The sequence below is a fragment of the Pantoea sp. SJZ147 genome (assembly GCF_007828605.1).
Lineage (GTDB): Bacteria > Pseudomonadota > Gammaproteobacteria > Enterobacterales > Enterobacteriaceae > Pantoea > Pantoea allii.
This window is the reverse complement of the sequence record NZ_VIVB01000001.1, coordinates 173015-288357: the sequence shown is the minus strand read 5'-3', so window position 1 is coordinate 288357 and position 115343 is coordinate 173015. Positions and strand designations below refer to the sequence as shown.

At 54.1% G+C, this 115343-nt stretch carries 109 protein-coding genes and 3 pseudogenes (2 of these 112 running past the window's edge); 63 read left to right on the top strand and 49 right to left on the bottom strand.

Annotated features, from left to right (window positions below; all coding sequences use genetic code 11):
* Positions 1-131: the final stretch of a mechanosensitive ion channel family protein gene (locus FBY13_RS01345; RefSeq protein WP_186440774.1), read on the top strand. Its footprint begins 955 nt before the window's first position; the window shows 131 of its 1086 coding nt (coding positions 956-1086); its start codon lies off the left edge, out of view; its stop codon occupies positions 129-131.
* A 155-nt stretch (positions 132-286) separates the two neighbouring features.
* Entirely contained in the window at positions 287-1114 is an 828-nt protein-coding gene (locus FBY13_RS01340) for an MBL fold metallo-hydrolase (RefSeq protein WP_145393278.1), read from the top strand.
* A gap of 250 nt (positions 1115-1364) precedes the next feature.
* Here the strand turns inward: FBY13_RS01340 and FBY13_RS01335 are convergent, their stop codons facing one another.
* A complete protein-coding gene (locus tag FBY13_RS01335) occupies positions 1365-1943 on the bottom strand; it encodes a TetR/AcrR family transcriptional regulator (RefSeq protein ID WP_145393277.1) in 579 nt (192 codons plus the stop codon).
* A gap of 126 nt (positions 1944-2069) precedes the next feature.
* On the opposite strand from FBY13_RS01335, the gene FBY13_RS01330 reads away from it, so the two are divergent.
* The 3 genes from FBY13_RS01330 (at position 2070) to FBY13_RS01320 (ending at position 6313) form a co-directional block, all read left to right on the top strand.
* Positions 2070-3479, top strand: coding sequence for an amidase (locus tag FBY13_RS01330; RefSeq protein WP_145393276.1), 1410 nt, complete (start codon positions 2070-2072; stop codon positions 3477-3479).
* Between the two features lie 180 nt (positions 3480-3659).
* On the top strand, positions 3660-4367 hold the full coding sequence (locus FBY13_RS01325) for an alpha/beta fold hydrolase (protein ID WP_145393275.1): 708 nt from the start codon (positions 3660-3662) through the stop codon (positions 4365-4367).
* Between the two features lie 812 nt (positions 4368-5179).
* Positions 5180-6313 (top strand): glutathione-independent formaldehyde dehydrogenase, encoded by a 1134-nt coding sequence (locus tag FBY13_RS01320; RefSeq protein WP_145393274.1) that lies wholly within the window; start codon positions 5180-5182, stop codon positions 6311-6313.
* Positions 6314-6546: 233 nt separating this feature from the next.
* Here FBY13_RS01320 and FBY13_RS01315 read toward each other — a convergent pair whose 3' ends face one another.
* Positions 6547-7272: an SDR family oxidoreductase gene (locus tag FBY13_RS01315; protein WP_145393273.1), complete on the bottom strand. Its 726-nt coding sequence runs from the start codon at positions 7270-7272 to the stop codon at positions 6547-6549.
* A 153-nt stretch (positions 7273-7425) separates the two neighbouring features.
* Here FBY13_RS01315 and FBY13_RS01310 point away from each other — a divergent pair.
* Positions 7426-8321: pseudogene (locus FBY13_RS01310) on the top strand (LysR family transcriptional regulator).
* A 171-nt stretch (positions 8322-8492) separates the two neighbouring features.
* Here FBY13_RS01310 and FBY13_RS01305 read toward each other — a convergent pair.
* The 5 genes from FBY13_RS01305 to FBY13_RS01285 all read right to left on the bottom strand — a co-directional run bounded on the left by FBY13_RS01305 (position 8493) and on the right by FBY13_RS01285 (position 12730).
* Positions 8493-8882, bottom strand: coding sequence for a hypothetical protein (locus tag FBY13_RS01305; RefSeq protein WP_255474403.1), 390 nt, complete (start codon positions 8880-8882; stop codon positions 8493-8495).
* Positions 8883-9081: 199 nt separating this feature from the next.
* Entirely contained in the window at positions 9082-9591 is a 510-nt protein-coding gene (locus tag FBY13_RS01300) for an Lrp/AsnC family transcriptional regulator (protein WP_063879480.1), read from the bottom strand.
* A gap of 10 nt (positions 9592-9601) precedes the next feature.
* The gene (locus FBY13_RS01295; protein WP_145393272.1) at positions 9602-10969 is read right to left on the bottom strand and encodes an aspartate aminotransferase family protein; all 1368 of its coding nucleotides are present in this window, start codon (positions 10967-10969) and stop codon (positions 9602-9604) included.
* Between the two features lie 14 nt (positions 10970-10983).
* A complete protein-coding gene (locus tag FBY13_RS01290) occupies positions 10984-12033 on the bottom strand; it encodes a phosphotransferase (protein WP_255474402.1) in 1050 nt (349 codons plus the stop codon).
* Between the two features lie 31 nt (positions 12034-12064).
* Complete coding sequence (locus FBY13_RS01285; RefSeq protein WP_063879483.1) at positions 12065-12730, bottom strand: haloacid dehalogenase type II; 666 nt, start codon at positions 12728-12730, stop codon at positions 12065-12067.
* A 293-nt stretch (positions 12731-13023) separates the two neighbouring features.
* On the opposite strand from FBY13_RS01285, the gene FBY13_RS01280 reads away from it, so the two are divergent.
* Both FBY13_RS01280 and FBY13_RS01275 read left to right on the top strand, forming a co-directional pair.
* Complete coding sequence (locus FBY13_RS01280) at positions 13024-13506, top strand: cold-shock protein (protein WP_063879484.1); 483 nt, start codon at positions 13024-13026, stop codon at positions 13504-13506.
* A gap of 226 nt (positions 13507-13732) precedes the next feature.
* Positions 13733-14272, top strand: coding sequence for a DUF2058 domain-containing protein (locus FBY13_RS01275; protein ID WP_063879494.1), 540 nt, complete (start codon positions 13733-13735; stop codon positions 14270-14272).
* A 9-nt stretch (positions 14273-14281) separates the two neighbouring features.
* Here the strand turns inward: FBY13_RS01275 and FBY13_RS01270 are convergent, their stop codons facing one another.
* Together FBY13_RS01270 and FBY13_RS01265 are read right to left on the bottom strand one after the other, a co-directional pair.
* Positions 14282-14464, bottom strand: a complete 183-nt coding sequence (locus FBY13_RS01270) for a hypothetical protein (protein WP_063879495.1) — start codon at positions 14462-14464, stop codon at positions 14282-14284.
* A 2-nt stretch (positions 14465-14466) separates the two neighbouring features.
* The gene (locus FBY13_RS01265; RefSeq protein ID WP_109716290.1) at positions 14467-15057 is read right to left on the bottom strand and encodes an ABATE domain-containing protein; all 591 of its coding nucleotides are present in this window, start codon (positions 15055-15057) and stop codon (positions 14467-14469) included.
* A gap of 97 nt (positions 15058-15154) precedes the next feature.
* Between FBY13_RS01265 and FBY13_RS01260 the strand changes: the two genes are divergently transcribed.
* A complete protein-coding gene (locus FBY13_RS01260; protein ID WP_145393271.1) occupies positions 15155-16090 on the top strand; it encodes an alpha/beta fold hydrolase in 936 nt (311 codons plus the stop codon).
* Between the two features lie 77 nt (positions 16091-16167).
* Here the strand turns inward: FBY13_RS01260 and FBY13_RS01255 are convergent, their stop codons facing one another.
* The 7 genes from FBY13_RS01255 to FBY13_RS01225 form a co-directional block, all read right to left on the bottom strand.
* Positions 16168-16866: an RluA family pseudouridine synthase gene (locus FBY13_RS01255; protein ID WP_145393270.1), complete on the bottom strand. Its 699-nt coding sequence runs from the start codon at positions 16864-16866 to the stop codon at positions 16168-16170.
* Positions 16867-17081: 215 nt separating this feature from the next.
* Positions 17082-17687, bottom strand: a complete 606-nt coding sequence (locus FBY13_RS01250; protein WP_063879499.1) for a class I SAM-dependent methyltransferase — start codon at positions 17685-17687, stop codon at positions 17082-17084.
* A 123-nt stretch (positions 17688-17810) separates the two neighbouring features.
* Positions 17811-18824: an OmpG porin family protein gene (locus tag FBY13_RS01245; protein WP_096010700.1), complete on the bottom strand. Its 1014-nt coding sequence runs from the start codon at positions 18822-18824 to the stop codon at positions 17811-17813.
* A 12-nt stretch (positions 18825-18836) separates the two neighbouring features.
* The gene (locus FBY13_RS01240) at positions 18837-20330 is read right to left on the bottom strand and encodes a glycoside hydrolase family 32 protein (RefSeq protein WP_109716294.1); all 1494 of its coding nucleotides are present in this window, start codon (positions 20328-20330) and stop codon (positions 18837-18839) included.
* A 14-nt stretch (positions 20331-20344) separates the two neighbouring features.
* Positions 20345-21631 carry an OmpG porin family protein gene (locus FBY13_RS01235; protein ID WP_145393269.1) on the bottom strand — a complete coding sequence of 429 codons (1287 nt, stop codon included), beginning with the start codon at positions 21629-21631 and terminating at the stop codon, positions 20345-20347.
* A 94-nt stretch (positions 21632-21725) separates the two neighbouring features.
* Positions 21726-23162, bottom strand: a complete 1437-nt coding sequence (locus tag FBY13_RS01230) for a glycoside hydrolase family 32 protein (RefSeq protein ID WP_145393268.1) — start codon at positions 23160-23162, stop codon at positions 21726-21728.
* A 19-nt stretch (positions 23163-23181) separates the two neighbouring features.
* A complete protein-coding gene (locus tag FBY13_RS01225) occupies positions 23182-24420 on the bottom strand; it encodes an MFS transporter (RefSeq protein ID WP_063879504.1) in 1239 nt (412 codons plus the stop codon).
* A 263-nt stretch (positions 24421-24683) separates the two neighbouring features.
* Here FBY13_RS01225 and FBY13_RS01220 point away from each other — a divergent pair, with 263 nt between their 5' ends.
* Positions 24684-25679 carry a LacI family DNA-binding transcriptional regulator gene (locus FBY13_RS01220; protein ID WP_063879505.1) on the top strand — a complete coding sequence of 332 codons (996 nt, stop codon included), beginning with the start codon at positions 24684-24686 and terminating at the stop codon, positions 25677-25679.
* Positions 25680-25756: 77 nt separating this feature from the next.
* Here FBY13_RS01220 and FBY13_RS01215 read toward each other — a convergent pair whose 3' ends face one another.
* Entirely contained in the window at positions 25757-26683 is a 927-nt protein-coding gene (locus tag FBY13_RS01215) for a GlxA family transcriptional regulator (protein WP_145393267.1), read from the bottom strand.
* Positions 26684-26774: 91 nt separating this feature from the next.
* Between FBY13_RS01215 and FBY13_RS01210 the strand changes: the two genes are divergently transcribed.
* The 4 genes from FBY13_RS01210 to FBY13_RS01195 all read left to right on the top strand — a co-directional run bounded on the left by FBY13_RS01210 (position 26775) and on the right by FBY13_RS01195 (position 29476).
* Positions 26775-27479, top strand: coding sequence for a DJ-1/PfpI family protein (locus tag FBY13_RS01210; protein WP_145393266.1), 705 nt, complete (start codon positions 26775-26777; stop codon positions 27477-27479).
* Between the two features lie 28 nt (positions 27480-27507).
* A complete protein-coding gene (locus FBY13_RS01205) occupies positions 27508-28257 on the top strand; it encodes an HD domain-containing protein (protein ID WP_145393265.1) in 750 nt (249 codons plus the stop codon).
* Positions 28258-28448: 191 nt separating this feature from the next.
* Positions 28449-28832 (top strand): hypothetical protein, encoded by a 384-nt coding sequence (locus tag FBY13_RS01200; RefSeq protein ID WP_145393264.1) that lies wholly within the window; start codon positions 28449-28451, stop codon positions 28830-28832.
* Positions 28833-29047: 215 nt separating this feature from the next.
* Positions 29048-29476, top strand: coding sequence for a VOC family protein (locus tag FBY13_RS01195; RefSeq protein ID WP_145393263.1), 429 nt, complete (start codon positions 29048-29050; stop codon positions 29474-29476).
* Positions 29477-29533: 57 nt separating this feature from the next.
* Here FBY13_RS01195 and araA read toward each other — a convergent pair whose 3' ends face one another.
* On the bottom strand, positions 29534-31024 hold the full coding sequence (gene araA / locus FBY13_RS01190) for an L-arabinose isomerase (RefSeq protein ID WP_145393262.1): 1491 nt from the start codon (positions 31022-31024) through the stop codon (positions 29534-29536).
* A gap of 11 nt (positions 31025-31035) precedes the next feature.
* A complete protein-coding gene (locus tag FBY13_RS01185; protein ID WP_145393261.1) occupies positions 31036-32721 on the bottom strand; it encodes a ribulokinase in 1686 nt (561 codons plus the stop codon).
* 365 nt (positions 32722-33086) lie between these two features.
* Here FBY13_RS01185 and FBY13_RS01180 point away from each other — a divergent pair, with 365 nt between their 5' ends.
* From FBY13_RS01180 to FBY13_RS01160, 5 genes are all read left to right on the top strand, one after another.
* Positions 33087-34070 (top strand): arabinose ABC transporter substrate-binding protein, encoded by a 984-nt coding sequence (locus tag FBY13_RS01180; RefSeq protein ID WP_109716302.1) that lies wholly within the window; start codon positions 33087-33089, stop codon positions 34068-34070.
* Positions 34071-34210: 140 nt separating this feature from the next.
* Entirely contained in the window at positions 34211-35731 is a 1521-nt protein-coding gene (gene araG / locus FBY13_RS01175) for an L-arabinose ABC transporter ATP-binding protein AraG (protein ID WP_145393260.1), read from the top strand.
* A gap of 12 nt (positions 35732-35743) precedes the next feature.
* Positions 35744-36730: an L-arabinose ABC transporter permease AraH gene (araH, locus tag FBY13_RS01170; protein WP_063879512.1), complete on the top strand. Its 987-nt coding sequence runs from the start codon at positions 35744-35746 to the stop codon at positions 36728-36730.
* Positions 36731-36802: 72 nt separating this feature from the next.
* Entirely contained in the window at positions 36803-37720 is a 918-nt protein-coding gene (araC, locus tag FBY13_RS01165; RefSeq protein ID WP_063879513.1) for an arabinose operon transcriptional regulator AraC, read from the top strand.
* Positions 37721-37798: 78 nt separating this feature from the next.
* Positions 37799-38839 (top strand): oxidoreductase, encoded by a 1041-nt coding sequence (locus FBY13_RS01160; RefSeq protein ID WP_109716304.1) that lies wholly within the window; start codon positions 37799-37801, stop codon positions 38837-38839.
* Between the two features lie 78 nt (positions 38840-38917).
* On the opposite strand, the gene add is transcribed toward FBY13_RS01160, so the two are convergent.
* The 3 genes from add to manA form a co-directional block, all read right to left on the bottom strand.
* Positions 38918-39913 (bottom strand): adenosine deaminase, encoded by a 996-nt coding sequence (add, locus tag FBY13_RS01155; protein ID WP_145393259.1) that lies wholly within the window; start codon positions 39911-39913, stop codon positions 38918-38920.
* A gap of 215 nt (positions 39914-40128) precedes the next feature.
* Complete coding sequence (locus tag FBY13_RS01150) at positions 40129-41628, bottom strand: YdgA family protein (protein WP_096010687.1); 1500 nt, start codon at positions 41626-41628, stop codon at positions 40129-40131.
* 131 nt (positions 41629-41759) lie between these two features.
* Positions 41760-42935, bottom strand: a complete 1176-nt coding sequence (gene manA / locus FBY13_RS01145; protein WP_145393258.1) for a mannose-6-phosphate isomerase — start codon at positions 42933-42935, stop codon at positions 41760-41762.
* A gap of 197 nt (positions 42936-43132) precedes the next feature.
* Here manA and fumC point away from each other — a divergent pair, with 197 nt between their 5' ends.
* Positions 43133-44530, top strand: a complete 1398-nt coding sequence (gene fumC, locus FBY13_RS01140; protein WP_145393257.1) for a class II fumarate hydratase — start codon at positions 43133-43135, stop codon at positions 44528-44530.
* A 33-nt stretch (positions 44531-44563) separates the two neighbouring features.
* On the opposite strand, the gene tus is transcribed toward fumC, so the two are convergent.
* Positions 44564-45505 (bottom strand): DNA replication terminus site-binding protein, encoded by a 942-nt coding sequence (gene tus / locus FBY13_RS01135; protein ID WP_063879519.1) that lies wholly within the window; start codon positions 45503-45505, stop codon positions 44564-44566.
* 192 nt (positions 45506-45697) lie between these two features.
* Between tus and FBY13_RS01130 the strand changes: the two genes are divergently transcribed.
* Both FBY13_RS01130 and FBY13_RS01125 read left to right on the top strand, forming a co-directional pair.
* Positions 45698-46885: an MFS transporter gene (locus tag FBY13_RS01130; RefSeq protein WP_109716309.1), complete on the top strand. Its 1188-nt coding sequence runs from the start codon at positions 45698-45700 to the stop codon at positions 46883-46885.
* A 188-nt stretch (positions 46886-47073) separates the two neighbouring features.
* A complete protein-coding gene (locus FBY13_RS01125) occupies positions 47074-47568 on the top strand; it encodes an Rrf2 family transcriptional regulator (protein WP_063879521.1) in 495 nt (164 codons plus the stop codon).
* 422 nt (positions 47569-47990) lie between these two features.
* On the opposite strand, the gene oqxB is transcribed toward FBY13_RS01125, so the two are convergent.
* The gene (oqxB, locus tag FBY13_RS01120) at positions 47991-51146 is read right to left on the bottom strand and encodes a multidrug efflux RND transporter permease subunit OqxB (protein ID WP_145393256.1); all 3156 of its coding nucleotides are present in this window, start codon (positions 51144-51146) and stop codon (positions 47991-47993) included.
* A 12-nt stretch (positions 51147-51158) separates the two neighbouring features.
* Positions 51159-52313, bottom strand: a complete 1155-nt coding sequence (locus FBY13_RS01115) for an efflux RND transporter periplasmic adaptor subunit (RefSeq protein WP_145393255.1) — start codon at positions 52311-52313, stop codon at positions 51159-51161.
* A gap of 305 nt (positions 52314-52618) precedes the next feature.
* Here FBY13_RS01115 and FBY13_RS01110 point away from each other — a divergent pair, with 305 nt between their 5' ends.
* The 3 genes from FBY13_RS01110 to FBY13_RS01100 all read left to right on the top strand — a co-directional run bounded on the left by FBY13_RS01110 (position 52619) and on the right by FBY13_RS01100 (position 53768).
* Positions 52619-52975 (top strand): helix-turn-helix domain-containing protein, encoded by a 357-nt coding sequence (locus FBY13_RS01110; protein ID WP_063879524.1) that lies wholly within the window; start codon positions 52619-52621, stop codon positions 52973-52975.
* A gap of 89 nt (positions 52976-53064) precedes the next feature.
* Positions 53065-53502 (top strand): ribonuclease domain-containing protein, encoded by a 438-nt coding sequence (locus FBY13_RS01105; RefSeq protein ID WP_063879525.1) that lies wholly within the window; start codon positions 53065-53067, stop codon positions 53500-53502.
* A 2-nt stretch (positions 53503-53504) separates the two neighbouring features.
* Positions 53505-53768: a barstar family protein gene (locus FBY13_RS01100; RefSeq protein WP_096010679.1), complete on the top strand. Its 264-nt coding sequence runs from the start codon at positions 53505-53507 to the stop codon at positions 53766-53768.
* Here the strand turns inward: FBY13_RS01100 and FBY13_RS01095 are convergent.
* The 4 genes from FBY13_RS01095 to FBY13_RS01080 all read right to left on the bottom strand — a co-directional run bounded on the left by FBY13_RS01095 (position 53765) and on the right by FBY13_RS01080 (position 61781).
* A complete protein-coding gene (locus tag FBY13_RS01095) occupies positions 53765-56140 on the bottom strand; it encodes a virulence factor SrfC family protein (RefSeq protein WP_145393254.1) in 2376 nt (791 codons plus the stop codon). The genes FBY13_RS01100 and FBY13_RS01095 overlap by 4 nt on opposite strands.
* Positions 56137-59100, bottom strand: coding sequence for a virulence factor SrfB (locus FBY13_RS01090; RefSeq protein ID WP_145393253.1), 2964 nt, complete (start codon positions 59098-59100; stop codon positions 56137-56139). The genes FBY13_RS01095 and FBY13_RS01090 overlap by 4 nt, the downstream gene beginning before the upstream one ends.
* 2 nt (positions 59101-59102) lie before the next feature.
* Positions 59103-60443, bottom strand: coding sequence for an SrfA family protein (locus FBY13_RS01085; RefSeq protein WP_145393252.1), 1341 nt, complete (start codon positions 60441-60443; stop codon positions 59103-59105).
* Positions 60444-60605: 162 nt separating this feature from the next.
* A complete protein-coding gene (locus FBY13_RS01080; protein ID WP_145393251.1) occupies positions 60606-61781 on the bottom strand; it encodes a benzoate/H(+) symporter BenE family transporter in 1176 nt (391 codons plus the stop codon).
* Between the two features lie 92 nt (positions 61782-61873).
* Between FBY13_RS01080 and FBY13_RS01075 the strand changes: the two genes are divergently transcribed.
* Together FBY13_RS01075 and FBY13_RS01070 are read left to right on the top strand one after the other, a co-directional pair.
* The gene (locus FBY13_RS01075) at positions 61874-62419 is read left to right on the top strand and encodes a helix-turn-helix domain-containing protein (RefSeq protein ID WP_096010674.1); all 546 of its coding nucleotides are present in this window, start codon (positions 61874-61876) and stop codon (positions 62417-62419) included.
* A 179-nt stretch (positions 62420-62598) separates the two neighbouring features.
* A complete protein-coding gene (locus FBY13_RS01070; protein ID WP_063879532.1) occupies positions 62599-63156 on the top strand; it encodes an isochorismatase family protein in 558 nt (185 codons plus the stop codon).
* A 3-nt stretch (positions 63157-63159) separates the two neighbouring features.
* On the opposite strand, the gene FBY13_RS01065 is transcribed toward FBY13_RS01070, so the two are convergent.
* From FBY13_RS01065 to pqqU, 3 genes are all read right to left on the bottom strand, one after another.
* Positions 63160-63585, bottom strand: coding sequence for a type II toxin-antitoxin system VapC family toxin (locus tag FBY13_RS01065; RefSeq protein ID WP_145393250.1), 426 nt, complete (start codon positions 63583-63585; stop codon positions 63160-63162).
* Positions 63585-63833, bottom strand: a complete 249-nt coding sequence (locus tag FBY13_RS01060) for a type II toxin-antitoxin system Phd/YefM family antitoxin (protein ID WP_063879534.1) — start codon at positions 63831-63833, stop codon at positions 63585-63587. The genes FBY13_RS01065 and FBY13_RS01060 overlap by 1 nt, the downstream gene beginning before the upstream one ends.
* Positions 63834-64067: 234 nt before the next feature.
* Positions 64068-66197, bottom strand: coding sequence for a TonB-dependent receptor PqqU (gene pqqU / locus FBY13_RS01055; RefSeq protein WP_145393249.1), 2130 nt, complete (start codon positions 66195-66197; stop codon positions 64068-64070).
* Positions 66198-66500: 303 nt separating this feature from the next.
* On the opposite strand from pqqU, the gene FBY13_RS01050 reads away from it, so the two are divergent.
* On the top strand, positions 66501-67433 hold the full coding sequence (locus FBY13_RS01050; protein WP_186440777.1) for an NAD(P)-dependent oxidoreductase: 933 nt from the start codon (positions 66501-66503) through the stop codon (positions 67431-67433).
* On the top strand, positions 67430-68212 hold the full coding sequence (locus tag FBY13_RS01045) for a helix-turn-helix domain-containing protein (RefSeq protein ID WP_063879537.1): 783 nt from the start codon (positions 67430-67432) through the stop codon (positions 68210-68212). Before FBY13_RS01050 ends, FBY13_RS01045 begins: the two co-directional genes overlap by 4 nt.
* Here FBY13_RS01045 and leuA read toward each other — a convergent pair.
* Complete coding sequence (gene leuA / locus FBY13_RS01040) at positions 68133-69848, bottom strand: 2-isopropylmalate synthase (RefSeq protein WP_145393247.1); 1716 nt, start codon at positions 69846-69848, stop codon at positions 68133-68135. The two genes, FBY13_RS01045 and leuA, sit on opposite strands and share 80 nt — an antisense overlap.
* A 186-nt stretch (positions 69849-70034) precedes the next feature.
* Here leuA and FBY13_RS01035 point away from each other — a divergent pair, with 186 nt between their 5' ends.
* The 19 genes from FBY13_RS01035 (at position 70035) to FBY13_RS00940 (ending at position 86360) form a co-directional block, all read left to right on the top strand.
* Positions 70035-71057, top strand: a complete 1023-nt coding sequence (locus tag FBY13_RS01035) for a dipeptidase (protein ID WP_145393246.1) — start codon at positions 70035-70037, stop codon at positions 71055-71057.
* 139 nt (positions 71058-71196) lie between these two features.
* Positions 71197-71268: a pyrroloquinoline quinone precursor peptide PqqA gene (gene pqqA, locus FBY13_RS01030; RefSeq protein ID WP_009090272.1), complete on the top strand. Its 72-nt coding sequence runs from the start codon at positions 71197-71199 to the stop codon at positions 71266-71268.
* A gap of 52 nt (positions 71269-71320) precedes the next feature.
* On the top strand, positions 71321-72238 hold the full coding sequence (pqqB, locus tag FBY13_RS01025; protein ID WP_063879540.1) for a pyrroloquinoline quinone biosynthesis protein PqqB: 918 nt from the start codon (positions 71321-71323) through the stop codon (positions 72236-72238).
* 3 nt (positions 72239-72241) lie between these two features.
* Positions 72242-72997, top strand: coding sequence for a pyrroloquinoline-quinone synthase PqqC (pqqC, locus tag FBY13_RS01020; RefSeq protein ID WP_096010667.1), 756 nt, complete (start codon positions 72242-72244; stop codon positions 72995-72997).
* Positions 72998-72999: 2 nt separating this feature from the next.
* Positions 73000-73278 (top strand): pyrroloquinoline quinone biosynthesis peptide chaperone PqqD, encoded by a 279-nt coding sequence (gene pqqD, locus FBY13_RS01015; RefSeq protein ID WP_145393245.1) that lies wholly within the window; start codon positions 73000-73002, stop codon positions 73276-73278.
* Complete coding sequence (gene pqqE / locus FBY13_RS01010; protein ID WP_096010666.1) at positions 73265-74407, top strand: pyrroloquinoline quinone biosynthesis protein PqqE; 1143 nt, start codon at positions 73265-73267, stop codon at positions 74405-74407. The genes pqqD and pqqE overlap by 14 nt, the downstream gene beginning before the upstream one ends.
* A complete protein-coding gene (pqqF, locus tag FBY13_RS01005; protein ID WP_145393244.1) occupies positions 74407-76683 on the top strand; it encodes a pyrroloquinoline quinone biosynthesis protein PqqF in 2277 nt (758 codons plus the stop codon). The genes pqqE and pqqF overlap by 1 nt, the downstream gene beginning before the upstream one ends.
* A 118-nt stretch (positions 76684-76801) precedes the next feature.
* Entirely contained in the window at positions 76802-77386 is a 585-nt protein-coding gene (locus FBY13_RS01000; protein ID WP_063879545.1) for a YceI family protein, read from the top strand.
* 544 nt (positions 77387-77930) lie between these two features.
* On the top strand, positions 77931-78911 hold the full coding sequence (locus FBY13_RS00995; protein WP_109716327.1) for a 6-phosphofructokinase: 981 nt from the start codon (positions 77931-77933) through the stop codon (positions 78909-78911).
* Between the two features lie 9 nt (positions 78912-78920).
* Positions 78921-79235 carry a PTS sugar transporter subunit IIB gene (locus FBY13_RS00990; protein ID WP_063879547.1) on the top strand — a complete coding sequence of 105 codons (315 nt, stop codon included), beginning with the start codon at positions 78921-78923 and terminating at the stop codon, positions 79233-79235.
* Complete coding sequence (locus tag FBY13_RS00985) at positions 79228-80595, top strand: PTS sugar transporter subunit IIC (RefSeq protein ID WP_063879548.1); 1368 nt, start codon at positions 79228-79230, stop codon at positions 80593-80595. Before FBY13_RS00990 ends, FBY13_RS00985 begins: the two co-directional genes overlap by 8 nt.
* A complete protein-coding gene (locus tag FBY13_RS00980) occupies positions 80582-81424 on the top strand; it encodes a class II fructose-bisphosphate aldolase (RefSeq protein ID WP_096010663.1) in 843 nt (280 codons plus the stop codon). The genes FBY13_RS00985 and FBY13_RS00980 overlap by 14 nt, the downstream gene beginning before the upstream one ends.
* 66 nt (positions 81425-81490) lie before the next feature.
* Entirely contained in the window at positions 81491-81760 is a 270-nt protein-coding gene (locus FBY13_RS00975) for a hypothetical protein (protein WP_063879550.1), read from the top strand.
* 9 nt (positions 81761-81769) lie between these two features.
* Positions 81770-82207: a PTS sugar transporter subunit IIA gene (locus FBY13_RS00970; protein ID WP_063879551.1), complete on the top strand. Its 438-nt coding sequence runs from the start codon at positions 81770-81772 to the stop codon at positions 82205-82207.
* A complete protein-coding gene (locus FBY13_RS00965; protein WP_063879552.1) occupies positions 82204-82845 on the top strand; it encodes a hypothetical protein in 642 nt (213 codons plus the stop codon). The genes FBY13_RS00970 and FBY13_RS00965 overlap by 4 nt, the downstream gene beginning before the upstream one ends.
* On the top strand, positions 82796-83227 hold the full coding sequence (locus FBY13_RS00960) for a thiol-disulfide oxidoreductase DCC family protein (RefSeq protein ID WP_109716328.1): 432 nt from the start codon (positions 82796-82798) through the stop codon (positions 83225-83227). Before FBY13_RS00965 ends, FBY13_RS00960 begins: the two co-directional genes overlap by 50 nt.
* Before the next feature lie 153 nt (positions 83228-83380).
* A complete protein-coding gene (locus tag FBY13_RS00955; protein ID WP_063879554.1) occupies positions 83381-83788 on the top strand; it encodes a DUF2231 domain-containing protein in 408 nt (135 codons plus the stop codon).
* Positions 83789-83800: 12 nt separating this feature from the next.
* Complete coding sequence (locus tag FBY13_RS00950; protein WP_145393243.1) at positions 83801-85102, top strand: sorbosone dehydrogenase family protein; 1302 nt, start codon at positions 83801-83803, stop codon at positions 85100-85102.
* Between the two features lie 628 nt (positions 85103-85730).
* Entirely contained in the window at positions 85731-86360 is a 630-nt protein-coding gene (locus FBY13_RS00940) for a DapH/DapD/GlmU-related protein (RefSeq protein WP_063879556.1), read from the top strand.
* Positions 86361-86413: 53 nt separating this feature from the next.
* Here the strand turns inward: FBY13_RS00940 and FBY13_RS00935 are convergent, their stop codons facing one another.
* Complete coding sequence (locus tag FBY13_RS00935) at positions 86414-87880, bottom strand: catalase (protein WP_063879557.1); 1467 nt, start codon at positions 87878-87880, stop codon at positions 86414-86416.
* Between the two features lie 353 nt (positions 87881-88233).
* Between FBY13_RS00935 and FBY13_RS00930 the strand changes: the two genes are divergently transcribed.
* From FBY13_RS00930 to FBY13_RS00905, 6 genes are all read left to right on the top strand, one after another.
* Positions 88234-89214: a TIM barrel protein gene (locus FBY13_RS00930; RefSeq protein ID WP_109716330.1), complete on the top strand. Its 981-nt coding sequence runs from the start codon at positions 88234-88236 to the stop codon at positions 89212-89214.
* A gap of 65 nt (positions 89215-89279) precedes the next feature.
* A complete protein-coding gene (locus FBY13_RS00925) occupies positions 89280-90320 on the top strand; it encodes a substrate-binding domain-containing protein (protein ID WP_145393242.1) in 1041 nt (346 codons plus the stop codon).
* A 16-nt stretch (positions 90321-90336) separates the two neighbouring features.
* The gene (locus FBY13_RS00920; protein ID WP_145393241.1) at positions 90337-91836 is read left to right on the top strand and encodes a sugar ABC transporter ATP-binding protein; all 1500 of its coding nucleotides are present in this window, start codon (positions 90337-90339) and stop codon (positions 91834-91836) included.
* A 29-nt stretch (positions 91837-91865) separates the two neighbouring features.
* Entirely contained in the window at positions 91866-92837 is a 972-nt protein-coding gene (locus FBY13_RS00915; protein WP_096010655.1) for an ABC transporter permease, read from the top strand.
* Positions 92837-93694: a MurR/RpiR family transcriptional regulator gene (locus FBY13_RS00910; RefSeq protein ID WP_096010654.1), complete on the top strand. Its 858-nt coding sequence runs from the start codon at positions 92837-92839 to the stop codon at positions 93692-93694. The genes FBY13_RS00915 and FBY13_RS00910 overlap by 1 nt, the downstream gene beginning before the upstream one ends.
* A 2-nt stretch (positions 93695-93696) precedes the next feature.
* Positions 93697-94557 carry a PfkB family carbohydrate kinase gene (locus tag FBY13_RS00905; protein ID WP_145393240.1) on the top strand — a complete coding sequence of 287 codons (861 nt, stop codon included), beginning with the start codon at positions 93697-93699 and terminating at the stop codon, positions 94555-94557.
* A gap of 47 nt (positions 94558-94604) precedes the next feature.
* Here FBY13_RS00905 and FBY13_RS00900 read toward each other — a convergent pair whose 3' ends face one another.
* From FBY13_RS00900 to FBY13_RS00870, 7 genes are all read right to left on the bottom strand, one after another.
* Complete coding sequence (locus FBY13_RS00900) at positions 94605-95636, bottom strand: NADP-dependent oxidoreductase (protein WP_145393239.1); 1032 nt, start codon at positions 95634-95636, stop codon at positions 94605-94607.
* A 20-nt stretch (positions 95637-95656) separates the two neighbouring features.
* Entirely contained in the window at positions 95657-96031 is a 375-nt protein-coding gene (locus FBY13_RS00895) for a hypothetical protein (RefSeq protein WP_063879565.1), read from the bottom strand.
* Positions 96032-96083: 52 nt separating this feature from the next.
* Positions 96084-97202, bottom strand: a complete 1119-nt coding sequence (locus FBY13_RS00890; RefSeq protein WP_145393238.1) for an FAD-binding oxidoreductase — start codon at positions 97200-97202, stop codon at positions 96084-96086.
* Between the two features lie 31 nt (positions 97203-97233).
* Positions 97234-98307, bottom strand: coding sequence for a Gfo/Idh/MocA family oxidoreductase (locus FBY13_RS00885; RefSeq protein ID WP_145393237.1), 1074 nt, complete (start codon positions 98305-98307; stop codon positions 97234-97236).
* On the bottom strand, positions 98307-99053 hold the full coding sequence (locus tag FBY13_RS00880; RefSeq protein ID WP_063879568.1) for an amino acid ABC transporter ATP-binding protein: 747 nt from the start codon (positions 99051-99053) through the stop codon (positions 98307-98309). Before FBY13_RS00880 ends, FBY13_RS00885 begins: the two co-directional genes overlap by 1 nt.
* Position 99054: 1 nt before the next feature.
* Entirely contained in the window at positions 99055-99861 is an 807-nt protein-coding gene (locus FBY13_RS00875) for an amino acid ABC transporter permease (protein WP_096010648.1), read from the bottom strand.
* Between the two features lie 73 nt (positions 99862-99934).
* Positions 99935-100756, bottom strand: coding sequence for an ABC transporter substrate-binding protein (locus FBY13_RS00870; protein WP_145393236.1), 822 nt, complete (start codon positions 100754-100756; stop codon positions 99935-99937).
* A 195-nt stretch (positions 100757-100951) separates the two neighbouring features.
* Here FBY13_RS00870 and FBY13_RS00865 point away from each other — a divergent pair, with 195 nt between their 5' ends.
* Positions 100952-102046: a LacI family DNA-binding transcriptional regulator gene (locus tag FBY13_RS00865; RefSeq protein WP_063879571.1), complete on the top strand. Its 1095-nt coding sequence runs from the start codon at positions 100952-100954 to the stop codon at positions 102044-102046.
* A gap of 151 nt (positions 102047-102197) precedes the next feature.
* Here the strand turns inward: FBY13_RS00865 and FBY13_RS00860 are convergent, their stop codons facing one another.
* Complete coding sequence (locus tag FBY13_RS00860; RefSeq protein WP_145393235.1) at positions 102198-102761, bottom strand: GNAT family N-acetyltransferase; 564 nt, start codon at positions 102759-102761, stop codon at positions 102198-102200.
* Between the two features lie 67 nt (positions 102762-102828).
* Here FBY13_RS00860 and FBY13_RS00855 point away from each other — a divergent pair, with 67 nt between their 5' ends.
* Complete coding sequence (locus FBY13_RS00855; RefSeq protein WP_063879573.1) at positions 102829-103221, top strand: VOC family protein; 393 nt, start codon at positions 102829-102831, stop codon at positions 103219-103221.
* Positions 103222-103779: 558 nt separating this feature from the next.
* Positions 103780-104415: a glutamate racemase gene (locus tag FBY13_RS00850; protein ID WP_241567900.1), complete on the top strand. Its 636-nt coding sequence runs from the start codon at positions 103780-103782 to the stop codon at positions 104413-104415.
* Positions 104416-104444: 29 nt separating this feature from the next.
* On the opposite strand, the gene FBY13_RS00845 is transcribed toward FBY13_RS00850, so the two are convergent.
* Together FBY13_RS00845 and FBY13_RS00840 are read right to left on the bottom strand one after the other, a co-directional pair.
* Entirely contained in the window at positions 104445-105545 is a 1101-nt protein-coding gene (locus FBY13_RS00845; RefSeq protein WP_145393234.1) for an NADH:flavin oxidoreductase/NADH oxidase, read from the bottom strand.
* Positions 105546-105842: 297 nt separating this feature from the next.
* Positions 105843-106151 carry a DUF1471 domain-containing protein gene (locus FBY13_RS00840; RefSeq protein ID WP_063879575.1) on the bottom strand — a complete coding sequence of 103 codons (309 nt, stop codon included), beginning with the start codon at positions 106149-106151 and terminating at the stop codon, positions 105843-105845.
* A gap of 520 nt (positions 106152-106671) precedes the next feature.
* Between FBY13_RS00840 and FBY13_RS00835 the strand changes: the two genes are divergently transcribed.
* Positions 106672-107091 carry a hypothetical protein gene (locus tag FBY13_RS00835; protein ID WP_145393233.1) on the top strand — a complete coding sequence of 140 codons (420 nt, stop codon included), beginning with the start codon at positions 106672-106674 and terminating at the stop codon, positions 107089-107091.
* Positions 107092-107094: 3 nt separating this feature from the next.
* Positions 107095-107655 (top strand): RNA polymerase sigma factor, encoded by a 561-nt coding sequence (locus FBY13_RS00830; RefSeq protein ID WP_063881174.1) that lies wholly within the window; start codon positions 107095-107097, stop codon positions 107653-107655.
* 62 nt (positions 107656-107717) lie between these two features.
* Here FBY13_RS00830 and malG read toward each other — a convergent pair.
* Positions 107718-108161 (bottom strand): annotated as a pseudogene (malG, locus tag FBY13_RS00825) (maltose ABC transporter permease MalG); the annotation flags it as partial.
* Between malG and FBY13_RS23615 the strand changes: the two are divergent.
* Together FBY13_RS23615 and FBY13_RS00820 are read left to right on the top strand one after the other, a co-directional pair.
* A pseudogene (locus tag FBY13_RS23615) lies at positions 108159-108239 on the top strand (hypothetical protein); the annotation flags it as partial. The pseudogenes malG and FBY13_RS23615 overlap by 3 nt on opposite strands.
* 259 nt (positions 108240-108498) lie before the next feature.
* Positions 108499-109527 (top strand): alpha/beta fold hydrolase, encoded by a 1029-nt coding sequence (locus tag FBY13_RS00820; RefSeq protein ID WP_145393232.1) that lies wholly within the window; start codon positions 108499-108501, stop codon positions 109525-109527.
* Here FBY13_RS00820 and FBY13_RS00815 read toward each other — a convergent pair.
* The 4 genes from FBY13_RS00815 to FBY13_RS00800 all read right to left on the bottom strand — a co-directional run bounded on the left by FBY13_RS00815 (position 109499) and on the right by FBY13_RS00800 (position 113754).
* Positions 109499-110227: an AraC family transcriptional regulator gene (locus FBY13_RS00815; RefSeq protein ID WP_255474400.1), complete on the bottom strand. Its 729-nt coding sequence runs from the start codon at positions 110225-110227 to the stop codon at positions 109499-109501. The two genes, FBY13_RS00820 and FBY13_RS00815, sit on opposite strands and share 29 nt — an antisense overlap.
* A 448-nt stretch (positions 110228-110675) precedes the next feature.
* Complete coding sequence (locus FBY13_RS00810; protein ID WP_145393230.1) at positions 110676-111905, bottom strand: MFS transporter; 1230 nt, start codon at positions 111903-111905, stop codon at positions 110676-110678.
* Between the two features lie 113 nt (positions 111906-112018).
* A complete protein-coding gene (locus FBY13_RS00805; RefSeq protein WP_145393229.1) occupies positions 112019-112456 on the bottom strand; it encodes a GNAT family N-acetyltransferase in 438 nt (145 codons plus the stop codon).
* Positions 112453-113754 (bottom strand): glycoside hydrolase family 10 protein, encoded by a 1302-nt coding sequence (locus tag FBY13_RS00800; RefSeq protein ID WP_145393228.1) that lies wholly within the window; start codon positions 113752-113754, stop codon positions 112453-112455. Before FBY13_RS00800 ends, FBY13_RS00805 begins: the two co-directional genes overlap by 4 nt.
* A 190-nt stretch (positions 113755-113944) precedes the next feature.
* Between FBY13_RS00800 and FBY13_RS00795 the strand changes: the two genes are divergently transcribed.
* Both FBY13_RS00795 and FBY13_RS00790 read left to right on the top strand, forming a co-directional pair.
* Positions 113945-114109, top strand: a complete 165-nt coding sequence (locus FBY13_RS00795) for a DUF2256 domain-containing protein (RefSeq protein WP_145393227.1) — start codon at positions 113945-113947, stop codon at positions 114107-114109.
* Between the two features lie 153 nt (positions 114110-114262).
* Positions 114263-115343 carry the 5' end (the start) of an FdhF/YdeP family oxidoreductase gene (locus tag FBY13_RS00790; RefSeq protein ID WP_145393226.1) on the top strand. It continues 1247 nt past the right edge of the window, so only the first 1081 of its 2328 coding nucleotides appear in the window; its start codon is at positions 114263-114265; its stop codon lies beyond the right edge, outside the window.

The following is a 115343-nucleotide window of genomic DNA, read 5'->3' as shown; positions in this document are numbered from 1 at the left end:
CCTGGGATTTACGCTGTTATGTACGGGAAAAAATGATTGAGTTTATTCAGCAAAATTATCCGCAGAGTTTGCCTCATGTCAGGGTAACCCTGACCGACGGCGATGCGGTAGACAAAGAAGCCCGCTGCTAATCGCGTATTTGGGGAGAGTGGAACGTACAGAGGTGCTGATCGCGGTATAAACGTCAGGACAACTGTACTTCCGCTGTTTGTTTACATCCGTAGTGGATGGCATGATTCGATGATGCAAACCGGACGCATCATTCCATTCTGTTTTTAAGGGGCCTATGAAACACAAATCGATCTATCGCGTGGGTGACTGTGAGGTTTTTAAAGTGCCTGAACTTGAGGCCTCTTTATCGGTAAGTATGCTCTATCCTGACCAGCCACTGGATAGCCTTTCCCCTGAAAACATCTCGCTTTCGGTGCATAGCTGGATTGTCCGGACACCGGGCGCCACCCTTGTCATTGATACAGCCAGTGGCAACGGGCGTGAGCGTCCCGGATCTCCGCTTTCTCATCAACTGGATACACCTTATGAACATCGTTTCCGCGAGACGGGCATCGATCCCGATGAGGTGGATTTTGTTTTGATCACCCACTTGCACGGCGATCATGTGGGCTGGAACACCCACCAGGTGGAAGGCAAGTGGACGCCGTTTTTCAGGAATGCGCGCTATTACTGTTCCGATATCGGTCTGAAAAACTGGCAAAACGATCCTGCAAGACAAACCCTGTTAGAGGACAGCATCAATCCGGTTATCGAGGCTGGCTTACTTGAAACGCTGGATATGACGACAAAACCGATCCTTGCTGAATTATTACGCTTTGTGCCCACGCCCGGTCACAGCCACGATCACGCGTCAATTATTCTGCACAGCGCGGGAGAATATGCCTTATTTACCGGCGATCTTATGCATAACGAGCTTCAGGTCAGGCAACCCCATCTGGCCTCTCGTTTTTGTGCAGATGCCGACCAGGCGGAAGTGCAACGCCGATGGGCAATGGAATGGGCCGCCGATCATCAGGCATTATGTTTCAGTTCGCACTTCGCCCAGTCGTCTGCGGGTTATCTGAATAAAACCGCAAACGGGTTTGAATGGCGCTTTGTCTGAGTAAGCCCCTGTCACTCCGGCTCAGGCCCGCCATGCGCTCTTATTTTTGGGCCGGGCGAACTGGACAGGCGAGAGCAGGGAGGATTGCCTGGCGCTGATACGTCGGAAAAGACGGCACAGCCTCAGCGCGTGGATGTAAGTCTGCGCGGAATGTCAGAAGCGCATATTCTGGTCTTGCAGGCCTTTTTCATCTCACCGCATGGGCCAGCGAGGTATTGACCTGGCCCGGACGCTTTCACCGCTGCCTGGGTCAAACGCATGACTGAACCGCTGGCAACAGCCCAGCCTGCTGATATCCGTCGATAAGTTCGTCAAACAGTCGGATGTCATTCCGGCTTCGGGCCATCAGCTGTGCACCCGCAATGGCGGCAAAAATGGCACGTGCTCGTTTTTCACTGGCTTCATGATCGGTAATTCCGGCCTCCTGAAGCTGTGTAGCCAGCCATGCTACGTTAACTTCTGCGAATTTCTGCACTTCATTTTTGACCGGATCTGGCAGGTCGTCATATTCAGCCGACATAAAGCTACCCATGCAGAGCCGGTTCTGGCTTTCCAGGGAACGGCGAAATATGTGTGGATAACGGCTCAGGCTTTTAAGCGCGTCGCCCTCCTTTTCCCGAAGCAGCGTAAGATCGCGCGCAGTATCTTCCCAATAACGTTGGGCGACTGCCGCACCCAGCTCTGCTTTGCTTGGAAAATGATAGTAAATGCTTGCCGCTTTTATGCCGACTTCATCGGCCAGCCCGCGAATGTTCAGGCCGGTATATCCGTGAGCCTGCGCCGTCAGGCGGGCGGCATTAAGGATTTCATCTTTGGATGTCTTGCTCATCGGAGTTCTCCTGAAGAATAGAAAATAATTCTACCATTTGTTAGGTAGGTGTTGACAGCGCTATTTTATAAGCTTAACGTCTACCTACCAACTGTTAGGTAGATTATTCACCAGAGAGAAATCATCATGAGCAAAGACATTTTTTATGCAGACGCAACCCAACTGGCTAACTTAATCCGCCGTCGCGAAATCTCACCTGTAGAAGTCATGCAGGCACATATTGACCGGATTGCAGCCACTAATCCTGATGTGAATGCCATTGTGACGCTGGCAGACGATGCGATGAAACAGGCCGTGGCCGCCGAAGCCGCCGTGATGAGAGGGGATGAGACGGGTCCTCTGCACGGTGTGCCTTTCACCGTGAAAGATTCAATTGATACCGCCGGTGTACTGACGCAGCGTGGCTCGCCGATCTTCAAAGGCCGTCGTCCTGAAGAAGATGCCACCAGCGTGGCGCGCCTTAAAAAAGCGGGCGGTATTTTGCTGGCAAAAACCAACCTGCCTGAATTTTCCTACTGGATTGAGAGCGATAATCTGCTGTCTGGGCGTTCCAATAACCCCTGGGATCTGACACGCACGCCTGGTGGCTCCAGCGGCGGCGAATCAGCGGCTATCGCTGCGGGCATGTCGCCTCTCGGCCTGGGTACAGACCTGGCCATCTCCATACGCGGACCGGCCGCACAAACCGGGATCACCTCAATGAAAGCAACGCATGGTAGCGTCCCCATGACGGGTATCTGGCCACGTGCACCGCGCCGGTTCTGGCATGTGGGGCCGATGGCTCGATCCGTTCGTGACATTGCCTTGGCTTTTTCCCAACTGGCCGGTCCGGATGGCCATGATGCTTTTTCCAGCAGTGCGCCGGTTTATCCTGATGGACTGCCGTTCACCTCATCGCGTCCGATGCGTATAGGTTGGATGACAGGGCCGGGACTGGGGCCGGTGGATGCGGAAGTGGCAGCCGTTGTCAGGTCTGCGGCGGATGCGCTGCAAGGCGCTGGCATGGTGGTAGAGCACGTTGGTATTCCGGCGCTGGAACGGGATTTTGCGTTGGACGTTTTTAACCGGATTCACGTTATGGAGATGAAACCTGATTTCGCCAGGGCAACTGCAGGTCGTCGCGCTGATGAGCGTTATAAGATGGCCAACACTATGCTGTCACTGCCGGAGACTTCCATGTCTGATTTTATTGATGCAGAGCAGGCAGCGGAAAGGTTGCGGGATGGTTTTGCGGAATACTTCTCCCAGTATGATGCGCTCATAACACATGTGCTGCCCATTCCGGCTCACAAACATGGGGTGGACAGGTTTGTCATCGACGGTCAGGAGGTGGATGCCACCTACCTTCAGGGTGCTACGGTTCCGCTAAACGTAACGGGACTGCCCGGTGTCGCGCTGCCTTTCGGCAAAAGCCGGGCGGGATTACCCATTAACGTGCAGATTGTCGGTAAATGGCATGCTGAGCGAACCATCCTGCACATTGCTTCACTTCTGGAAGCTGTTAGTCCGGTGAAAGGTTCTCATCCACCATTTTAAAACGGAATAAGGCCTCGCGGACCATCGCGGGGCCGTTCAACAATCGGGATTTTCGTCTGGCACATCTCCTCGTGCAGGGAGGCGTTTTTAGCTTGCGAGGCAGGGCATAAAACATTCATTCCATCGCCTGTGATAACTTGTTAGGCTTTCCCGACAGACGTTCAGCAGGGTGCCATCTTCATGATTAAACGCATTGGGGTGGAAACCTCCATCGTTAAACACGCAGACAAAAATGTTGAAGTCACCTTGTTGCAGGTAAAGGAGGCGACGCGATGTATCCTGTTTGTCGCCGGGCTGGGGGGAAGCCCAATGCGCCATCTTGAGCTTCTGCAAACCTTTACCCGGCAGGGTATTTCCGTTGTCGCGCCACATTTTGAACGCCTGACCTCTCCCTTTCCCTCCAGGGCTGAATTGCTGGAACGTAGCCAAAGGCTCGCCTTAGCCGGGAACAACTTTTGCAACCGCTATGCCTCGATAACCGGGGTTGGGCATTCACTTGGGACGGTGATTTTATTGATGCACGCCGGGGCCACAGCCTGGACCAAAGCAAGAGAGTCGGTCGTTTTTGACGGCAGGCAGAGGTTAAATCAACTGGTGCTTTTAGCACCGCCAGCAGATTTTTTTCGCGCGCCGTCGTCGCTGGCATCCGTCAACCTCCCTGTTCAGATTTGGGCGGGTGAAAAGGACAGCGTTACGCCACTTTCAGAGGCACTCTTTCTCAACGCGGCATTAGCGCATCACACGCAGACAGAACTTTATGTTGTGAAAGATGCCGGTCATTTTACCTTTATGAATACATTGCCTCCGCACGTCACCGATTCCTTTGCCTCGCGAGATACTTTTCTTTTGGATTTGGGCGAAAAGATATCCCATTTTGTTACTGCTTAGTGCCACAGGGCACAGCCAAACAGCGGCTGGGTAAGAGGGGCGCTAATGTGAGATAAACGCGTTCACCCTCTGACTATCAATAACGCGATGATTTTACCCATGACCAGAAGCCAGGGCAGGGATAAACGTCATTGAATGAAATAGCGCCCTGTTGTAACCCGTATTTTAATTCGCGGTGCGCGGTAGTAAAAATAATGGGGTCAATAATGAATAAAAGCGGAGGCGTGCTTAGCATGATAGCGAATTATGAGTATCTGCCTGGAGGGGGAAATATCGTTATCACTGGCATGATATTATCATGGGTGCTGAAATCAATGCTTAAAAATGAATCATTTACGGTTTCGCTTACCGTCTCTGTAACGTCCGATCACATAATATTGAAGTGGAATAAGCTGCTGTTTAATAAGTATAATTAAATTTTTATTCATTTATTTCTCCTGGCTGCCTGCAATTTCCGTCATATAAGTTACGCTTTGAAAGGTGATTAAAAGCAAATAAGACGGCGAATGCAATTTATAACTACCTGATTGACTGGCACTGCCATCATTTCAAGCGACCATATTATTATTTGTGATAAATCAGGCCGGAATAGTCTGAAAATGCCTTTTTTTACAGGCGTAAATTTCTTTGTCGATAATTAATTTTGTTTTGGTTGAAATGCTTTTTTAAGAAAAACCGCATTACCTTCGCAGTAACTTTATTATCCGCCAAAGGCCGAATGAATAAGCCAGATAACGCTGATTCTGTATTGCCATGTCCTGTGAATAAGGAAACGCTAACGCAGAATCATCAATGACCCGAGAGGAAAGAGTATGAAAGCAGTCGTTTATAACGGATCCTTTGATGTTTCAGTTAAAGATGTGCCCGATGCCAAAATTGTCCGCCCCACCGATGTTCTGGTTCGCATCACCACCACCAATATCTGCGGCTCAGATCTTCACATGTATGAAGGACGCACCAGCTTCGAGCAGGGCCGTATTTTAGGGCATGAAAATTTGGGGCAGGTGGTTGAAATTGGCAGTGGCGTAGAGCGAATCAGCGTAGGTGACTATGTCTGCCTGCCGTTCAACGTAGGCTGTGGATTCTGCGAAAACTGTGAGAAAGGCCTGACGGGATACTGTCTGACAGCCAACCCTGGTACTGCTGGCGCTGCCTATGGCTTTGCCGAAATGGGCAGTTGGGAAGGCGGTCAGGCCGAGTTGCTTCGCGTCCCCTTTGCCGATTTTAACTGCCTGGTATTACCGCCTGATGCGGTTGAGAAGGAAGATGATTACGTCATGCTGTCCGACATTTTCCCGACCGGCTGGCACGCCACAGAGCTTGCGGGCTTAAAAGCTGGTGAAAGTGTGGCTATTTACGGTGCTGGCCCGGTGGGACTCATGGCAGCGCATTCGGCCATTATCAAAGGCGCATCGGAGGTCTATGTTGTCGATACGCATGCCGACAGGCTGGCACTGGCGGAAAAAATCGGTGCGATTGCCATTAATGCCACGGGGGCTGATGCGGTAAATAAGATTCTCGATCTCACCGATGGTCGCGGCACCGATTGCGGTTGTGAATGTGTGGGCTATCAGTGCTGCAACAAACATGGTGTTGAAGACAATTCTGACACGATGAACAGCCTGGTTGCCTCAACAAAAGCCACGGGCGGTATTGGCGTGGTGGGCGTGTTTGTTCCACAGGACCCGGGTGCAGCGACTGATCTGGCGAAAGAGGGCAAAATGCCTTTTGACTTTGGTAGTTTCTGGTTCAAAGGACAATCCATCCGTACCGGCCAGGCGAATGTTAAAGCTTATAACCGCCAGCTTGCACGACTGATTTCGCAGGATAAAGCGAATCCAGGGCAGATTATCTCGCATCGCTTAAAACTGTCTGAAGCGGCAGAAGGCTATAAGCACTTTGACGATCGCGACAGCGGTTGGACAAAAGTGATTTTAAAACCTTAAGTCGTTCGTCATTACCATGATTGCCCCGGTCTGGTGAGTACGCCCAAGTGCGCGTGAACCAGACTGCGGGCGTTCAGCCTCTAAATGAAAACCCTTCTTTATCAGTCAATCAGACCTGTCGGCATTGAAAGCCTTAGCTGAAGGTAAGCTCCATCCATGAGCATGATGCGCGGATCGCTTCCAGGGCGAAAAGCGTGAGATTCTTCTAACCGACAAGGTGACTGAAAGGGCGATTACCAGGGCGCGCGGTTTCGATCAAAAAAGAAACCCGCAGTCATCGCCTGGGGAGCCTGATCGGCAAGCCAGACAATGCCATCGGCCGCTTCCTCAACCGTTCTGTAGCCGGTATGCCCATTAAAATCGGTGGCGGTGTAGCCTGGGTCGACGGCGTTTACGCTAATGCCAAACGCAGTCAGTTCATGAGCAAATGCCACGGTCACGCCATTCATCGCCGTTTTCGAACTGGTATAACCCATTGCCTGGACGCGTGAATAGGGATGTGCCCGATCGGCGACCCACGCCAGCGATCCCAGCCCGCTACTCACCATAATCACTCTGGCCTGAGGCGCGAGTTTAAGTAACGGAATAAAACACTGGGTCACGCTGATGGCACCAAAAACGTTAGTGTTATACACCGCCATAATATCGCTGACTGGCTGCTCGCTGGGGGCGACAGGTTGAATCCCGGCAATGCCAGCATTGTTGATAAGAATATCCAGTTTTCCATCTGACTTCAGTACCTGTTCAGCCGCCGCCTGAACGCTGGCGGCCTGGGTCACATCCATCACCGTCAGATGCACATCCAGCCCTTCTGCGGCGAGGGTGTTCAGCGCTGCGTGGCCAAGCTGCTCGTCACGACAAGCCAACCAGACCTTATAACCCAGTAAGCCCAGTTGCCTGGCCGTCTCAAATCCAATGCTTTTGTTCGCGCCGGTGATAAGAACACTTTTGTTGGTCATTTTCTGCTGCCTCAGTTATCTCTGCTGGTGATATGGCCCCGCTAAACGCATTACCGGGCGTGTTCAGCATTTATAGCCCAGGCAATGCTGTTTGATAACAGAGGCTAATACGAATAACCTGATCGAAATGGCGAACAATCGTAGGCCGCGTAGATGAACGATTTATCGATTTTTCTGGCAGTGTTTAACGCTAAGGGCTTTCGTGCGGCAGCCAAAAAGCTGGGGCTGTCTCCCTCAACCGTCAGTGAAAGGGTGACCGCGCTTGAGCTGAGCCTTGGCGTGCCGCTTTTTATCCGCACGACGCGCAGCGTAACGCCGACTGAAGCCGGCCGGATGTTGTCCGAACGTATGTCGCCACTCCTCAGCGAAATGCGGAGCATACTGAACGACGTTGCCAGCTCTCAGCAGGCGGTGCGCGGGGTGCTTAAACTGAACGTCACGGGTGCCGTCATGGTGGATATCCTTCCCGCGCTGATTGATCGGTTTCTTGCTCGTCATCCGCGCTTACAGGTGGAAATCATGGTCGATGATCGCCTCATCGAAGCCACATCGGAAGGCTGCGATGCGGGAATACGTTATGGCGAGCACCTTGTCCAGGATGCCATTGCCATTCCCATCGGTCCTCGTCAACAGCGTTTAGCGCTGGCGGCGTCACCGGCTTATCTCGCCGCTCACATCCCGCCAGGTTAACGGAACTTGACTGCATTCGCCTGCGATATTCCAGTGGCGCGCTGATCCCATGGGAGTTTGCGCATAACGGAGAAACTGTCCGCGTCGATGCGCCCGGACGTCTGACTATCGGGGTCAATGGTGTGTCGGGGGCGATCGATCTGGCAATAAAAGGTCAGGGCATTATCGCGACGTTTGAAAACTGGCTTCAGCCTCACTTTGAAACAGGCGAACTCTATCCGTTACTCGAAGCATGGTGGCCTGCTTTTGAGGGGCCGTGGCTCTATTTTCCCAGCCGGTTTATGTCTGCGCCCTTGCGCGCATTTGTTGATTTTCTAAAAGAGGAGCGCGAGGGATTTGCGGATGAAGGCAGGTGCTAACGATTCATGTCGTGATGCGATGCAGCAAGTGCGCCGGGCCATGCTCGCGAACAGGCTAAGGCGCAGGCAGATTTAGCGTTTTAAGGGCGATGTCTTGAGCGACCAGCTGGGTTAATACCAAACCGTACGGTCGGGGTTAACAGGGGAAGCGCAGTAAATTTTAAGACTGCGTCAGGGTGCGCTCTGGCTATCGCAGTCCGATTGCTTGCTGCACCTCACAAAGCGGTGACAAAAAGAGGCCGCCACAGAGGGGATGAGAGCGTTTTTCTGCGCGATATCCAGGTCACCGCTATTGTCACATGTCGCACCTGCCGAAACGCCCTGGCAGCGGTGATGTTCAGAAGCCGTCATCGCATGCTGTAAATCGGTATTCAGATGTGATTTGTAATCATCAAGCGCATCGCGAATATCAGCCGGAGCGAGCCATTCCAGGTGCTTAGACGGGCACTGCCGGGTGAGTTCAGCCATGTAAGTTTGCCAGACATCGTCGGCAGGTGCTGCTGCCAGGGCTGCGGTTGAACCTGTAAATAGCAGGACAGCCAGTTCAAGTCGCATGATCATTTCCCACACCGTTCAGAGGTTATACATCGGGATAGCCATTTTCTGTGCTGCATCAGTAATACGTTGAGGTAAAGCGTCTCTGTCGGCACAGGCGCGAACGGTGAAGGCGCGTCGTTTGTTGAGTTTCTGGCTTTGCCCACCGGAGCCTGCAATGGATGATCTGGCGAGTAAAAAACGCTGCCTGATGTCGGGCGCGCCGTTAGCCTTGCTTCCAGCTTGTCTGGCCGGTCGCAATCTCGGTTAGCGGCTCCTCGCGCCACTGCCAGGGTTGCCGAAGTACCACGCGGCTGGCGAATTTTGCTATGCCAATCTCATCTTCCAGCAAACGCTCCATCAGGTCCTGAAACTTGTATAAATTGGGAGCGATGATTTTCAACAGATAGTCGTAGCCACCGCTGATGTTATAGCACTCCACGATCTCCCGGTACTGACAGGCGCCGGATTCAAATTTAATAAAATCGGCAGGATAATGGCTGTTGAGCGTGATCTCGGAAAACACCACCAGATTGTTGCCCAGTTTGTTCAGCGTGACCCTGGCGGCGTAACCCGAAATAATGCCGCTTTGTTCCAGGCGCCGGGTACGCGCTAAACAGGGACTGGGGCTGAGGCTAATCGCCTCAGCCAGTTCAACTATTGAACAACGCCCCTCGCGCTGAAGATGCTCAAGTATTCTGATATCAGTACGATCGAGAGGCTTAGGATGTGACATAGACAGGTGATTACCTCGGAATGGGCTGTGACGCCCTGGCGGCAGTCGCTTCCGTTAACGACTGATCGAGTACCTCGATTATCATTTGCGCCTGTTCCGCCGTCAACACCAGGGGCGGACGAATCTTCAGCACGTTATGTCCCATTGCGCATGCACTCAGCAAGACACCTTTCTGGCGCATTCTGTTCACCACCTGACTGGTTAGCCAGCGGTCCGGGGTACGGGAAGGGCGATCGGAAACCAGTTCCACGCCAACAAAGAGGCCCGCGCCACGCACATCGCCGATGGCTTCATGCTTGTGACTGAGGGCGGTAATGCCATCAAGCAGAATTGTGCCTACCTTGCGGGCATGGGCAATCAGGTCATCCTGTTCAATGGTTTTCAGGACGGCCAGCGCGGCGGCACAGGAGACCGTATTGCCCGCAAACGTATTGAAATAACGGGCGCGTTGACCGAACTCTGCCAGAACGTCAGCCGTGGCCAGCAGCCCGGCAATCGGTTGACCGTTGCCCATCGGTTTGCCCAGCGTAACGATGTCCGGGATGACGTTGTGACGCTGAAAGCCCCACATGTTTTCGCCCGTGCGTCCGAAGCCAGGCTGCACCTCGTCGGCAATAAACAATCCTCCGGCCTGTTTGATGGCATCGACCGCGCCTTTCAGGAAACCCGCTGTGCCAGGCAGGATGCCATCGCTGGTAAACAGCGAATCGACGATCAGTGCGGCGGGCTTAATGCCGTGGCGCTGCAGATCGGCAATGGCGTTTTCGACATCACGCGTGAAGCGCTCGCCGAGATCGGCCCCCTCGGCATGGTAGAGACGGGGCGCGGGCACCAGACGCACATGAGGCCCAAGGTCAACCGAGGTGCCCAGCGAGGGTGAGAACTGAGAAACCGCGTCCGTGATGCCATGGTAAGCAGTTTCGGTCACGATGATGCCGGTGCCGCCGGTCCGTATTTTGGCAATACGGTAGGCCAGATCGTTGGCTTCACTGCCTGTGCAGGTTAGCATCAGATGCGCAAGCGCCGTTTCCGGCACGGTCGCCAGCAGACGTTCGGCCAGTTCCAGAATGGTGTCGTGCAGGTAGCGGGTATTCGTCGCGAGGGTTTTAACCTGCTGACAAATGGCCTCGGTGACGGCAGGATGACAATGCCCAAGTGAGGTCACATTGTTATAAATGTCCAGGTAGCGACGGCCTTCAGGATCGATAAGCCACACGCCTTCACCGCGCACGATGTGTAAGGGATGCTCGTACATCAGACGATAAGCCGGACCCAACAGCGCATCGCGCCTTTCGATCATCGCGGCCGTTTCCGGTCCCACGTCGGCCTGACCGGGGATATAGGCGTTTACCATATTAAGATCGGTGGTGCTTTTCATTAATTTCTCCCGTTTCAGAGTTCAGTCAGCAATCGGTCACGTGCCGCATCGCGAGACAGATCCGCCATGAAGGACAGCGCCTCCCAGGCGGCTGGATTATGACGCATGATATAGGCGCGGTTATGGGGATAGCGGACCGCGCGCCATTCGGTAATCAGGACGGTAATCAGATGACGGGTGGCCATCAGATCGGTAACGATGTCTTGCTCCATGTCGTTGAGCGGGAGCGTTTTGTGATAGGCACCCACGAACTGGGCTGCGCCTTCAAACGGATCGGGCTGGCCTGACATTTGAAAGGCCGCAGCGGTCGCGACTTCGCCCACCAGTGGGGCATAAAGCATGTCGCCAAAATCGATAATCCCCGTAATGCGGTCCTGTTCCTCTGGCGCCACCATCACGTTGTAGAGGTGAAAATCGTTATGGATGACCTGCGCCCTGATTGCCGACAGGCGCGGCAGGACGTGCGTGGTGAAACGCGTCATAAATTTCTCCGCCAGCCTGCGGCGCGTGGGGTCGACGAGTTCTTCCAGTTTATCCATCAGACGATGTGCGGCAGAAACGTTCCACAGTAGATCATGGCTGGCGGCAGGATGTGTGAAACCCTGTAAAGCCAGATCGAGTTGGGCCAGGCAGGTGCCCATGGCACGACGTTGTGCAGGCGTTCGGTCCGTGTCCTTAACCTGCATCCCGTCCAGATAGGTCAGCATCCTGACAGTGGTTTTTGCACCATCAGCAAGAGTGACGTTGTCACAATCTTGTCCTTTGCGCGTCCGCACAACACGCGGAATCAGCAGGTCGGGTGCAACCTCAGCGACATGGTTGAGCGCCTTAATCTGGAAATCCACAATCGACAGCGCTTCAGAGGGATTACTGATCTTCAACACATAGCGCGTGCCGTCTGCCTGCTCGATGCAACAGTTCTGATCGCGCTCACTGGCCAGTGGCCGAATGTTGCCCTCAATGCCATACATTTCAGACACTAAAGATTGAATGGCCGGAAGTGAGAGGGCCGGCGCGGCTGTGCTCAATGCGACAGCAGGGTTGGTGTGTTCATCAAGCATCATTTTCCCTCGCTTTACCGTCTTTGGAGACAAATCAAAGGCCCAACAGACCGGCAAGCTGGCGGAAGTTGGTGAGCCGTTCAACGCCATAGCCGTCGACGGCGGGTTCATGCCCACGATCGATAAATGCTTTGCCCATAAAACCGAGGTCGGATGCCGTCATCAGGTCATAACGGAAGCTGGAGGAGCAGTGCATGATGTGTTCTGGCCCGCAGCCCAGTTGGTCAAACATGTATTCAAAAATCTGCGCACGCGGCTTATAGGCACGCGCCTCTTCTGCGGTATAGACAGCATGAAAGGGCGCTTTGAGATGGGCGACGCTGTGTGGGATAAGATCGGTCATCGAATTCGACAGGATCACTAAAGGAAAATGTTGGGATATCAGTTCCAGCGTTTCCACAACGTGAGGATGCGGCTGCCAGGTGGGCACGGCGTCATAGAGAGCCTGCGCGTCAGTATCGCGGTAGTCCACATCATGAGCTTTACAGGCCCGCTGAATGGCGTTTTCCACCACCTGGAAAAAGGGCTTCCAGTCGCCCAGCACTTCATCAAGACGATAGAAACGAAAGCTTTCAAGAAAGGCGGGCATCCGCTGTTCTGCGATGCGATCGGCAAAAAGTGTCTTTGCTGTCGGTCCCATTTCAAAATTAATTAGCGTTCCATAGCAATCGAAGCTGATAAATTTTGGTTTATAAATCATGTGATTAACCCCTTTCATTTGTATAAAAGAAGTATATCGTGGTGAGCGAACAGATAATTTCTTATTGACCACTGAATGGAGTGGTTTTTGCTCAATTCGCCATAGCACGCGGCATTATCCGCATAGCGTTAATCATGCCCCGATGGCTTCGTCAGCGTCGTTCCCCGGGGCCGCCCACCGGCAACGCAGAAATTTATCAGCCCGACTTAGCCCAAAGGCGTAGTTTGTGCCTGCATTGTGTTTTACACTGCGCGCTGAAAAAATTGAGTAGATTAACGATTAGGTAGGTGGTAATGGCGATGAATGGAACAATCACAACCTGGTTTCAGGATAAAGGCTTTGGCTTTATAAAAGATGAAAACGGCGATAACCGCTATTTTCACGTGATTAAGGTCGCCAACCCTGATCTGATTAAGAAAGATGCGTCGGTCACCTTTGAGCCCACCACGAACAATAAAGGGCTGTCGGCCTATGCGGTGAAAGTCCTGCCGGAAAGCAAATACATCTTCATTGCGGGCGAGCGGCTTAAGCTTACCGCCATTAAGTCTTTTGTGGTTTACAGCGAAGAAGTCCCTGCCAGTAGCCGCATTGATAAAGAAAATACGGTGCTGTCTGTGGGCATTCTGATGAACAATATCAAACCCAAATCAGCCGACCAGGCCGATGAGATGCGTACGCTGAAGAAACTGGCGATCACCACTTTTCAGGGGGCGACCTTAATCTTCTCTGAGGATGAGATTGATATCGATGCCACGGTGAAACTGCTCAAGGTCTGACAGCTTCGGGCCAGAACTGCCAGCGCCTTTCTCAACAAGGCACTGGCAGCCTGTAAGCATTCCGGTGGCATCGACAACGACACCCTTCACACCAGGAGAATCGCAGTAACCCGCTACACATGTAAAACTGACTCTCCGATCTTAAGCGCGCACCACATCAGCGTCTGCAATCTGACACCGCCTCAGGTATAATCCCGCCCATTCCTTATCAGATTCAGAGACGAAGATGGCAAAACTCACCTTACAAGAGCAGCTGTTAAAAGCAGGATTGGTCACCAGTAAGAAAATGGACAAGGTTCAGAGAACGGCCAAAAAATCGCGTGTTCAGGCCCGCGAGGCGCGCGAAGCTGTGGAAGAAAACAAAAAAGCCCAGCTTGAACGCGACAAACAGCTCAATGAACAACACCGGCAGGCCGCGCTTTCAAAAGAATATAAGGCGCAGGTGAAGCAGCTGATCGAAATGAATAAAATCGACATTTCTAAAGGCAATATTGGTTTTAACTTCACCGATAATAATCTGATTAAAAAGATAATGGTCGATAAGCTGACCCAGTCACAGCTTATTAGTGGCCGTCTGGCGATTGCGCGTTTGCAGGCAGACAACAGCGAAGAGAGTCATTACGCCATTATCCCCGCGAGCGTTGCCGATAAAATTGCCCAACGTGATGCGAACAGTATCGTCTTAAACAGTGCGCTGAGTCAGGAAGCGCAGGATGAAGATGATCCTTATGCTGATTTCAAAGTACCCGATGATCTGATGTGGTAATGACTGCAATCAGGCGGGATAACCGCTGAGCCTTGCAGCAAAGTGCTGTGCACTCTCGCCGCAGGGCTCGCGCCGTTTGCCGCTCGGACGGCGGCGGCAGGGCGCATTACCCTGGGCCAGGTTGACCGCGCATTTATCGGTATTGAGCATCGATAACATCGTCCCGGCATCCTCAGGCGAGCCGGGATACATAATCAAGCCTGATCCGATCGCTTTCGGGATCGAAACGCCGCGACTTTCATGCGATTGCCACAGGTCGCCATGCTGCACCAGCGGCGGCGGTGCGATTTACTGAGGTCATGGAAAAGCAGGATACAGTCATGTGCTTCACACTGGCGCACGTACGTAAAGCTGTCACTGACAACAAGCTCGACCAGTGCGTTGACCACGGGCCAAAGCAGGGTAGCTGTACTTATCTCCTCATGGCTAACCGCGATCTGGTATCGCTGCGCGTCATCATCCCACGCCAGTCGCTCCGTCGGGCGCCCGTCCTTATAGAGCCTGTTAAGAACGGTCAGGTCCGCAGATAAGCCATTCATCGCAGCATCGACTAATGCACGTGCACTATGGCGCAGCGCCCGCGCTTCATGTAACAGCCCATCAGATGCCTGCAAAGGCGCGCCATCCGGCCAGATCCCTGCCATCTCCAGCCAGCGCATCACGCGTCGATCGTCGCTGAAACCGTCATGTCGCTGCTCGTCCACGCCGTATTCACTATTGATAAAGTCCAGTGCGAGGTTATCCGCCAGGAAAAGGAAGTCGTGGGTGTTGAGATCAGGATTCATAGCTGCCTGTAACTGTTAAAAACATATTTGACAGGTTAGCAAATAAGATCGTAACCTTCAAATAACAACTTTAACGGTTACATCATAAGGAAACATCATGGCGGCTTCAAAATCCATTACGACGACAGACAGTTTGCGTACGCACGACGTTAACGATGCACAGCAACTGGATGGCGTAAAATACCGCTACGAGCAGGTCGGCGACGTCAAGGTGTTTTATCGCGAAGCGGGCGATGCCAGCAGGCCAACAATACTGTTACTGCATGGCTTTGCGGGGTCATCATTTATGTTCAGAGACCTGATTCCACAACTGGCCGGGCGCTATCACGTGATCGCTCCCGACCTGCCTGCATTCGGATTTACCGAAGCGCCCGCGCGGGACGCGTACGCTTACACCTTCGAGCAACTGGCGATCACTATCGAACAGTTAACACAGCAGCTCAGGCTGAATAACTATGCACTGATGGTGCACGACTACGGCGCACCTGTCGGCTGGCGGCTTGCCGTCAGTCATCCGGAGCGGATCACGGCCATTATTTCTCAGAACGGTAACGCCTACGAGGAAGGGCTGGGAGAGGGCTGGAAACCGATTCAGCGCTACTGGCAGGAACCGACTCAGGAGAACCGCAATGCGCTGCAAGACTTCCCAACGCCCGCTTCCATTAAATGGCAATATCTTGAGGGCGTGCCGGATAAAAGTCGTGTCTCACCCGATGGTTACACGCTTGAAGGGCTGCAAATTCTGCGGCCGGGTAACGCGGACATTCAACTCGATCTGCTGCTGGATTACGCGTCAAATGTTGCTATGTATCCGGTGTTCCAGAACTACTTCCGCCAGTCTCAGCCGCCATTGTTAGCGGTGTGGGGAAAGAACGATCCCTTCTTCCTGCCTGCTGGCGCACGTGCGTGGAAACGGGATCTGCCTGCGGCGGACATTCGTTTATTTGATACCGGACACTTCGCGCTCGAAACGCACGGCCAGGTGATTGCAAGCGTGATCGCAGACTTTCTGGACAACTTACGGCTGAAATAAGCCGATATCCGGTGCGATGCGAAGAGACGGTGCCGCGCAGTGCAAGGCGGCCGGGCCAGCGGTGTGATTAACGTACGTTAAAACGGGCTGGGGCAGCGAGCGTGAAACGGCGTGCCACTGACGGGATGGACAAAGTGCAGTTCACTGGCATGAAGCATGAGCCGCGGCGTCTGCTGCGTACCCGGCAGATCAAGACCGCCATAGAGATCACAGCCCAGAATCGGATGACCCAACAGCTGGCAGTGAATACGTAGCTGATGCGTGCGCCCGGTTTCCGGGGTCAGCGTCACCCGGGTCAGGGGAAGGGCCGTGGCGTCATCCCGTTTCTGATATAAACGTTCAGTAACCTGGTAACCAGACCGGGCTGGTTTGCCATGGCGCGGGCAAATCGACATCCGTGGAAAGCTGGCCGCATCTTTGGCAATGGGGGCATCAATCACACCTTGCTCATCCGTTACATGACCGCACAGCAGCGCGCTGTATTGCTTGGTGACGGCGCGCGCGCTGAATTGCTGGCAAAGCGCGGCGTTAATGGTTTTATTTCGCGCCACGACCATCAGCCCCGAGGTGCCAAAATCCAGCCGGTGAACCAGTGTGCAACCAGGAAACAGTTGCACCAGGCGATGATGTACCGAGTCCAGGTTTTGTGGGTTTTTACCCGACAGGCTCAGTAGTCCACTGGGCTTGTCGATCAGCACCAGATGGTCATCCTCATAGAGAATGTTTATCGCCTCGTGGCACGGCGGAGCAATAAAAGTATCAACGATCGTAGACATCAGTAAGCCTGAGGAGTGAGCAGGGAGGGATGATAGCGAATTATTAACGGTCAGGCGAATGGGGCTGGTTGCAGAACCCGACAGCCACAGGCTTATATTAATGCGATTAATGAGGCCCTTGCTGATAAGACGGCATCAGCCTGCTGGCGCAGACTCACACACGATGCTGGCGAGAACGCGACGAACAAGGGCTGTTGTGGGTGGCAACGGGAGGATTAATCTTTAGCTGCGAGCCATAATGTCCGGCCATTGCACTGCTGATCCTCGACAACATGATGCACAATATGGAAATCGTACTGTTGCAGGAGTGACGCGTATTCAAGCGGCGACAGGCTGGAATGATAAAGCGGCTCACCCTGAAATTCACCTATGGCTTCGCCGTCCGCCGGGCCAGCGTTAAACATCAGTGCGGTGCCCTTACTGGCATGCGCAGAAAAAATGGCAAACATCTGCCGCTGATCGGCACGGGTGAGATGAAAAAAACTGTCCCAGGCAAGAATACCATCGAAACGATGCCCCAACTGCAGCTCCCGCATATCCGCCACTTGCCAGGTGTGTTCAGGAAAGGTTTCTTTGCAGCGGGCAATCATTGAAGGCGAGCTGTCAATGCCTGTCACACGGAACCCACGGCTCAGCAGATACCCGGCAATCGGCGTTCCATTGCCACATCCCAGATCCAGAATATGTCCGTTGGGACGAACATGATGGAGGAATCTGTCCAGCCAGGGTTTTTCTGACAGGTTGGTGGCGCGCAGTTTTGCAAATGCGGCAGCGTTTCTTTCATACAGTGATATTACTGACCTGAACGCCTCATTATCCATCATCTCTCCGTAACCTCAGAGTTATCATCATTATCACTATCGTGATCAGGTTCGCGGCGTAAGTCCGGCTGTGTCGAATAACACGATCCGTTCCCTTACACCGCGAATGATTTACGCCCCTGTTTAAAAATTATAATCCAGCATCAACGTGTAACGGGTAGTGATCGCATCGCCTTGAGTGACCCAACTGCCACTCTGATTTTTCAATGCCCCCGTGACTTCGCCAGAAACAGTAAAGCGCGTAGTCAGCGGATAATTCATCGACACTTTCAGGAACCGACTGCGGGTGTTCTGGAATATTTCACCATCCTCAGGTTGGGCATTATTTTTCTTATAATGTCCATATCCCCCGCTGAGGGTTGTAGAGAGTTTTCCCCAGTTATGCCAGACGCCTACGGATGTGGTCCAGCTTTTTTCGTCTATATCGCCCCATTGTTCTCTGTCTAAAATTCCCGAGGCGAATTGTTGGCGAAACCAGATGCCCGTTGTGTTGTTGATGATATATTGCACACCCGGCTCAATCTGGAATGAACGCACATCACGATCATTTTGTGAACCGCCACTGCGGCGGTGATCGATTTGCTGATAAAGATAATTAAAAAATGAGAGGCGGTCTGTTAAACGTAAATCGGTAAAGAATTTGACGCGCCCCTGCCAGCGGTCCTCTACAGACGAACTTCCGCCCATCACATCCCAGCCGTAGCGCAGACGTTTGTAGAAATATTCGTGGCCGACAATAAGTTGAGTCCACTGATTCTGGCTGAGGTAAGTCTGGTCTTCCCAGGTACCGTTATAATTGGTGGTTCGGCCTTCAGAAAAGGCCAGATACCAGCCGGGTAATGCATCATGACGCATTACGCCCTGCACAAAGGTGAGTGAGTCATTGCCGTTATGAAAATGGCTGTTACGCCAGTTGTTATCCTCAATCGCATATTTCATTTTTAGCTGGCCATGAACGCGACCGCCGGCTGGGTTTGATGAGCGGGCAGAGGTCCACATGATATCTTCATCCAGATAGGACCACGGATCGACCGCAATAACGGTGCCTGATAAATCCTTCATGACGCTCATGCTCGCATGGGTCAGGGTTGGACACAGCAGGGCAAAAATAATACTCAGGGCATGATGTTTTTTCATAATACGATCCCATTAAATCATTTCTTTTATTTTCAACGTCGCGTGAAAATGATCGTTTTGAGGCAGGCTGATGCTCCAGGGTTTCCCCTCCATGGAATACATCCGGGTACTGAATGCCGCCTTATTGTTGATGTAAAAAACAGCAATTGAGTTTTGTATCAGGACGCGCAACTCAATTTTTTCATCAAGCGGAACATCTACCCAGGATTCCGCATTGTCCTGATGAATTGAGGTCAGCGGAGAGTTAAAAAAATAAACTTTCCCTTTGCTCTTATTGAACACCACGTTCAGCCCGGCCTTACTGATGCTGTCGTCAGTAAGGCCAAAGCTCATAACCATGCCGGCAGAGGGAATATCCACGGTGGCAGTCAGCACCGCGCGTTTAGGCAGGGGCGGATACACAGAGGACTGTAGCGATGCGAACTGTGTGGTCGTTTTTAGCGTTTTACTTTCTGTCAGCGTGGTAACCGGGCCTGGATTCGCGTCGATAGCGGTCTGCAATTCCTGCGGAATAACACTCTTGAGCTGGCCCTGAGGTTCCGCGATTAACTCGTGAACAACCAGATTCCCTGCCCAGTCAATATTGCCGCTGTCACGGTTTCCTGCTTTGGTGGGTATCCAACCAAAAACGAATAAGCGGTCGTTTTTGCGTACCAGTTTTCCCGCGTAAAAACCTGAGCCATCGACCACATAATTATTCGTTTTTCGCCACGGCCCTTCCGGATTATCCGCGACACGGTACTGTGTCAGACGCAGCGGCCACTGATCGCTAAAGCTGAGATACCAACGCCCGTTGAAGAACACCAGCGTCGGACATTCGAGATTGGCGTTCGTGGTGATAGTGTCATTATCAAAAAAGATACCGCTGTCTTCCCAGTTTGTTAAATCGGTTGAGCGGTAACGGGCAATAACCCCTCGGCCGTTGCTACGCGTGGTAATTAACATCCAGTATTCTTTTTTTTCTTCGATCCAGACAACGTGAGGATCGCGGAAGTCATTACCGCGATACTTATTGCCCGGCAGAAGGGTGTCATTGGGATGTTTAACCCAGTGAAGACGATCTTTACTGGTGGCGTGCATAATAGACTCCACTGGGAACACGTTTTCATTGTGGGCGGTATACCAGGCATGCCAGGTGTCGCCGACTTTAATGATCGATCCGGTTCCCAACAGCAGTTCCGGGTCGTCAACGTTATTGACGTAGGGAATCACTTCAGAGTGGTTCTGATAATCATATAAGTTGGCACTCGACAGCAGATGAATCGCGTGCACGCCTAAGTCACTGCCGCCACGGACATCATTAAGATAAAAAATATCAAATTCGCCATTGTTATACACCGGCATGGGATCGCCAATAAATGAGCCTTCCACTCGCGGAAAAAAGCCATTAATTCGCGTAATGCTTTTATTTTGTAATGTTTCTTTAGAGGGTTGTGAATAAACTGGCGTATTTCCAACGGAAAGCGTCAGCAGTGCGACGAATGTCGCTAACGTTAATTTTTTCATGCTGCACCTGAATATCAGAAGTTATAATTCACGCCAACCACGGTAAAGGGATTCCATGAGTGACCTTTATATGTCCAGAGTCCGTCTTCTTTCGTAAATTCTGCTCTGAATTCACCATAGAGTCTGACTTCACCAAACACCGGATAGCTGAGGGTGCCGCCGATAAATTTATAGCGGCCGTTATAAAAAACTTCGTTGGGGTTACTGGCGTTCTCGGTTTTGTCCTGACCGAAGCCCACATACAGCGAGGTTAAAAGTGGATACCAGTTTCGCCAAAGCCCGGCCGTTACTTTCCATTCCACTTCAACAATGTCACCCCAGTTTTCGCGTACCTGACGGTTATAGTAATAATAAGGCCGTAAATACAATCCCATATCCGGATTCACGCGATATTGAATAGCCGGCTCAGTTTCAAAAATATATTGTTCAAGATCGCCATTTCCCGGTTCATTGCCCTGGGGCTGATATTCGCCATAAGCATAACCGGCAAGACTCCATTTATTACTGAGTCGCAGGTCCTGCCAGACTTTAAAACGATTCTTCCAGCGTTTCGTGGCCGTTTCGGAACCGATCATGGCTTCTGTGCCTATATTACCTCGCCAGGTTTCAAAGATATGGCCAACAAAAAACTCATTAATCGTATTGGTGGCATCGTATTTCTGATTGCTGAACTGGCCTTTATAGCTGTCTTCCCGGGCATTCCAGAAACCAAAGTACCAGTTTGGTAACTCATCATGCCTTAAAAAGGCCTGTATGGTTGCGAGCTTAAACTTTCCGCTGTTTTTACTCTTATCACGCCAGCGAACATCATCAATTTCGATCTGTGTGCCAATGTTGCCGTGTAAGCCGCCAGCCTCCATATTGCGGCCAATACTGTTCCAGTGAACCGGCGGATCTTCCTGTCTTAAACGCAGCAGGCTGACATCTGCTGGCATAGCCACCTTACTGCTGAGTTCAGGGTCGGTTATGTTATTTTCGCCTGCAGGGGATAAGGTCGCCGGCACGGGTGATGCGGCGTGTTCGGCTGTCCTGTTAACCGTAACCGGCGAGGAGGAAACGTGGCTGACCGGCGGCGCAGGTTCCTTTTTAGCAGGCGCCGTGCGGATAGGGTGATTATCCGTTTCATCATGAAAATAACTTTGATAGTTCCCGGTATAAACATTTGACGGGTCCGGTGTGTTTTCGGCTGCAGCAGGAAAGGCCGCTAATGACAGCATCAATGCCAGTGTTTCTTTTCCCGAAACCCTATTTTTTCTATTCATCACACTAACCCGGTGGAACGGCGTTAATATTTCATCCATTTTTCTGTCTCATTATTTCAGGCGAGAGCAGCCAGTCAGAGACTGACAGAAATAAAAAATCAGCAACTAAGAGGCGTTACGGATCGGGACGGAATTATCTGTCCAGAGACCAGTACCCAGCGTCTTCTAAGGCAGCGACGCCGTTATGGGCAAACAACGTTAAATCACGCTTGTCAGGCTGAGGGTAAATTCGGCTACTCAGGCAGGCGGTGCCCGCATTGACAAACACTTCCACAGAGGAGCGGTCAATGAAAATTTGCAGCGACAGTCGCTTGTCTGCTGGCAGGGAAATGCTGCGTGTGCCCTCAAGCAAAAATTCCGGGTAACGACGCTCGACAATTAGCCGTTGGGCCTGATTGTCGACGTAAATTCGCAGCCCGTCGCCCAGCGCAAGACCATATTGCTCCGCCGAAGATGCGTTGAGATCCCATTCCAGCCGCACTTCAACCGCCTCGGCATGTTCCCCGATAGACAGGGTTTGATTGTTCAGCTCGCGCACCGGTACCGCATAATAACGGCCACGCAGGGCGGCGACCTCGGCCGCGGGCTTCATCCGCACACGGTTATCATCGCCCAGGCTTAACTCACGTGGCAGAGAAAGCATCCCGGCCCAACCGTCCTGCTGTTCGGGCATCGGTGATTCCCACATATCCAGCCAGCCGATGACAATGCGGCGACCATCCGGGGTCAGGAAGCTTTGCGGCGCATAAAAATCGTGACCATGGTCCAGCTCAATGAATTGTCCATCATGGGTGAAGGCTTCACCGGGTTGCCATTCGCCAAGCAAATAGCCGCTCTGAAACAGATTGCGATGGTGATAACCTGTCGCTGCGATCCCCTGCGGGGAGAACATCAGGACGCGTCGATTGCCCAGGGAAAAGAAGTCCGGGCACTCCCACATAAAGCCCATTCCGTCTGCCGCCTCGGCAAAAACACCTTCGTCGTGCCATTCACGCAGATCGGCGGAGCGATACAGGCGCACCTGACCTGTGTCCTCGACGCGGGAGCCGACAACCATGTACCAGAACTCACCTTCGCGCCATACCTTGGGATCGCGGAAATGATGCAGGCCTGGCGGGGTATCGATCACGCAACCCTGGCGTTCAAAGTGGATACCGTTGTGACTGGTTGCCAGGCACTGAACCTGATAGAGGTTGTCATCCGTGTCGGCGGGTCCGTGAAATTTATGGCCTGTATAAATCAATGCCAGCGTGTCGCCGTCCACCACGGCAGAGCCTGAGAAGCAGCCGTCTTTGTCTGCCGGGCCTTCCGGTGCCAGCGCAACCGGCAGATGCTCCCAGTGCACCAAATCTTGACTGCGGGCGTGCCCCCAGTGCATCGGTCCCCATTTTGTGGAGTAGGGGTGATGCTGGTAGAACGCGTGATACCAGCCTTCAAACCAGACCAGGCCGTTAGGGTCGTTCATCCAGCCTGCGCGAGCGGCAAGGTGATAACGTGGATACCAGCGTGGATTAATCCCGGATTGCGAGGTTTCAAGTGCCTGTTCAGCCTGTTTTAATAAAGATGTCATTGTGTTTACTCTCAATAAATTACACAGCGTTTTGCTGTAACAAGGATGGCTCAGAGGAGGACTTAGTTGAGCGCAAAAGGAAAATGGAAATAAACGTCGTGCAGAACACCATGATGCCCATAATCAGATAGGACTGGGCGAAGCCAAACCGCTCATAGCTAAAGCCCGCCAGTGGGGATAACACGGTGCCAATAATTGAGCTGGTACAGGCGAAGCCCACCAGATAGATCGTGGAAGACAGACGCTTATCGAAATTCAGACTGTTATATTTAAAAATGGCGACCAACAGGATAGGGAGTTCAACAGCGTGAAGCAGTTTGGTGATGGAAATCAGCAGCGGACCTACCACCAGGCCTGATGCCACCATGCGCAGCGCCATCACCATACCGGCGAATATCAAACCATTTTTAGCGCCAATCCGGTTAACCAGCCAGGGCGCACAAAACATGCCTGCTGCCTCCAGAAAGACCTGGACGGAGTTTAAATAGCCAAACATGGCGTTCCCTTCTTTTAACGTCGGAAACTGAGAAGAGAAATAAACCGGGAATTGCTGATCGTACACGCCATAAATACAGGTGCCGACCACGAAAAAGATCAGCGCCCAAAAGTGCGGCAGGGTAAGCAGGCGAAAGGCATCGGCAAGCGAGACTTTTTTAGCCCCGATTTCGAGTTTCTCCATACTTGCCGGGGCCGCCACTTTCAAACGCGCCAGCAGGCAGAAGAAAACCAGTCCGGAGCATGATGCCACCAGGAAATTAAGATTGGGGTTGATATTAAACAGTAGCCCGGCAAAAAACGTGGCGATAGCCCAACCAAGGGAGCCCCACATCCTGGCCCGGCCAAACTCGAAGCTGCTCTGACGGGCAACGCGTTCGGTATAGGATTCCAGCACACCGATACCGCCGTTAAAGGTCAGGCCAATAAACACACCACCGAACAGGCTACCCAACAGAATATTCACACTCAGCAAATAGCTAAACAGCAGGTAAGCAGGGCCGGAGAGAATCAGCAGGGCGGTAATAAACCACAGCAGATGTTTGCGCAGACCCAGTCGGTCCTGAATAAAACCATAACAAACCTGGGCAAAGAGGGCCGATACGGATAAGACCGAATAGATGATGCCGGTTTGCGACGCCTTAAGGCCGACTTCCTGGTGAAGCCAAATGGAGAGAAGTGAACTGGAAGAGGACCAGGTCATAAAGAAAAAGAACAGCAGTGCGCTGAGTAGCAAATAGCTGCGGGAAGGCCGTTTTTTCATCTACATAATCTCATAAGAAGGATATGCCAGAATGGTAACGTTAACATTTGTGGTGTACACTGCGTTTGAGTGCAATAGTCGATGTTAATCACAAAAGTTAACGTTAACATCGATGTGTTGAGACCTCGATCAACTTTTTGATTCGGGTTTGCATATTTCTGAGATTTACGCTGAGGTAAGGGCATGGGTAGTGGCACAGCATCCGTTAAAAGCGGGATGCATGAAAACCAGGCCGGAATCGTGGGCAGGCTTAATGGAGAGGTATGGCGTCTTTAAAAGATGTGGCCAGACTGGCTAATGTATCGTTAATGACGGTATCGCGGGTGCTGAATGACCCTGACCGTGTGAAGGCAGAAACCCTTGCCAGGGTGCAGGCGGCAATATTACAGCTTAACTATGTGCCGGATCTTTCTGCCAGGCAGGTTCGGCGTGTCGGTGCCAAAAACAAAACGATTGGTGTGCTTGCGCTGGATACGGTCACCACGCCTTTTTCCGTCGAGATCACGCTGTCCATTGAGGAAACCGCGCGCGCGTATGGCTGGAACAGCTTCGTGGTGAACATGTTTTCAGATGATAACCCCGATGATATTGTCGATCTGCTTCTTGCACACCGACCCGGCGGCATCATCTTCACGACCATGGGACTGCGCGAAGTCAGCGTGCCTCCCAAGCTACTGACGCATCCCTGCGTGCTGGCGAATTGTGAGAATAAAGGGGAGCCGGTGGCCAGCTATATCCCTGACGACGAACAAGGCCAGTATCACGCGGTGCAGTCACTGCTCGCGGCAGGATACCGCCGACCACTCTGTCTGCATTTACCGATCAACCATCTGGCGACGCGCCGCCGCCGTAAGGGGTTGGATCAGGCCTGTCGTGAAGCCAATATTAACCCCGATAATCTTGATCATTGTTATATGCAATATGGTGACGAGCACTACCGTGATATTCCGGACATGCTGATGGCACATATTCATCAGGGTCAGCCGCAGTTCGATGCCGTGATATGTGGCAATGACCGCATTGCGTTTATGGTTTATCAGACGTTGCTGGGGCAGGGAATACGTATCCCACAGGATATTGCGGTGCTGGGTTACGATAATCTGGTTGGCATCGGTAATCTGTTTTTGCCGCCTTTGTCGACGGTGCAGTTGCCGCATTACGAAATTGGTCGCCTGAGTACGTTGCATATCATTAACGGGGATAGCCACCGCAATAGCGTGCTGGTCGACAGTCCGTTGCTGTCACGTCAGTCATTTTAAAAATGCCTTGTCAGCCAGGATAAGCCCGAACAACGACGGGCAGGGCTGATGTCGCGCTGCCCGACAGAAGGCCGGTGTTATTTAAAGGCCTGGGAAGATTTATCCCAGTATTTTAAAAATGCCCGCCTCATTCGTCCGGTACTGCCAAAACCGCAGAGCCTGGCGACTTTTTCAACATTGCCCACCCCGTTTTCCAGCATCCCTTTTGCAGTATCTACCCGAATCCGCTCGACCACTCTCGCCACCGTTTCACCCGTTTCAGCGGTGAATTTGCGGCTGAACTGCCTGGGACTCAGGCAGGCTATCTCGGCCAGGCGAGTCACAGACAGGTCTGCATCCAGGTGCGTATGAATATAATTCAGCACGCTGCGAATGTTGGATGACGCAGGCTCAGACAGTAACAGTGGTGAAAATTGCGTCTGACCGCCCGCCCGGCGCTGAGCCACAACCAGTTCCTGCGCGACCTTTCGGGAAATATCCCCGCCAAGATGGTCTTCGATAATGGCCAGCGCAAGATCGATTCCGCTGATGATGCCTGCCGACGTCCAGACGTTGCCATCACGCACAAACAGGCTATCAATCGACAGCTGGACATCAGGATATTGCTGAGCAAAAGCACGTTTTTGCTTCCAGTGCGTCGTGGCATTTTTGCCCGCCAGCAGCCCCAGCGAGGCCAGGACGAACGCGCCGGTGCAGATGCTGCCAAATTGTTTGCTGTTCAGGCAGGCCGTCTTGATCGCTTCGCCCTCGGGCGTCGATCCTTTAATTCTTCTGGCACCTTTTCCGCCGACAACCAGCAGTAAATCGTAGGCTTGTTGAGGATCGAGGCGCTCAGATTCAAGCGCAAATCCCGCGGTACATTTTATCATTCCGCCCTGAAAAGAACAGACCTTGAGCGTGTAGGGGAAAGGGTGCTCAGTAAAGGACACCATCTGAAAAGCGGCCAGTGGGCCACTCAGATCGAGCAGTTGAAAATCGTCAAAAATGTAAAAGCAGATTTTCATGATGTCCTAAATTGAACGATTAATGTCATTTAGGATATTACGCCAGATGCTAGTTTGTGTCCTGAAAACTTCATTGATTAAGGTAAAAATTATGACCGGACATTTTGACGTACTCATTCCCCTCTATGACGGTGTGACGCAACTGGATTTTACCGGGCCCTATCAGTTCTTTTCTCGTACGCCGCAGTTTACGCCCATCCTTGCCTCTGTCGGCGGAAGACCTGTCCATGCTGACGGGATCTGTTTCGCTGAGTTGAAAGACCTGACGCAGATTGAGAAATGTGACGTGCTGTGCGTCCCGGGTGGCAGTGGCTGCACCAATGCCCTTGAGGACGACGTCTATATGGCGGCAATAAAGAAACTCGCATCATCCGCGACGTATATAACCTCGGTCTGCTCTGGCTCGATCATTTTGGGGGCGGCAGGTTTGCTGGTGGGCAAGCGGGCAGCCAGTCACTGGGCATGGCGTGACCAACTGCCGCTGTTCGGTGCCATACCTGATGCGGGGCGCGTGGTCAGGGATGGAAACATCATTACCGGCGGAGGCGTAACCGCTGGAATTGATTTTGCCCTGACCCTCATTGCCGAACTTTGCGGAGAAGAAACGGCGATGAAAGCGCAGCTCGGACTCGAATATGCGCCCGCGCCCCCTTTCAACGCCGGTCGACTGGAAACGGCCCCCGCCGCTGTCAGAAAGGACGTGATGGCGCGCTCAGCCGAAATGATTAACGCGAAAAAACCTGTCATTGAGAAGGCCGCCCAAAAACTGACGCCTGCGTCGGCACACCGGGGTTAACGATAGACTTTATTCAGGAAAGACGGATATGAAACGCAGAGAGTTTCTTTATTCATGCTGTTGCGTAATGTGTGCTTCCACATCGATAGTTAACGCCGCGGGCAGGGCGACGCCAGCAATAGCGTTAACAAAGGGGAAAGCGATACTGCCGGCCAGCATTGCGGGAATTACCATCCCGCATAGCGCCATCGCCGATGGCGCCACCGCGCTGGTGGCCGCCAGCTCATCAGTGCCGTTGTTTAATCATGTTGTCAGAACCTATCTTTTCGGCGCATCAATTGGGAAAAAGCTGGGAAAAGTTTTTGATGAAGAGATGCTGTATCTTGGCTGCATCATGCACGATTTAGGATTAACAGATAACTACATCAAAGAGGCGCGATTTGAACTGGATGGGGCGGATGCGGCCCACCATTATCTGATTGAAAACGGGTTTTCAGAAACCAAAGCAGAGGTGATTTGGGATGCAATCGCGCTTCATGCCAGTATGGAAATCCCCGTACGTAAAAGACCTGAAATCGCGCTGGTACATTTAGGGGCATTTATGGATGGAGGGATGAACGCAGACATGTTCCCCCTGTCATTTTTTGAGGAAATCTTCGAACGCTATCCTCAAGAGGGCAACAAGGCGCATTTTATCGAACTTGTGGCGAATGTGCTGACGAAAAAACCGCACACAGCCTACCTGACGTTTGAAAACGATATCGGCATACGCAGGGTCAAAGATTATCATCCGCTAAATTATTGCGATAAAAAGCCTGCTTATCCTTTTAACCGCTAGAATTTAACGCGCAGTCGTATGAACGATAACCGGTCATTTAACGCCGGATTTACTATCCAGAACGCATGCCAGCCATCGTCTGATGTTTAACAGATGGTGCATCACCTGGCAGAAAAGGGAGCGGCAGGATGAGGATGCAAAAAAAACCACTACAAATTTTTCAGGGGCGAGCGCAAGTCAGCAGCTTAAAAATGATTTTAGCCTCAGTGACCGTCCTGTTTATCGCCCCGGCCTGTGCGGAGGGTGTATTAGCGCTGCAAAAGGGCATTTATGTCGATACATCACAATCGTGTCGTGACCCCGCGAATGCCGGGATAAAACACTATGACGGGGTGGGACTGAATAGTGCGCATACCCACGCCTGCAAGCTGAATATTCAGTCTGCTCAGGGCCGCAACTATGTTGTCACTCAGCGTTGCATTGATGCCGGTGTGGGGGCTGGCCCTGACGTCAGCGATACGTTTACCCTGACGATGATAGATCATCACCGGTTTACCTTCAGACAAGGTCAGGGCGCAGTCACTTACCGCTATTGTCCCGATAATCGTTTACCTGCCGGGCTTGTTGCCAAATAGCCATCACCTCACGACAACGCCAGACTGAATGATTATTCTGGCTTCTGTGACTGGATCGAGCGGGATCAGAAGCCTGGACGTTCTGTTATTTCGGTCACGGTTATGCTGCCTGGGTTTTATATCGACTCCGGCAAAGCACGCCCTGTGATTTATGCCGATGAAGCTAATGATACATTCTTAAAAAGCTCGATTCCTCAACGCAAAGGCTATATCAGATGATAAAAAGTTACGATCATGTCGGGTTTTCAGTGAGAAACATCAAGCAGTCCTTGCACTTCTGGACAGCGGTGCTGGGCGGCACACTGTTACGTGAAGGGAACATGTCCGGCGCGATAATTGATGAGGTAACGGGAGCGCGAGGCGCGGATGTGCAAATGGCACTGGTTGAACTGGCAGGCATGAAAATAGAGCTCCTGCAATATGACAATATTGCGGTGCCGGATGAATCGTCGCCTCCCTATGCGCCGGGCTATGCACATCTGGCTTTCAGGGTTGAACATCTGGATGCACTGCTGGAGCGTGTTTCCCTACACGGCTGGAAGACGCCGGGCCAACCCCAGACCATCGCCGCCGGCCCGTTAAAGGGAACCAGAGTGATATACGTGATGAGTCCTGACGGGCAGACGCTTGAATTTATGGAGTAACCGGTGAACCATGAAAACGGGCCAGCAATCTGACCCGTTCGCAACGTCTCAGCAATCTTAACGTTTCATATGGTAGTACGCATCGTTCCAGCGCAGGGCATCTTTGAAAGCAGGCAACCGGGTATGTTCGTCTATAACCAGCACTTCAATGCCGTGCATCTCACCATACAGATACATATCATCCAGGCTCAATGCCTGACTGAACACGGTATGATGCGCGCCGCCGGCCAGAATCCAGGCTTCAGAGGCGGTTGCCAGTGACGGTTGAGCCTTCCACAGCGCACGGGCGACGGGCAGTTTTGGCAGCGGTTTAGGCTGTTCAATGGCATCCACCACGTTGACCAACAGACGGAAGCGGTCACCCATATCAATCACGCTGGCGTTGATCGCGCGGCCTGCGGGTGTTGAGAAGATCATACGCGCCGGATCGGCTTTGTCGCCAATGCCCAGGAACTGAACGTCAATCAGCGGTTTCTCTTCCAGCGCGATGGACGGGCACACTTCCAGCATGTGTGAGCCCAGAACTAAATCGTTACCCGGCGAGAAGTGGTAGGTGTAATCCTCCATAAAGGAGGTTCCGCCGGGACGGTCGCCCGCCAGCACTTTGAAAATGCGCAGCAGGGCAGCCGTTTTCCAGTCGCCTTCGCCCGCAAAACCATAACCCTGGCCCATTAAGCGCTGTACCGCCAGACCGGGTAACTGGGTCATCCCATGGAGCGTCTGGAAGTTGGTGGTAAACGCCTTACAGCCTTCATCGTCCAGAAAACGCTTCAGGCCCAGCTCAATGCGTGCAGCATCCAGAACATGTTGACGCTTTTCACCGCCGACGGCGGCCACAGGAGTAAAGCGGTAGTGGCTTTCGTACTCATCGACCAGCGCGTTAACATCACCATCGCTGACGCTGTTAATCACCTCGACCAAATCACCCACGCCCCAGCCGTTGACGGCATAGCCAAACGTGATTTGCGCGGCGACTTTATCGCCTTCCGTGACGGCCACTTCACGCATGTTATCGCCGAAACGGGCCACTTTCAGGCTCTGACTGGCCTGTTTAGCCAGTGCGGCACGCATCCAGTTGGCAACGCGCTGCTGGCTGTGTTTATCCTGCCAGTGACCGGTCACCACGCTGTGTTGCAGGCCCATACGTGCGCCAATAAAGCCAAACTCACGACCGCCGTGGGCCGTCTGGTTCAGGTTCATGAAGTCCATGTCCATGCTGTCCCACGGGATTTCAGCATTGAACTGTGTATGAAACTGCAATAACGGTTTCGTTAATACGTTTAAACCGCCGATCCACATTTTGGCCGGCGAAAAAGTATGCAGCCAGGTAATGATACCCACACAGTTTTGATCGTGACTGGCGTCGCGGCACAGCGACAGCGCTTCATCAGGCGATTTCACCAGCGGTTTCAGTTCCAGGCGCACAGGCAGTCCCGCCTGATTTAAACCTTCCACCACCTGACGGGCATTCTGCTCAACCTGACGTAACGTTTCCGCTCCGTAGAGGTGCTGTGTACCAATGACAAACCACACGTTGAACTGTTGCATAAACCACTCCTTTACTTAGCGGAAGCGGAACGTGCGGCATAATGAGGTTCTGCCGTCACGCACCATTGTTGATAGCGTTGATAAAGTTCCTGATAGCGCGCGACGCGCTGCGGATCGGGCTGCAGCGTGACGTCAATCGGGCTGGCCATCACTTTCTGTGCCTGCTCGACGTCGCGGTGAACACCGGCGGCCACGGCGGCGAAGATCGCCGCACCCAGCGCACAGCATTCATCCGAGGCGACGATATCCAGCGGACGATTCATCACGTCGCAGCAGGCCTGCATGATGGCGGGGGATTTACGGGCAATACCGCCCAGGGTCAAAATGTTCTCAACCGGAATAGCCTGTTGCTCGAAGCACTCCATGATGGCGCGAGCGCCAAAGGCGGTCGCTGCGATCAGGCCACCAAACAGGGCCGGCGCGTCGGTGCCGAGATTAAGGTCGGTAATCACGCCTTTAAGACGCTGATTGGCGTTGGGTGTGCGGCGGCCATTGAACCAGTCCAGCACCACCGGCAGGTGATCCAACTGAGGATTAGCGGCCCAGGCGTCAGTCAGGTTTTTGATCAGCGACTTTTGTATCTCCGCCAGCTGCGGCTTGAGTTCAGGATGTTGCTGCGCTGCCTGCTGTAACGGCCAGCCCAGCAGACGGCTGAACCAGGCATAAATATCGCCAAATGCCGACTGACCGGCTTCCAGACCTATTGCGCCAGGCACCACGCTGCCATCGACCTGGCCGCATATGCCTTTAATGGCGCGATCGCCCACTTTTTCGGTGTCAGCAATCAGAATGTCGCAGGTGGAGGTACCAATCACTTTGACCAGCGTATAAGGCCGCGCGCCTGCGCCCACTGCGCCCATATGACAGTCAAATGCACCGCCCGAAAGGGTAACCTGCTGTGATAAACCCAGGCGTTGTGACCATTCGGCACTCAGGGTGCCCACCGGCAACTCCGCCGTCCAGGTCTCTTTAAACAGCGGCGAATCCAGCTGTTGAGTCAGACTGGGGTCCAGCGCATTGAGGAATTCAACATCGGGCAACCCGTTCCAGTCACCGTGCCACAGGGCTTTGTGTCCTGCCGCGCAGCGCCCACGCCGCAGTTTATCAGGGGCGACGGTATCGCTAAGCAGCGCCGGTACCCAGTCGCACAGTTCAACCCAGGACACGGCGGCCTCGCGCACCGCAGCATCGTTGCGGGTAACGTGAAGGATTTTTGCCCAGAACCATTCAGAAGAGTAAATCCCGCCAATATACCGGCTGTAGTCGGTAAAGCGGCCACTGTGACAAAGCTGGTTGATTTCTTCGGCTTCTTCTATTGCCGTGTGATCTTTCCACAGCACAAACATTGCATTCGGGTTTTCAGCAAACTCAGGCCGCAGAGCCAGTACATTGCCGTCACGATCGATAGGGGCCGGGGTGGAGCCGGTGCTGTCAACGCCGATGCCGATGACGGCCGCACGTTGCGTTTCACTCAGCGCATTTAATACGCCGAGCATCGCCTGCTCCATGGCGTCGATATAATCTTGTGGATGGTGGCGGAAGCGGTTGCTGTGAGGATCGCTGTAAAGTCCTTGCTGCCAGCGTGCATAGTTTGCCACGGCACTTTGCAGCTCCTGACCAGAGTGACAATCCACCGCCAGCGCACGCACCGAATCACTACCAAAGTCCAGTCCCAGGGTGATGGCTTCAGTACGCATTTGAATCTCCTGTTATGAATAAACCTCCTTATCCTGTGATGTGTAAGAAATAACGGTTAGTCATGGCTGGCTGAGAATATGCACTTTTCTGCCATGAGCAGTGAAATTGTGATCCATTGCAAAAGTTAATAGACGGTTAAATTTGCTAAATGTATGGATCATTCTGTCGTGATTTTAAGATGTGATACCGCTCTACATTTTTCTTCTCCATTCCCGCTAAAAATAGGCCAACGTTTAAGCAGGCTCCCATCGCGGCTCGCGCTAACGTCCTGATTTACTTCTGTACCCAAAAAAGAAAGTTAACTGGTAACGTTTACACCAATTCGTTTTTAACAGCGATAAAACAACTAGCGCCGGAGAGCATCATGCATAAATTCACTAAAGCGTTGGCAGCCATTGGGCTGGCAGCGGTTATGTCACAATCAGCTATCGCCGAAACCATGAAGCTGGGCTTCCTGGTCAAGCAACCGGAGGAGCCGTGGTTCCAGACAGAATGGAAGTTCGCTGATAAGGCCGGTAAAGATCTGGGCTTTGAAGTGATTAAAATCGCCGTTCCGGATGGTGAAAAAACCCTGAATGCTATCGACAGCCTTGCGGCAAGTGGCGCGAAAGGTTTTGTTATCTGTACACCGGACCCCAAACTGGGCTCGGCCATTATGGCCAAGGCGCGCGGCTATGGTCTGAAAGTGATTGCAGTGGATGACCAGTTTGTTAACGCCAAGGGCAAGCCAATGGATACCGTGCCATTAGTCATGATGGCGGCGACCAAGATCGGTGAGCGTCAGGGTCAGGAACTGTATAAAGAAATGCAAAAACGCGGCTGGGACGCGAAAGATACGGCTGTAATGGCGATTACCGCCAACGAGCTGGATACCGCCCGTCGCCGCACCGGTGGCTCGATGGATGCGTTGAAAGCTGCGGGATTCCCGGCAAAACAGATCTATCAGGTGCCAACCAAGTCTAATGACATCCCCGGCGCATTCGATGCCGGTAACTCCCTGCTGGTACAGCATCCTGAAGTGAAACACTGGCTGATTGTCGGCATGAACGACAACACCGTGCTGGGCGGCGTGCGCGCAACAGAAGGTCAGGGCTTTAAGGCCGCTGACGTCATCGGTATCGGCATTAACGGTGTGGATGCGGTGAGTGAACTGTCAAAAGCTAACGCTACCGGCTTCTACGGTTCTCTGCTGCCAAGCCCGGATATCCACGGTTATAAGAGCAGCCAGATGCTCTACAACTGGGTGAGCAAAGGTCAGGAACCACCGAAATTTACCGAAGTCACCGACGTGGTGTTAATCACCCGCGATAACTTCAAAGCCGAGCTGGCGAAGAAAGGGTTGATGTAACAACAGGCTGCTCAGGCAGCACAGGTAAAGTAATCGGGCCACAGAGAACGCAGGGGTTTCCCACGTGACTGCAATGGGTAACAGGATAAACCCTAAACTGCCGGTGGCCCGACTCATCAACGTTATTTATTGGAGAAACCATGAACACTGATTCAGCCTTTCTGTCGTTTCATGGCATCAGTAAAACCTTTCCCGGCGTGAAAGCGTTACAGGATATCTCTTTTGAGTGCCACGGTGGTCAGGTGCATGCGCTGATGGGGGAGAACGGTGCCGGTAAATCGACACTGCTGAAAATCCTCAGCGGCAGCTATCTGCCAAGCGGCGGCGAAATTCGCATCAAAGGAAAGCCGGTTAATTTTCAGCACACCACCGACGCGCTGGACGCGGGTGTCGCAATTATCTACCAGGAACTGCATTTAGTCCCCGAAATGAGCGTGGCAGAGAACATCTATCTGGGTCAGTTGCCACACAAGCGCGGGTTGGTAAACCGAAAACTGCTGCGTTATGAAGCGGGCCTGCAACTCAAAAATTTAGGCATGGATGTCGATCCAGACATGCCGCTGAAGTATCTGTCTCTGGGGCAGTGGCAGATGGTGGAAATTGCCAAAGCGCTGGCGCGTAATGCGCGCATCATCGCCTTCGATGAGCCCACCAGTTCACTGTCCGCGCGGGAAATCGACAATCTGTTTCGCGTCATCCGTCAACTGCGGGCGGAAGGGCGCGTTGTGCTTTATGTTTCGCATCGTATGGAAGAGATTTTTGCCCTCAGCGACGCCATCACCGTGTTTAAAGATGGTCGTTATGTTCGTACCTTTACGGACATGGCAAACACGCATCACGACGATCTGGTTCAGGCGATGGTGGGACGTAACCTGGGCGATATTTATGGTTACTCCCCGCGTGAAAAAGGGGCCGTGCGGCTGGAGCTGCAAAATGTTGAAGCGAAGGGCGTCAGAATGCCGATTTCGCTTAATGTCCATGCGGGCGAAATTGTCGGCTTGTTTGGCCTGGTCGGCGCAGGGCGCAGCGAACTGCTAAAAGGGCTGTTCGGGGCGACGCGACTGCGCGGTGGGCGCGTATTACTGGATGGTGAGCCGCTTAAGATCGGCGCACCGATCGATGCGATTCGTGCGGGAGTGATGCTGTGCCCGGAAGACCGCAAAGCCGAGGGCATTATTCCGGTGCATTCGGTCCGCGACAATATCAATATCAGCGCACGCCGCCACAACCTGACCGCCGGGTGCCTGATCAAAAACGGCTGGGAAGCTACCAATGCTGACCGCCATATCCGCTCGCTCAATATTAAAACCCCAAGTGCCGATCAGCTGATCATGAACCTCTCCGGGGGCAACCAGCAAAAAGCCATTCTGGGGCGCTGGCTGTCAGAGGAGATGAAAGTGATCCTGCTGGATGAGCCAACGCGCGGCATCGACGTTGGGGCCAAGCACGAGATTTATAACCTGATTTATGAACTGGCAAACAAAGGCATTGCGGTGCTGTTTGCCTCCAGCGATCTTCCGGAAGTGATGGGCCTTGCCGACCGCATTGTTGTGATGCGTGAGGGCGCTATCGCCGGAGAAATACTGCATGACGAGGCTACGGAGCAGCAGACGCTGAGCCTGGCTATGCCTAAAACGACACAAGCGGCCGCCGTGGCCTGACAGGAGAGTACCGTGACTTCATCCACGACATCTAATACGCCGCCAGCAGCACCACGCCGTGGTCTGCATCTTGGTCGCATCTGGGACAATTTCGGCATGTTGGTGGTCTTTGCACTGCTGTTTATTGCCTGTGCTGTTTTTGTGCCTAACTTCGGCTCTTTTATCAATATGAAAGGCCTGGGGTTGGCCATGTCGATGTCCGGCATGGTCGCCTGCGGCATGCTGTTCTGCCTGGCCTCGGGTGATTTTGACCTGTCGGTCGCCTCGGTTATCGCCTGTGCAGGCGTGGTGACCGCCGTGGTCATCAACATGACCGAAAGCCTGTGGATCGGCGTCGGTGCCGGGCTGGTACTGGGCATGGCAACCGGCTTTATCAATGGTTTTGTGATTGCACGGCTGAAGATCAACGCCCTGATTACCACACTGGCGACCATGCAGATTGTGCGCGGCCTGGCTTATATCTTCTCGGATGGTAAAGCAGTAGGCATCGAAGACGAGCGTTTCTTTGTTCTGGGTTTCGCTAACTGGCTGGGCGTGCCTGCGCCAATCTGGATCACCCTGGCCACCATGGTGATTTTCGCCTTCCTGCTGAACAAAACCACCTTTGGTCGTAATACGTTGGCCATCGGCGGTAATGAAGAGGCCGCTCGTCTGGCTGGCGTACCGGTGGTGCGAACCCGCATCATTATTTTTATCCTGTCAGGTTTGGTCTCCGCTGCTGCGGGCATCATTCTTGCCTCACGTATGACCAGCGGCCAGCCCATGACCTCCATCGGTTATGAACTGGTGGTGATTTCCGCCTGCGTGCTGGGCGGCGTGTCCCTTAAGGGCGGCATCGGCAAGATTTCATACGTCGTGGCCGGGGTACTTATTCTTGGCACCGTCGAGAATGCGATGAATTTATTAAATATCTCGCCATTCTCACAGTATGTTGTACGTGGTTTGATACTGTTGGCAGCGGTGATATTCGATCGCTACAAACAAAAGAATAAAGTCTGATTTGGCGTGAAACCTTCCCGCGGACGCGAAAGGCGTCCGCGCGTGATCAATCAACGACGAAGTGAGGACGTTATGTATCACCGTGAATTACCGGCAGAGCAGCAAAACCCTTTGCTGCCTGGATATTCGTTTAATGCCTGGCTGGTGGCGGGTTTAACGCCTATTACCGCGGATGGTCCGCTGGATTTCTTTATTGATCGCCCACACGGCATGAAGGGCTATATTCTTAATCTGACCATTAAAGGCAAAGGCCGGGTATTTGATGGCGAAAAAGCCTTTGATTGTGAACCTGGCGAAATGCTGTTGTTCCAGCCTAAAACCGCCCATTATTACGGTCGTGCACCCGACAGCCCGCAGTGGTTTCATCGTTGGGTCTATTTCCGCCCGCGCGCTTACTGGCATGACTGGCTGCGCTGGCAGGATGAACAGGAAGGCGTCGGACGCCTGCGGTTACCCGAATCGCTGCGTGGCGAGTTTGATCGCCTGTTTGCCACCATTGAACAAACCCATAACTCCTCGCGCCGCTTTGCCGAAGAGCTGGCGATGAATCTGCTGGAACGTCTGTTGCTGCGCGCGGTGGAAGAAGATCCGCGTAATCATCAGCAAATTCGCGATCCGCGCATCATTGAAGCCTGCCAGTACGTCAATAATCATCTCGCCAGCGAGGTGAAAATCGAAGAAGTGGCTCGTCACGTGTGTTTATCGCCTTCACGGCTGGCGCACCTGTTCCGTGAGCAGATGGGCGTCAACCTGCTTCGCTGGCGCGAAGATCAGCGGGTGATAAGAGCAAAACTGTTGCTGCAAACCACCCAGGAACCCATCGCCAGCATTGGTCGTGAAGTGGGCTACGACGATCAGCTTTATTTTTCACGAGTCTTCCGTAAACGCGTCGGCGTTAGCCCAAGTGATTTCCGCCGACGTAATCAGGATGTGCACGATAATTTAGCCAGTCAGAGCGCCTGGACCGCGGCCCGCAGCACAGTCTCCTGATTTTAAGGGGAATCCTCCTTGTCCTGACGAGACTATTAGTCTTAAATCAGTCTGGTTAGCGAATAAAGAGGAAAAGGAATGAGCGAGAAACTGCGAGTTGGACTCATTGGATATGGCTTTGCCAGTAAAACATTTCATGCTCCGCTGATTGCGGGCACGCCGGATGTTGAACTGGCAGCCATCTCCAGCAGCGATGCCAGCAAAGTCAATGCCGACTGGCCATCCGTGAAGGTGGTGGCCGATCCTCAGGCGCTGTTGGACGATCCCAGCCTACAACTGATTGTTATCCCCACACCCAATGATACTCACTTCCCTCTGGCCAAAGCGGCGCTGAATGCGGGTAAACATGTGGTCGTGGATAAACCCTTTACCGTGACGTTGTCACAAGCACATGAACTGGATGCGTTAGCGAAAGCCAAAGGGCTGTTGCTGTCCGTGTTTCATAACCGCCGCTGGGACAGTGATTTCCTGACGTTGAAAGCCCTGTTAGCGGACGGCGAGCTGGGCGAAGTGCGCTATTTTGAGTCGCACTTTGACCGCTTCCGCCTTGAGGTACGTCAGCGCTGGCGTGAAATGAAAGGGCCAGGCAGCGGTATCTGGTACGATTTGGGGCCGCATCTGTTGGATCAGGCGCTACAGCTGTTTGGTCCACCGGTGGCTATCAATCTGGATCTGGCTGAACTGCGCCCCGGTGCACAGACCACCGACTATTTCCACGCCACGTTAACCTATCCGCAGCGCCGTGTGGTGCTCCACGCCAGCATGTTAGTGGCGGCAGAGTCCCCGCGTTATACCGTTCACGGTACGCGGGGCAGCTACGTTAAATATGGCCTTGACCCGCAGGAAGATCGTCTGAAGGCCGGCGATTTTCCGCCCAGCGAAGCGTGGGGCTACGACATGCGCGATGGCACACTGACGCAGGTTGACGGTGACACCATGACCGAGAAAAGCTGTCTGACCCAGCCGGGCAACTATCCGGCTTATTATGCCGGCGTTCGTGATGCCATCAACGGTCGTGGGCCCAATCCGGTCACGGCTGAAGAGGCGATTCAGGTGATGGAGCTGATCGAACGGGGGCTGCAGTCAGCCGAGAAACGCCAGACCCTGTCTCTGAAATAGTCAGAGAGTGAAAACCTGTAAAAAAGGCCGCTGATTCAGCGGCCTTTCTGTTTAGTGCACTTTTTATTTCTGCATCTTTTATTGCAGCTTCGCCCGAATAGCCGCTTTTTCAGCTTCACTCAGGAAGGCAATCGTAAGGCCGTTTTCCTGAGCCTGGCGCATCTGCGCCTGACTCAGTCCCGCAGCAGGTGCAGCATGTCGATATTCATGTTCCAGCTCAATGCCCTGTACTGCAGGATCATCGGTGTTAATCGTGGCGAGAACGCCATGCTCCAGGAACACTTTAAGCGGATGTTGTGCCAGTGAGGTAACGGTACTGGTTTGGATATTTGAGGTCAGGCAGGATTCGATACCGATGGCGTTTTCCGCCAGAAAATCCATCAGCGCGCGGTCTTCAATCGCTTTTACGCCATGACCGATACGTTCAGCGCCTAACTCGCGAATGGCCTGCCAGATACTTTCCGGACCTGCCGCTTCACCGGCATGCACGGTAATGCGGAAACCGGCATCCCGCGCGCGGGCAAAGTGATGCAGGAACTGATTACCCGGCGCGCCCAGTTCATCACCGGCTAAATCGACGGCGGTGATGTGATCGCGAAAAGCCAGTAAACCATTGAGTTCGTCCAGGCAGGCCTGCTCACCAAACGTGCGGCTCATGATGCCCGTTAAACGCACGTCGATATCATGCTGCTGGCATCCGGCTTTTATGCCGTCAATGACGGCTTCAACCACACCTGCAATCGGCAGATTATGCGTCATCGCCATGTAGCCTGGCGAAAAACGGAGCTCGGTGTAATGGATACCTGCTCTGGCGGCATCCTCCACGTTTTCGCGAGCCACGCGCTGGCAGGCGTCAAGATCGCCCAGCACTTTCACGCCCCAATCCAGCTTTTGCAGAAAGCTCACCAGATCCGGCTGTGTTTCCGTAACCTGCACATGCGGACGCAGGGCTTCAAGCGTAGTGGCGGGCAAGGTCAGGTTAAACTGACGGCCTAAATCAAGAATGGTTTGTGCACGGATGTTGCCATCAAGGTGGCGATGAATATCAGTAAGGGGAAGCGTTGAATCAATCATGGAGTGCACTCGTCCGGGTATCTGTAAAGTGCAGAACATTATAAAAATATCTTGCGCAACAACGCCAGCGATTTGCGCAACAAGTGAGTCAGGTGCTGCTTAATTGCGCAAGGGAAGGTGATCTTCGAACATGCGTTTTGCCAGTTATGGGGCAGCATGGGACGTTCAGGCATAAAAAAAGGCGGCTAAAGCCGCCTGATTCAGGGAGATAACGCTTATTCTGGCATGCCTTCGTTGGTTGGCACGCCCAGCATATAACGCGACATAAACTGTTCCAGCGTCATTTTATCGCCATTCATATTCACCTGGCCGTTAGCATATTGCAGGCTGGTGACGATGTTGTTGTCCTGGGTTTGTGTCAGACGGAACATCTGCCCCATCGCCGCCAGGCCTTTAACCTGCTGATCGGCCAGCTTCTGCGCGTCGTCAGCCTGATAACCTTCTGCCAGTCCAATGTGACGCATGGTTTCTGTTGCCATCGGCATATTGATAGACAGTTTTAAATCCAGCGTTTTCAACACGCGGTCTACCGTGGCGGCCAGCGTCTGCGGCTCGCCAGTCACTGTCGATGGATCGTTAAAGTTCGCGTTCAGATTAAAGGTGCTTTCACCTTTATCATTCTTCCAGCTCAGAGGTGCAACGCTGATCGTTGGCGCGCCTTTTAACAGCACAGGCAGATTATTCAGCAGAATGGCACGCACGCCAGTCTGGAAACGCACCGGATCGTCTGCCACGCCGGGCTGATTCATCAGCGTGGTCAGCTGGGCGTTATAGTTATCCGAGAAGGTTTTTACGCTCTGCGCATCAAACTGTGACAGCTTCATTTTTAAGGCAAACTGGCCCAGATTTTGTTTTTGTACTTCAACGCCATCAATCTTGTAATTGATATCGCCACTGATTTTGCCCGCTTTGTTATCAAAGGCAGAATCACCGACCATCTTGTTAAGAATCACAGCGTCCTGACCATTCACGGCGGCGGCGACTTTATCCACGCTGATGGATTGATCGCCAATGCGCACGCCTTCACTGGTGAGATGGGTATCGGCGTTAACTTTCAGGCCGTTCAGCGTAAACATGACTGGCTGGTCGACCTGATTTTTGCTGGTGATAGCAACGCTTGCGATGTCACTGTCCAGCGAGACTTTATCGCCTTTGTTATCTGCACTGATGTTCACCGTGCCGCCACTGGTGGCCGCGCGCTGCGCCGTTTGCGCATTTTGATAATCGATTGGCAGAATATTTACCGCGGTATCGGTGCTTCCACTGTAACCCACGCGCGTTTCAGCATTAATGAACGACTGGTTGTTCGTCAGCTCAAACAGTTTTTTGACCGCGTCGGTGTTTGTCAGGGTGGTATGAACCGATGCCATGCTCGGGATCAGGTTGAATTTTTTCAGTTGGGCGAACGGGAAAGGACCGTGATCGATCTGCTCATTAAGAATGATGCTCTGACCCGGTTTTAACAGCGGGTTATCTTCCGTTTGAGAGCTCGCCTGAATGACCACATTCATTTTACTGCTGAAAATGCCGCGTTGATAATCCTGATAGCTGACCTTCAGACGACTGTTGGGCGCCAGAGTAGTTAACTGAGCGTTGGCATTTTGAATCATCTGATCCATATTGCTTTCCAGCTTTTTGCCGGTAAACCATGCCGCACCTGTCCAGACTACGCCCAGAGCAACTACCACACCAACGGCAACTTGAGTCTTTTTCATTGCTGAATCGTCCTTATCCTTGATTTCATCCGCCTTGCAGACTGCGCCAGACAGCGGAAGAAGAAGCGCCCGCAGGCATTTTAGCTAATAGTTTGAAATAATAGCAGTTAAGCGCAGTGACGTCAGCCGTCTCAGTTTAACGCATTAAATACACGTGCTACACGGCCGTGACCCACGATCGTCAGGGACGGATCGTTCGCCGCGACAAAACAGGATTCGCCGGGTTTTAGCACCAGTTGCTGCTGGCCGCAGACGAGCGTTGCCTCACCTTCAATGCAAAACAGCAGGGCTGCACTGTCCTGATGGACAGAAAGCGGCTTATCCGTAATCGTATGAATGGAAAATGAAAAATCATCCATCGGAATAGGGAAGTTGAGACTGTTTTCGTGCTGTTCGGGTTGGGTCAGTAACTGACTGGCCGGTTTTTCTTCAAATTTCAGATTGGCCATCAGTTCTGGAATATCAATATATTTTGGCGTCAGGCCAGCGCGCAACACGTTATCGGAATTGGCCATGACTTCCAGCGCGACACCATGAAGATAGGCATGCGGGGTTTCAGCAAACAGGAACATGGCTTCGCCGGGTTGCAGAGTGATCACGTTGAGCAGCAGCGGAGAAAACAGACCGCTGTCATCCGGATACTGCACGGCGATGTCGGTAATGGTCTGCCATGGCTCACCCTGGTGTTGCTGGGCTGTGGTCATCAGGACAGCTAACGCGTGCGATTTTGCATCGTTCTCAAGTGAGAGCAGGGTGGAAAACAGCGCGGCCAGGCTCTCCAGGTTAGGTTGGCGCAGGAACTGCGCAATCTGCGGATGCGCCCCGGCAACCGGCTCCAGCAGTGAAACCATCTCTTTCAGTTCGCGAAAGCCGTTGATGGCTTTAAACGGCGTCAGCGCATAAACCAGTTCGGGTTTGTGGTTAGCGTCTTTGTAATTACGTTCCGCGGAGTTAAGTGGGATGGACGCCGCATTTTCCCGCGCAAAGCCCTCTTCGGCGGCGCGTTTGCAGGGATGCACCTGAATTGACAGCGGCTGATCGGCACACAGCACCTTAAACAGAAAAGGTAATTCGCCAAAGCGCTTCGCCACGGCATCGCCCAGCATCTGCTGCGGATTGGCCGCAATCACATCACGTAACGAACGGGGCTTGCCATGTTCTTCTACAGTCGATGGGCTTTTTGGGTGCGCCCCCATCCACAGTTCAGCCATCGGCAACTGCTTAGGATTCGCCATGCCATAAAGCGACGTTAATGCTGTTTTACTGCCCCATGCATAATTTTGCAGAGAGTTAGCCATTTTTTTCATGAAATTAATTGCCTTACTGGCGGGAAATATTGCGCTTATTAAACCAGAAACTGACATGGAAAATACATATCCAGCGCAAGAAGGATGCTAAGCTCGGAGGATGTTAATAAATTGTATAGGTTTAACCGCGTCAGACAAGCTTTAACCGGCAATGGGTGACGCGACGTCTTATCTAAAACTGTGCTAAGGAGAGAATCATGGCAGCCAATCGCGTTGAAAAAGATTCAATGGGGCCAATTGATGTACCGGCTGAGAAACTTTGGGGCGCACAGACACAGCGCTCACTGGAGCATTTCCGTATTTCGACAGAAAAAATGCCTGTCGCGTTGGTTCACGCGCTGGCAATGACCAAGCGTGCCGCCGCCAGCGTTAACCGGGATCTGGGTTTATTGCCAGCGGAGCGGGCTGAGGCGATTGTTAACGCCGCCGATGAGGTGTTAGCGGACAAGCACAGTGACGAGTTTCCCCTGGCGATCTGGCAGACCGGTTCCGGCACCCAGACCAACATGAACATGAATGAAGTGTTGGCTAACCGTGCCAGTGAGCTGCTCGGCGGCGAGCGCGGAATGGCGCGTCTGGTGCATCCTAACGACGATGTTAACAAGAGCCAGAGTTCGAATGATGTGTTTCCCACCGCCATGCACGTGGCGGCAGTGATTGCGGTTCGCGAACATCTGGTTCCACAGCTGAACGTGCTTAAACAAACGCTGAGCGCCAAGTCAGAGGCGTTCAAAGACATCGTTAAAATTGGCCGTACACATTTACAGGATGCCACGCCGTTAACGCTGGGCCAGGAAATCTCTGGCTGGGTCGCCATGCTCGAACATAATCTTAAGCATATTGAGCAGAGCATTCCGCACCTTGCCGAGCTGGCACTGGGCGGCACGGCGGTGGGAACCGGCCTGAATACCCATCCTGAATATGCGGTTCGCGTGGCTAAAGCCTTAGCCGATTTAACCCAACAACCTTTTGTGACCGCGCCGAATAAATTTGAGGCGCTGGCAACCTGTGATGCGCTGGTACATGCGCACGGGGCGCTTAAAGGGCTGGCGGCGTCGCTGATGAAGATTGCAAATGATGTGCGCTGGCTGTCATCAGGCCCACGCTGTGGTATCGGTGAAATCGCTATCCCGGAAAACGAACCGGGCAGCTCGATTATGCCAGGTAAGGTGAATCCAACCCAGTGCGAAGCCCTGACGATGCTGTGCTGCCAGGTGATGGGGAATGATGTGGCGATTAATATGGGCGGTGCGTCAGGCAACTTTGAGCTGAACGTTTATCGTCCGATGATTATCCATAACTTCCTGCAGTCGGTGCGTTTACTGGCAGATGGCATGGACAGTTTCAATCATCACTGCGCCATCGGTATTGAACCTGTACGTGAGCGAATTGAGCAGTTACTTAACGAGTCGCTTATGCTGGTTACCGCGTTAAATACGCATATTGGCTATGACAAAGCCGCGGAAATTGCCAAGCAGGCTCACAAACAAGGCTTAACGCTTAAAGCCTCGGCGCTGAAGCTGGGTTATCTCACTGAAGAAGAGTTTGATGCCTGGGTTCGTCCGGAAGAGATGGTCGGCAGTATGAAGCAGTAAGTCAGGTGCATCAGGGCCAGCACGGCCCTGATGTCATACCGGACAATCCACCCATAAATGCAGTCGGGGAATCAGCAAATACAGCGGTTCAGCGGCAGGCTTATAGCGATGCGTAATATTGTCGGCATCATAATTCAACAGTTCACCTAACTGGGGCACCTGGCTGCGGTCGCGACACAGCACCAAAATCGGTGACGGACAGGCCAACTGGGTTTGCTTTTTCTCTTCTGCGCGCCAGACCCGCGCGATAGGCTGCACTTTGACCGGACGCTTGATTTTAAGACGCGCCGAAGCGGGAAGGGCACGCACATCCGCCAGCTCTTGCTGCACCTTTTCTGCCCACTGCTCACGCGTCCAGGGTGCCTGTGCGCGACCGGCTTTCAGGCTTTTTTCCAGTTGGGCGACAATCTCTTCCCGTTTCACGTTTTTAATGACCTGCTTATTGGCCCAACCAAAACGTAAACTTTCTGGTGCTGTGATAGCGGTAAGGGTTCGGTAGGCATTAAGGGTGATCAGCCCACGTAAATGCTGATGAACAAATTCAAAGCGGGCTTCAGAGGGCAGGCCGGACTCCACGGTAATCAACTGTTCCAGACGGGCTTTACTTTGATTGATCCCCGCGATACGGCCGGTCAGTTCACGCTCTTCCTGTTCGTTGCATTCAATGCAAAGCGCACCCGGTAAGCGCACGGCGGCTTTAGTGCTGAGCTTTTCCGACTGATGCTGCATAAACAACCGACAGTAGTGATTAAGCGCCATCTCGCGTGCCGCAATGCCAAGATGCTGCTCGACGGTAATCTGGCTGATGGGGTCATGTTCGTGGCCTTTTTCGACCGGCGGTAAACGAAAGACCCGGGCAATCAACAGAGGAAGCGACTCTGTCTGCTGACGGAGTTCCCCCAATGCCTGCTCAAGATCCTTTACGCATTGCTGCATGTCTGTCACTAAATCGTAGCGCACTGTTGTCTTCTCCATAGTTACAACATGCTTACTGTGGCAGAACGGTTCCTTCTCTGCAATAGCGCTTATAGTTACAACATACTTTTAGTCAGGCAATGAAAACCGTGCCGCCAGCCCGCGCTGACAGCAAAAAAGCCATCAGCAACATTTTTCCCCCTATGCATTAACATGTTATAAAAACCCTTTGCCTGCTAACGGATGCCCGACATGGACGTAATGAAAAAGCCTGGTTCATTCAGCATTATCCTTATGGGGCTGGTTCAGATCGTCTCATGGGGGGGATCTTTCTACCTGATGGCGGTGATGGCTGCGCCCATCGTGGCGGAAACCGGCTGGTCACAACAGTGGGTTTATGGCGCGCTGTCGTTGGGTATTCTGGTCTCCGGGCTACTGGCACCTCGCTGTGGCCGCATCATTGCACAGACCGGCGGGCGTTTGATGCTGGCATTAAACGGGCTCGTCATGGCAGCAGGGTTAACCCTGATGGGGTTCAGCCATCATTTACCTGTATTTTTATTTGCCTGGGTGATCATTGGTGTGGGCATGGCGATGGGGCTGTACGATGCACTGTTTGCCACGCTGGGCACTCGCTATGGCGGACACGCGCGCGGTGCCATTACCGGCATCACGCTTATCTCGGGATTCTGCACCAGCCTGGTTTGGCCGGGCACGGCGCTGCTTATTCACTGGTTTGACTGGCGCGGTGCCTGTTTCGCCATCGCCGGGTTGTTGCTGGCCTGTGTCCTGCCTGCCTATCTGTTTGCGTTGCCGCCAGGTAAACCGCCCGCACCGGTAAAGCGTAATAAAAGTCCGCACGGCGCTGAAGCGGATTTTCCTGTGGTGCTGTTCCGTCTGCTGTGCGCCATTTTTACCCTGGCATCGGTGATCATGACGGCGATATCCGTTCAGTTAATTACGCTGCTGGAAGCAAGCGGTTACAGTCTGGCCTCTGCGCTAGCAATCAGTGCCATTCTGGGGCCGTGTCAGGTGGCGTCGCGCATAATCGATATGGCTTTTAAAGGCGGGCATCCCATCTGGACCACATTTTTTTCAGTGGGATTGGTCGCGCTGGGTTTATTGCTGTTGGCACTGTTTCCTCAAACGGCGCTGTTCAGCATGATATTGTACGGCGCGGGCAACGGCCTGCGTGCGATTGTGCGTGGCACCTTGCCGCTGGTGATGGTTAAGCCGGAAGCCTATGCGGTACTGGCGGGCAGAATGGCGCGTCCGGCGCTGATCGGTCAGGCGCTGACGCCACTGGTGTTTGGCTATGTATTTGCCACCTATGGGGCAAACGTCACGTTGTGGCTCCTGTGCGTGCTGGCCGTGCTTAATGTATTGCTGGTGGTGGCGCTGAAAAAACGGCTTCCCGCGCGCGTCAGTGCTGCACCGTAAGCGAATCGGGGAAGTGGCAGGGCGGTAAGCACCTTGTGCTGTCGTGGGCCTTATGCTGGTGAATATGTGCCTTGTCGCGGGCCTCTTGCTTCTAAAAAGTAACCGTGTTTGTTATATTTACAGCTGATTCATTGTTCACTCATGCGGCAATACAACAATAAAAACGTACCGCAACTCAGGATACAAAGATGCTTGATTATCGCTTCCCGACAGCTTTGCAAATGGTTCTGAGCGTGGCGATGGCGGAGCAAATGGGAAAACGCTCTACCAGCGCGATTCTCGCTTACGGGCTTGAAGCAAACCCAAGTTTTATACGCAAGTTGATGGTGCCATTGACGCGTGACGGAATTATCGTGTCCACGCTGGGTCGTACTGGTTCCATCCATCTTGGCAGACCGGCGGCGGATATCACTCTGCGTGATATTTATGTCTCCGTCACCGATGACAAAAAACTCTGGGCCGCCCGCCCGGATGTTGCCCCGCGCTGTCTGGTCAGCGCCAACCTGTGCTGGTATTTTAAATCCATCGCAGAAGAAGCCGAACAGGCATCCCTGGCGGTATTAGCCAAACGTACCGTTGCGGATGCGCTAAATGAGCTTAAAACCCACGATACCAGTAACTGCACCGCCGTGCCTGAGCCGGATGTGGCAGAGCCAGAAAACCTGTGCAAAAAAAGCCGCTGATGCGGCTTTTTTTATATCCTGATGAACCTGCCAGCCGCTAAATCCGTCATACGGATCAGTAACTGAGCAATCATTACCGCCAGCTGAAAAACCACACGCATATTTAACGCCCGCCTGTACTTCACTCCCTTCATCCATGATGTCGTTATCGACCCAAGGCCTGTTCGCAGTCTGCGATGATACGTTTGCCAGCTTAGCTATCTTGGTTGCATCTGTTCACTTCGTCGCGTGCTACACAACCTGGCGTTCTGGGGCAAATCCCTTTTCGTCGGTGTTAAATCATGCTCGCTTAAACGCACCAGCCCCTGACAGGCATGGCATAATCTGTGCGGCTGCACATCAGGCATCAGGTGGTGCGGTTCAGGAAAATAAGCGAGCAAAATCCGATCCGGACGATAAGATTACCGCCCGGATCAAACCGATTATTGTGGATTATGTAAAGCGTGATGCGCGGCTTTACGCGTCACCAGCTTACGCAGCGTCACGTAGAACACCGGGGTCAGAAACAGACCAAACAGGGTGACACCTAACATGCCGGAAAATACCGTTACACCCGTGACGCCCCGAACTTCAGCGCCCGCACCTTCACCCAGAATCAGGGGAATCGTACCGGCAATGAAAGCAATAGAGGTCATGACGATTGGGCGGAGACGCAGGCGACAGGCTTCCAGCGCGGCCTCAACAATGCCTTTGCCCTGAATCTCCAGTTCACGGGCGAATTCAACAATCAAAATGGCGTTTTTACAGGCCAGCCCCATGAGCACCACCAGTCCGACCTGCACAAACACGTTATTGTCTCCGCCGGTTAACCAGACGCCCACCAGGGCAGACAGCATCGTCATCGGCACAATCAGGATCACCGCCAGCGGCAGCGTCCAGCTCTCATACAGCGCGGCCAGCACCAGGAACGCCAGCAGGACAGCGACAGGGAAAACAATAAGCGCCGTATTGCCCTGCGTCGCCTGCTGATAGCTGAGATCGGTCCACTCAATATTCATACCGTTCGGCAGTAACTGGCCGGACAGGGTTTCAAGTTGACGCATCGCCTGAGCAGAAGAGAGCACGCGCGGATCGGCATCACCGATTAAGTCTGCTGCCGGATAGCCGTTATAACGAATAACCGGATCGGGTCCATAGGCCGTGGTGATGTGCACCATGCTGCCAATGGGCACCATTTCACCGCGGTCGTTGCGGGTACGCAGGTTCGCAATGTCCTCAACGCTGTCACGGAATTCCCCATCCGCCTGCGCCATGACGCGCCAGGTGCGGCCAAAACGGTTGAAATCGTTAACATAGGATGAACCCAGATAGGTTTGTAGCGTACTGAACAACGCGGTCAGCGCCACGCCCTGAGCTTTCGCTTTATCACGGTCAACCTGCACCTCTAACTGAGGCACATTGGCCTGGTAAGAGGAAATGGGGAAGTGCATGCCTGGCGTCTGCATCACCGCACCCGAGAGGGTGTTAATGGCGGTTTGCAATGCGCCATAGCCCAGTCCGGCCCGATCCTGCACGTACAGGGAATAGCCCGAACCCTGACCTAATCCCAGAATAGGCGGTGGCATAATCGAAAAGCCAAAGCCCTGTTGAATGCGGGAAATTTTCGCATTGATCTCCGCATTAATCTGCGCCGCCGTTTGTTTGCGCTCGCTGAAGGGTTTCAGGCCAAAAAAGACCGTGCCACTGTTCGGCGTGTTGGTAAACTGCAACGCATTCAGGCCGGGGAACGCCACCGCGTAAGCCACGCCTTCCGTTTGCAGGCCGATTTCGCTCATCTGACGAATCACTTCATCGGTGCGCGCTAACGACGAGCCTTCCGGCATTTTTACGCCACCAATCAGGTAAAGTTTATCCTGAGTAGGAATAAATCCTCCCGGTACGGCATGAAACATCCAGCCTGCACCAACCAGTAATACCAGGTAGACGCCAAACACGGCACCGCGACGACGCAGCGTTTTTTCCACCATCGATTCATAGCCGTGCGCGCTGCGCTGAAAGACGCGGTTAAACGGACGGAAAATCCAGCCAAACAGCCGATCGATCAGGCGCGTCGGCATATCTTTCGGGGCCTGATGATCCTTAAGTAACAGCGCGGCCAGCGCGGGCGAAAGGGTGAGTGAGTTAATGGCGGAAATGACCGTTGAAATCGCAATGGTGGTGGCGAACTGCTTGTAAAACTGCCCGGTCACGCCCGACAGAAACGCCATGGGGACAAACACGGCACACAGCACCAGGGCAATAGCAATAATGGGACCGGAGACCTCACGCATTGCCTGATGCGCAGCCGCCTTAGGTGACAAACCCATCTCGATATTGCGTTCAACGTTCTCCACCACCACGATGGCATCATCCACCACGATACCGATGGCCAGTACCAGCCCGAACAGGCTCAGCGTATTAAGCGAGAATCCAAGCAAATAAAGCACGCTGAATGTGCCTACCACCGACACGGGAACCGCCAGCAGGGGAATGATCGAGGCCCGCCAGGTTTGCAGGAACAGAATCACCACCAGCACCACAAGAAACACCGCTTCCAGCAGGGTTTGCACCACGGCCTTGATGGAGTCACGAACGAAAACGGTCGGATCGTAAGGCGCGGCCCACTTCACATCATCAGGGAAACGGGTTGCCAGTTCGTCCATTTTGGCCCGCACCGCATTGGACAGATCGATGGCGTTGGCTCCCGGTGCCTGGAAGATACCAATACCGACAGCGTCTTTGTTATTTAGCTGCGAACGCAGAGCATAGCTGCCCGAGCCCATTTCAATACGCGCGACATCACGCAGGCGCACCAGCGAACCGTCTTCCGAGGTTTTTAAGATGATATCGCCAAACTGCTGCTCGTTCTCCAGCCGTCCCTGCATATTGATGGACAGGAGAAAATCGCTCTGTTTTTTTAACGGTTCTGCCCCAAGTTGCCCGGCGGAAACCTGCACGTTCTGCTCCTGCATCGCGTTCACAACGTCAGACGCGGTTAAACCGCGCGCCGCCACTTTATTCGGGTCCAGCCAGACGCGCATCGCGTATTCACCGGCACCAAAAATCTGGATTTGCCCGACACCCGGCAGGCGGGCCAGCTCATCTTTCACTTTCAGCGTGGCGTAATTGCGCAGGTAGAGCGAATCGTAGGTGTTATTCGGGGAAAACAGATGCACCACTAACGTCAGCGTTGGCGACATTTTTTGAGTGGTGATGCCGAGCCGCCGCACGTCTTCCGGCAGTCGCGCTTCCGCCTGAGCCACGCGGTTTTGCACCTGAACCTGCGCCTGATCCGGATCGGTGCCGGGACGGAAGGTCACCGTGGTCACCAACACACCGTCAGAACCGGCCACCGACTTCATGTACATCATGTTTTCAACCCCGTTTATCGCTTCTTCGAGCGGGGTCGCTACGGAATCAGCGATCGCTTTCGGGTTAGCGCCAGGGTATTCGGCACGCACCTGTACGCTGGGCGGCACGACATCGGGATATTCACTGATGGGCAACAACGGGATAGCGATCAGCCCGGTAATAAAAATCAATACGGACAGCACGGCGGCAAAGATCGGCCGATCAATAAAAAAGCGGGAAAAATCCATAACAACCTCAGATTATTGAGCGGCAGTGGCAGCCATATCGACAGTTTTTGCCGTTACCGGCATACCGGGCATAAACACTTTTTGCAGTCCGGCAACGATAACCCGATCGCCCGCCTGTAAACCGGCGGCAACGATGCGTAATCCGTCTGCCATCGCGCCGGGCTTAACGTCCCGACGTTGGGCTTTCCCCTGGGCATCGACCACATAGACATATTTACGGTCCTGGTCGGTCAGCACGGCTTTATCGTCGACCAACAGGGCATTAAACTGCGCGCTACCGGGAAGGCGTACGCGGGCAAACAGGCCGGGCGTATAGGTGCGATCGCGGTTATCCAGCAGGGCGCGCATACGGATTGTGCCGGTGCTGGCGTTGAGTTGGTTATCCAGGAAGTCGACGTTGCCACGATGCGGATATCCCTGTTCCCCTGCCAGGGCAATTTCAACGGGCAGGGCATGCCGTTGTTGTCCCTGACGCGCCATCGCCTGATAGTGCAGAAACGTCGTTTCATCGACGTCGAAATAGACGAACATCTTGTCCTGCGCGACCAGTGTGGTAAGCACGCTGGCGCTGTCACCGGCGGTGACCAGGTTACCGCTGGTGATCATGGCCCGGCTGGCGCGACCGTCAATCGGGGCGGTCACGCGGGTGAAGTCCAGATTAAGTTGCGCCATGTCTACAGAGGATTCGGCAGCAAGCACATCGGCCTGCGCCTGACTGGCTGTCGAACGCCGCTGTTCCCACATCTCGCGCGATACGGCCTGAGTCCCGACTAACTTCTCCGTTCGCGCCGATGCGCTTCGGGTCAGGCTGGCCTGACTCCGTGCCCGGGCCAGCGTCGCTTTTGCCTGTTCCAGCGCCGCGCGGTAGCTGCGATCGTCGATGGTAAACAGCACCTGACCTTTTTTAACCTCATCACCTTCGTGATAATTCACGCTATCGATATAACCCGAAACCCGTGGCCGAAGCTGCACGCTTTCTACGGCTTCGACGCGCCCGTTGAAGCTGTCCCACTGACTGACAGGCTTTACCAGTACATCTGCAACACTGACCTCGGGCGGCGGCGGTGGTGCATTTTTTGTCTGGCCGGTGTCGCACCCGCTTAGCAGACTGACCAACAGTCCCATTCCCAGTAGGGTAGATCCCTGACGAACCCAGTTAGTAATCATTGTTGTGATTCCGCGATGAACAGTGAAATGAAGCCCGCAGGCCAATATTTGCAACTTCTATGGTTGCAATTTATCGCGAGGAGTGTAGGCTTGTGCGTCAAAGAACTGCAAGAATTACTGATACACTTTATGTGCGGTATGACAAGCCGAAGAAATCGGCCTGGCGGTGACTGAAAATAAGCCCCATAAAAAGTGCGGCATTTAATGTATTAATTAAACTTGCATTAAGTGGCATTGTCATCCACGCTTTTAGTGTAACTGCAACTGATACTAATACTGTTCGCTGCCGCGACGGGAGACTAAACATGATGAGTAACGCTTTTATTCACGACCTTATTGACTGGATCGACAACAACATCGAAGCACGTCTCGATCTCGACACCGTTTCTGAGCGCGCGGGCTACTCAAAATGGCACCTGCAACGGATGTTCAAAGAGCACACGGGCTATCCACTGGGTGAATATATTCGCATTAAAAAGCTGAAAAAGTCGGCTGACCGCCTGACCAGCACCAATGAACCTATCCTGAATGTGGCGATATCGCTGGGTTTTGACTCTCAGCAGTCTTTCAATCGCAGCTTCAAACGACAGTATGGTGTGGCGCCGGGCGCATGGCGTCGTCACAGCGTGCCTTCTCAGGCTGCCATGCAGTCAATGCAGTAAACACCGCCGGGGCCAGGTAATCTGGCCCGCGCTTTTTGATCCTCAGGTAAAGCTGCTATCATCTGCATCCTGTTTAAAGGGATGCCATCATGTCAAAAAAACTGTGGGTTGGGCTGGTTCTGATCCTTGTCCTCTGTTGGGTAGGGTTAAAACCTTATTTGACCTCTGCACCAGCCAAAACGTCTGCGTCAGACATTGCTGCTCTTACGGATGTGCGAACGGTCGCCCGGTGGGTCCTGCAGCATCAGCAACTGCCCGATTATTACATTACCAAGAAGCAGGCCCGTCGCCTTGGCTGGAATCCCGCGAAAGGGGACTTGTGCGAGGTGTTGCCGGGTAAAGCTATCGGCGGCGATCGTTTTTCCAACCGCGAAAGAAAATTACCTGAACGTTCCGATCGTCAGTGGTTTGAGGCCGATGTGAACTACCGTTGCGGTCACCGTGAAGCCGACCGGTTGGTTTACTCCTCCGATGGCCTGGTTTTCCTCTCTACCGATCACTACCGCACCTTCAAGCCGGTCCCATAATCATGCTGACCTTACGTTTCGACCTGCGTCAGATCACCGAGCGTGATGCCTTCTATCGCGCGTTTGCCGCGCAGAGCGGTTGCAGCGCTGGATTCGGCAACAATCTGGATGCGCTATGGGACTGGCTGACCGGAGGAATGGCGTTGCCCGCCGAGATTCATCTGCTGCATGCAGAACAGTGTCATGCCGAGCTGGCACCTGTGGTAGCGTTGCTGGAAGAGGCGGCGCAGTCGCTGGCGGGCGAGCTGCGCCTGATTGGCAGTTAGTGGCGTAACGGTTTGAGCAGCGCGGTGAGTGACTCGCGCGCGGCGACTGGCAGATCGCCACCGCCGGTGTAACCGTTGTTCTCAATAATCACCGTGTTCAGCCCCACCAGCCAGTCGTAAATATAATAGGCCGTATGGTTAGCGGGCGCGGCAGAAAGCTTCGTCAGTCGCTGACCTGCGCTAAAATTCACGCTGGGCGCGGGCGGACGCGAGAAAATGGACTGTCCCCGATTGACCCGGCTTCCCGGACGTTCCGCTTCTGGCCGCTGAAGAAAACCAAGCCAGGCGACAAAATCCCCCAGCACCGTCATCGCGCGGGTTACCTGACGGTCGGCACGTGATTCGTGTGTCATGCTCTGTGCATCCGGTTCATGTAACGCCTGCTGCAGGGACTGCAGAATACCGGTGCGGAAGCTGGCCGTAATCAGTTCTTCGATCAACCACTCCATCGTCGCTTTATCAATATTCAGCAGGGCTAACAGGCTCTGGTTTTCCGGCAGCTGACGCAGGTGGTTCAGCCACAGGCTAAAAACCTGACGTGGAAACTGGGCTGAACCCTGACCGAAGCTGGTCTGCTTAGGGGCAGGCTGTTCAACTTCGGCATCGCTGAACAAATCAAACTCAAAGCCAATACCAAACTGATTTTCCGGTGCCTGAATACTGGAGGTCGCCGCCTGAACAGACGAGGTGGACTGATTAAGCCACAGCTGGCGCAAGGCCTCGCGGGACGGCTGTAAGCGCTCAAGCAGTTCGCCATGCAAACCGGTGCGGTGTTGTAAACATTTCAGCAAGGTGTCGGCGATGCTTTGTCTGCGAGCGGCCTGGTCTGGCGACGCACCGGCTTCCGTCCAGGGCTGCAGTCGGCGTTCGACCACGGCGTGCTGGATTTGTGCCAACTGGGCAATCAGCATATCGCGACGTGCCTCTGGCTGCATTTCTTCCTGCAGCCAGTCAGACATCCGATCCACGCCTGCGCGATCCAGGGCCAGCATAGAACCCCACTGCTGACCCGGTTGTCCCACCTGGCGCTGTACCGCCTCGTCAACATTGATCTGCTGATGGCGCGCATCGTAAGGCGTGATCGCCCAAATCAGGCGAGGTTTTTCACCCGCTTCATTGACCGGCTGGTGGCGCTGCCATTCACGCAATGCCCGACTGGCGACATCGACATCCTGACGCTGGCTGGCGGCGGTGCAGATCAACAGCAGGTCGATACTTTGCCGGGCGGCATACAGGCCCGGGATCAGGATTCGTTTGTGCTCAAGCAGGCGCGCGCGTAACGCATCCTGCTTCTGCAGACGCTGGCGCTCTTCACGCAGCGCCGGATCGCTCGGCGTCCCGGGTGCAGGCAGTTCCAGCATATCGGCATCGTCATACAGCGCGGTGCGCGGGGTGGAGCTGAGTGGGATGGTGACCTCAAGCGTTAGCAGGGCCAGTAATCCCAGCGTCACGTTCTGCGGCTTACCCAGACGGTTACCGTTTAACGGACAGACTTCAACCGACAGCGACTGATCCTGCTCGCTGGCGGGAACGATCAACTGCTCAGCGGGCAGCAGGGAATTATCCGTCAGCAGACTGAGCGGAGCCAGTACCCGGGTGCTGTTACGCAGCTGATGGCGTAAGTGCAGTAAGCTTCGCACCAGCTCATTCAGGGCCGGCTCAGCGGGCCACAGCAGTGAAAACAGCTGCACACGGTCATCCACGCTCAGCCAGGGAGCCAGTTCAACAGCCTGCGGCCAGAAATGGCGATCCAACTGGGCGTCATACAGGTGATGACGGCGGCACCAGGACCAGAGCGTGACCAGTGCATCGCTCTCCAGACCCGGCAACGGCGTAGTTAAACGATGGCGTTGCAGGCGTTGCAGCACGCTGTCAATTTTCGCGGTGTCGGGCTGCGTTACCCCTTCACCACAGGAGATGGCCAAACGCAACACCTCGGCCTCGCTCAGCAGCGTCAGCTCGACCGGCCACTCCGAGGAGAGGATTTCACGCTGGTGGGTAAAACGCGTTGCGGTGGCAAAATCGAGATTGCCCGGGTTGACGTGCTGGAAATAATTAATCGGTTTATCGCTCAGCGCGGTGATCAACTGACCTTGTGCGTCAGCCACCATTTCCGTCAGCAGCCAGGCTTTGCCCGCCTGCGACTGTCCAAACAGCGCCAGCGTCACCGGGCGCGCAACCTGCTGCGCCAGGGCCTGCGCCTGCACACGCGCCTGCCGTAACTGCAGGGTCAGGGTTTCGGCTTCCAGTGCCAGCCGCGGCGACTGTTCGCGGGTGCTCTCAATCCAGGCCAGGCTGCCGTTCAGGGCGTCCTGCAATAAACTCAGGCGTTTTGCCAGCGTCTGCGGCTGGCGGGGTTTTACCGATCTCATCGTTTACACACACTCCCGCTGTCAATCCAGTATTGCGCATTGGCATTGCCCGTGGCGGAGAGAGTATTCAGTTTGAGGCTCAGATGTTCAAGTGGAACACGCGTGCCATCATCCAGTTTGGCTTCGCTTAACACCAGATTTTCAGGGCCGGGCGCACCCGGACCGGCCTTCACTGCCAGCTTCACGCGCAGAACGCTTTCACCTGCGACCTTGCGTGCCAGTGCCGCATCGTTGAGCGTCAGGCTGTACAGTGGCGAGGCGGGCCAGCGTTCATTATCTAACTGGCGGAATCCCAGGCATACGTTACCGCGAATGCGGAAGCTGCTTTTACGGTCCAGCGAGAACTGGTGATCGTCGAGATCGATGTCGCTATAGCAGAGGTTCTCGTCCGTCAGCGCCTGATTTTCGTCCAGCATACCCAGATAGCGAATGGTGGAGTAAGGCTCAAAGTCACCTGCACGGAACCAGAAGCTGCTCAGGCGTAAATCCAGCGCCAGCAGACACAGCATCGCGCCGACTGCGGCGGTCGATTTCGGGTTATCGATACGGCCGTGCTTATTAAACGGATACCAGTCACTGGTGTGATAGCCTTCGAGCGACAGAATACGGCTACCCGGCAGTGGCTGTAGATGGCGCACCAGTGCCTGAATGCCCGGGAACCGCGACGGACGTCCGGTCAGTAGCAGCACATCGCACTGATAGAGCGAGACCACTTCACACATGGAGCGCAGGGCCGGAATAATCGCCATGCGGTGCTGCATAAACTCACCGTGAAGCTGGGCCATGCTCACGACCAGCGGCACCTCAAGCAGATCGAAACGGCTGTTACCGCCCAGTTCTCGCTGAATTTCACCATTAATAAAGGCAAGCACCGCATCGGCAGGGCGCTGATCGACCAGTTCGCCAAACAGGGCGTTGATCTCGGCATGGCTTTCCAGCGGGTCCCAGTTTTCGTACCGTTCCAGCACCGCCTGAGCCAGCGGGATAAACAGCTGTAACGTGGCCTGCTGGCGTAACGTTGCCTGTCCATCCATGCGGCTGTCGTGACCAAACAGCTTGTTGATCAGCGGCTCAGCCAGCGTCAGTCCTGCTTTTTGCAGGCTCTGCTGCAGTGCAGGCAAAATCCACAGCTGAATCACATCCAGTAAAATATCATCACCGGCCACTTTGAAACCTTCGCGGAACAGCAGGCGCGGGGTGATTTTGACGTTGTTGCCCTGACCGTCATCAAGACGGTACTGGGTAATGGCTAAATCGGTGGTGCCGCCGCCAATATCAATGGAGGCGATACGCAGGCTCTTGCCTGGCAGCTCGTCGGCTTCGCGCGGACGGTCAGGGCGCGCCATGCTGCTAAAGAAATCTTCTGCACGACCGGCAAAGTTAACCTGGGTCTCGTTAAACAGCCACACCATCTGGCCGCAGGTGGCTTCGTCCCACTCCATCTGCACATCCGGCACGGGTTTGCTGCTTTGGGCCTGGCTCTGCTCGGTAAAATCCTCGTCAGCCGGATGCCAGCCTTCGGCTTTCCACACCAGCGCGATGGCTTCCTGCATACGGCGACGGAATATTTCACGTTCGGGTTTTGGCATGGCGGACGGCAGCGTCAAAATGACATGACGCAGCTGGCGCGGTGCATGGCTTTGCGGCATACGCTGACGCTGTGCCGCGCTGTTCATTTGCATCAGCGCCTGGGCCAGCAACTCACACAGCATAAAGGTCATCAGTGAACTGCGGCTGTAGTGGGCGGAGAACACGGGTAAGCGCTCATCCACGGGCAGCGCATACAGCGGCTGACCTTCGTCATTCATCAATGAGGTAAAAGGTGCAGCACAGGCCTGAGGCTCACCCTGCGGACTCTGCTGATTAAAGCGCCAGCCTGGCTGATAGCGTGCTTCGTCCCACAGGTAACGGCGAGGGCTGGACAGGCCGGTGCTGCCTTCCAGACCCGCACGCTGCAGCGCCAGGCGACTGGCTTCACGTCCGACACGGGTTAACGAGGGCCACATAAAGGCCTGCTCGCGGCCGCTTTCCAGCGAAAAGTTAGCTTTACCAAAACGGGCTTCGGCAAATTCCAGTCGACTGTCGAACAGTTCGTTATAAACCCGATGGGGCTGAGACAGATCGCGCATTTGCAGCTCATAGGTCTGCTTCAGGCCATTGCTCTCTTCCGGGTGATCTTCCACGAGGATGCCGCAGGTGTGGGAGTTCCCCACGTCGAGAATGATATCGACATTGACCGCCGGCGTTTGCAGCGTGGCGGCCTGAATATGAATTTCAGTAAGGTTAAGCTGTTCGCCCAGCAATTCCAGCAGGTTGAGGTAATGCGCCTGGTATTCAAATTCACGCAGAGCCTGGCTAATTGCCTGTTCCCGGCGATCGGATACGCGATCCGTGAAGGACTCGCGCAGCCAGCCATCCACCCACGTATGGTCAAGAAAATCGCCCAGCTCGTAGTTGTGCCAGGCCAGCGCAAAGGTGACACCGTTTTGCGCATCGGAGGGCGTCAGTCCCAACTGCTCGCCGCCGTCTTCTTCAGGCACGCAGCGGGTATCAAAAGCCAGGGTGACGCGGTGCGTATTGCCTGTGCTGTCCGGCTTATCCAGGGCAACCAGCCGCATGCGCGCCCAGTTTTCCGGGCCGCCAATAAAACGTCGGCCTGATGCGCAGCGCAGCATCGGCAGCGGCAGCCAGCATGCTTCCAGCAGCGTCAGGGAGTCGGCCATGGCGATGTCGGTTTCAGGGCGCACCACTTCCGGCGCACCGCCGTCCTGCGGATAGAGTAAAAACTTACCGCTGTTGCCGTCTACATTCAGGCGCAGCAACGGGCCGTTCGCGGTCTGGCGCACGAACTGGCGGCGCGCCTGAGTAGCGGAAAGTTGCAGACCAAAATCAAGAAACTGTACGCCACTGTTCTCAATCAGTGAAATCTTCTGCTTATCATCGATCAGGGGAGCCAACATAGTTACTTACTCTCACGCTTAATCGTAATGGGATACGTACGATCCCCACTGTACTGTGCTTCACATGCTGCCGCGCCAATGCTGGAATGACACACTAACAACGGCATGCGATAACGCGATTTGTCCGCGCACCGGGCAGTAAAGCGGCTCTCAATCACCAGGTTACCGGCGCTGGTCATCGCAGCGGTCACATCAGCCTTACAGGTGGTGTTGCCCTGGTTAATCTGGACGTTGCCTTTGCCGTTTTTGAACTGGAAGCGCATCACAGGCGGTTTACCGGTTGGGGTTTTGACCTGGTCAATCTCCACGCGCCAGCGACCATCAATGACCTGTACCTGACCATCGCGAACGGCATCCGGTGTCACCACCAGATCCTCGGGTTTAGCGGGCACTGCCGGTACAACGACGTTTGAAAGCGTGGATGACGGGGCGCTGGCCGTTGCTGTCGCGGCGTTTGCCACCACTGCGGCCGGTTTTTGTGGCAGCGTGGCGGACAGTTTTTCAGCCGAAGCCACCACCGCCGGAGGCTTACTCGCGATAACCGGCGCAGGCGTCGGGCTGTTTTGAGCAACGGGTTGCGCCGTGGTAACCGGTTCTGACTTTGGCATATGTAAAATAACAGCCATCGCTGCCGCAGCGGCCACGGCCAGGGTTGGGATGAGATACCACAGGCGGAAAGGCCGACGGCGCACTGCCGTCACAGGCAACGGTTCAGCTGCCTGAACAGGGACATCACTGACCGTCGGCTCCGTAACCTCGGGTTCAGGTGTCACCACAGGTTCAGGTTCTGGCGCAGCAGCCACGGCGACGGCGACAGGCTCAGGTGGCGGTTCAACCAGCACAGTGGGCAGTGACTCTTCAAGGCTGTCACGCAGGCAGGCCAGCGCATCATCACGATTACGCTCCTGAGCATCGACAAATCCCCAAAAGGTAATGACGGGTTTACCGTTAACCAGATACACATATTGCTGATTAGGGAACTGCAGGCTTTTGCCTAACAGCGCACCAAACAGGCGCATGGCCGGATTAGCTGCATCGCGTGCGCGGGCGCTGATCTCCTGCAGGTCCTGCTGGCAGGCGGTGAGGTGTTGTAAAGCCTGACGGCGTTCATAATCGCTGGCACCCATCCAGGATTTCACTTTGCCCGGGAAGGGCGAGTACCAGTCAAGCCGGTCGCCACGTTCATTGGTTTGTGGAATGGCCAGGCAATTTGCCAGCGCGCTTTGACGGCGCAAACGCAGGGTTTCACGGATTTGCAGGGCGGAAGCAAATACAGGCTGGCCGTTCTCGCCCAAAGCCAGAACCGCATCCAGATTGCCGCTGCGCAGAAAAGTTTTTGCCACCTGTTAAGCCCTTATCGGTCGTTGTCTGAGGCAGAAGATCGCGTGTTATCGTCGATTACGGTGATTTTACGTGGGACAATGGCAAATCAAACCGCTGAAAAAGGGGATAAATGCGTGGTTTTTTGACCCGCTGCCGGGAAAATAACCAATGCCCTGATGATGTTACGCTGTTTTACGCTTTAATAACAGATGTGCAACCACGCCACCGACCAGGCCCCAAAACGCCGAACCGATACCGCAGAGCGTCACGCCGGATGCGGTAATCAGAAAGGCAATCAGGGCGCTGTCGCGCTCGTCGGGCTTATCGAGTGCACGTTGCAAACTGCCGCCCAGGGTGGCAAGCAGGGCCAGACCGGCCAGAACCTGAACCATCACCTCAGGCAGTGCGCTGAACAGCACGGCAATCAACGCCCCGGATAATCCGGCCAGCAGATAAAAAAAACCAGCCAGCGCGGCCGCTATCCAGCGTCGTTGCGGATCGGCATCCACCTCTTCGCCCATGCAAATCGCGGCAGTGATCGCTGCCACACAAACCGAAAATCCACCAAACGGAGACAGCACCAGGGCCAGCAGCCCGGTCCAGCTCATTAATGCGGAGATCGGTGGTCGGTAGCCGTGTGCCTGCAAGGTCGCAATGCCTGGGGCATTTTGCGAGGCCATGGTCACCAGAAAATAGGGTAGACCAATACCCATGAGCGTGGGCAGTGAAAAGGTCGGCCAGACAGGGGCGGGAAGGCTAAAGTGCGCCACATGCTCAGGGAAATGAATGCTGCCTTGCCCAAAGGCGATGGCAAGGCCCGCCAGCAGGGCGATAAGAATGGCATAGCGGGCGAACCAGCGGCGTGCCAGCAGCCAGATAAAACACATTGATGCGGCCAGAGTGAAATTAACTGATAAATCGCTAAACGTCTGCAGGCCAAATCGCAGTAAAATCCCCGCCAGCATGGCGGCTGCCAGCGAGGCGGGAATGTGGTTCATCAGCCGGGCAAACAGGCCGGTTACGCCGCACAACACAATCAGGGCGTTGGCAAAAACAAACACCCCGACGGCGTCGTTGACAGAAACCCCTTGCAGGCTGGTCGCGAGTAACGCCGCGCCAGGCGTGGACCAGGCGGCTAAGATCGGCATCCGGTACGCCAGAGACAGCCCCGCCGAGGCAATGCCCATCGCAAGGCCAATCACGGAAAGCCAGCCGGCGATCTGCGTGGGCGATGCGCCCGCCGACTGAGCGACCTGATAAATAATCGCACCGGTACTGCTATAGCCCACCAACACCGCGACAAAGCCGGAAACGGTCATGGGCAAGGTAATGGGGAACGGCGCGCGGCGTGCAGACATGATGTAACCCTCTTGTGCGTTATAGCGCACATCGTCGCACAGGGCGTTATAACGCACAAGTGTTACACTGAAGCGGTACAGCAGGAGACAACATGGAAAATTTGCAGCAATATCTTGGCGATGCGCTGAAACAATTGCGCCAGGCCAACGGCTGGAGCCTGACTTCAACCGCGGAAAAAACGGGCGTGAGCAAGGCGATGCTGGGTCAGATCGAACGTGGCGAATCCAGCCCCACAGTGGCGACCTTGTGGAAAATCGCCACCGGGTTCAATGTCCCGTTCTCGTTTTTTGTTCATAACGTATCGCTTTCCGCCGGTGAGGTGGCAAGTTACCGACAGCATAATGCCCAGATGACGGTCACGCCGCTGTTACCTTATGACGAACGACTGCGTTTTGATTTGCTGGCAGTTGAGCTGGCAGCCGGTGCACAAAGCGATTCCGCGGCCCATGAGCACGGTGTGATTGAGCAGGTTGTGGTGCTGGAAGGGGAACTGTTACTGGGCATCGAAGATACCTGGCGGCGGCTTAAACAGGATGAGGCCTTTCAGTTCAGGGCGGATGTTGCCCACAGCTACCGTAATCCCCTGAACAGCCGCTTACGCTTTCACAGCCTGATTCATTACCTTGGGCGAACCTGAGCTTACAAATTGAAACCAGCCGCGCCTGTTCAGATCTGACCGGCATTTGTATACTCACTTCCCCTTTGTAAGGCCGCGCTGCACGCCTGTTTGCACCTCGTTGCAAACGCTGACTGCCTGAGCGTCGCAGTCTGCACCTTACTGACTCGTTATCTGTTACCGCTTCCAGAGGAATTATCATGGCTTTAACCACACTTGATGCGAAAACCGCGCTGATCGTCATCGATCTGCAAGAGGGGATTGTTGCGCTGCCAGTTGTGCATGAGCCACAGCCGGTTATCGAACGCTGCGCAATGCTTGCCGCTGCATTCCGTGAAAAAGATCTGCCCGTTGTGCTGGTCAACGTTGCTGGCGGTGCGCCAGGACGCAATGAGATGCCGCGTCACGAAGGCGAGCTGCCTGCAAACTGGGCAACCCTGGTTCCTGCCATGACACCGCAGCATAACGACCTGACCATCACCAAAAAAACCTGGGGCGCTTTTCATCACACGGCGCTGCATGATGAGCTGCAAAAGCGTGGCATTACGCAGGTCGTTATTTGCGGCATTGCCACCAGCATTGGGGTGGAATCGACGGCACGTCAGGCCTATGAATTAGGTTACAACGTCACATTGGCGGTGGATGCAATGACTGACCTTAATAGCGACACCCATGAAAACAGCATCAAGCGCGTGTTTCCCCGTCTGGGCGAAACGGGCAGCTGTGATGATGTGCGTGCAAAACTCAACGCGCTGTAATCGCTAAGCAATATCCCAGGGATTGAGCAGCATAACGCCCAGTCCCTGGAAATCTTTCAGGTTACGCGTGACCAGGATTAAATCGTGCTGTAGCGCCGTCGCCGCAATCAACGCATCGGTTTCAGCGCGCCGGTCGGGCACGTGCAGTTGGGCGCACCGCCGCGCGATGGGGCCATCAACAGGCAAGGTTCGCTGACGATACGCCTCAAGTACCTGTGTCTGATACCAGAGGCGCAAACGTTGGGCCTGCTCTTCATCCCGCTGTTCAAGATGCAAAATCCCTCTCTCTATTTCCAGCAACGTCAGGGCGGAAATAAAGGTGTTGTCAGTGCTGACCGTGACAGCCCAGGCTTCGACGTTTGGTTCGACGCGCGCTGTTCCTGCCTTGCGCAATTCGGAAACGACATTCGTATCCAGTAAATATCGCATCAGAAATCGACATCCCGCGCGGTAATACTTAGGCGTTCCGGTGTAAAATCGATATCTGCTGTTTCAGGCATGGCTAATGCCATCGCCAGATTTTTTTTGCCACCCGTTAATGTTTGATAAGCCTCAAACGTTAACAGGACATGCGCGGGTTTACCGCGATCGGTAATGTACACTGGGCCGTCCTCCGCCTCTTTTTTCGCCTTTGACACGTCTTGATTAAAGGCACGACTTGAATAGATTTTGTTCAACGTGAGTGCTCCTCACATGTAGTTACGTTACTACATAGAGTTTATGTGAGTGGATCTTTTTGAGCAAGTTTTGAACGAAACCTCGAGTGCTCTCGCAAAATGGCACAGCGAAAACCGGGATGGGTGGGTGATACAATGAACTGACTGACGACAGCGAGATGCCAGCGTCAGGAAGGATAGCGGAGAGAGGTCACCAGAGCGGCGGCCGCGTGATAGCGGCGCGGCCGCCCTGTATTACTGGAAAGCGTAACTGACCGTCAGGCCCACGCTGTAGTTGCGCCCCGGTGCCGGTTCGAAATAACGGCTGTTACTTTCGTTGACGATCACCGAGCCCACGTAATTCCGGTCAAACAGGTTATCTACCCGCCCAAACAGATCCAGTGTCCAGCTGGCAACCTGCCACTTATAGCCGCTGTTCAGCGAGATAATAGCGTAAGAGGGCGCGCGGACGTCATTGCTGTCATCCGCCGCAATATTGCTCATGTAACGCCATTCTGCCCCGGCGTAAAAACCCTGTTCAGGGGCGTAAGCCAGCCCGGTATAAAGCATATTGCGCGCGATGCCGGGAATACGATTGCCGTTGCAGCTGTTGTCACCACAGGCATTGGTGCGGTAGCGCGCATCCAGCAGGGTGTAAGCCATCTTCAGCCGCCAGTCATCGTTAAACTGCTGATCAAGGCCCAGCTCCAGGCCACGACGCCGGGTTTCTCCCGCATTTTTATAGGTGGTACGCCCGCCGCTGCTGCTGTCAGCCACAATCTCATCCTGGGTATCGGTCTGGAAAATGGCGGCGCTGACCAGGCCATTGCCCAGCCGTTTTTTAGTGCCTAACTCAACCGTGTCGCTGGTCGCGGGTTTCAGCCCCAGATTCAGTCCAGACTGTCCGTCTGAACGATAGGACAGTTCATTTATTGTCGGCGTTTCGAAGCCGCGTCCGGCCGACAGATAGGTGTTCCAGCTGTCGTCAAAGGCGTACTTCAACGCGGCGGCGGGTAGCCATTTGTGGTAACGGGCATTGCCACTGTCATCGCCATTACCTGGCGTAATGTAAACATCGTTGGAGTCAAAACTGACCGTACTGAAACGGATGCCTGCATCCAGTGACCATTTTTCACTGAGCTGCCAGCTGGTTTGCAGGTAGGGATCAAGATTCCACATCAGGTTGCGTTCGTTGCGACGCATATTTCCCTGTTCGCCAAACTGCGTAACGCCGTTTACCGTGGTGAAATTCTCAAAACCTTTACGCTGCTCGCGCATGGTTTCGTAATCAAGTCCGCCGGTAAGCGTTACCGGAACCGAAAACAGGGCATCACGGTGCGTCCAGCGGGTATCAATGCCTTGATAGTGGCGAGTCAGGGAAATCACGCCACCGGGATGTGACGGGTTGCGCTGCACGCTGACAGGAATCGACTGGAACTGCGTCGTTTCACGCATACCGGCATACATCATCACACTGAGGTCGTCGTTTTCACTCATCTGGCGCTGATAGTGCAGGCCGCCCTGGGTTTGATCGACGGTTTTGCGCGTATTGAACAGCGAGACGGTGCTGACAACCTGACGGGGATTAGCCCGCCATTGTTCCGGCGTTAAGCCGCCCGGGTCCTGCGCGTCGATATGAACGCTGTTGAACAGTAACGTCAGGGTGCTGACGTCATCGATGCGCACGCCCAGCTTTGCATTACCGAGATTTTTTTGCGCGGCACTGTGGTCGCGATAACCGTGAGTGGTAAAGCGCGAGGCGGAAATCGTGTAGTTAACGTCGCCGGCATGTGTGCCATCGCCGGTGGCACCGCTGGCTTTCACGCTGTTGCGCCAACTGCCATAACTACCGAACCAGCTACCCGCTTCGAGCGTCGGGGGTTGCTGTCCGGTTTGGGTGATGACGTTAATCACGCCGCCGGAGGCGTTGCCATACAGCGCAGAAAACGGCCCACGCAATACCTCCACCCGATCAATCGAGCCGATATCAATGTTAGACGTTTGTCCCTGACCATCCGGCATGGTGGCAGGAATGCCATCAACATAAATACGCAGGCCACGCACTCCGTAAGTGGAACGGGAACCAAAGCCGCGCAGGGACAACTGCAGGTCCTGGGCGTAATTTTGTCGGTTCTGGATCTGCAATCCTGGTACGCTGGTCAGGCTTTCTGACAGGTTAACGCGCGGCGCGGCCTGGCGCATATCATCGCCGTTAACCACGCTAACGGCGGCAGGCGTATCAAGTTCGCTCAGGCCTTTTGCGGACGGTGCCGTGCTGACGACCAGCGTATTATCGCCGTCTGCTGCGAAGAGCGGCAGCGAAGAAAATGTGGCAGGCAGGACTAAAAACGGCATGCTGACCCGACGTAATCGCTTAATATTCATTTGTATTTGGCCTGAAAGCGTGGATTCCCTGGGTATGTCGCCTGCCAACCCGCGGCTTAAAACCACAGCGGTTAACGGCAGGTCGCGAAACTAGTGGTGCTAAACGAACCAACTGGAACAATCGCGGCATATATTAATAGTTTTGTCAGTTGTTTGGAAATCGTAAATGATTGATCGGTTTATATGATCGTCATGGCGTTAAAACGTCATTCCCTCAGCGCGGTTAATCCCGAGATAGCGCACGACGAGCGGGCAGGCGGGCAAGCCAGTAAGGCAATGGCCAGCGGACGTACAGGGTCACAGGTGCTACATTTTAGCGTGCACCGCCGGGTACGCTTAAGGCGGACAGCACTAATCAAAAATAAGGAAATCAGCATGAAACAACCTGATGTTGCAGTACTGGGATTAGGCGCCATGGGGCACGCCTTTGCCGCCAATTTGCTCAAAAAAGGTTTCAGTGTTTACGGCTGGAACCGCACCCGCGCACGGGGCGAAGATTTGATTGACGCCGGGCTGACGTTAGCCGCTTCTGCCGCGGACGCGGTGCAGCAGGCCGACGTCGTGATTGCGATGTTATCGGACGGTAGCACCACAGAGCAGGTGCTGCATGAGGCGAAAGCGGCGTTAAAACAGGGCGCAACCCTGTGCCAGATGGGCACCATCGGTGTGGAAAAAACCGATGCGCTGATTGCCTTCTTCGCTCAGGAGCGCCCCGATGTGGTGTTTATTGACGCGCCGGTTTCCGGCACCAAAGCCCCCGCAGAAAACGCCCAGATTCTGGTGATGGCCAGCGGCGATCGGTCCCGTGCTCAGGCAGCAGAAGCCGTGTTCGGCGCGATAGGTAAAGGAACGCAGTGGCTGGGTGAGGCGGGCAAGAGTTCGCGCATGAAGCTGGTCATCAACAGCTGGCTCATTGGTCTGATGCAGAGTCTGGCCGAAAGTACCCGGCTCGCCGACCAGTTTGGATTTTCCACCGACGACCTGTGGCAGGTGCTGGACGGCGGCCCGCTGGCCGTGCCCTATGCCAAAATGAAGCTGGGCATGATCGCCAGCGATGATTATACCCCGCAGATGCATCTGCAATGGGCGCTCAAAGACGCAAGGCTGGCGCTGGACGCCTCTGAGCGTTCACTGCCCGCACTGGAAAATATCGCCAGCGTCTGGCAGCAGGCCGTGGAAGCCGGGCACGGTGAAGAGGATTTAGCGGTGATCTACAAGTATCTTAAATCGCAATGAGTTCGACGGTCAGTTTTGATTTCAGCACCCGCCCGCTGGTGCCGCTGGCGCACGATTATCCGCATGGTGCCACAGAACCTTGGCACCATCACAGCTGCGCGCAGCTTATTCATACGCTGAGCGGCGTAGTGCGGGTTGAAACGGAACTGGGCAGCTGGACCGTACCGCCCAGCCGTGGCGTCTGGCTGCCTGCCTTCACCCGCCACAGCTTACACATCACCGGGGCGGTCGCTGCGCGCACGCTGTTTATCGATCCCTTTGCCAGAGCCGATCTTCCCGCCAGCTGTCAGGTCGTGCAAATTTCTGCGCTGCTGCGCGAGCTGATTATCAACGCCATCGATTTGCCTGTGTCCTACGCGCCAGCCAGCCGCACCGAACGGATTTATGAATTGATCCTGGATGAGATACGCAGCATGGACGTGCTGCCTTTTGCCTTGCCCCTGCCACAGAGTCCACGTTTACAGGCGCTCTGCCTGCAGGTTCAGGCTGACCTGTCTGGCGACTGGTCGCTGGCGGCAGCCAGCGCCAGGCTCAACCTGTCTGGTCGAACACTGGCTCGCCATTTTGTACGTGAAACCGGCCTGCAGTTCAGCGACTGGGTACGGCGAGCCCGCGTGGCTATCGCCCTGACGCGGCTGGCACAGGGCGACAGCGTATTGCGCGTGGCTCTGGATCTGGGCTATGAAAGCCCAAGTGCCTTCAGCGCCATGTTTCGCCGTCTGCTGGGCGTGTCACCAACGGACTACTTTCCTGCGGCAGAAAGTGGCTCGCCGCGTTAAGCAATGCCTGCAGTGCGGCGCGCGACGTATCATTGTCGATGCTGACGCCCCAGTGGCGTTCACCCTGAAGATTCATGCAGCTGACATAGGCGACTGAGCGGCTGTCGCTGCGTTTTCCCAGCGTATGTTCATGATAATGTTCAATGGTCAGCGCCAGGTCCAGCGTCTGACGCAGTGCCGTAACGGCGGCGGAAAGCAGGCCATTCCCGCTACCAGTCAGCGGCACGGTGCGGTCGTGATGATGGACGTGAGCGCGCAACTGCGTCTGCTCGCCCGACTCGCTTTGACTGTGTGCATCCATCAGGCGCAGGGCAGGCTGTTCAATCTGATAGTGACGGCAAAAAAGTTGCCAGACAGCATGCTGCGTCATTTCTTTTCCATGCAGATCGGTTTCCTGTTGAACACAACGGCTGAAATCCTGCTGCAGTGCGCGGGGAAGGTGCAGGCCGTGGTTTTGCTCCAGCAACCAGGCCGCGCCGCTTTTACCTGACTGACTGTTTACCCGGATAACGGCTTCATAACTGCATCCAATATCGGCAGGATCGAGCGGCAAATAGGGGATCTGCCACCGCGTTTCCTGGTGCTGGTGGCGATAAGCGAATCCCTTTTTGATCGCATCCTGATGAGAGCCGGAAAAAGCGGTAAAAACCAGCTCGCCTGCATAGGGATGACGGGGATGGACCGGCAGTTTATTGCAGTCGGTGACCACCTCAATCACCCGGGCCATATCGCTAAAATCCAGTCCTGGCGCAATGCCCTGGGTATAAAGATTTAACGCCAACGTGACTAAATCGACATTACCGGTACGCTCACCATTGCCAAACAGGCAGCCTTCAATGCGATCAGCACCCGCCAGCAGAGCCAGTTCCGCGCAGGCCACGCCCGTCCCCCGATCGTTATGAGGATGAACGCTGATACATACCGCGTCACGTCGGCTAAAGTGACGGCAGAAAAACTCTATCTGATCGGCGTAAACGTTGGGCGTATTAACTTCAACGGTGGCCGGCAGGTTAATGATCATCGGCCGTTCCGCGCTGGGTTGCCAGACGTCGGCGACCGCTTCACAAATCTCCAGCGCGAAGGCGGGCTCTGTAAAACAGAAGGTTTCCGGCGAGTACTCAAAGCTCCACTGTGTTTCGGGCGCGGCCTCACAGGCGGCTCGAATCTGTTGTGCGCTTGCGGTCGCCAGCGCCACGATCTGTTGTTTACTCTGATTAAACACGCGCTCACGAAATAAGGGAGCGGTTGCGTTGTACAAATGCACAATGGCGCGCGGTGCCCCTTCCAGTGCGCAGAAGGTTTTTGCAATCAGGTCCTGACGCGCGGGCGTTAATACCTGCAGCGTCACATCATCTGGAATTCGCTTTTGTTCAATCAGGTCGCGCACAAAGTCAAAATCGGTTTGCGAGGCGGAAGGAAAGGCGGCTTCAATTTCTTTGACACTGCAGTCCAGCAGCAACTGCCAGAACTGAAGTTTTTGCGTGCGGTTCATCGGTTCCGCCAGCGCCTGATTTCCATCCCGCAGGTCAGTAGACAGCCAGCGCGGCGCACGGGTGATCTGTTGTGAAGGCCACTGGCGGTCGGCCAGATCAACGGAGGGGAACGGGCGGTATTTCTCAGCCGGGTGCATCAACATAGTCATCTCCTTGTAGGTGTTTAAGCCAGTGTGGCGTGGCGAGAAGTCTGTCGCGCGCGGAAAACTGACAACCTGAAGCGCAAAAGTGACAACCTTGTTGACGGCTTGTGGCGCTGCGTGCGCAGGCGTTTGCCGAAGCGGAAAGAGAGCGGTAGCATAAGCCGATGTTTCCCAAGGTGGTTTCCTATGCTGGTTTTTGACGGGCACAACGATCTGTTACTTAATCTGTGGCTGTACCATCGCGATGCGCCCGCAGAGGCATTCTTTGCGGGCGTGCCGAAAGGCCATCTGGATTTTTCTCGTATGCAGCAGGGCGGTTTTGCCGGTGGGCTGTTTGCTCTTTTTGTACCGCCGCAGGACTACCTTGCTCAGGTCGCCCCGGCGCGTGCGGCGCAAGAAGCCTATGAGCCACTGACGATTATGTGGCAGCAACTGGCGATACTGCAGCAAATAGCCGCGCAGTCAGACGGGCGCGCCAGGCTTTGCCACTGCGCCGCAGAGATTGAAGCCTGCCGCGCTGAAGGGGTTCTGGCGCTGGTGGCGCATATTGAAGGCGCTGACGCCCTGGACGCAGACGGGGAAACGCTGAATGCCTTTTATCAGGCTGGCGTCCGCTCCATCGGGCCATTCTGGAACCTGAAAAACCGCTTTGGTGAAGGCGTTAACGGCAGTTTCCCGGGATCGCCGGACACCGGCCCGGGGCTGACGGCAGAGGGGGAAAGGCTGATCGGCCAGGCCGCTGCGCTACACATGATGATTGATGTTTCGCATATGAATGAAAAAGCCTTCTGGGATACGGCCCGCCTGTCAGACGCGCCCCTGGTTGCCAGCCACTCCAACGCCCATGTTCTGTGCCCACAGCCCCGAAACCTGACGGATGACCAGCTCAAGGCTATTCGCGCCAGCGGTGGGGTGGTCGGTATTAATTTTGGCAACGCTTTCCTTCGCGCGGACGGTAAACGTGACAGCGACACCGATCTGGCAGAAATCGTCAAACATTGTGATCACTTGATTAACATAATGGGCGACAATCATGTGGCGTTCGGATCGGACTTTGACGGGATTTCGCCGCCGGAAGCGTTGGGCGACGTGAGCGGTCTGCCGCGATTGCTCGCCGTTTTTCGCGACTCGGGCTATGATCAAAACGTACTGGAGAAATTAACGTGGGGAAACTGGCTGCGGGTTTTGCAACAAACCTGGCTGGGTTAACACGTTTTCTTACGGGCTTTTCATTGATTTCACTGTGCGGTCTGCGAGAAAATAGTGTGACAAGGTTCGCATTTCAATCCCTGTCACACTGCTGTTTTGCAGTAATTTATTTGTCTGTTTATCTATAAGGAAGAAAATTATGTGGAAAAAACCAACGTTTGTTGATCTGCGCCTCGGTCTGGAAGTCACGCTGTACATCTCCAACCGCTAATCATTTGCCCGCCGTTTGCGCGGGCATTTCGTTTCAACACCTGGTCCCTTTCATGTTTATTAAAGTCCTTGGATCTGCTGCAGGCGGTGGATTTCCGCAATGGAACTGCAACTGCCCCAACTGCCAGGGTGTGCGTAACGGCACCCTCCAGGCCACGCCGCGTACTCAGTCCTCGATCATCGTTAGCGATAACGGAGAAGACTGGGTTTTATGCAATGCCTCTCCTGACATCAGCCAGCAGATTTTGCACACGCCAGAACTGGTTAAAAAAAACGTCCTGCGCGGTACAGCCATCGGCGGCATAATTCTTACCGACAGCCAGATTGACCATACTACGGGCCTGCTCAGCCTGCGTGAAGGCTGCCCACATCAGGTGTGGTGTACGCCCGAAGTTCATGACGATCTGACCACCGGCTTCCCGGTCTTTACCATGCTCAAACACTGGAATGGCGGACTGCAGCATCGGCCCATTCGTCCGTTAACGCCGTTTAACGTCGATGTTTGTTCGGATCTTCAGTTCACCGCCATCCCGATTCTCAGTAATGCACCACCATACTCGCCATACCGCGATCGTCCGCTACCGGGCCACAACGTGGCGTTGTTTATTGAAAATCGCGCTAATGGTCAGACACTGCTGTATGCGCCAGGCCTTGGTGAGCCGGATGCGGTGATCCTTCCCTGGCTTGAGCGGGCCGATTGCCTCCTGATTGATGGGACGGTATGGCAGGACGATGAGTTACTGACCGCCGGAGTGGGCAAAAATACCGGAAAAGCGATGGGGCACCTGGCGCTGGCCGACGAGCAGGGGCTGATGGCATTACTCGCCCGGCTGCCGGCAAAACGTAAAATTTTAATTCACATTAACAACACCAATCCTGTCCTTAACGAACAGTCACCTCAGCGGCACTTCCTGTCACAACAGGGAATAGAGGTGAGTCACGACGGGATGGCGATACATCTTCAGGACTAAATCATGCTGATTACGGAAACCCTATCGCCGCAGGCCTTTGAACAGGCGCTGCGTGATAAAGGCGCGTACTACCATATTCATCACCCTTACCATATTGCGATGCATAACGGCCAGGCCACGCCTGAGCAGATTCAGGGCTGGGTGGCGAACCGCTTCTACTATCAGACCAGTATTCCGCTCAAAGATGCGGCGATCATGGCCAACTGCCCGGACCCGGCGACCCGGCGTAAATGGGTACAGCGCATCCTGGATCACGATGGCAGCCAGGGCGACGATGGCGGCATTGAAGCCTGGTTACGCCTGGGCGAAGCGGTGGGCCTGAGCCGGGATGAGCTGGTCTCGGAACAGCATGTCCTGCCGGGCGTGCGGTTTGCGGTTGATGCCTACCTCAACTTTGCGCGTCGCGCTAACTGGCAGGAAGCCGCCTGCAGTTCCCTTACCGAACTCTTTGCCCCCCAGATTCATCAGTCGCGGCTCGACAGCTGGCCTCAGCACTATCCGTGGATCAAAGAAGAGGGCTATTTCTATTTCCGCAGCCGCCTGAGTCAGGCGAACCGCGACGTTGAACACGGCCTGGCGCTGGCGCTGGCATTTTGTGATACCGCTGAAAAACAGAACCGTATGTTGGAGATTCTGCAGTTCAAGCTGGATATTCTGTGGACGATGCTGGATGCCATGACAATGGCTTACGAACTCAAACGCCCGCCTTATCATAGCGTTACGGATAAGGCAGCCTGGCACACAACCCGACTGGTATAACGATGAACGAACACGCAATTGCCGCTTTTCGCCGTGGCTACCGTATGCAATGGGAAGCGGCTCAGGACAGTCACGTCGTGCTCTATCCAGAAGGCATGGCGAAACTCAATGAAACGGCCGCCGCCATTCTGGAGCTGGTGGACGGCAAACAGGATATTGCCGCCATCATTGCCATCCTGGATGCCCGTTTTCCCGAAGCAGGCGGCGTCGGCGAGGATGTCAAAGAATTCCTGCAGTCAGCGTATGAACAAAAGTGGATACAGTTTCGTGACCCAGCATAAACCCGGCGTGAACCCACCGCTCTGGCTGCTGGCAGAACTGACCTACCGCTGCCCGCTCCAGTGCCCGTACTGCTCGAATCCGCTGGATTTTGCCCAGCAGGAAAAAGAGCTGAGCACCGAGCAGTGGATTGAGGTGTTCCGCCAGGCACGTGCCATGGGCAGCGTGCAGCTCGGCTTTTCCGGCGGTGAGCCGCTGACGCGGAAAGACCTGCCCGAACTGATCAAAGCGGCGCGCGATTTAGGTTTTTATACCAACCTCATTACCTCCGGGATCGGCCTGACGGAGAAAAAGCTGGAGGCATTCAGCGACGCCGGGCTGGATCATATTCAGATCAGTTTTCAGGCCAGTGATGAAACCCTGAACGCAGCGCTGGCCGGGTCGAAAAAGGCGTTTCAGCAGAAGCTGGACATGGCGCGCGCGGTCAAAGCCCATGGTTATCCCATGGTGCTGAATTTCGTCCTGCACCGTCACAATATTGACCAGATCGATAAGATCATCGATCTCTGTATCGAGCTGGAAGCCGATGACGTGGAGCTGGCGACCTGTCAGTTTTACGGCTGGGCGCAGTTAAACCGCGAGGGCCTGCTGCCAACCCGTGAGCAGATTGCCCGGGCCGAAGGCATCGTTAACCAGTACCGTGAACGCATGAGCGACAGCGGTAATCTGACCAATCTGTTGTTTGTTACCCCAGATTACTATGAAGAACGTCCCAAGCCGTGCATGGGCGGATGGGGCGCTATCTTCCTGAGCGTCACGCCGGAAGGCACGGCACTCCCGTGCCACAGCGCACGCCAGCTGCCGGTGGCTTTTCCCTCTGTGCTTGAGCAGAGCCTGGAAGATATCTGGTACCACTCGTTTGGCTTTAATCGCTATCGGGGCTTTGACTGGATGCCGGAGCCTTGTCGCTCCTGTGACGAAAAAGAGAAAGATTTTGGCGGCTGTCGCTGCCAGGCCTTTATGCTTACCGGCGATGCAGACAATGCCGATCCGGTGTGCAGTAAATCCCCGCACCACGGTAAAATTCTTGATGCACGCCGTGAAGCTGACTGTAGCGACATCAAAATCGGCCAGCTACAGTTCCGCAATCGCAGCAACTCTCAGCTGATTTATAAAACGCGGATTCTGTAATGCACACACGTTGCCTGCAACTCAACGGACTGAAGGTGACGCTGATCCACCAGCCGGAGGCCAGTCAGTCAGCGGCACTGGTGAGCGTTGCGGCAGGCAGCCATGATGAGCCGGATAGCTGGCCCGGCCTGGCGCATTTGCTTGAGCACCTGCTTTTTACCGGCAGTCAGCGCTGGCCAAATGACGGGCGGTTGATGAGTTGGGTTCAGGCCTGCGGGGGGCAGGTGAATGCCAGCAGCCAGGCCCGCCAGAGCGCGTACTTTTTTGAAGTCGCGCCTGAGAATTTTAGCGAAGGTCTGCTGCGCCTGCAGGATATGCTGAGTGCGCCACGATTAACCCTTGAGGCTATCCGCCAGGAGATTGGCGTTATTGATGCGGAATACCGGCTGCTGCAGCATCATGCTCCGGCGCGGGCGGAAGCCGCTATCTTCACGCCGGTGACGTTCCCCGCCGTATTTCAGCGCTTCCAGACGGGCAACAGGGTAGCTTTTGGTGACAACGTCACAGAATTGCATGCTGCATTGTGGGCCTTTCATCAGCGTTTTTATCACCCCGAGAATATGACGTTGTGGCTCCAGGGGCCGCAGTCTCTGGAAGCGCTCACCGATCTGGCAGAAACCTTTACCGCCGCATTTTCCCCACGTCCATTGCAGCTGCGCAAGCGTGCCAGCATCGTCCCGCAACCGGTTCAGCTGTCCCCCGACCGGAGCCTGGCCTTACAGCAGGAAGGGCCGTCCGCGCTGTGGCAAAGCTGGCTGTTACCTGCCGCATTTCGTGACAGTGTCACTCTGGTGCGGGAATTTTTACTTGATGAGGCGCCGGGTGGCTTACTGGCCTCGCTCCATGCGCGCAACATCGCGACCGGCCTGCAGGTGAAATGGCTTTATCGATCTGACACGACCGACTGGCTGGCGATAACGGTCGCCAGCGAGCAGCCTGCGCCTGTGATGGCACTCCTGAATGCGTTTCTGCAGGCGTTAAGTCGTACCACCACGGCGCAACGGCAACATTACTGGCAACTGGCACAGCAACGGCTGGCTGCGCAATCGCCACTGATGCAACTGCAGGCGCGAGCACTGGGCTTTGCGGCCGTGGGTGAATGTCCTGATATCTCTGCCTTATTGAGCGAACTGTCCACCCGTGCCGCGACCACGCTTTTTTGTACCGCCGATATGCAGGGGGAAAAGCGTCTTGTACAGGGCTATGAACTCGCGCTGGCAACCTGGCAGGTGCCAGCGCACCGTAGCCCGGCGGTTAGCTGGTCATTTTACCCGCAGCAAAGTCCTTTCCCACTCAGAGATGCGCCCACGGATGTGGCGGTTCTGCCGCATATCGCGCCGGATACGTCGCCGGGTACGCTGGTGCTGCGCCCCGAGCTGTTTACCACGCTCGCGGCGGGCCCGGCATATGACCATGCCTTACGGCCCGTCTTTGCGGTGTTACGCCATTTTGCCGCTAGCGGCGAGTGGCGCGACGTTCAGGGCGTCTGGCAACTCAGGCTGCAGTTGCCGTCAGACAAGACACTGCTCAGCGCGGCGCTGGCGCAGCTTCTGCAACGCCTGAGCCAGCCAGCCAGCGCATCCTCACCACATATACCGGGCATTGCGATACGCGAGTTGCTGCGGCAACTGCCTTACCAACTGGCTACCTCTGTGGAGCCTGCAGGCTGGCGTGCCGTCCTGTTGGGTGGTGATGCTGACCAGCAGCGGATCGTGGCGCAGCAGCTCAGTGTGCTTAAGGTGAATTCCCCGACGCGTCCGGCTCCCGCATCGGTTGCCGGTGAAACCTGTATCCCCCAGGCGACGGATGACAGTGCTGTTTTGCTGTTTATTCCCCTGGACGACGGGCAGCAACTGGCAGCGCTTCGTGCTCTGGCGCTGATCTGTGAGCCGCGTTTTTACCAGCGCTATCGCGTTGAGCAGCCGGTAGGTTATGTGGTCAGCTGCCGCTACCATCGCAGTGTGGACACCGATGGCCTTCTTTTTGCCTTACAGTCGCCGGATTGTCCGGCATCAACATTGATTCAGTTCTGTGAAGCCTTCCTGCATGACATGACGCCTGGCGTTGCACAATGTGATATCAACCCGATCAAAACTCAGCTCATGGGGATGAAAGAAGACCCCGAGGTGGCAGCCCTGCGTCAGGCGAACGGCCTGACCAACCTTGAGCCTGAAAAGGTCGCCTCACTGACTCAGGAAGCGGTGCAACAGCTGCATCAACGATTGTTAACCTGCCGACACCGCTGGCGCATTCTCTACACTAAAGGTAAGAATTAAAATAATCACTCAGTGATATTGCTGAATAAATTTGATTGTTTACGCCAAATCTCTTCACTTTTTATTCGCGTTTATATGCCCCAAACTCAGATGGACGCCATAAAATAAGGAATAGAAAGTGAAGAATGTAAAACGTTTAACTCTGCCACTGCTCGCGGCTGCTGCGCTGTATGTCCCTGCTTCTCAGGCAGAAGCCATGCATTATCAACTCGACCCACAGCATACGTCTGTAGTGATGAGCTGGGAGCACTTCGGCTTTTCGCATCCTACCGCTGATATTCCAGATGCTACAGGTTCCCTGGTGTTTGACAGCAGCAAACCTGAGCAGTCGCGTGTCGACGTTACCCTGCCGGTAAGTAAAATTGACAGCCATGTCGCTGCCCTGACCAAAGAATTCAAAGGTGCGGACTATTTCGACGTTGCGAAATACCCCAGCGCCACCTTCCGCAGCACTAAAGTCATCGCCAAAGGCGATAACAAGTTTGATGTAGAAGGGAACCTCACCCTGAAAGGTATTACCAAACCTGTCACACTGCACGCCACGCTGAACAAGCAGGGCGAGCATCCGATGGTGAAGAAGCAGGCGATTGGTTTTGATGCCACCGGCACCATCAAACGTTCAGACTTCAAACTGGACAAGTATGTGCCAGCGGTCAGTGATGACGTGAAACTGACGCTCTCTACCGAAGCGTACGCGAAGTAATTCTGCGTTTGCGTTCTCAGCCCGGCACTCAGGTGCCGGTTTTTTTTTTGCCTGGCCTGGCTACGGGCAACCCGGCAAACAGGCAGCGTCTGCATTCAGCGTTGTCAGGCCCTGAACGAGTCGGCGGCACCGAAACCGGCTCAAAAAGCGCCAGCATTGTCTGAAAAAAAAACACTTCATCACGCTATTTTCGGCGGCTGAAAAAGCCTGAGCCCGTCCCGCGTAAAATTAATCCTCTGCCGTACCTAAAAAAATGAGGCGAAAATCACAAATTTGCATCGTGATTTTATCGACGCCTGCGCGATATAACGTTGACAGAAAAGCGAGGGGGATCGTCATATTTAACTTGTTGTTTTAAAAGGATAAGCTCACAACCCACCTTTGCGATTAAAATGTGATTTCTTTCACATAAATAAGCCATCTGTACGCGCTGTCAATACATCACCTAAATAAATTCCTCTCATTTTTGTGATCTTAATTGCAAATATCAGTCTGTTATCCCGAAACAATAGCGTCAGACGCATTAAGCCAGAAGGAAGTCAGGATGAGAATCGGAATGGTAATTAGCGGCGGCGACGTAACCGGCATTAATAATTTCATTTTCCAGGTGGGCAGAATGACCCAGGCGGAAATGGTGTTATTTAATGGCGGTATTCCTGGACTGCTGGATAATGTCTGTCAGGAAATATCGCAGCGTGATTTACTGGATTTTTCCATCACGTCCATTCCGGTGATGCAGTCGGGCAGAACTGCGCGAAAATTAATTCGCAGCGAATATGAAACCATTGCCCGGCAGTTAAAAACATTACGCATTGATGTATTAATTCTGGCTGGCGGTGACGGGTCGCTGCAATTTTTGCACACGCTGAGTGAATTTGGCGTCAACTGTTTTGGCATCGGAATGACCATTGATAACGATGTCTACGGCAGTGATTATACCGTGGGTTTTTCCACCGCCTGTGAGCAGGTTTTAAAAGAGGTGGCAAAGCTGAGAAACACCGGTCGGGCCTTAACCGGGCGTGTGTTTATGGTAGAACTGCTCGGTGGTTATTGTGGTGAGCTGACGCTACAGTCCGCCATAAAATCCAATGCCGATTTTGCGCTGATCCCGGAGTGCCAGATTCCCACTGGCGTGCTGGCAGAACGCATCACTCAGCGGCTCAGCGAACAGAACAGCGTGGTAATCCTCTGTTCAGAAGGTTACACACGAGAATATTCACCGGGATTTCAGGGCGCGATTGATACATTAATCAAGCAACTTGAACCGTTGATCGGCGTGCGTATTCGCAAAACGATCGTCGGCTATGGACTGCGTAATGGCGACCCCACCTGTGAGGAGATTTATCAGGGCACCATTATGGCAAGTGAAGTCGTCCGTTGTATTCAATCCGGGATGCGGAATAAAGCCGTCATTATTAATGGCAGCAATAAGCCTATTCCGATTGACTTAATAAGCATGAAAAAACGCCTGGTCGATACAGAAGGGCACCATTATAAACTCGCTAAACAACTGCATATATTGTGAGGAGAAAACATGCTGAAAATTTTATGTGTCTGTGGTTGCGGTCTGGGATCAAGTTTCGCTATCGAAATGAGTGCGAAATCAGTTTTAAAAAAACTGGAGATTGAAGCCGATATCGATCACACCACGATTTCAGAAGCTAACGCATTTAAATCCGACATGATTTTAACGCAAAAAGCCTTTGCGGATGTCTTAAATGCCGACGCCACACCAGAGCAAATTAAACGCGTAATTATATTAAATAAACTCACCGATAAAGCTGAAATTGAGCAAAAGATCGTGGCTTTCTTAAAAGAACGTAATGTGAAGGTTGCTAATCATGAATAGTGTAATCAATTTTCTGGTTAAAGACTTATTGGGGCAGGCGTCTATTCTGATCGCGTTTATTGCGCTAATCGGACTGGTCCTGCAAAAAAAATCGGCCGGGAAGGTCGTGGAAGGGACCTTTAAAACCCTTCTGGGCTTCTTGATCATGATGGCGGGCATCAACATTATTGTGGGTGCGCTCACCTTCCTTAACAGCATTTTTACCCACGGTTTCGGTATGCAGGGCTACATCACCGACGTGGCCGCGATTGCCGGGCTGGCAAACCGCGAGCTGGGCTCGGAAGTGGCCATGACGCTACTGGTGATCTTTATCGTCAATATCATCATTGCGCGCCTGACACCGTTTAAATACATCTTCCTCACCGGTCAGGCGCTGTTGTGGATGGCAACCATCGGGGCCGTGATCGGCTACAAAGCCGGTCTGACCGGATTACCGTTAATTCTGACCGGCGGTATTTTCGGCGGCATTATGGCGGTGGTGATGCCGGCACTGGCACAGCCGGTGGTGCGTCGTATCACGGACTCGGATGACGTCGCGCTCGGCCACTTCTGCACTATCGGTTATCTGCTCACGGCGGCGGTGGCGAAAGTCGTCGGCCGAGGCTCACGCTCAACGGAAGATTTAAAGCTCCCCGATAACTTTAAGTTTTTGCAGGACACCTATCTGTCTATGGCGGTGGTCATGGTGCCGATGTACCTGATTCCCGCTGTGGCGGCAGGTCCAGCCTTTATCGCCCAGTACAGCAGTGGTACCAACTACCTGATGTATGCCTTTATGCAGTCTATCCAGTTTGTGGCGGGCGTCTTTGTTTTATACAGCGGCGTGAGACTGCTGCTGAATGAACTGGTCCCGGCCTTCCGCGGCATTGCGATGCGACTGGTGCCGGATGCCAAACCTGCACTCGACTGCCCGGTCATGTTCCCTTATGCGCCTAACGCGGTCATCGTCGGCTTTCTTGCGACCACGCTCGGCTCTGTTGTGGGCATGCTGGTCTTCCCAATGTTTGGTCTGGCGATGATTCTGCCCGGCTTGCTGACCAACTTTTTTGCCGGCGGTACAGCAGGCGTATTTGGTAACGCACTGGGTGGACGGCGCGGGGCGATGATTGGTGGATTCGTCCACGGATTATTTATCACCTTCCTGCCCGCCATTCTGGTACCGATGCTGGAAAGCTACGGCTTCACCGGCGTGACCTTCAGTGATTCCGACGTGATCAGTACCGGTCTGGTTCTGGGACATGCTTTCCAGCATAACTGGCTGTTTGTCGCCGTATTCGTTGCTTTTGTTACCGCTATCGCCTGGTTTGTTAACGGAAAATCCACTAAGCCCCGTGAGGAAAACGTGCATGAAACTTTATAACTTTACCGAATTGCTGAAAATTGCCAAAGAACGTGAATTTAAAGCGGTAGGGTCGTTTAATTTACACTGTCTTGAGATGTTGCCGGCGTTTTTTAAAGCGGCAGAAAATACGCACAGTCCACTGATGATTCAAATATCAACCGGGACCGCGAAATATCTGGGACACGAATTATTGGTTGATGCCATTAAGTCATTATCCAAAAGTAAAAATATTCCGACCTGCTTGCATCTGGATCACTGTTCCGATTTAGACGCGATTCAGACGGCAATTAATGCCGGATTCAGTTCAGTAATGTATGACGGTTCACATTTATCGCTGGAAGAGAATATCGCGAATACCCGCAGGGTGATTGATATGGCCCGCCCCGTGAATGTTTCCGTCGAGGCTGAGCTGGGCGCGATCGGCGGTTCTGAAGACGGAAAATGTGTGGAAATGAGCGATATCGTGTTTACCACGGTCGAGGATGCGAAACGCTTTGTGGATGAAACCGGTGTGGACATGCTGGCCATCTCCATCGGTACCGTTCACGGCCTTTACACCGGTAAAGCCCACATCCAGCATCAACGCCTGGCGGAGATCACGGCTGCCACGGGAACGCCGCTGGTCCTGCACGGCGGAACCGGGGTCAGCGATGAGGACATGCGTCTGGCCGTGGGCAGCGGTATCGAAAAAGTTAACGTAGGTACGGAAATGAATGTGCAGTGGGTTGCCCAGTGTAAAGCGACCTTTGAGAAAGGCAAAGTCAATGACAGCGTGCGTAATTTCCTTGTGCCTGCCAATAATGCCGTCACCAATGTATTAGTTGAGAAAATGCAGCTATTCCGTTAAGCACTTTTATTATCCCGACGTGAATAAACCTGAGGTGCCCTGGCGCTTTTCGGGGCAGGAGACGCTATGTTTGGATTCATGAAAAAGAAAGGGGGAAATAATGCCCCAGATGATGCAGAACGGGATCGTCAGGCAGAAAGTGTCAGTGAAAAAATAACGGCGCTGGAAGCGAAACTGGCGATTAATTCAGGCGATATTGAAACGCAGAAACAATTAATGCTGGAATATAATCGTGCATTATCCCTGTTTGCGAAAAGCCGTCGTTACCGGGATGACATTGATCCTCTTTTTGTGAAAATTGATGAATTACGTAATCTGGTGCGTAAATCAGTTTAAGGAGCAGTAATGACCATTAAACAGTTATTACAGGAAGCCAATGCTGTTCAGGTAGGCATTGCCGCCAGGGACTGGCGGCAGGTGATTGCCATGGCGGCAAAACCGTTGGTGGAGGGCGGTTATGTTCATGCCTCTTATCCTCAGGCGGTCATTGATAATACGCTGACGCATGGTGCCTATTACGTGTTTGAAGAAGGTATCGCTATTCCCCATGCCCGCCCGGAAACGGGCGTTATCCGCGACTGCTTCAGCATGGTATTGCTGGCGGAACCCATCTCGTTTGAGGGAAGCGATAAGGCGGATATTGTGATCATGTTTGGTGCCCGCGACAGTAATGCGCACATAGAAGAGGGCATTCGCGCCATTGTCAGTATGCTTGAGGATGAAGAGACGCTGGTAAAATTACGGCGTGCCAGCAGCGTTGCGGAAGTAATGGAGATCCTATGACCAGTGAGACTGACATAAAGCGCGTGGTGTTAGTTAACGGGATTCCTGCCTCCGGGAAAAGCACGCTGGCCCGCACGTTGTCACAGCGCTTTTCCTTGCCGGTGTTAACGCTGGACAGCCTGAAGGAGCCGTTTATGTCCAGCTTTGCGCCGGTCGATCGCCAGCGCAACCGACAGCTGGGCTGTGCGGCTTATCAGGCTATCTGGAATATCATCGGCCAGTCGCCCAGCGACTGCGTATTCCTGATTGATGCCTGGTTTGGCTTTCAGCCTAAAACGGTACTGGAGCAGGGATTACAGCGGGCTGGCGTGAATGACGTGCTGGAGGTGTGGATGCAGATCTCACCGGACGCCGCCGTGGCACGCTACCAGGCGCGGCTGACGCAACGCATGCCGGGTCATCCCGGTGCTGAGTACCTTCCTGAGTTGCGTCGTCTGGCTGAGGAAGCGCAGCCGATGGCACTGGGGCCGCTGTTAAAGGTCAATGCCAGTGCTATCGACGAGCACGCCGTGATCCAGTGGCTGGCTCAGTCTCTGGGCCGGGCAGGCTATACTGCTTCTGATGAGGATAATACCGAGGAGAAGCAGCATGCCACAGCCGCCTTATCTGCAAACGGGCGAGAGCGTCGTGCTTTATGATGGCGTTTGCAAACTCTGTACAGGCTGGGTGAGTTTCCTGCTGCGCCATCGACTGGCGCAGCAGGTCCGTTTTGCTGCAGTGCAAAGTGAGCAGGGCAAAGCGCTGCTGAAGTGGGCGGGGTTGCCGGAGGACAATATCAATACCATCGTCTATATCCGTGGCGATCGGCACTGGCTGCGGGCACAGGCGGTGCTGCGTGTGATGCAGCAGCTACCGATGCCGTGGCGGGCGCTGAGCGTGCTGCGCTGGTTTCCCCCGCGCATCAGTAATTTTTTTTACGACTGTATTGCGCTAAACCGCTACAGGTGGTTTGGCCGCCACCCGGCTCAACAGGCTATTCAGGCAGATTATCCGGGCCGCTTTCTGCCGCCACATCCCTAACCGCAACGCGGTTGCAGTAAAAAACACCACGAATGTGAATTAAAACCTTCATTTTCCTTCAGGTTTACTAATATTTTACAGGCAGGTTTACCGCGCGATGGAAACGTAATGCGCTGTGCCTGAGCGGTATTATTATTGAAAATGGAGATGAAAATGCGCAATACCTCTGGACGATCGGCCGTTGCCGTGACGCTTTATGCTCTTCTGGAACCCGTGCCGCTTGGCTTTTTTGTGGCAGCCTGGTTGTTCGACATCATCTATATGAAGACCTATATCATTCTCTGGTCAATCAGTGCCAGCTGGCTGATTGCCATCGGCCTGGTGATGGCCATCCTGCCCCGAGTAATTAGTCTGGTTTATATGTTTCGCGGCAGTACCGCACCCGAGAAAACCCATTTCTGGCTTTCCCTGGTTGCCGTTCTTCTGGCTATCGCCAATGCCTTTATTCACAGCCGTGATGCTTATGCCGTGGTGCCTACGGCGGCTGTGCTGTCGACGCTGGTCGTGATACTGCTGCTGCTGGCGAATGTGCAACTTGCACTGCGTCAACGTACTGCTTAAGGAGAAGCCATAATGAAAATGCCGCAACATTCCCTTATTGCGCTGACGATGATGGCCCTGCTGACGGGTTGTGATACCGGTGCGACAATCGATCCGCAAAAGCAAACGGGTGCCAATCCCGAATTACCCGAAGCCAAAAACTTTATGGTGCCGCCAATGCAGGTGCCTAAAGGCGTGCCGTGGAAGAACGGTGAAAAACCCACGGTGGCGCAGGGCCTGAAGATTGAGAAGATTGCTGACCATCTTCAGCATCCGCGTCAGGTTTATGTGCTGCCCAATAACGATATTCTGATTGCCGAATCCAACGGCATGCCCAAACCCACGACGAAACCCAAAGAGTTAATCACCGGTCTGGTGAAAAATGCCTCGGGGAAAGGTGGTAAGGGCGGCAACCGCATTACCCTGCTGCGTAACGTTAACGGAAAATGGGAACAGCACCGCTTTATTGACAACCTGAGCGCCCCGTTTGGTATGCAGCTGGTGGGTAACACCTTGTATGTCGCCAACGCAGACAGCCTGGTGAAATTCCCTTATACCGAAGGACAAACCGAAATTCGGACCGCTCCGCAACGGGTTACCGAGTTACCTGGCGGCCCGATCAACCACCACTGGACCAAAGCGCTGCTCGCCAGTCCGGACGGCAGTAAACTCTATGTTGGCGTGGGTTCCAACAGCAACATTACCGAGAACGGCATCGGCGCAGAATATCGCCGCGCCGCCATTCTGGAAGTGGATGCCGCCAGCGGTGCCAGTCGTATCTACGCCAGCGGTTTGCGTAATCCCACCGGTCTTGGCTGGGAACCCCAGACGAAGCAGCTGTGGGCGGTGATTAACGAGCGTGACGAAATCGGTTCGGACCTCGTGCCTGATTACCTGACCTCCGTGAAAGAGAACGGCTTCTATGGCTGGCCCTACAGCTATTTTGGTCAACATGTGGATGTACGGGCACAGCCGCAGCGTCCAGACCTGGTCGAAAAAGCGATCAAGCCTGACTATGCACTAAGCTCGCATGTCGCCCCGTTGGGATTGCTGTTCTATGGCGCGGAGAATATGCCACAGTATCGCGGCGGCGCATTTATCAGCGAGCACGGGAGCTGGAACCGTAAACCGCTTAACGGCTACAAAGTGGTTTGGGTGAAGTTCGAGAACGGAAAACCGGTGGGGCAACCGCAAACTGTGGTATCGGGCTTTTTAACCGAAGATGAAAAAGAGGTGCGCGGCTTACCGGTCGGCCTGGACAGTGACAAACAGGGCGGTTTAATCATCGCAGATGATGCGGGTGATTCCATCTGGCGCGTCAGTTCGGCGAACTAAGCGATAAATAGCAGGCATAAAAAAAGGATTTGGCATCACGCCAAATCCTTTTTTCTTGTGTTCGTTGCCCGGCGGGTAACCGGATGGCGAACGAGGTGCTCAGCACTCTCCACAAACAGATTGTAAAGAGTGCCGCCGCAGACTTCAAGTTTAGCCAGAATGCTGTATATTTATACAGGTGTTGAGTGTTGAGCATCGCCTCATGGTTAACTGACTGCTTCCAGGGGAGCACGGTTACATAAATCCCGGCAGGTAACAGGTGGTGCTGACCTGTGGCTTAAACCATGAGTGCCGCTCAGCCCTCTCCACAAAGATGTGCTCAGGCACCCGGCGGGTAAGGGTAAAGCCCCGGCTGCTGAACAGCGCGCTCCTGTTGTGGGAGAAGGAAAGTGATGGAACTGACAAAGCTGATTCTGGAGATTATCCGGATCATCTTGCAGATCATCGTTGCCCTTATGCAACTGACCGGTCATGCAAACTAACCGGAACTTTGACCAAGGCGGAGCTAACCACTCCGCCTTTTTCGTTGTCAATTGCCTGTCATCTTTCCCGGCTACAGTGGCGCGGCAATCAGGCGCCCGAAAGGCACGACTTATCCAGACATCAGACCAGATCAGGGAGTTTTTTCATGTCACTTGCCGCAGTCAAACCCGCCAGGCTTCAGCAGACCGAAATTGACACCAGCGTACGTATGCGTGAAACCGAGGTTGGGGCGCAGTGTGAAATTTTGGCGCACAGTTACCTTGAGTACAGCGCCATTGGCGATTTCTCTTACGTCGGCGAGCACTGCTGCATAGCCGATACCGAAATAGGCCGCTTCACCGCCATCGCCAATCAGGTGCGTATTGGCGCGCCCAACCATCCTATGGATCGGGCATCACAACACCGCTTTACCTATTGCCCAGAGTATTATGATGCTGCCGCGACGCGCGACCACGGTTTTTTCACGGCGCGCCGTGAGGACCGGGTAGTGATTGGCAACGACGTCTGGATAGGCCATGGCGTGATTGTGCTGCCGGGCGTGACGGTAGGCGATGGGGCGGTCCTGGCGGCGGGTGCGGTGGTGACGAAAGACGTTGCGCCTTATACCGTGGTCGGCGGTGTGCCAGCAAAACCGATTCGCGTTCGCTTTCATCCGGCCATTGCAAGCCGGTTACAGCACATTGCATGGTGGAACTGGCCGCTGGAAAAAATCATGGCAAACCTGGCCGATTTTCAGTCAGACGACATTGAGCAGTTTTGTGCCAGACATGGCTGAGAACGTCAGAAAAGCCAATAAACGGTGGCGAACGCCACCGTTTGACGTGCGGGTTAGCGCTTAGCGCGCGCTTCCTGCACCTTGCTGGCGATACGGTCGCCGATGGTTTGATCGATATTGCGCCAGTAGGCAAAGGCACGTGAAAGCACCGGTTCTTCAACGCCGTTCAGCAGATGCCCGCTGACATTATTCACCAGCCTGTCGCGCGCGGCGTCATCCATCACCTTGTTGATTAAGGTATTTGCCTGGCCGACGTCGTCATCGTCCCGACGCAAAGTGTAAGGCGCACGCACCATATCACCGCTGGCAGACCAGACAGAGTCGGTGGGATAACGATCGCCATCGGCGGCGGGGCCACCTTTGCTGTTAGGAGCATAAACCGGATCGGACACCGGGTTCATGCGCATCGCGCCATCTTTGCTGTAGCTGTTCACCGGCGACTGCGGGGCATTAACCGGAATCTGCTTATAGTTCACCCCAAGTCGTGCGCGGTGGGCGTCGGCATAGGCAAACACGCGACCGAGAAGCATCTTGTCCGGGCTGAGTCCAATGCCAGGCACCAGATTATTGGGCTCGAAAGCGGCCTGTTCAATCTGCGCATGGTTATCGGTCGGGTTCCGGTTGAGCGTCAGCTTGCCGACTTTGATTAGCGGATAATCACTGTGCGGCCAGACCTTGGTCAAATCGAAAGGGTTGTAACGATAGTGGTCAGCGTCGGCAAACGGCATGATCTGCATGTACAGCGTCCAGCTCGGGAAATGGCCGTTTTTGATAGACATGAACAGGTCACGCGTGTGGTAATCGCCATCTTCCCCTGCCAGCTTGTCGGCTTCTTCCTGCGTCAGGTTTTCAATGCCCTGATCGGTATGGAAGTGGTATTTCACCCAGAACTTCTCACCCTGGTCATTCACCCACATATAGGTGTGGCTGGAGTAACCATTCATATGACGCCAGTTTTTAGGGATACCGCGATCGCCCATCAGCCAGGTGACCTGGTGTGAGGATTCGGGTGACAGGGTCCAGAAATCCCACTGCATGTCGTTGTCACGCAGATTGTTATCGGCGCGGCGCTTTTGCGAGCGGATAAAATGCTGGAACTTCATGGGATCGCGAATAAAGAACACCGGTGTATTGTTGCCCACCATGTCGTAATTGCCTTCGCTGGTATAAAACTTAATGGAAAATCCGCGCGGATCGCGCCAGGTATCCGGACTGCCGCGCTCGCCAGCCACCGTTGAAAAACGCATCACGACGTCGGTTTTCGTGCCCGGCTGAAAGACTTTGGCTTTGGTGTAGCGACTCACATCTTCAGTCACCTCAAAAAAGCCAAACGCGCCGCTTCCTTTCGCATGGGGTTGCCGCTCAGGAATGCGCTCGCGGTTGAAGTTGGCCATTTGTTCAATCAGGTAGTGGTCGTGAAGCACCAGCGGACCGTCGGGACCGACGGAAAGGGAGTGTTCATCGCTGGCGACGGGGATACCAGCGTCTGTTGTGGTGGGTTTACGCTCATCATGACTCATTGAAATTGTCTCCATTTTTGTAAGGGTAATGCATGGAGTAAGCGTAGCGTAAATCTGGAGACAGCAACGGCCGATCCCGCGCCGATGTGCATTTTCACGGCGCCCGCCCGTTTCTGACGCGCTTTCCGCACCTGTCCTGCAACGCCTTGCTAACGCAGAGGTTGTGTCTTTTTGACTGACCACCACAGGTTGTTGCCTGAGGTGATTAATACGTGACCGCTCTCGCAATTTACTTATTTCCCCCACAACAACGGTTGCGCGTTATCGCGTAAAGAGTAAATTCTATTATAACTTCACAGTTAGTTGTGAAAAAGGAAAGTACATTACAACCCTGTTACTAAGGATTGAGCCTCATGTCAGATTTAAAGTTTGCTACACGTCTTAACTCATTCGCTTCAGGGGCACATCTCTACTGGCCGGATTTGCAGGGCAAACCCTCTGTACTGCAAATGGTTGCGCGCGCGGGCAAGGTTAAAGGCTTAACGCATTTGGATCTCAACTATCCCCAGCACCTGACCAGTGATGTGAAAACCCTGCGTCAGGCTATCGACGACGCCGGCCTGGCGGTCAACGGCATGCAGATGCGCTGGGATGCACCGCAGTTCAAAATCGGTGCGTTCACGCATCCCGACGCAAAGATTCGCCGTGAGGCGATTGATCTGACCAAGCGCGGCATCGATACCGGCCGCGAATTTGGCTCGCGGTTAATGACGTTATGGATGGGGCAGGACGGTTTCGACTACTGCTTCCAGGTCGATTACAAAAAAATCTGGGAGGATGCGGTGAGTGCGGTGCGTGAAATCGCCGACTATGCGCCGGACGTGGATGTGAGCATTGAATACAAACCTAATGAGCCTCGCGCCTACAGCATCTTTCCTAACGTAACAACCTGCCTGCTGGCCGTAGAAGAAGCCGGTAGCCCTAATCTGGGCATCACGCTGGATTTTGCCCATGTCCTGTTCGCCAATGAAATTCCTGCCTGGGCGGCGGCGATGGTGGCACGTCGTTCAAGGCTGCTGGGGCTGGATTTGAATGACGGCTGGGGCAAACGGGATGACGGGCTGATGGCGGCATCGGTTAATCCGCGCGCCACGCTGGAGTTTCTGTGGCAGATGCAGCGCGATGGTTATCAGGGTGCCTACTATTTTGACACCTTCCCGGATGCCAGCGGGCTGGACCCGGTGCGCGAAGCAGAAATCAACATCGCCACCGTGACGCGATTACTCAAGCTTTGCGACCAGCTTAACGATAATCCCGCATTGATGGAGGCGATAAGCCGCCAGGACGCTGTCGCCTCACAGCAAATCGTCAACGACATTATGCTGGCGCGTTAATGCAGGGCGTCAGTTGCAGAACAGCAAAATCTTACCCTACAAATGCATAATAAAAGGCTGAAAAAATGAAAAAACGTTTACTCGCCGTCATCGCTTCCTCGCTGCTGTGCGCCAGTGTCTATGCCGCAGAGATGGCGCCGCTCAAGTCCGATACCGAACAGGATCGCACCGAATGGTCGCAGCTCGACAGTAAATATGGCGCGATGCCCAAGATCGATAAATCGCTCAAAATCGGTGGTGTCTCTAAAACCCTGACCAATGAATACTGGCGTTTGCTGGGCGAGGGTTATCAGAACGCCGCTAAAAAATATGGCATCACCGTGGCTTATCAGGCCGCAGCGAATGAAGACGATCAACTGGGTCAACTGTCGATTGCCGAAACCATGATTTCCCAGGGCTATAACGGCCTGCTGGTTTCCCCGCAAACCGACATTAACCTTGAGCCTGCACTGGAAAGCGCCAACAGTAAAAAAATCCCGGTAGTGAACGTTAACGATGCGGTTATGCCGGATGCGGAACATTACGTCGGTAACGTCCAGAAAGACAACGGTGTGCGGGTGGCGAAATGGTTTATCGAGCACCATCCGCAGGGCGGCAAAGTTGCGGTGATTGAAGGCCAGCCTGGCGTCTATGCTGCCGGACAGCGCACCAGTGGATTTAAAGAAACGCTGAAAGCCAACGGCAAGTTCAATGTGGTGGCCAGCGTACCGGCCAACTGGAGCCGTGAGCAGGCATTTAACGCCGCCAGCACTATTCTGCAACAGCATCCTGACCTGATCGGCTTTTACGCCAATAACGACACCATGGCATTGGGTGTCGTGGAAGCGGTGCGTTCGATGGACAAAGCCAAACAGGTAGCCGTATTTGGTACTGACGGGATCTCCGATGCTTATGCGTCCATCAAGCGCGGTGAACTGACCGGTACCGTGGACAGCTTCCCGGTGCTGACGGGTGAAGTGGCGATGGATGTGATGCTGCGTTTGATTAACGGCCAGAAAATTTCACGCGTGGTTTCCACCCCGCAGGCGCTGATCACCAAAGAGAATGCGGATGCATTTTCCACCAAAGACATGGACAAGCTGCGTCAACTGTTAGCGCAACAGTAAGCCTGGCGGAGAGCGTATGGAACAGTATCGTTTAATGATGCGCGGCATCAACAAAACCTACGGCAGCGCCGCAGCTTTACAGAATGTCGACTTTTTTGTGAAGCCCGGTGAAGTGCATGCCCTGATTGGTGAGAATGGCGCGGGGAAATCCACGCTGTTAAATATTCTTTCCGGCGTGCGGGGCGCAGACAGTGGAGAAATCAGCGTCAACGGTCAGACGGTGCAGATGAAAAGCCCACTCAGCGCCCGTCATGCGGGGATTGCGATGATCCACCAGGAACTGCAACACGTTCCAGAGCTCTCAGTTGCGCAGAATATGTTCCTGGGCCGCCCACTGACCAAAGCAAAAGGGTGGTGGGTGGATAAAAAAGCCCAGCTGTCGCGCGCCACGCTGATTTTGAAACGGCTTGATCCCACGATCGATCCCAACAGCCCGATCAAAGATCTTAAAGTGTCTCAGCAGCAGATCGTCGAAATTGCCCGTGCGTTACTGGATGACGCTAAAATCATCGCCATGGATGAGCCGACATCCAGCCTGACGCCGCGCGAATTTGACCGGCTGGCTGAACTGATTGCCGATCTCAAGTCGCTGGGTGTGTCCTTGATCTATGTGTCACACAAGATGAACGAGATTTTCCGGGTCTGCGACCGGGCGACCATCATGCGCGATGGTAAACAGGTCGGGGTGGTGAATATCTGTGACGAGGATGAAGAGAGCATCGTCGCCAAAATGGTCGGCCGTAAGATAGAAAGGCTCGATCACAACGCCTTCGTGACCGCACAGGAAGTGTTGCGGGTCGAAAATCTGGCGCGTGGCAACGAAATATTACCCGCTAATTTTAGCGTCAACGGCGGGGAAGTGTTGGGCATTGCCGGGTTGGTCGGAGCAGGACGCACCGAGTTGCTCAAGCTGATTGCCGGTATTGACAAGCGCAGCAGCGGCACAGTACAGGTCAATGGTCAGCCCGTCCCGAATCATAATATCAGCGCGGCCATAAAAGCCGGAATCGGTCTGGTACCGGAAGACCGGAAAAAAGAGGGCATTATTAAAGCGCGCTCGGTGAAGATGAATATGGCGCTGCCGTCCATGCGTCAGTTCACCCTGGCGGGTGTGATAAATAAACTTCGGTTAAATCGGGTGGCGCACGATGTCATGAGCGACCTTAAACTTCGCCCCATGGATATTGAAAAAACCATCGGTACGCTGAGTGGCGGAAATCAACAAAAAGTCATTATCGGACGCTGGGTGGCAGCGGATGCCAAGGTCTTTTTATTTGATGAGCCCACGCGCGGCATTGATATTGGTGCCAAATCCGAAATTTATAATCTGATTGAACGACTGGCGCAGGCAGGTAAAGCCATTATTGTTGTCTCGTCAGAGATGACAGAAATTATTCGCATCTCCGATCGCGTATTAGTGATGCGGGAAGGAAAAATAACGAAAGAGTTAAAGGGCGAGGCGATTACCGAAGACAATATTGCCCGCTTTGCGATTAAAGATGTCGAAACTGCCTGAGCGAACACCTCTCTATAAAGGTTATCACTATGACGACTGAAACAAATATGCAGCCGGTTGGCCGTGCATCACCGCTGTTGAAATTTAACCTGCGCGATGCCGGAACCTTAATTGGCTTACTGATTATTGTGGTGACATTCTCTTTCCTGTCGCCGGTATTTTTTACCGTCCCGAATCTGTTGAATATTTTGCAGCAATCTTCGATTAATGCCTTGATTGCTCTGGGCATGACGCTGGTGATTATTTCAGGCGGTATTGATTTATCGGTCGGGCCAACCGCCGCACTCTCTGCCGTGTTTGGCGCAACGCTCATGGTCTCTGGCGTGCCTGTGCCCCTGGCGGTTATCGCCACGCTGGGCATTGGCGCACTGAGCGGTATTTTCAGCGGTACGCTTATCGCCTATGCCGGGCTGCAACCCTTTATCGTGACGCTGGGCGGCTTGTCGCTGTTTCGTGCCATCGCGCTGATCTACACCGGCGGCAATCCGGTCTTTGGTATTCCGATGTCGTTCCGCAGCCTGATTAACAGCACGGTGTTCGGTGTGCCAACGCCCATCGTCGTGGTGGCCGTGATTGCCCTCTGCCTGTGGACGGTAATGAACAAAACCCCGTTGGGTGAGTACATTCTGGCGATTGGCGGCAATGAAGAGGCGGCCCGCGTGGCCGGTGTGCCGGTCAAACGAACCAAAGTCACGGTGTACGTGATCTCAGGCATGCTGGCCTCTCTGGCATCGCTGATTCTGATTGGCCGCCTGGGCGCGGCGGAACCGACCATCGGCAACCTGTGGGAGCTGGACGCCATCGCCGCTGCGGCCATTGGCGGCGCGTCATTAATGGGCGGCAAAGGCAGTATCTTTGGCACCCTGATTGGGGTGATTATTTTGGGCGCGCTGCGTAACGGTCTGACCTTGCTTAATATTCAGGCGTTTTATCAATTGCTCGCTACGGGTCTTATTATTATCATAGCGATGTTGATTGACCGAGCGACCCGAGGCAAGTAATGAAGCAAGATCCGCGAGCCATTGGCGCTCAGATACGTATGCGATTACCTCAACTGACGCCGTTAGAACGGCGGGTTATTGAGGCAATCACTGCCAGAACCGATATTACCGAACAAACGTCGTTAAAAGAGATCGCGCAGGAGAACGGTGTATCGGAAGCAATGGTGGTTAAGATCACGAAAAAGCTTAACTTCACAGGATTCAGAAATTTCAGAAGCAGTTTAATTTATTATAACGCCTCTGAAGTGGCAGGTTTGCATGCGGAAATTGAGCCCGATGATTCATCGGAACAGTTACTGGCGAAAGTATTCAGAACCTCAATTCAGGCCATTGAAGAAACCCTGTCGGTTTTAGATGTCTCTGAATTTAACCGTGCGGCAGAGATTATTTTTAAGGCCCGTCATATCGATCTTTATGCCGTGGGCGGATCGGCAACGGTTGCGCGCGATCTTTCCCACAAGATGCTTAAGATTGGGATTAAATCCACCGCTTATGATGATGCCCATATAATGCTGATGTCTGCGGCAGTGTTATCTGATGATGATGTGGTTATCGCCATCAGTCACTCCGGTGCCACGCGTGCTGTGAACGATCCGGTTAAATTAGCCGCCCGTAACGGTGCCAGAGTGATTGTGATTACGAATTACGCCGAGTCGCCTGTTGCGCGTCATGCGCATGTGGTACTTAATTCAACTTCTCAGGGATCGCATCTGTTAGGTGAAAATGCCGCATCACGAATTGCCCAGTTAAATATACTGGATGCGCTGTTCGTGGCTATCGCGAAAAAGGATTTAAAGCGGGCGGAGAAAAACCTGATCAAAACCCAGCATGCGGTTCAGGATCTGCGGGAATTCTGAGCATGAGTAAAATTGCAGTCACCGGCAGTCTTCATTACGACATTATGCTGGATGCCCATCATCGGCCTGAAAAGGGCGAAACGGTAATGGGGAACGCCTGTCACTACAAGTTTGGTGGCAAAGGCGGTAACCAGGCGATAGCGGCAGCCAATGCTGGCGCAGATGTACGTTTTATCGGGGCCGTAGGGGCCGATGAACAGGGTGTGTTTTTACTGAATACGCTGCGTCAGGCCGGGGTTAACACCGATTCGGTCACAACGATTAACGATGTCCCGTCTGGCATGAGCGTGGCGATTACCGACGCGGAAGGCGACTATGGTGCGGTGGTGGTATCCAATGCCAATCAGCACATAGCGGCGGAGCCGTTCATGCAGGCCGGTTTCTGGCAGGATGTGTCGATGCTGGTGTTGCAAAATGAAGTGCCGGAAGCGGTGAATCTGGCGGCGGCGCAGGCTGCGCGGCGGCAGCGTATTCCGGTATGCATTAATGCCGCCCCGGCTCGCCAGCTCTCTGCCGAATTTGAACGCTGCGTCGATTTGCTGGTGGTGAATGCGGTTGAAGCCCGGGATATGAGCGGCGTAGCGGTGACCGATCTGCTGTCAGCCAGACAGGCGGCAGAGCAGCTGGCATCACGTTTCAGTCGTGTTGTGGTCACGGCAGGGGAACATGGCGTGGCTTTCAGCGAAGCCGGCGAAACGCACAGCCTGCCTGCCCGTCAGATTACGTTGGTCAGCACGCACGGCGCGGGTGACTGCTTTATGGGCGTCTTGTGCAAGGCGCTTAATGATGGCCATGACCTTGCGCACGCGGTAGCAACCGCCAACGATGCTGCGGCAGAGCACGTCTCACGCCCGATCAGATAAAAAAAATGCAACGTCAGGGACGTTGCATTTTTACAGGATCGGCTGGATTACGAGGCGACTTTAACCACGGTTTTTCCGAAGTTTTTGCCGTTCAGCATATCGATAAAGGCTTTGGGGGCCTGTTCAAGGCCCTCAATCACGTGTTCGCGATACTGAATTTTTTTGCTCTCAACCAACGGCGTCATGGCTTTCAGGAATTCGGGATAGCGATGGCCGTAATCCTGGAAAATAATGAAACCCTGCATACGAATACGACGTTTCAGGATGCCCGCCATAATCAGCGAGGTTCTGTCCGGACCGGCAGGGAGTGCTTTCTGGCTGTAGGCGGAAACCAGACCGCAGACCGGCACGCGCGCGGCGGTGTTTAACAGCGGGAAGACGGCGTCGAACACTTTGCCACCGACGTTTTCGAAATAGATATCGATGCCGTCCGGACAGGCGTTTTTAAGCTGTTCTTCAAAGTCCGGGCTGTGGTGATTGATACAGGCATCGAACCCCAGGTTTTCTACAGCATGACGGCATTTTTCTTCGCCGCCCGCCACGCCCACCACGCGACAGCCTTTCATTTTACCTAACTGACCCACAGTGGCACCCACCGGACCGGTTGCGGCGGCGACCACGAGGGTTTCACCTTCTTTCGGCTGACCGATGTCCATTAATCCCATATAGGCGGTAAAACCGGGCATGCCCAGAATACCCAGCGCCCAGGAAGGATGGGGCAGATTGTTATCCAGACGGGCAACATCTTTGCCATCAGAAACCGCATATTCCTGCCAGCCACTTTGGCAAAGTACCCAGTCGCCCTCTTTAAACTCACTGTTTTTAGATGCAGCGACCTGACATACCGTACCGCCGACCATCGGTTGATCCAGCTCAGCCGGTGGCGCGTACGATTTTCCCTCATCCATGCGTCCACGCATGTAAGGGTCCAGTGACAGATAAATCGTCCGCAGTAAGATCTCGCCGTCTTTGAGCTCCGGCGTCGGCTGCGCAACATAACGGAAATTCTCTTCCGTTGGTTCACCCTGTGGGCGTGAAGCCAGAAGCCAGGCGTGATTTGTTGTCGATTGTTCAGTCATAGTGTCGTCCTTTGCATGGGCTAACCGCTACGGGTTGCCGGGAATGAATGGCTAAAGTGTAGATGACTGAAAAAAGGATGCTTAACCCTGCTGGCGGTTAACGGGCAGGAGGGAAAGGGCAAGACCGGCGCGCGACGCAACAGCGCGCGTTTCTGCTGGGGGGATTCGGATTGCTCTGAATCACCCGCGCGGCGTGACAGTGCTTTAACGCGCGAAGCGGGTTGGCGGTGGCGCTTTTCAGGACCGCCGTGACAGCCCTGGTGTGAGACACAGCCGCTAAAACTGCGGAAACCGAGGTTAGCAGACCTGATATTTGTCTCTTTCTGCAGGCGAGTCAAAATCAAGCCTGCGCCAGTAACGACATGCACGGCAGTGACAGGCTTCAGGGCGTTCATCCAGCGCCATAACGGCCATCACCGCATCACCGCCATGAACGCTGGAAAGGGCTTAGCTAAATCTTTCTGGCCGGAAAGTGGCGAGCATCGGATGTTGCACACCATTGAGTATTTCATCGGTGAGAAGCTCGCCCAAAATCAGTGCCAGCGTTGCGCCCGAATGGGTAAACGCAACAAAGCACCCCGGCACTTTTTTCAGCTCCCCGACAACCGGTTCCCCGTCACCCGGAACCGGCTTTAACCCGATTTTCCAGCTCTTTGCGTCCAGGGGTTTACCCTCACCAATCAGTTTACCGGCTTCCGCCATTAACTGGCTGATGACCGCCTGATCAATGCTGTACTGACCATCGGCATGCGCAACGATATCCTCTTCGTACCAGTCATGGTCCACCGCCAGCGTATTGCCCGGATTGGGGCGTATCGCCGCGCGCGGCGTGTTCATGACAACCTGCAAACCCTGATTTTGTGCAGTGCTGGTGACCAGCATGGCGACAGGCGACGCGTTTGCAATGTGCACACCAAGCGGCGCAACCACCTCGGGTGTCCAGGGGCCACAGGCGACGAGCACACAATCTGCGCTAAACTCACCGCGCTTTTCGCTACGAATGCCTGTCGCATGCCCCGCAGTGGTGATCACGCTTGCTTTTCCCGCATGCTCAACGACTTCGCCGCCTGAGGCTTTGAACTCATGAATCAGATGTTCCATAAGATGGGGCAGGCTGACCCAGCCTTCACCCGGATTGGCAATCGCGACACGGGTAAGGGCGGTTCTGTTCACCTGAGGGTCAACACGATTTACTGTGGTGTGATCGACAAGGAGAGATTCGTAGCCATGCGCTTTTTCGTAATCATGGCGCGCCAGGGTTCCCGCATCATCGTCCTCCTCCCAGAACAGCGCGCCATCAAAACGCAGCCAGTCGAGATCGGGATGGCGTGCAAACAGGGTATGGTAACGCGCAATTCCTGCCATTCTTAGCGCATGATAAGGTTGCGACCGTTCGCCCGACGAGTTGAGCCAGGAAAGTGAACGTCCCGAGGCCCCGGAGCAGAGTTCCGCTTCGGTTACCAGCGTCACTCTGGCACCGGCTTTGGCCAGTTGCCAGGCGGTTGATACGCCCAGCACGCCACCGCCCAGTACAACAACGGTTTTGACTACAGCTTGTTCAGTCATGATTGATTCCTTTGTTAAAAAGTTACGCCGTTCAGGCAGTACGCACGCGGTTTTGCTGATGAAGCTGATCGATAAGCTTCAGTACCGCAAGTGCCTCATCTGTCTCGACAGGCGGTGGGCCGCCATGCAAAAGCGCACTGGCAAGCAATTGATAAAATGCGGGATAGTTACCGCGCTCCAGGATAACGACATCGCTTTCCTCCGCGGTCCCCATCCGGGGATAACCTTCGGACGGCGTAACGCCGTACTGGTTGTCCGTGGGCGACATGCCTGCAGCCAGCTGTGGCTCCTGGTTATCCAGTCCCCAGTGGGTAAAGGCGCGCGTGCTGCCCAGCAGATGGAAGCGCGGGGCGTTCAGGGCAGCCTGACCATTCATCCACAGCCGCGAACGCACGCCGTTTTTATGCAGCAAGGAGACAAAACAATCCTCGTCGGTGTCCGACTGTTGGCCCGAATAGCGGGCTAACTCGGCGCTGGCTTCCTCTACCGGACCGAATAGCTGTATGGTCTGATCAATCAGATGACTGCCGAGATCCAGCAGCAGGCCGCCGCCTTGGGCAAGGGACACCGTGTCACGCCAGTTGCCAAACCCCTCAGGTCGCCACCACTCAAAGCGGGATTCAAAACTTCTTACTGTGCCAAACGCCTCTTCCTGCACCAGGCGCTTAAGCGTCAGAAAATCCCCATCCCAACGGCGATTGTGAAAGACCGTCAGCAAGGTATTGGCTTGACGGGCAGCGCTAATCATCGCTTCTGCCGCCTCGACGTCAGGGGCGAAGGGTTTGTCCACCACCAGATGAATGCCGCGCATACTGGCCTGCAAAGCCTGTTCACGATGTTGTGCGGGTGGTGTGGCCAGCACGATGAGATCCAGGGCGATTTCACCGCTGTCGATAAGCTGCATCAGCGAAGGCCAGTCCGGCACAATCCGTGCCTGCGGGTAACCTTGCTGGGCGGATGCCACGCGCTGTTCATCGCGACTGACAATCACGTCAAGCCGGTAATCGGCATTGTGCGCTAGCAGCGGGGCATGAAAGACGTTTCCGGCAATACCAAAACCCACCAGCGCCGTGCGGACAGGACCTGAAACGGTAGAATGTGACATCAGAGCACCTCCGATAAAAATCGCTGTAAACGGGCAGACTGGGGACGTTCAAACAGTTGCTCGGGCGTGCCGGCTTCGACGATCTCGCCTTCGTCCATAAATACCACCTGGTCGGCAACGCGTCGGGCGAATCCCATCTCATGTGTCACCACCACCATTGTCATGCCACGCTGACACAGCTCGGCCATCAGCGTCAGCACGCCTTTCACCAGTTCGGGGTCGAGTGCGGAGGTGGCTTCGTCAAACAGCATCACTTCCGGTTCCATCGCCAGCGCCCGGGCGATGGCCACGCGTTGTTGCTGCCCCCCGGAAAGATCGCGCGGTCGATGATCGGTGCGTTGTGCTAATCCCACTTCGGCCAGACGTTGCCTGGCAATGCTCAGCGCCTTCGCTTTCGGCTGGCCTTTGACTTTCCACGGTGCCAGCGCCACGTTTTCCAGCGCGCTGTGGTCGGGGAACAAATTGAAGTGTTGAAACACCATGCCGATGCGCAGTCGCAGCGCATCGGGTTTGTCTTTTAATACCGAGCGGCCGGCGAGTAAAACATCGCCGCTTTTCGGTTCATGCAGGCGGTTTATGCCCCGCAGTAACGTCGATTTTCCCGACCCGGAAGGGCCGATAATGCAGGTCGTGGTGCCGGGGGCGATGGCTAACGACACATTGCGCAGCACTTCAATCGGGCCGTATGCCAGGGTCAGATTGCGCAGCTCAAGGCTTGCACCATGAAAGGCAGAAGAGGTTGCCATGTTAATGTCCTTGTCCGCTGGTCAGAGAGGCAGTGGGCGCGACCGCCCGTTTTACATCCACTTCATCGATTTCTTTTAAACCGCTCTGAGGGGCCGCAGCACGACGGCGTCCGGTGCGGTAACGGATATCGATGTGGTTCACGGCGTGCGTGAGTGGCACGGTAATCACCAGATAAAACAGGCCGGCCAGCATCAGTGGAGACAGGTTGCCGCTCAGTACCGCAGCATCCTGGCCTACCCGGAACAGCTCTCGCTGATAAGTCATCAGCCCCAGCAGGTACACCAGTGAAGAGTCTTTGATGATGGCGATAAACTGGTTCACGATGGCGGGTAATACACGCCGGATGCCCTGTGGAATGATCACCAGCCGCATGGCCCGGCTATAACTCATGCCCAGCGCCCGACAGGCTTCCATCTGACCCTGTTCGATGCTCTGAATACCCGCACGAAAGATTTCACCCATGTAGGCACTTGCAATCAGGCTTAGGGCAAAGATGCCGAGGGGATAAGGCGTGGGGCCAAATAACTGGTAACTGAAACGCGCCAGCCCCTGACCAATAAGCAAAATGGTGAGGATGGAAGGCAGGCCGCGAAACAAGTCGGTATACAGCCGGGCAGGCAGGCGCAGCCAGCGCGAAGGTGAGATCCCCATCAGCGCCAGGATCAGGCCGAAAAAGGTGCCAAGTAGCGTGGCCGACACCGAGATAATCATGGTGTTAACCAGCCCCGTTGCCAGCAACTGGGGCAGGACGTCCATCATCGCAGGGATATCGAAGAAGGTACGCGAAAGAATAGTAATGAGATCCATAGCCGATTCTCTTTTGCGGGTGACAGACAGGGTCCATCACCAGGTACATTCACACGCACAACGTGCGCGGCGATTAAGGGTGCTGGGGCAGGTACTGTGCAGGCATCGGCGAGCCAGGGAACCACTTCTCATAAAGCTTTTCCCAGGTGCCATCCTGCATCGCATCTTTAATGGCTTTATCCAGCGCCGCTTTGAACGCTGGCTTGTTTTTGGCTATCGCCACCCCGGCAGGCGCATCAAAAGAAGGGATATTCGCGGCCATGACCAGATTGAAGCGCGCGGCATAATCTTTGGCGGCTTCATAATCAAGGAAGGTGGCATCAAGCGTGCCGTTATTCAGCGCGGAAACCGCCGCGTTGTTGTCAGGAAACCGAACCAGGTCGGTCTGTTTAAAGTGCTGCAGCGCATAGGTTTCCTGCAGCGTTCCCTGAATCACGCCCAGTCGCTTATGGGCCAGCGTCTCGACATTTTTCACGCCAGAATCACTGCGCGTTAACACCGTCAAATAACCCGCCAGATAACCTGTCGAGAAATCCACGGTTTTTTCACGGGCGGGGGTAATGCCGATTGCGGCTACGCCCGCGTCATATTGCCCGTTGGCGACGGCGGGCAGGATGGCAGAGAAATCTTGCCCAACGAAATCCACCTTATCGATCCCGATGCGATTGGCTACATTTCTGAAAAATTCGACGTCAAAACCGGTGAAATTGCCGTTTTTGTCCGTAAAAGTATAAGGCTTTGAATCACCCAGACTGGCGACACGCAGGTGCCCCGGTTCGATTAAGCCATACGGATTGTTATCACTTGCCGCGTGTGCACTGAAGCTGGCTGAGAGCATTACAGCAATGCCAAACAGGGCTGCGGATAAAGAGGGTAAACGTTTATGCGATGTCATAAAGCTCTTCCGATTTTGCAGGTGAAACGTCAGAGTCCACTTAGCCGGTGATATTATATTGAGACCGGTCTCAGTGAGGCGTAAAATGAAACCGGTGCTTGTTGTGAGACCGGTCTCAAGTGGATATAATGATATTAAGCACACGCTTTAAGCAGCGTCAATCCAGATGTTATCAACTTGTGATTCGAAATAATTATGACAACAAAAAAACCTCAATTACGGGGGCCGACGGTCGCGGATGTTGCACGCCAGGCAGGCGTTTCCAAAGCGCAGGCAGCAAGAGCGTTAGGCGGATATGGATCGGTCAGTGAAGATGTTCAAACCCGTGTGGCTCAGGCGGCGGAAACGCTGGGCTATCGGCCCAATGAACTGGCACGCAGCATGAACACCGGGCGTTCAAATACCCTTGGCGTCATCGTGGGCGATATCGAAAACCCCCATTTTGGGCTGGCATTACGCGGCATGGCCGATGTTGCCCGCCAGGCGGGTTTTCATTTGCTCCTGAGTAACAGTGATGAAACCGTGGAAGAGGAGCGAGAAGCCGTACGTGTGATGCTGGATAAACGCGTCGATGGCATCATTGTGGCGCCCTGTAGCTCCCTGGCACGGGATAATGAACATCTGAAACAGGTGCTGGTGGAAGGGCGGGCACTGATGACGTTTGACCGCTCTGTCGAAGGGCTGGAGGTGGAAACGATTCAGGCAAACTTTCTGAACGTGGCAAAGCATGCCACGGAATTATTACTGAACGCTGGCCACCAACGTATCGCTTATCTTTCCAGTATGCGCATCGCAACACCTTATTCCCACTCTGTGGCGCTGGGGCCCACGCCTGTCGCGCAACGTGTTAAAGGCATGATTGATGCGCACCATGAAGCGGGAAAGGTTCTCGATCCGGCCCTGGTCCGTCTGAATGCTATTAATAATGACTGCATTGAGCAGATCTTAACTGAACTGCTCGCACTCTCCGATCCGCCCAGCGCATTGATCGCCTCGGATAATCTCATTGCCATGGGGATACTGCGCGGACTGGCAAAACGCGGGCTACGCGTTCCCGAGGATATCTCGTTCGTGATGTATGATGATTTTCCCTGGACCGAACTGATGACGCCGGCGATTACCGTCGTGGCGCAGCCAGTGTATGAGATGGGCAGAGAGGCTGCGCGCAGGCTGATCTGCCATATCCGACAGCAACCGGCCGGCGCGTTACCTGAGTTTGAAAGCTGGATGGTGGTGCGGGGATCGATTGGCGAAAAGCGGCCAAAAGCGTGCAGAGAATCTGGCGGCTAGCTTGCGTTGTTGGCAGCAACCACGGCAACCGCATTGATCTCCAGAGACCGCTGTTCGGGTTGTAATCAACCAGCTTATCAGCCGTCGTGATGTCGGCGCCTTCACTGCGCGAGCCTTAAGAATCTGCGTTTCAGCAGATGAACAACTGCTATTACTCTCTGGCGCTGGGGGTGTTGCCCGCCGCCCTCAGTGCTTGCCACGCTTTCTGATTAATCGAATAAAACAGGCTGGGTGGTGCATTGTCGACATCATAGATCTCGTCGATAAACCGCAAACCGGTTTTTTCCAGCACGCGTATTGAGGCCTGATGAGGGCGTCTTACCGAGGCTGAAATCGTCTCCAGCCCCAGTTCGCCAAAACCATAGTCAACGGCGAAGCGTGACAACTCGGTAGCGAACCCTTTGCCCCAGGCGTGGGTGGCGAAGCGGTAGCCAAGGTTGTTGACGGTCCTTTCGCCATAGGTGCGCACGCTTAATCCACCAAAGCCGATGATGATCTCTGGCGCTTCCTGGGTCGCTATCGCCCAGCTGTCATAGCCATAACGCTGAAACGACGCCAGTCTGTCGGCCAGCACCTTTTGCGCGTGGGCCAGGTCAGGATAAGGGCCTGCGGGGTTAAACGTATTGGTCGCGGGGTCGCCGTAAATGCTGAACAGATCCTTGTCATCGGAAGGGCGCATAGCTCTGAGCAACAAACGCGCGGTCTGAAGATGCACTATAAACCTCACTGTAAAGTCATCTGAATGGCGTATTAATAGCCTGTTTACTCAACAAGGAGAAGTGATGAATATTCAGCAAATGCGTATTGCGCGGCCCGTGAGCGATGTAGCCGCAAGCAGCAGCCTGTATTGTGCCGGTCTGGGACTCACGCGCATGGGAGAATTCACGGATCATGAGGGTTTTAGCGGGGTGATGTTGGGCGATAAAACCCTGTCATGGCATCTGGAATTTACCCAATGTCATCACCATCCTGTACAACCGGCTTCGACAGCCGAGGATCTTCTGGTGCTTTATCTGCCGGATGAAACCCACTGGCAACAGCGCTGCTCAGACCTGACGCGCGCAGGCTTTGTGAGAGTCACCGCGTTTAATCCTTATTGGGAGAAAAACGGCGCAACCTTTCAGGACAACGATGGTTATCGGCTCGTGCTTCAGCACGGCGCGTGGCAACCTTAACGCCTGCCTTTTCAGTTTCGCGCGTTACAGGCGCTTTGTTTCAGTTAATGCGAAGCAAAGCGCAACGCACTATCGTCGCCAGACGTTAATTTTATGGCAATCAATTAAACGTTAATGCATGGCATATTTTCATTTACGTTGTCGATAGAGCGAATTCTTGCCTGTAACCAACAGGGTTTTACGACTGACATCGGCTTTTTTTAAAACTCAGCGCAACGGCTAAGCCACGGAATTTTTCACAGGCACTACAGCAACTGCCATTCTGATGCCCGATCTTGTTAACGCAATTTCCCCGCGATTCTTTTGCTTTTACCTCTACCGCACGCATCTTTTTCATGGTGGCTGAGGTCAGCGTGATTCGTCGTTAAACGCCTACTGCGCCGCACACTTTCCGCATAAGCGACTAACAGCGATAGCGGACGTGATGGTTAGCGGATTCGTCAGGCAATGCCCACGTCTGTCAAAGTGGACATCTCTGCGTGCGAAAGCCTGGTGTTGGTGCCGGGATAAACGCATGGCATGATGGGGAACGTTTTCTAGCCAAAGAGCCAACACGTGATCAATATTGCCTGCTTACATACCGCCGCCAGCAATATCGCCATCTTTGACGATGCTGCCCGGCAGCTTAATCTGACGCATCTGCAGCTCAGCCATCTGGTCATGCCGCACCTGCTGGCGGAAGCCGAAGCCAGCGGTGGCCTGACGGCAGGGCTTTACGATCGGCTGGTGATGCTGCTACAGGATCTGCAACCGCATTTTGATGTCATTCTGATCACCTGTTCAACGCTTGGGCCGGTTTCTGCCGCGTTTTTTCCGCTCAAAAAACCCTGCGCTGTCTGGCGTACCGACGGCATGTTGGCAAAAGCCGTGCACAGCAATGAGAAAAAAACGGTGGTGCTTTGTGCCGCTGAATCCACACTCGGCGCAACACGGGCACTTTTCTGCACTAACGGACGGACGCCTGAAGTGCGGCTTATCCCGGATGCGTGGCAGCGATTTAAAGCGGGTGATGAGGCGGGATATCTTCACTGTGTGCGTACGGCGGTAGAAGATGCCTGGCTGCAGGGCGCAGAGCAGGTGGTGCTGGCTCAAAGTTCGATGGCACCGGTTGCGCAGTTTTTTACACCGCAACGTCAGCCGTTGTCAGGGCCTCATCTGGCGCTGCTGCAGTGTCATCATCACCTCAACCGTTGAGGCCGCAACCAGGTTGCGGCCCGTACAGGTTATTCGTCTGGTTTCAGCGTGCCTTTTGCCCCGTGGGGTTCTGAGCGCAGATACTGTGGCGGTGCTTTGACGTTGGCGCTAAATTCAGCCGCGGCGTGCCATGGCCAGCGCGGGTTATAAAGCATTCCACGGGCCAGTGCGACCAGGTCGGCTTCGTCCTGTTGTAAAATCGCCTCGGCCTGCTGCGGCTCGGTAATCAATCCCACCGCAATCACCGGAATACCAATTTGCTGGCGGATATCGCGCGCAAAGGGAACCTGATAGTTTGGTCCGACCTTGATCTGCTGCTGTTCAGACAGCCCACCGCTGGAGACGTGAATATAGGCGCAGTTCAGGGATTCAAGCTGCTTTGAGAAGGCGATGGACTGGCTGACATCCCATCCACCCTCTACCCAGTCGCTGGCTGAAATCCGCACGCCAACCGGAATCTCTGCCGGAACGGCTTCGCGCACCGCCTTAAACACCTCTAAAGGAAAACGCATCCGGTTTTCCAGCGAGCCGCCGTATTCATCGCTCCGCACGTTGGATAACGGGGAAAGGAACTGATGCAGCAGATAGCCATGGGCGGCGTGAACTTCAATTAATTCAATCCCCAGACGAACGGCGCGTTTTGCCGTCGCGACAAAGGCATTTTTAACGCGCTCAAGATCGCTGACCTGCATTTCCAGCGGAAGATGCTCGCCGTCACTGAACGACAGGGCAGAGGGGGCAAGGGTTTGCCAGCCGCCATCCTGAGGCGCAATCTGCTTGCCACCTTCCCAGGGAACGGTACAGGAGGCTTTACGCCCGGCATGGCCTAACTGAATCCCGATAGGCATGTCGGAATAGTGGCGAATATCGTGCAGGACGTCAGCCAGCGCGGTTTCGGTTTCATCGTTCCACAAGCCCAGGTCGCCGTAAGTGATTCGGCCAATATCTTCAACGGCGGTGGCTTCAATAATCAACAAGCCTGCGCCCGAAAGGGCGAGATGGCCAAGGTGGATACGATGCCAGGCGGTCGCACGACCTTCCTCGGCCGAATACTGACACATGGGCGCAATAACGATCCTGTTATCCAGGGTTAACTCACCCAGAGAGAAGGGGGAAAAGAGTTTACTCATAAAAACCTCATTGTCTGCGCTCGGTTAACAGTCTGGTGAAAACTATAGTGGCTGATTGGCAAACGCGTGCGTAAAGCAGCGTAACAATTTATTGGTGATGACGGTTACCGTATTTAGTTACAGCATACATATAAAGTGAAACTAACAGGTGCAATATGAGGATAAGTCATGGGCTGTAGATAATGGAGTCTATCAGCCTAAGCAGGCAAAAGGGGCGTGAACCCTGCTGTTAATGCCGACGATAACAGCAGGGTTCAGGGCGTAGAATAACGCGTTGCGAAGATTGATCGGTCACAATCAGGCTCTCTGCAATGCCTTCTCATCAAGCGAATACAGGGTAGCTGTCGCTTCCAGAATATGCTGCTGGTCATTACCGGGCTTATGGGAATCGACGTGGGTAATGTGATAGCCGACCGCACCGGCCTCAGTCGCTTTGCGCAGCAGTGCATCCGTGATTTCTTCCATCGAGGTTGCCCAGGTCACGGTCGTCACGCCCATCGGCTTGATAGCATTTTTTTCTTCCTGGGATAAGCCAGTGCGGATAAAAACGGGGCTTACTGTCTGAGGAGAAAAGATAGACAAAATATCCTGAACAAGTGCTTTCATTTTCGTGCTCCTGAGTATCTGAATTTACAGCATCACGCGCCTGTTAAGCGCCATCGATTTATTAATTCGCCATGGGTTCGATTAACGCATGCATGTTAAGGACTGTCGGCAAAAGTTATAAAATACCTTTTCGAGTTAACGAATTTGGCTTTTCTTGCTAATCAGATGCTTATGAAAGCTTCAGCCACACTTGAGCTGAAATATGGCAGGTTTTTCGTGTCTGCTTACAGGTTGTGAAATCCAGATACAAAATATCAACACAAAACTAACAATTGAGCGGGGAGCGCACGAAGTGCGTTGAAAAGGGCGCATGGCTGCACGATAAGCAAACATAACCGACGTGTTGCATTGGGCCATGATGAAGACATCGCCACGATATTGTCATCACCGACTGCCTGGTCGCGAGCGTGCCAACCATCCCATTTCTGCCGCTTTTTTTTACAACGTCAGCAATATTATGCCGCCTCATTCGTCTACCTCATCACACAGGATTGTTAATTACTGATGAGGTCACCTTGATATGAGAGATATTGATAACCATCCGTTCCGTCATGCCCGTGGTATGGGCAGAAACCGACTGGCGAAGCCATTGATCGTCGGTGTCGTTTTAATTGTCGCGCTGTGTCTGCTGGTCATGTCACTATGGAACGCCTTACTGCCCGCCATTATTGGGGTCAAAACGATCGGTTTCTGGCAGTCTGCGGGACTGTTGTTACTGTGCCGGATTCTGTTTGGCGGATTGGGGATCAGGCCGGGGATGTTTGGCCATGCCCGACGCCGTATGCATGAGCGCTGGATGCAGATGACACCAGAACAACGAGACGCATTTATGAAGCAACGTCGTGACGGTTTTGGTCATCGGGGACACCATTGCCGGGATAAAGCACGGAACGAACAGCCGCCGTCTCCCAATGACAGCCATGATGCCCGGACTGAGTAGACGATGAAGGCCAGCGCATCGCAAACCTCATCATGGATAAAAGCGCTTACGCTCTGCAGAACAAAACTCCACTCTTTTATTCGCGCCCGTACCTCAGCACGCGATGAGGCTGAGGATATTTTGCAGGAAATTACCTGTCAGCTGATGGGCGTGGAACAGCCGGTTGAGAATATCTCCGCCTGGCTGTTTCGTGCAGCGCGAAATGAAATGACGGACCGGGCGCGTAAGAAGCGGGAACTGCCGCTTTCCGTCTTCAGGGAAAACGATGAGGAGGAGGCGGTAGAAAACGAACTGGCTGAAACCCTGTTTGGCCTTCCGCAAACGCCAGAAGATGATTACCTCAGAGCACTGCTCTGGGACGCGCTGGAAGAGGCATTATCCGAACTTCCGCCCGCTCAGTTTGAGGTGTTTGACCAGACGGAGCTACAGGGGATCAGCTATAAAGCGCTCTCACAATCAACCGGGATAAGTGTTCAGACCTTGCTGTCGCGCAAGCATAAAGCGGTGCTGTATCTGCGTATGCGTTTGCGTGCGGTCTACGACGATCTGGTAAATAACGACTAAAAAAGGCGGCCACTGGCCGCCAGAGTGCGCCTTATCATCTGGTCTTTATAAGAATGACAAGATCAGCCTTTCACGCCACCGGCGGTCAGGCCGTTCACCAACCAGCGTTGCGCCAGCAGGAACACCAGGGTAATAGGAATCGCAGAGAGAACGGCGGCGGCGGCAAAATCGCCCCACAGATAGTTTTGCGGGTTAAGGTATTGCTGCATTCCCACCGCCAGCGTGTAGCTGTTGACATCGCGCAGCAGTAGCGAGGCCACCGGTACTTCAGTCACCGCAGCGATAAACGCCAGAATAAACACTACCGCTAAAATGGGCACCGACAGGGGCAGCAGCACCAGTCGAAATGCCTGCCACGGCGTCGCACCATCCAACGCAGCCGCTTCCTCCAGCGAACCGTCGATGGTTTCAAAATAGCCCTTTATCGTCCAGACATGCAGCGCGATGCCGCCAAGATAGGCAAAGATCACGCCGCCATGCGTATTCAGCCCAATAAACGGCAGGTATTGCCGGATGAGGCCGAACGGCTCGGCTCGACGTCCGCGCGGCAAACATTAATCAGCAGTGTTAAAGGCAAGGGGTAATCACTCCTACAGTGCTGATTTGTTGCTTCTTACGCGCTAAGGCGCACCTTTTTACGCCTAATGTCTGTCCAGTGGGGTAATAACATCACGATGCGGAGTCTGCCCATCATTCCTTCCATTTACGGGCACGTTCCTGCAGCCTTGCCAGGCACAATTTCTAACCTAAACAGTTAATTTTAGGTACGCGATCGCGTTTGAGGACGCACATCATTGACGGCGCTGATACAAGAAAGGCTCTACCACATCAGGAGTCTTAATTATGTTTATGCGTTTACTGATCCCGGCAGTTGTTTTGTTATTCAGCGTATCTGTTATAGCCAGTAACGGCTTTCGACAACTCAAAATAGGCCAAAACCAACGCCCTTTTGAAGTTGCGGTCTGGTATCCCACCGAGACGCGCTCGCCGTTAGAGTTGGTTGCGGATAATCCTGCCTTTGAAGGAGTGAATGTGATAAGAAATGCAGAACCCTCCGCCGGGCACCATCCCTTGTTACTTTTATCTCATGGTTATGGCGGGAACTGGCGCAACCTTGCATGGCTTGCTGATGCGATGGCCACTCAGGGTTATATCGTGGTCGTGCCTAACCATCCCGGCACAACCACTCAGGATTTAACCGCCGCGCACGCTCAGCAACTTTGGCAACGGCCGCAGGATCTCGTCAAGGCGCTGGACATGATTACGGCCGATCCTTCCCTTGCTGGATACGTTGATCATGACCGAGTGGCGGCCGTCGGGCACTCCCTTGGCGGCTGGACAGTGATGGAATTAGCTGGAGCGCGTTTTGATACTCAACAGTTTGTTGCTGACTGCCTGCAACATGCTGAACTGTCCAGCTGTCGGCTCACGCAAAAACTGGGCATTCAGCACGCGCTAACAGCGGGACAGCTGGAAGCGAATCTTCGGGACCCACGAATAAAGGCTGTCGTCACGCTGGATCTTGGACTGGCGCGAGGACTAACGCGCGTCAGCCTTACACAGGTGACCTCGCCAGTGTTGGTTTTGGCTGCAGGTGTTGACTCGCCAGCGCTACCCGCCAGCCTGGAATCACAATATCTTAGTGATAATCTTATGCAGTACGTTGTGAATTACAGAGTAGTGCCAGGTGCAACACATTTCAGCTTTATGCAGTTATGTAAACCGCAAGGCGAAAGCCTTATTGAAAAAAGCGCACCCGGTGAAGGGGAAGTTTGCCATGACGGTGCGGGCGTCAGCCGCAGCGCGTTACATAAAATACTGGCGAATGAAATCAGCGGGTTCCTTAACACCGCACTTCATTACCAGCCATAACCTGGCGGAATGCGGTTGGTGTTTTGCCAGTAATGCGCAGAAATTCACGGTTAAAATTCGACTTACTTATAAAGCCGGTTTCCAGCATGATATCCGTGATTTTCAAATGTGGATGGCACAACATCTCCTGCGCCTTTACCACCCGAAAGGCATTGAGCCACTGCGAAACATTACACTGTCGCGTGGCGTTCACGGCACGAGAAATTTGCCGGGCTGGGATGCCGAGTTTGCGTGCGAGTTTATTCAGGGTCAGATCATGATCAAGATAGTAATCATGTTCACGAATTTGCGTTTCCAACTCCAGACACAACGCTTCGAGTGATTCATCCTGCAGCGGGTTGCTGTCTGCCAATGAGGGCGTCATAGTTTCGGTGTGGTGCTTCGGCTCCGGAAGACGTTTGGCAGCGAGCAAAATCGCAAGGCAAATCAAAGGCAGTAGTGTGCCCTGAAACACGGCAATCAACCCGGGCGCGATATCTATTCTCAGGCTAATTGCCGCATCGGCGAGGGCCGAAAAGCAAAGGAAGCATCCTGCGGCCAGCATCATCTTCTGCGTAAGAGAAGCTTTACTAAAGCGTGATATTGAAAAGAAATCGGCTCCGTTTCCTGCCGTACGCAGCAGTGCAATGCCGTACCCGGCGTAGAGGATAAAAAGCAGGCAATCTGTTAGCGCGGGAAGAAACAGCTGGATGAACACCATACCGTATACAGGAAGGGTTGCCAGTCTCAGGCGACGTGCACGCGAGTAATATGTGAGATCGGTAAAACAAGACCATGCCACAGCCGGTAAGAAGGTTGCCAGTAGCGCCTGCAAGGGTTTCAAAAGGGCGAAATGCCACTCCCATCTGATGATGCCCAGCGCGATAAGCAGCGCTGAGGCGGCGATAAAAAGCATCGCGCCGCGGTATTCGCGCCGCCCGGAAACCATCAACAACATCATTAAAATCAGCAGTGCCAAAAGCGTGATAACAGGGAAGGGAATGGAAAACATGCGATGCGTCCGCAAAGTGTGTTGGCGTTATCTTGACATATTTGCTGCACCACAGGTTAGCGAAACGCTCGTTTGCTTTATCAATAAAATGCACAGGCTGCGGGATAAACGGGCGCTTCAAAACGCACAGGCAGCAGCACGCTGCCTGTCTGTGCCGTTATTTAACGCGACGTGTATCGGGCATCAGTAAGGTGGCAAAGCCCAGCAGTGGAAGAAAGCCACAGGCGTTGTACACCGTGGTGATGCCGTACCAGTCCGCAAATTTCCCCAGCGCCGCCGCCGCAATCCCGCCAATACCAAACATGGTGCCAAACATAATCCCGGCCACCATGCCGGTGCGACCTGGCAGGACTTCCTGCGCATACACCACCAGTGCGGCAAACGCCGATGAAAAGACCAGACCAATACAGACGGTCAGCACGGCGGTCCAGAACAGATTGGCATGCGGCATCAGCAGCGAGAACGGGATAACGCCCAGAAACGAGATCCAGACCACTGCCTTACGACCAATACGATCGCCGACCGGCCCTCCCACCAGGGTGCCGATCGCCACGGCGGCCAGAAAGGTAAACAGGTAGATCTGAGCCTGAGGGATCGGGAGCTGAAAACGCTCAACCAGATAGAAAATGTAGTAGTTACTAATAGAAGCAATGTAGGTAAATTTTGCCAGCAGCAGCACACCGACCACCGACAACGCCAGTTTCACATCTCGCGGGGACAGCGATCGCAGTGACTGGCCGTTATGTTTTTTCATGTGTGCATGGCCGTGCTTAACCGTCCAGCGGCTGATGCCGGAAAGGACAATGACCGCAAACAGCGCAATCAACATCAGCCAGCCCACCGCCAGCTGCCCATGCGGAATAATCAGCATCGCGGCCACTAAAGGCGCAAAGGCCGTGCCGATATAGCCACCGACCTGAAAGGTGGACTGCGCCGTACCAAAGTGCCCGCCCGATGCCATGCGTGCCACACGGGAGGCTTCAGGGTGAAAGGTTGCGGAACCCACGCCGATCAGCGCCGAAGCAAGCAACACCACGGAGAAGTGCGGGGCTATTGCCAGCAGTCCGATGCCGAACAGGGTTGCCACCATGCCAGAAGGCAGCAGCCAGGGTTTAGGATGTTTGTCGGTATACAGGCCAATCCAGGGCTGCAACAGCGAGGCGGTCATCTGATAGATAAGCGTAATCAGGCCAATCTGCGCATAGCTGAGGGAAAAATTGGATTTCAGCAAAGGATAAATCGACGGCAGCATGGCCTGGATAAAATCGTTACAGCAGTGGGAAACCGCCACCGCGCCAAGAATCGACACCAGAATCTTCTGGCTGTCGTCAACGGTCGGGGCCAGGCCTGGCGGGTTTGATTTTACGTCGCTGGAGTAATCAGACATGGGGATTTCCGTATAGGCGGCTTTACGTTTGTTGACGTATCTTACCCCACGAAAAAACAGCGGTGCTGATAAAAGTGCTATTTATGGCAAATTAGTAAAATAATTGTTAATGCTCATAATGTTTTACTCAGGCAAACCGAGGCGGGCCTGTCCACATACACGCCATAGCGGTCGGTTTCCTGATAACCCTGACGCTGATAAAACGCCACTGCGCGGGTATTGATGACGCGGGTAGAAAGCCGAATCGCTTTATAGCCCCGCTGCCGGGCAAGTTGCTCTATGGCTGCCAGCAGCGCTGCGCCGGTTCCCGCACGCTGTCGGGTGGAAAACATGCGTTTCAGTTCGGCCGTATCAGGGGAAACATGCAGCAATGCGCCGCAGCCAACAGGGTTATCCGCATCATCGGTGGCCAGTATCCATAGCGCGTCGTCTGAGGGAGTAAAGTGATGCGTCCCGTCGTCGCCGGTGATTGACAACAGCTCGGCTGACAGACGGGCCGTCAACGTCTGCAGCGCCGGTGTGCATGCGGGGACGATCCTGGTATGGATCACTTTGCCTGGCCCCAACGGCTGCGCAGGTAGTTAACGGCCTGCTGGGTTTGCGGCTGATTCAGGTAATCTTCCCGGAACAAAATAGTGCCATCGATCTGCGGGATGGAATCGTTAAGATCCAGTTGTCTTTTTAGCTCCGGCACACCACCGTTAATCGTCCACTCCGGCTCATTTTTAGCCGGCACGCCAACCTTGTATAAAGCAATGCCGATATACAGGCGGGTTTTGGTTGGCTTCACCACGTTAGCCCACCAGTTTGCCAGCACATCATAGCGGGCGGCGCTGCGCGAGAAGGGCCAGTAAATCTGCGGCGCAATATAGTCCAGCAAGCCTTCCTGCACCCAACGGCGCGTATCCGCATAGGATTCATCATAAGCCGCCGCACCGCGCGTATCCGAGCCTGCCGCATCATGGGAGCGGTTACGCCAGACGCCAGCCGGGCTGACGCCAAATTCTACATTCGGCTTGAGCTGCTTAATGGTGTGAGATACCTGTTCGATTAACAACTGCGTATTGTGCCTGCGCCAGTCCGCTTTGGACGCAAAACCCTGACCGTATTGGATAAAGGTCTGGCTGTCATTCAGGGCAGAACCCGGTGATTCGGCATAGAAATAATCATCAAACTGCACGCCATCGATGTCATAACGTTTGACCACTTCTGCCACGATGCTGGTTATCCAGTCCCGGGCATCCGGAATACCGGGGTCGAGCACATAGCGATCCCCCGAGGTACGAATCCAGTCGCGATGCAGCACAAACACGCTGGCAGGCTGCTGTGACAGCGTGCGGTTAAGCTCAGCCACCGTTGAAGGTTTGGTATTCACCGAGACACGATAAGGATTAAACCAGGCATGTACCCGCATACCGCGCCTGTGCGCCTCATCGAGCATAAACTGCAGCGGATCGAAGCCCGGGTCCTGACCAATCTTTCCGGTCATCATGTCTGACCAGGGCAGGATTTTTGATCTCCACAGGGCCGTGCCGTCTGGTTTAACCTGAAAAAACACGGTATTGATGCCCAGGCTTTTCAGCTTATCCAGCTTATCGGTCAGCGCTTTTTTTTGCTGACTGACGCGCACGTAGTCATCGCTGATATTCACGGAGGCGATCGGTGGCCAGTCAAGCCGTGAAACCGTCGTCAGCCAGACGCCGCGCACCGGTTCATGATGTTGCACCGGTTGAGAAGGCAGCGGCGGTTGACTGGGGGACGGGAAGGGCGTAACCAGCGATTTAGGCGGTTCAGAGGCACAACTGACCAGCAGCAAGGCCGATGCGGCTAACAGGCCAGTTTTTACCACCGCGTTGAAGCGGAACAGGTCGCGAAAGGTGATGATGATAAACTCCGTGTAGCGCAGTCCTTGATGCAGGCTATTCTGATCCTATTTACCGCAAAGTCAATCAGCCCTGCCAGCATCAGGTCACGCAGTTTGCCTTACCCGGCGGCTATACTTTTTATGCTAATGCGTAACCTGAGCAAAGGAGCGATAAATGAAAACATGTAAAGGCAATAAACAGTCATTGCCGGTTCGCTATTGCAAACAGTGCCAGAAACCGATGACCTGGCGCAAAAAGTGGGAGAAATGCTGGGAAGAGGTGCAATATTGCTCCGAGCGCTGCCGAAGACAACGGCGAGGGAATACGCTGCAAGTCTGATCAGGACACATAATCGGCCCATGAGTCAGCCTAAACGCAACGATGTAACATTTAGCAAAAGTTATCCTGACATTTACATCACTGTTCCCACGCACCATCGCAATTACTGTACCAGGCTTAATGAATAGCGAATAACAGTGATTGTGGAGCAATATGAAAGAGCAAGAGAATACATCGGGCATTCATTCCTATGAAGGTGCCGCAGGCGGCTGGGGCGCCCTGAAAGCGGTGGCTGGCGCTATTCGTGGACAGATGGCGGTCAAGCAGGACGTCATCGCGTTGTTCAAGGTCAACCAGCCCGAAGGGTTTGACTGTCCGGGCTGCGCCTGGCCCGATCCCAAGCACACTTCCTCGTTTGAATTCTGTGAAAACGGCGCAAAAGCGGTTTCATGGGAAGCCACCAGTAAACGCACCACACCTGAATTCTTTGCTGCGCATACCGTCAGCGACCTGTGGCAGCGCAACGCCCATGAGCTTGAAGGCGAGGGCAGGCTGACGCATCCGATGAAGTACGATCCCGCCAGCGATACCTATCAGCCCATTGAATGGGAAACGGCCTTTAACGAAATTGGCGAGCGGCTGCGCAGCTATAACGATGCGGACAGCGTGGAATTTTACACCTCGGGTCGCGCCTCTAACGAAGCCGCGTTTCTCTGGCAACTGTTTGCCCGTGAATTCGGAACCAATAACTTTCCTGACTGTTCCAACATGTGCCACGAGCCGACCAGCGTTGGCTTGCCAGAGTCGATTGGCATAGGCAAAGGCACGGTGGAACTGGATGATTTTGACGACTGTGATTTGGTGATCTGCATTGGCCATAACCCCGGCACTAACCATCCACGTATGCTGGCAACCTTACAGGAAGTGGCAAAGCGCGGAGCCAGAATTGTGGCGATCAACCCGTTACGCGAGCGCGGGCTGGAACGTTTTACCGCACCACAAAGCCCGGTTCAAATGCTGACGCTGAGCTCAACAGAACTGGCCTCGACCTACTACAAAATTCGGGTAGGCGGCGATGCCGCGATGCTGAAAGGCGTGATGAAATGCTTGCTAGCGATGGATGAGGACGCCAGAGCGAAAGGCAATCCGGGCATCTTCGATCTCGCCTTTATTGAAGAACATACCCAGGGCATTGACGCGTTGAAAGCCGATTTGGCGGCGACAGACTGGGAGCACATCCTGAAAATCTCGGGTATGGAGCGTGAGCAAATTCAGCACATTGCCCATCTGTATG

What these genes read in the sequence shown, in the direction of transcription:
- FBY13_RS01315 (WP_145393273.1), bottom strand. Translation starts at nt 7,272, where the DNA reads ATGACCAACAAAAGTGTTCTTATCACCGGCGCGAACAAAAGCATTGGA.
- FBY13_RS01330 (WP_145393276.1), top strand. Translation starts at nt 2,070, where the DNA reads ATGAGCAAAGACATTTTTTATGCAGACGCAACCCAACTGGCTAACTTA.
- FBY13_RS01250 (WP_063879499.1), bottom strand. Translation starts at nt 17,687, where the DNA reads ATGGATAATGAGGCGTTCAGGTCAGTAATATCACTGTATGAAAGAAAC.
- FBY13_RS01035 (WP_145393246.1), top strand. Translation starts at nt 70,035, where the DNA reads ATGCTGGTTTTTGACGGGCACAACGATCTGTTACTTAATCTGTGGCTG.
- FBY13_RS01205 (WP_145393265.1), top strand. Translation starts at nt 27,508, where the DNA reads ATGAAACGCAGAGAGTTTCTTTATTCATGCTGTTGCGTAATGTGTGCT.
- FBY13_RS00865 (WP_063879571.1), top strand. Translation starts at nt 100,952, where the DNA reads ATGACAACAAAAAAACCTCAATTACGGGGGCCGACGGTCGCGGATGTT.
- FBY13_RS01290 (WP_255474402.1), bottom strand. Translation starts at nt 12,033, where the DNA reads ATGATGCTTGATGAACACACCAACCCTGCTGTCGCATTGAGCACAGCC.
- FBY13_RS01075 (WP_096010674.1), top strand. Translation starts at nt 61,874, where the DNA reads ATGGAAAATTTGCAGCAATATCTTGGCGATGCGCTGAAACAATTGCGC.
- manA (WP_145393258.1), bottom strand. Translation starts at nt 42,935, where the DNA reads ATGAAAAAAATGGCTAACTCTCTGCAAAATTATGCATGGGGCAGTAAA.
- FBY13_RS00915 (WP_096010655.1), top strand. Translation starts at nt 91,866, where the DNA reads ATGACGACTGAAACAAATATGCAGCCGGTTGGCCGTGCATCACCGCTG.
- FBY13_RS01265 (WP_109716290.1), bottom strand. Translation starts at nt 15,057, where the DNA reads ATGAATCCTGATCTCAACACCCACGACTTCCTTTTCCTGGCGGATAAC.
- pqqF (WP_145393244.1), top strand. Translation starts at nt 74,407, where the DNA reads ATGCACACACGTTGCCTGCAACTCAACGGACTGAAGGTGACGCTGATC.
- FBY13_RS00940 (WP_063879556.1), top strand. Translation starts at nt 85,731, where the DNA reads ATGTCACTTGCCGCAGTCAAACCCGCCAGGCTTCAGCAGACCGAAATT.
- FBY13_RS01285 (WP_063879483.1), bottom strand. Translation starts at nt 12,730, where the DNA reads ATGATTTATAAACCAAAATTTATCAGCTTCGATTGCTATGGAACGCTA.
- FBY13_RS01130 (WP_109716309.1), top strand. Translation starts at nt 45,698, where the DNA reads ATGGACGTAATGAAAAAGCCTGGTTCATTCAGCATTATCCTTATGGGG.
- FBY13_RS01220 (WP_063879505.1), top strand. Translation starts at nt 24,684, where the DNA reads ATGGCGTCTTTAAAAGATGTGGCCAGACTGGCTAATGTATCGTTAATG.
- FBY13_RS01255 (WP_145393270.1), bottom strand. Translation starts at nt 16,866, where the DNA reads ATGTCTACGATCGTTGATACTTTTATTGCTCCGCCGTGCCACGAGGCG.
- FBY13_RS00890 (WP_145393238.1), bottom strand. Translation starts at nt 97,202, where the DNA reads ATGACTGAACAAGCTGTAGTCAAAACCGTTGTTGTACTGGGCGGTGGC.
- FBY13_RS00845 (WP_145393234.1), bottom strand. Translation starts at nt 105,545, where the DNA reads ATGAGTAAACTCTTTTCCCCCTTCTCTCTGGGTGAGTTAACCCTGGAT.
- FBY13_RS00880 (WP_063879568.1), bottom strand. Translation starts at nt 99,053, where the DNA reads ATGGCAACCTCTTCTGCCTTTCATGGTGCAAGCCTTGAGCTGCGCAAT.
- FBY13_RS00795 (WP_145393227.1), top strand. Translation starts at nt 113,945, where the DNA reads ATGAAAACATGTAAAGGCAATAAACAGTCATTGCCGGTTCGCTATTGC.
- FBY13_RS00870 (WP_145393236.1), bottom strand. Translation starts at nt 100,756, where the DNA reads ATGACATCGCATAAACGTTTACCCTCTTTATCCGCAGCCCTGTTTGGC.
- FBY13_RS01105 (WP_063879525.1), top strand. Translation starts at nt 53,065, where the DNA reads ATGTCAAAAAAACTGTGGGTTGGGCTGGTTCTGATCCTTGTCCTCTGT.
- FBY13_RS01045 (WP_063879537.1), top strand. Translation starts at nt 67,430, where the DNA reads ATGAGTTCGACGGTCAGTTTTGATTTCAGCACCCGCCCGCTGGTGCCG.
- FBY13_RS01080 (WP_145393251.1), bottom strand. Translation starts at nt 61,781, where the DNA reads ATGTCTGCACGCCGCGCGCCGTTCCCCATTACCTTGCCCATGACCGTT.
- FBY13_RS01180 (WP_109716302.1), top strand. Translation starts at nt 33,087, where the DNA reads ATGCATAAATTCACTAAAGCGTTGGCAGCCATTGGGCTGGCAGCGGTT.
- pqqB (WP_063879540.1), top strand. Translation starts at nt 71,321, where the DNA reads ATGTTTATTAAAGTCCTTGGATCTGCTGCAGGCGGTGGATTTCCGCAA.
- FBY13_RS00980 (WP_096010663.1), top strand. Translation starts at nt 80,582, where the DNA reads ATGAAACTTTATAACTTTACCGAATTGCTGAAAATTGCCAAAGAACGT.
- FBY13_RS01300 (WP_063879480.1), bottom strand. Translation starts at nt 9,591, where the DNA reads ATGTCACATCCTAAGCCTCTCGATCGTACTGATATCAGAATACTTGAG.
- FBY13_RS01065 (WP_145393250.1), bottom strand. Translation starts at nt 63,585, where the DNA reads ATGCGATATTTACTGGATACGAATGTCGTTTCCGAATTGCGCAAGGCA.
- FBY13_RS00875 (WP_096010648.1), bottom strand. Translation starts at nt 99,861, where the DNA reads ATGGATCTCATTACTATTCTTTCGCGTACCTTCTTCGATATCCCTGCG.
- FBY13_RS01230 (WP_145393268.1), bottom strand. Translation starts at nt 23,162, where the DNA reads ATGACATCTTTATTAAAACAGGCTGAACAGGCACTTGAAACCTCGCAA.
- FBY13_RS01305 (WP_255474403.1), bottom strand. Translation starts at nt 8,882, where the DNA reads ATGATCATGCGACTTGAACTGGCTGTCCTGCTATTTACAGGTTCAACC.
- FBY13_RS00930 (WP_109716330.1), top strand. Translation starts at nt 88,234, where the DNA reads ATGTCAGATTTAAAGTTTGCTACACGTCTTAACTCATTCGCTTCAGGG.
- FBY13_RS00900 (WP_145393239.1), bottom strand. Translation starts at nt 95,636, where the DNA reads ATGACTGAACAATCGACAACAAATCACGCCTGGCTTCTGGCTTCACGC.
- araG (WP_145393260.1), top strand. Translation starts at nt 34,211, where the DNA reads ATGAACACTGATTCAGCCTTTCTGTCGTTTCATGGCATCAGTAAAACC.
- FBY13_RS01320 (WP_145393274.1), top strand. Translation starts at nt 5,180, where the DNA reads ATGAAAGCAGTCGTTTATAACGGATCCTTTGATGTTTCAGTTAAAGAT.
- pqqU (WP_145393249.1), bottom strand. Translation starts at nt 66,197, where the DNA reads ATGAATATTAAGCGATTACGTCGGGTCAGCATGCCGTTTTTAGTCCTG.
- FBY13_RS00985 (WP_063879548.1), top strand. Translation starts at nt 79,228, where the DNA reads ATGAATAGTGTAATCAATTTTCTGGTTAAAGACTTATTGGGGCAGGCG.
- tus (WP_063879519.1), bottom strand. Translation starts at nt 45,505, where the DNA reads ATGGAGAAGACAACAGTGCGCTACGATTTAGTGACAGACATGCAGCAA.
- FBY13_RS01100 (WP_096010679.1), top strand. Translation starts at nt 53,505, where the DNA reads ATGCTGACCTTACGTTTCGACCTGCGTCAGATCACCGAGCGTGATGCC.
- FBY13_RS01090 (WP_145393253.1), bottom strand. Translation starts at nt 59,100, where the DNA reads ATGTTGGCTCCCCTGATCGATGATAAGCAGAAGATTTCACTGATTGAG.
- FBY13_RS01095 (WP_145393254.1), bottom strand. Translation starts at nt 56,140, where the DNA reads ATGAGATCGGTAAAACCCCGCCAGCCGCAGACGCTGGCAAAACGCCTG.
- FBY13_RS00995 (WP_109716327.1), top strand. Translation starts at nt 77,931, where the DNA reads ATGAGAATCGGAATGGTAATTAGCGGCGGCGACGTAACCGGCATTAAT.
- FBY13_RS00990 (WP_063879547.1), top strand. Translation starts at nt 78,921, where the DNA reads ATGCTGAAAATTTTATGTGTCTGTGGTTGCGGTCTGGGATCAAGTTTC.
- FBY13_RS00815 (WP_255474400.1), bottom strand. Translation starts at nt 110,227, where the DNA reads ATGGTGTTCATCCAGCTGTTTCTTCCCGCGCTAACAGATTGCCTGCTT.
- araC (WP_063879513.1), top strand. Translation starts at nt 36,803, where the DNA reads ATGTATCACCGTGAATTACCGGCAGAGCAGCAAAACCCTTTGCTGCCT.
- FBY13_RS00830 (WP_063881174.1), top strand. Translation starts at nt 107,095, where the DNA reads ATGAAGGCCAGCGCATCGCAAACCTCATCATGGATAAAAGCGCTTACG.
- FBY13_RS01240 (WP_109716294.1), bottom strand. Translation starts at nt 20,330, where the DNA reads ATGAAAAAATTAACGTTAGCGACATTCGTCGCACTGCTGACGCTTTCC.
- FBY13_RS01225 (WP_063879504.1), bottom strand. Translation starts at nt 24,420, where the DNA reads ATGAAAAAACGGCCTTCCCGCAGCTATTTGCTACTCAGCGCACTGCTG.
- FBY13_RS00950 (WP_145393243.1), top strand. Translation starts at nt 83,801, where the DNA reads ATGAAAATGCCGCAACATTCCCTTATTGCGCTGACGATGATGGCCCTG.
- FBY13_RS01325 (WP_145393275.1), top strand. Translation starts at nt 3,660, where the DNA reads ATGATTAAACGCATTGGGGTGGAAACCTCCATCGTTAAACACGCAGAC.
- FBY13_RS01270 (WP_063879495.1), bottom strand. Translation starts at nt 14,464, where the DNA reads ATGTATCCCGGCTCGCCTGAGGATGCCGGGACGATGTTATCGATGCTC.
- FBY13_RS00935 (WP_063879557.1), bottom strand. Translation starts at nt 87,880, where the DNA reads ATGAGTCATGATGAGCGTAAACCCACCACAACAGACGCTGGTATCCCC.
- FBY13_RS01275 (WP_063879494.1), top strand. Translation starts at nt 13,733, where the DNA reads ATGGCAAAACTCACCTTACAAGAGCAGCTGTTAAAAGCAGGATTGGTC.
- FBY13_RS00965 (WP_063879552.1), top strand. Translation starts at nt 82,204, where the DNA reads ATGACCAGTGAGACTGACATAAAGCGCGTGGTGTTAGTTAACGGGATT.
- FBY13_RS01115 (WP_145393255.1), bottom strand. Translation starts at nt 52,313, where the DNA reads ATGATTACTAACTGGGTTCGTCAGGGATCTACCCTACTGGGAATGGGA.
- FBY13_RS01110 (WP_063879524.1), top strand. Translation starts at nt 52,619, where the DNA reads ATGATGAGTAACGCTTTTATTCACGACCTTATTGACTGGATCGACAAC.
- FBY13_RS00925 (WP_145393242.1), top strand. Translation starts at nt 89,280, where the DNA reads ATGAAAAAACGTTTACTCGCCGTCATCGCTTCCTCGCTGCTGTGCGCC.
- FBY13_RS01295 (WP_145393272.1), bottom strand. Translation starts at nt 10,969, where the DNA reads ATGAAAAGCACCACCGATCTTAATATGGTAAACGCCTATATCCCCGGT.
- FBY13_RS01210 (WP_145393266.1), top strand. Translation starts at nt 26,775, where the DNA reads ATGACCGGACATTTTGACGTACTCATTCCCCTCTATGACGGTGTGACG.
- FBY13_RS01185 (WP_145393261.1), bottom strand. Translation starts at nt 32,721, where the DNA reads ATGCGTACTGAAGCCATCACCCTGGGACTGGACTTTGGTAGTGATTCG.
- pqqC (WP_096010667.1), top strand. Translation starts at nt 72,242, where the DNA reads ATGCTGATTACGGAAACCCTATCGCCGCAGGCCTTTGAACAGGCGCTG.
- add (WP_145393259.1), bottom strand. Translation starts at nt 39,913, where the DNA reads ATGATTGATTCAACGCTTCCCCTTACTGATATTCATCGCCACCTTGAT.
- FBY13_RS00810 (WP_145393230.1), bottom strand. Translation starts at nt 111,905, where the DNA reads ATGTCTGATTACTCCAGCGACGTAAAATCAAACCCGCCAGGCCTGGCC.
- FBY13_RS01280 (WP_063879484.1), top strand. Translation starts at nt 13,024, where the DNA reads ATGGCGATGAATGGAACAATCACAACCTGGTTTCAGGATAAAGGCTTT.
- FBY13_RS00905 (WP_145393240.1), top strand. Translation starts at nt 93,697, where the DNA reads ATGAGTAAAATTGCAGTCACCGGCAGTCTTCATTACGACATTATGCTG.
- FBY13_RS01260 (WP_145393271.1), top strand. Translation starts at nt 15,155, where the DNA reads ATGGCGGCTTCAAAATCCATTACGACGACAGACAGTTTGCGTACGCAC.
- pqqD (WP_145393245.1), top strand. Translation starts at nt 73,000, where the DNA reads ATGAACGAACACGCAATTGCCGCTTTTCGCCGTGGCTACCGTATGCAA.
- FBY13_RS00835 (WP_145393233.1), top strand. Translation starts at nt 106,672, where the DNA reads ATGAGAGATATTGATAACCATCCGTTCCGTCATGCCCGTGGTATGGGC.
- araA (WP_145393262.1), bottom strand. Translation starts at nt 31,024, where the DNA reads ATGCAACAGTTCAACGTGTGGTTTGTCATTGGTACACAGCACCTCTAC.
- FBY13_RS00960 (WP_109716328.1), top strand. Translation starts at nt 82,796, where the DNA reads ATGCCACAGCCGCCTTATCTGCAAACGGGCGAGAGCGTCGTGCTTTAT.
- FBY13_RS01195 (WP_145393263.1), top strand. Translation starts at nt 29,048, where the DNA reads ATGATAAAAAGTTACGATCATGTCGGGTTTTCAGTGAGAAACATCAAG.
- leuA (WP_145393247.1), bottom strand. Translation starts at nt 69,848, where the DNA reads ATGTTGATGCACCCGGCTGAGAAATACCGCCCGTTCCCCTCCGTTGAT.
- FBY13_RS00920 (WP_145393241.1), top strand. Translation starts at nt 90,337, where the DNA reads ATGGAACAGTATCGTTTAATGATGCGCGGCATCAACAAAACCTACGGC.
- FBY13_RS00840 (WP_063879575.1), bottom strand. Translation starts at nt 106,151, where the DNA reads ATGAAAGCACTTGTTCAGGATATTTTGTCTATCTTTTCTCCTCAGACA.
- FBY13_RS00885 (WP_145393237.1), bottom strand. Translation starts at nt 98,307, where the DNA reads ATGTCACATTCTACCGTTTCAGGTCCTGTCCGCACGGCGCTGGTGGGT.
- FBY13_RS00895 (WP_063879565.1), bottom strand. Translation starts at nt 96,031, where the DNA reads ATGAACGCCCTGAAGCCTGTCACTGCCGTGCATGTCGTTACTGGCGCA.
- FBY13_RS00970 (WP_063879551.1), top strand. Translation starts at nt 81,770, where the DNA reads ATGACCATTAAACAGTTATTACAGGAAGCCAATGCTGTTCAGGTAGGC.
- FBY13_RS01215 (WP_145393267.1), bottom strand. Translation starts at nt 26,683, where the DNA reads ATGAAAATCTGCTTTTACATTTTTGACGATTTTCAACTGCTCGATCTG.
- FBY13_RS01200 (WP_145393264.1), top strand. Translation starts at nt 28,449, where the DNA reads ATGATTTTAGCCTCAGTGACCGTCCTGTTTATCGCCCCGGCCTGTGCG.
- FBY13_RS01340 (WP_145393278.1), top strand. Translation starts at nt 287, where the DNA reads ATGAAACACAAATCGATCTATCGCGTGGGTGACTGTGAGGTTTTTAAA.
- FBY13_RS00975 (WP_063879550.1), top strand. Translation starts at nt 81,491, where the DNA reads ATGTTTGGATTCATGAAAAAGAAAGGGGGAAATAATGCCCCAGATGAT.
- FBY13_RS00855 (WP_063879573.1), top strand. Translation starts at nt 102,829, where the DNA reads ATGAATATTCAGCAAATGCGTATTGCGCGGCCCGTGAGCGATGTAGCC.
- FBY13_RS01160 (WP_109716304.1), top strand. Translation starts at nt 37,799, where the DNA reads ATGAGCGAGAAACTGCGAGTTGGACTCATTGGATATGGCTTTGCCAGT.
- FBY13_RS01070 (WP_063879532.1), top strand. Translation starts at nt 62,599, where the DNA reads ATGGCTTTAACCACACTTGATGCGAAAACCGCGCTGATCGTCATCGAT.
- oqxB (WP_145393256.1), bottom strand. Translation starts at nt 51,146, where the DNA reads ATGGATTTTTCCCGCTTTTTTATTGATCGGCCGATCTTTGCCGCCGTG.
- FBY13_RS01235 (WP_145393269.1), bottom strand. Translation starts at nt 21,631, where the DNA reads ATGGATGAAATATTAACGCCGTTCCACCGGGTTAGTGTGATGAATAGA.
- FBY13_RS01150 (WP_096010687.1), bottom strand. Translation starts at nt 41,628, where the DNA reads ATGAAAAAGACTCAAGTTGCCGTTGGTGTGGTAGTTGCTCTGGGCGTA.
- FBY13_RS00820 (WP_145393232.1), top strand. Translation starts at nt 108,499, where the DNA reads ATGTTTATGCGTTTACTGATCCCGGCAGTTGTTTTGTTATTCAGCGTA.
- FBY13_RS01125 (WP_063879521.1), top strand. Translation starts at nt 47,074, where the DNA reads ATGCTTGATTATCGCTTCCCGACAGCTTTGCAAATGGTTCTGAGCGTG.
- FBY13_RS01245 (WP_096010700.1), bottom strand. Translation starts at nt 18,824, where the DNA reads ATGAAAAAACATCATGCCCTGAGTATTATTTTTGCCCTGCTGTGTCCA.
- FBY13_RS01335 (WP_145393277.1), bottom strand. Translation starts at nt 1,943, where the DNA reads ATGAGCAAGACATCCAAAGATGAAATCCTTAATGCCGCCCGCCTGACG.
- fumC (WP_145393257.1), top strand. Translation starts at nt 43,133, where the DNA reads ATGGCAGCCAATCGCGTTGAAAAAGATTCAATGGGGCCAATTGATGTA.
- FBY13_RS00955 (WP_063879554.1), top strand. Translation starts at nt 83,381, where the DNA reads ATGCGCAATACCTCTGGACGATCGGCCGTTGCCGTGACGCTTTATGCT.
- FBY13_RS00910 (WP_096010654.1), top strand. Translation starts at nt 92,837, where the DNA reads ATGAAGCAAGATCCGCGAGCCATTGGCGCTCAGATACGTATGCGATTA.